We start from the raw sequence: 106,048 nt of genomic DNA on the forward strand, positions 1-106,048 counted from the left end.
CGGAAGAAGAGGGCGACGGCATTCCGGTGACCTATGTGCCGGCGCGCAACACGGTGTTTCTGTCGCTGGCGCTGGGACTGGCGGAAGTCCTGGAAGCCGATGTTATTTATATCGGTGTCAACGCGGTGGATTATTCCGGCTACCCGGATTGCCGGCCGGCGTTCATTGAAGCGTTTCAGAACATGGCCAACCTGGCTACCAAGGCCGGGGTGGAAGGGCATCCGATCCGTATCGCCACGCCGCTGATGAATTTGTCCAAGGCGGATATCATTCGGGAAGGGACCCGGCTGGGGCTGGATTATGGTCTCACGGTGTCCTGTTATCAGGCCGACGAAGAGGGGCGGGCCTGTGGACGCTGCGACAGTTGCCGGCTGCGCCGCCAGGGCTTTGAGGAAGCATTGGTCAAAGATCCGACAAAGTATCAGGGAGCATGAAAAAAATCCCGGCTCCCCCCTTGTCATGCCGAAATAAATCCGTATTATTTGCGCCTCGTTCGACGGGTCGTTAGCTCAGTTGGTAGAGCAGTTGGCTTTTAACCAATTGGTCGTAGGTTCGAATCCTACACGACCCACCAATTTCCAAGAGGGCTGCCGCCAGGCAGCCCTTTTTTTTTGACCGCCGTCAGCATGGGGTGGTTTTGCGACAGTGGAATGACGATTGCCGCCGTTTTCTCCTTGTTGACCTCTCCTTTTTTCTTTATTGAAAATAATTCTTATTAACTATATCTTGCGCCGATCGGAATCCGGCGCCAGGAGAGGCGCGGCCGACGACGGAGACAGCCATGACATACCCGATCAATGCCACCGCCCGGCGCTTTTCGCTGGCGGCCCTGAATGAGCTGGGTGCCCGGTATGGCGTGGACTATCGGCTCGTGGAGCGCTCCGCTGGCGGCGCCGGCGTGCTTGAAGGCGAGGTGGACCAGCAGGCACTGGACTTCGGCGGCACCCTGGTGTTGTCCCGAGTGCGTTCCCTGCAAGCGTATCAGGCCCGCTCCAAGACCGAGTTCTGTCTCTCCGTTGCGGTATTGATGCAGGGAGAGGCGATGATCGGGACCGAACAGGGTCGCCGCCACCGGCTGGCGGGAGATCTGGCGATCACCATGCTGGACCGGGGAGACACCTCGATCCTGGCGGAACATCCGCGGGCACCGACCTTGCAGGGGTTGAATTTGTCGCTGAGGGATCCGGATGGTCTTGGCGATGAGCGGTTGCAAGAGCGGCTGTGGGGGCTGCGCCGTGTCGGGCGCACTCGCCTGACGACCTGGCGTATGCCGTCTTACCTGCAGCAGAGCCTGCTGACCCTGATGAACGGAACCTGGCGGGGTGATCTGGCGGCATTGCACCGGGAAGGTGTGGCACTGCAATTGCTGGCGCATGCGCTGTCCGGTCTGGATACCGCCGACCACACCCCCACCTTGTCGGCAAGGGATCGGCGTCTGTTGCAGCGGGTGTTCGAACGTCTCCAGGAGCAGCCAGAGCGGGAGCACTCGCTGGCCTCACTGGCGGCGCTGGCGTGCATGAGCCCGAGTGCGTTGCGCGCCAAATTCCCTCAGGCCTACGGTCAGACCGTGTTTGCCTGCCTGAGGGAGCGCAGGCTGACGCTGGCCCGTCAGTATCTGGAGCAGGGGGTGTCGGTACAGCAGGCGGCCCATTTCGTCGGCTACCGACATGCCAGCAACTTCACCACGGCGTTTCGTGCCCACTTCGGTATGCCGCCACGGCAGTGGCTACGCCGCTGAGTTCCCGTCCCCCAGCGTGTCGCATAGTTTTTTCAGCATTGCGCATACCCGCGATCAGCCTCAATGAAGAACAATTCTCATTTCATGTTGGTTGCTTTGTAGGAAGGAGAACGGTTCATGGGGCGTCGATTCGACGGTATGAGGGGACGCTGGTGCTTCGGTCTGGCCATGGTCACGGCCGGCGGCGTGGTATCCGCACCGGTTTACGCACAATCTCAGGAAGAAGAACCACGGGCATTGGCGCCGGTCAAGGTCTCCGCCGGCGATCTTTCTCTGGAGAGCAGCAGTGAACAGCGCGGCGGTTACACCCTGGGCGCCACCGTCAGCGCCACCGGACTGTTGCTGTCGCCGCGGGAGACGCCGCAATCCGTGAGCATCGTTACCCGGGAACAGATCGAGGACCAGGGGCTGGTCAGCACCCGCGAAGTGCTTGAGCAGGCGCCGGGTGTCTCAATGATCCGGAGCGACAGCAACCGCTACGCGTTTTCTTCCCGGGGGTTCTCCATTCGGCAATTCCAGTTCGACGGTCTGCTGACCCCGATTTCCAATTTCTGGAACTTTGGGGCCACTGACCTGGATGCGGCTATTTACGACCGCGTTGAGGTGATCCGCGGCGCCACCGGTCTGATGTCCGGCGCTGGTGAGCCGTCCGCGCTGGTGAATTTTGTGCGCAAGCGTCCGGGGAGGGAGTTCGCCGCTAGTGGCGCGGTGTCGACGGGGTCCTGGGACGCGCGCCGGGCGGAACTGGACCTGACCATGCCGCTTACCGAGGACGGTCGTGTGTCCTCCCGGGTGGTGGCGGTGCGTGACGACAGCGAAAGCTACATGCGGGTATTCGACGATGACCGCCGTACCCTGTATGGCGTGATCAGTGCGGAGCTGTCACCCAGCACGCTGCTGGTGGCGGGCGTGGAGTACCAGGATAACCATAGTAACGGCATGGGGGCGGGGTTTCCCATGTTTTATAGCGATGGCTCCCGCACCGATTTTCCCCGGTCCGTGGTCAATACCACCGACTGGTCCCAATTTGGCACCACCTCCACCACCGGTTTCATGGACCTGACCCACGCCCTTGGTAACGGCTGGCAACTGCGCGGCGCGTTCAGCTACAACGATGGCGATTACGACATGGAATATCTGTTTCGTGGCGGTTACCCCGACCCGGATACCGGCGAAGGCATGACCGGCTCGTTCCTCAATTACCGTGGTGATCGCCAGTATTATCAGATGCACCTGACCGCCACCGGGCCGGTGGAGTGGTTCGGGCGCATTCATGAGGTGTCGCTGGGCTGGATGCGGGTCAAGGACGATTATGTGATGCGAGCGGCTTATCCGGTGGCCAGTCCGGATGTGGGCAGCTTCTTTGACTGGCGTGACAGTCGGGTGCCACGACCAGTCTGGGGGGATTATTCCAACGTCGATGACAGTGTGATTCGTCAGAATGGGGGCTATGTGGTCACCAGGTTGTCATTGGCCGATCCTCTGCACGCCATTCTGGGGGCTCGTATCAGCCAGTGGGAAATCGATCAGGTTTATTTCGGCACACCCACGGATTATCGGGTCAACGATGAAATCACGCCCTATGCCGGTTTGATCTACGACCTTAATGATGTCTACTCGGCATACGCCAGCTACACCCAGATCTTCCAGCCGCAAAACAATCGCGATCCGCAAGGTGACCTGCTCGACCCGATTCACGGCAACAGCCAGGAACTGGGGCTCAAGGCCGGCTGGGCCGGTGGGCGGTTGACCGGTGCGGTGTCGGTGTTCCGTACCGAGCAGGACAACCTGGCCGAGGAGATCCCGGGAGTCTCGCTGCCGGGGCAGCCGGACCAGCCGGCTTATCGAGCCACTTCCGGAGCCACCGTGGAGGGGGTCGATCTGGAACTGACCGGCGAACTGACGCCACACTGGCATGTTTCCACCAGTTATACCCATTTCACCGCCAAGGACGCCGACGGGCAGACACTCAACCGCACCCAGCCGCGCAGTCTGTTCAAGCTGTTCACCCGTTATCAGCCGCCGGTGGAGCGCCGTTTGACGTTGGGGGCTGGCGTGGACTGGCAAAGCGGCTTTTCCCGCTATACCTCGAGTCGTGTGCCGGTGGTGGGACGAACCAAGGTGGAGCAGGGCAGTTACGCTCTGGTCAATGTCATGGCTCGTTATCAGATCACGCCGGAGTTGAGCGCCACGGTGCGGTTGAACAACGCCTTCGACAAGACCTATTACACCAATGTGGGTTTCTACGATCAGGCCTGGTGGGGAGAACCGCGCAATGTGACGCTGTCGCTGCGCATGGCTTTGTAGTCCGGTCTCGGGGAACCATGGAACGCGGTTTCCGGCTCTGTTTTTATATGCATAAAATGCATTATTGTGAGCCTGGGAGGCAGCAAATCCGGGGCGCCTGGCGTTTTACACCATACTCTTGACGGCACCCGCCGTGATCCCATCCTCGGCTGTGGTATGATTCGCCCCCCTGGTGGCATCAACATCCTTGATGGCCACCGGGACAGCGACGAGGGTCCGATCCGGACCGATTGTCGGCTTTCCGATCCTCACACGGGGCGGCGATGCGATATGAGTGCTCAGGCTAAAGAACTGGTCCGCGCCCATCTGGCCCATGCCGGTGGCGAGCAGGAGATGACCCTGGAACAGCGGGAATTCTACCGCGAGCGGATTAAAGAGAAGTTACAGGCCCGCGACGCGGTGATGGTGGCGCACTATTACACTGATCCGGAGATCCAGGCTCTGGCCGAGGAAACCGGCGGTTGCGTGGCGGATTCCCTGGAAATGGCCCGCTTCGGCAAGGAGCATCCGGCCAGTACCCTGATCGTGGCCGGTGTGCGTTTCATGGGCGAGACGGCGAAGATTCTCAGCCCGGAAAAGCGGGTGTTCATGCCCACTCTGGAAGCCACCTGTTCCCTGGATATCGGCTGTCCGGAGGATGAGTTCGCCGCCTTCTGCGAACAGCATCCGGACCGTACCGTGGTGGTTTACGCCAACACCTCGGCGGCGGTGAAAGCCCGGGCGGACTGGGTAGTGACGTCTTCCATCGCGGTGGAACTGATCGAGTACCTGGACCAGCGCGGCGAGAAGATTCTCTGGGCGCCGGACCAGCACCTGGGGGCCTATGTGCGTGACAAGACCGGTGCCGACGTGCTCTGTTGGGACGGCGCCTGTATCGTCCACGAGGAGTTCAAGGCGCGCGGTGTGGAAGACCTGAAAGCCGCGCATCCCGGTGCCGCCGTGCTGGTGCATCCGGAATCGCCGGCATCGGTAGTGGCCATCGCCGATGTGGTGGGTTCCACCTCGCAGCTGATCAAAGCCGCCACCGAGATGCCCAACGACACCTTCATCGTCGCCACCGACAAGGGCATCTTCTACAAGATGCAGCAGTTGGCGCCGGAGAAGACCTTCATCGAAGCGCCCACCGCCGGCAGCGGCGCCACATGCCGCAGTTGCGCCCATTGTCCGTGGATGGCCATGAACGGTCTGGAAAATACCCTGGCGGTGCTGCAGGACGAAAACGGATGCGGGCAGGAAATCTTCGTCGATCCGGACCTGGCCCGTCGGGCCATGGTGCCTTTGGACCGGATGCTGGATTTCGGCAAGAGCCTGAAACGCTGATCGAATGGGCGGTGGTCCGGGGCGGTGTCCCGGACCACCGTCAAAACTCCTCTTCGGAAAGCCGCTCCATTTCCTTGAGACGCGCATTCAGAGCGCTGCGCAGCGCAAACTGTCCGCTGGCTTCCTTCAGGGCAAACTGCATTTGTTGTTTGGCCTCGCGGTCCCGGCCGCGCAGGAAAGCGTATTCGGCCCGGCCCCGATGAGCGCGCGCCAGCTCCCCGCTGTTGCCCCAGGCGTCCGCCGCCATGGACCACAGCATGGGGTCATCCGGGCGCTGCCGTAGCAGGGGTTCCAGCACCGGCACCGCTTTTTCCGGCTGTTTGGAATAAAGATACGCCCGTGCCAGAAGTACTGAGCTGGGGTAGCCCTCCGGGTTGATCTTCTGCACCCACTGGGCCATCTCGATGGCACGGGGATAGTCGCCTTCCGCCAGCGCCACTTCCGCCAGGCCCAGCGGGTACCACAGTTCGGTGCGGTCCTGCTGGCGCAGTTGCTCCAGCTGGCGTCGGGCCAGATCGTACTTTTTGTCGTACAGAGCCGACATGGCGAGCCCATAGCGGGCCGCCTCCCGCTGCTTGGCGTCGCCGTTGTTCAGCCGTTTCTGGAAGTAGGCTTCGGCACGCTGATAATCGTCGAAGAAGGAGGCCTGGATACGGGCGCGTACCAGCTCGAAGGGCAGGGAGGTCTCCTGTTTCGGGTGAGGCAGGTTACGGGCCCGGGCGCGGCTGTCCGCCACCCGGCTTTCGGTAACCGGGTGAGTGAGCAGAAACTCCGGCGGATCGCCGGCGAATTGTTGCTGCTCCACCAGCCGTTCAAAGAAACGGGGCATGGCGTTCGGGTCCAGGCCGGCCGAGACCAGAGTCTGCATGCCTACCCGGTCGGCTTCCCGTTCGTGGTGGCGGGAGTAGGCCAGTTGAGACTGGATCACCCCGGCCTGGGTGGCGGCCATGCCGGCCATGCCGGCTTGAGCATCGCCGGCCACCGCCACCGCGATGCTGGCCAGCATGGCCGCCAGCATGGCGATGTTGGTGCGCTGGGAATCCACGTAGCGACGGGTAAAATGGCGTTGACTGACGTGGGCGATTTCGTGGGCCACCACGCTGGCCACCTCATCCATGGATCCGGCGTTGAGAAACAGGCCGGCGTTGAGGCCGATGACGCCACCGGGCACCGCGAAAGCATTGATGGCCCGGCTGTTGATCACCACGATGGAAAGATTGGGTTCGTGCAGGTCACTGAACGAAGCCAGCCGGTAAACCAGGTTTTCCACGTAGTCTTGTACCAGTGGATCGGTCATGATCGGTGTCTTGCCGCGCAGGCTGCGCAGCCAGCTGCGGCCCAGCCGGTACTCCTGGTCCGTGGACAGCAGCGCCGCCGCCGGGTCACCGAGATCGGGCAGATCCTGGGCGCGGCCGGGTGGCGCGGCGAGCACCACCACCAGGCAAAGTATCAGAGCGTGCATGGCACGGATCACAAAATAACTCCTGATATAAGGATGGCACCCTTTGATGGATGGCACCCGACACAATTCCGAGGATCCGATGACCGTTCATCAGACCCTGGACGCCAGGGGGCTGCAATGCCCCCTGCCGTTACTGAAAACCCGCCAAGCCTTGCGTCATCTGGCGCCGGGGCAGCTGTTGCGGGTACTCGCCTCCGATGCCGGTTCGGCAAGGGATATTCCCGCCTATCTTCGACAATCACCTCATGATCTGGTTCGCGATGGCGAGGCGGAGGGCGAATTCGAGTTTTTGATACGTTGTGGGGCCGCCGGTGACGGCGCATAGAGACTGTGTAAATTACACGGAACTATCAACCCCTCCGAGAGCTCTTTACGCCGTGGCGGCGTAAAGGTTATGAACAGGCTCTGATAATCCGATACCCGGTTTTAATAAGGAAGGCACTCGATGTTCAAAGTGTTCAAGGGCTGGATGGAACGCTGGTTTGCCGATGAAGAGGCGGTTTATCTGCTGGTGGCCCTGGTGGGTGGGCTGGCCGTTATCCTGCTGTTCGGCAACATCCTGGCGCCGGTGCTGGCGGCGTTGGTGTTGGCCTATCTGATGCAGGGGCTGGTCAGTGCCCTGGAACGGCGCGGGTTGCCTTCTCTGCTGTCGGTGACGCTGGTGTTCCTGCTGTTCCTTGGCGGCCTGGTGGCCACCCTGGTGGTGCTGTTGCCGATGGTGTGGCAACAGACGGTGATGTTGGTGCGGGATCAGCTTCCTCACGTGCTCAAGAACAGTGAGCAGTGGTTGCGGGCATTGCCAGAGCAATACCCGGAAGTGATTTCCATGGAGCAGGTGAACATCCTGGTCAACTCCGCCCAGCGCGAACTGGCCCAATTCGGACAGGCGGTGCTGTCGTTGTCGCTGTCATCGATTCCCAACTTGTTGGAGATTCTGGTGTTTCTGGTGCTGGTGCCGCTGTTGGTGTTCTTTTTTCTCAAGGACCGGCAGGCACTGGTGTCCTGGCTGCTCGGGCTGCTGCCTTCCCGTCGCAACGTGCTGGGCCGGGTTTGGCAGGAGATGGACGGCCAGATCGCCAACTATGTGCGTGGCAAGGCCATCGAAATCCTGGTGGTGGGAACGGCGAGTTTCGTGGCGTTCCTGTTACTGGATCTCAATTACGCGCTATTGCTGGCGGTGATGGTGGGCTTGTCGGTCATTGTCCCCTATGTGGGGGCCACCCTGGTGACCTTGCCGGTGGCGGCGGTGGGTTATGCCCAGTTCGGCTGGAGCGGAGACTTCGCTCTGGTGATGGTGATATACGGGGTGATTCAGTTCCTGGACGGCAACATCCTGGTGCCGTTGCTGTTTTCCGAAGCGGTCAATCTGCACCCGGTGGCGATCATCGTCGCCATTCTGTTCTTCGGCGGGATCTGGGGGCTGTGGGGGGTGTTCTTCGCCATTCCGTTGGCCACTTTGCTGAAAGCGGTGCTCAACGCCTGGCCGCGGGAAGAGAAGGAAAAGCCCCAGGAACTACCCGCAGCCGAGTAATGGGGGGATCAAGGTGCCTCTTGCCAGGAGAGGAGAGCCGACGGTCAGCGTTCCAGGACACGCTACAAGCACATCCATGTGGGCTCGGGTTTGGCCTTCCCTGGCCAAACACGGTCCTGGAACGCTGACCGCCGACTCTCCCCGGGCTCAGAGCGTTTTTGCCGCTTCCAGCACCTCGTCCACGTGGTCCTTGACCTTGACCTTGCGCCATTCCTTGCGCAGTACGCCCTTGGCATCGATCAGGAAGGTGCTGCGTTCGATGCCTTCGAATTCCTTGCCGTACATCTTCTTCAGTTTGATCACGTCGAACAGGCGGCAGACGGTCTCGTCCTCGTCGCTGATCAACTCGAAGGGAAATGCCTGCTTGGCCTTGAAGTTCTCGTGCCGGCGCAGGGAATCCTTGGAGATGCCGAACACCTCGCAGCCGGCTTTCTGGAAGGCGGCGTACTGATCGCGGAAGTTCTGGCCCTCGGTGGTGCAGCCGGGGGTGCTGTCTTTCGGGTAGAAGTACAGCACGAGATTCCGGCCCTGCCAGTCACTGAGCGTGAAGGTGGTGTCGTTGGTGGCTGGAGCGGAAAAGTCGGGGACCGGCTTGTCCAGTTCTACGGTCATGGGGCGTCTGTCCTCTATCGTTTCGGGGTCATGGTGGCGTCCAGGTTGCGGCCTTCGCAGAAGTCCAGGAAGGCCTCGCGCAGGCGTGCCACCGAGTGTTCGGTGGGAATACTCAGTGCCAGGTGCAGTCGGAACATGGCGGTGCCGGTATGGGGCGCGGCGTAGGTGCCGGTGGTGAGGTCGGCGATATTGATGCCGCGTCCGGAGAAGAACTCGGCGATTTCATGGACGATGCCGGGGTGGTCCATGGCCACGACCTCGACCTCGTAGGGCAGCGCCTGCTGCCCGGTATCGCCGCTGCGGGTGCGTTTCAGCGTCAACGCCAGATCCAGCTTGCCTTCCAGCGTGGCGCGGTCCTGTTCCAGACGCGCCAGGGCATCTTCCTCCGCCGCCACCAGCATCAGCACCGCGAACTCGCCGCCCAGCAGGGTCATGCGCGAGTCCAGAATGTTGCCGCCGTACTCCAGCACGGTCCTGGACAGGGCATGGACGATGCCCGGCCGGTCGGAGCCAAGGGCGGAAATGACGATCAGTGACTCAGTGGCCATGATGGGATCCTCGCAAGCGTAAAAACTTGCTAACGTCGGTGGAACGTCGGCAAGCGGGAAGGCAGTAGCTTAACGCTACTGGTCGGGGACCGAAACCTCGCTCCGATGCTCCGGGAATGTTCCGGGATGCCCCGTGCCGGTGCCTTTTCCGGCGAATTGATATTGTTCAGGCCAAGCGCGGAGGGGTACCATACGCGGTTTGGGGAACCACGGTTCCCAAGCGTCTGTGCGCTAAAACGAACAGGCTCTCAACGGGCCAGGCAGGAGATGACGGCATGATTCGCGGCAGTATTGTGGCGCTGGTCACCCCGATGCGGGAAGACGGCTCGGTGGACTGGGAGCGGTTGCGTAACCTGGTCGACTGGCACGTCGAGCAGGGCACCCACGCCATCGTGGCGGTGGGCACCACCGGTGAATCCGCTACCCTCGGCTTCGAGGAACACGACAGCGTGATCCGTGAGGTGGTGGCCGTGGCCAATAAACGGATTCCGGTCATCGCCGGTACCGGGGCCAATAATACCGAGGAAGCCATTCGCCTGACCCGTGACGCCAAACGCGACGGCGCCGATGCCTGCCTGCTGGTGACCCCGTACTACAACAAGCCGCCCCAGGAAGGCCTGTATCAGCACTTTCTGGCCGTGGCGCGGGCGGTGGATATTCCCCAGATCCTGTACAACGTGCCCGGGCGCACCTCCTGTGATCTGTTGCCGGAGACAGTGGAGCGCCTGTGCCGGGTGCCGAACATCGTCGGCATCAAGGAAGCCACCGGTAATCTGGAACGGGCGCGGGAGATCCGTGAACGCTGCGGCCCGGATTTCATGGTCTATTCCGGTGACGACGCCACCGCTTGCGAGCTGATGCTGGCCGGCGGCGATGGCAACATTTCCGTTACCGCCAACGTGGCGCCGGCGAAAATGGCGCGGCTCTGTGACGCGGCGCTGAGTGGCGATGCCGATGGTGCCCGTGCATTGAATGCGGAACTTGAGCCCCTGAATCGTGATCTGTTTATCGAAGCGAACCCGATCCCCGTGAAATGGGCGCTTTATGAGATGGGGATGATCGACCGGGGAATCCGGTTGCCCCTGGTTACATTGTCGGAGGCCGCACAACCGCGCTTGCGTGAAACGCTGCGTCGTAGCGGGCTCCTGGAGGCATGATGCAGCGTTGGCTTACTGTTGTCGCGCTGGCCACCACGGGCATGGTGGCCGGCTGTGGTTTGATTCCGAATCAAAGTCTGAAGTATCGCGAAGCCGAGGTGGTGGAACCGATGACCGTGCCGGACGGCTGGGTCTTCATCGGCCAATCCCCACTGTATGAAGTGCCGGACGCCGATCAGCGGCTCACCGCCGAGGATGGCGAACGCAGCTTCCAGGCACCGAAACCGCCGGATCTGGTCGGCGCGGTGCCGGAAGGCGGCGACCAGACGCCGGTGCCGGCGTCGCCGGCCGGCGCCAGGGCGGTGCTGGCGAAGGACGGTACCGGTTACCCGATCATCATGATGCCGGACCGCTATGCGCAAGCCTGGGAAAGCGTGGGGCAGGCTCTGACGCAGACTGATCTGCGCGTCACCGACCGTAACCGCGACCAGGGCGTGTTCTTCCTCACCACGCCGGAACGTTATCAGCTCCAGCCGGCGGAGGCTCAGCTCAAGCTCAGCCATACCACCAATGGTATTCAGGTGGCCCTGATGAACGCCGAAGGCACCGCGCTGGCGGATAAAGCCGGGAGCCTGGCGGTATTGGAAAGTCTGTACGGCGAGCTGCAACGTATCGGCTCGGGTATCCGGCGCTAGGCGCCGGCGGAAGGCCGCGGTGCGCCTGGCTTCCCTGGGCAGTGGCAGTAAAGGCAACGGCACCCTGGTGTCCGCCGGCGACTGCCTGGTGCTGGTGGATTGCGGCTTTACCGTCAAGGAAACCGAGCGCCGCCTGGCCGAGCGCGGTCTTGGCGGCGCCGATCTTGGTGCCATTCTGGTCACCCACGAGCATGGCGATCACATTCGCGGCGTGGGCGCCTTGGCCCGCCGGTACCGGATCCCGGTTTACAGCACCTTTGGCACCGCTCGGGCGGTAACCGGAAAAGCGGCGGATCTCCATCGCTGTGACTGGCATGAAGTGCGCCCCGGACGGCCCTTCCAGATAGGTGCCCTGGCGGTGACGCCGGTGACCGTGCCGCACGATGCCCGTGAGCCGTGCCAATACCGGTTCTCATGGCGGCAACGGGAGGTGGGTGTGCTCACCGACCTGGGCTCGGTAACCCCGCACGTGCTGCAGGCCTATGCGGAATGCGACGCGCTGGTGCTGGAATGTAACCACGAGCCGGAATTGCTCGCCAACGGCCCTTACCCGCCGTCGCTGAAGCGCCGGGTCGGGGGGCATCTGGGGCACTTGAGCAATCAGCAGGCGGCGGCGATGCTGGCACAGTGCAATGTGGATCGCTTGCAACATCTCGTGCTGTCGCACTTGAGCGAGCAAAATAACACTCCCGATCATGCTCTGTGGGAGATCCATCAGGTCATGGAGCAGGGCCGGGAGCGAATTCAGGTGGCCAGCCAGACCGGCGGGTTTGACTGGCTGGATGTTTCCTAGCGCAGGATCACGAGGTCAAAGCAGGTACCCCATGGAAAAACGTGACGAACTCTACGCCGGCAAGGCCAAGTCCGTATACACCACCGACGACGCCGACAAGCTGGTGATCGTGTTTCGCAACGACACCTCTGCTTTTGACGGCAAGAAGAAAGAGGCGCTGGACCGTAAGGGCGCGGTGAACAATCAGTTCAACGCCGCCATCATGGAAAAGCTCCAGGCCGCCGGTATTCCCACGCACTTCGAGAAGCTGCTGTCCAACAACGAATGCGTGGTGAAGAAGCTGGAGATGATCCCGCTGGAATGCGTGGTGCGTAACATCGCCGCCGGGTCCATCGTGCGCCGCCTGGGCGTGGAGGAGGGCAAGGAACTGAATCCGCCCACTTTCGAGCTGTTCCTCAAGGACGACGCCCTCGGTGATCCGATGGTCAACGAATATCACGCGCGCAGCTTCGGCTGGGCCGAACCCGAGCACCTGGAAAAAATGAAGGAATTGACCTTCAAGGTGAACGACGTGCTCAAGCAGCTGTTCCTGGACGCCAACATGCTGCTGGTGGACTACAAACTGGAGTTCGGTCTGTTTCACGGCGAGGTGGTGCTGGGCGACGAGTTCTCCCCGGACGGCTGCCGCCTGTGGGACAAGGACACCCGTGAGAAAATGGACAAGGACCGTTTCCGTCAGGGGCTGGGCAATGTGGTGGAGGCCTATGAAGAGGTGGGCCACCGCCTCGGTATCACCTTCCAGTACGACTGACCCGGCCTGAATTCCATCGCGGTCCTTTTCCGCTACGGGAGAGGACCGTGATTGTTGCCCGTTCCCGCCTGCCCGCTTCCTCTCCCGCCCACCCCTGGGGCCTGCTTCCAGCGCCATATCAGTGCGTTCGGCGTTACGGTTTTGCACAAGGTAACGAAAATTTCACAATGCGCTGAAGCTGCCTGGCGCAAGTTGTTGTTTTTTCTTGGGTCGATATTTAACTCCTTGATTTAAAAGGAGTTTAATTTTATGGATACTTTTTCGTCATTCTGTCGAAATGTCAGGGTAAATGGGGCCTGGCGACAGTTGATGACAGTCTGTGCACAGAGTTATCCACAGATTCTGTGAGTAACTTGCCGGTGCATAAACCCTGATCAATTTCAGCCGCCGTGCAGTCCCAGGGCGTTCATGAACAGGCGCATCAAACCGGCGGTGAAACCGAGCGCCAGTACACTGGCACTCCAGATCAGCGCCATCCATCCCAGCCGTTTCGGCCAGGAGGGCGAGGCGGCTTTGGTGGTTTGAGCGTGTTCCATTTGCTGGCTTGCCATCAGTGGTAACCGTCCTCCGGCCGGACTTTGCCACGGAACACGTAGTAAGCCAGGGCCGTGTACATCAGGATGAAGGGGATAATGAACAAGGCCCCCACCAGGGTGAAGCCGAGGCTTTGTGGTGGCGCGGCGGCCTCCCACAGCGTCACGTCCGGTGGCAGGATGTGCGGCCAGCCGCTTACCGCCAGGCCACTGTAGCCGAGGAAGATCAATATCAGGGTGTAAATGAATGGCGAAACCTGGGCGCCCTGTTGCAATCCCTTGAGCATGAGCGTGGCGCATAACACCACCAGCAATGGAATCGGCGAGAACCAGAAAACATTGGGAAAGCTGAACCAGCGCTCGGCGATTTGCGGGTGCGCGATTGGCGTCCACACGCTGATAACGGTAATCAGGGCCAGCATCACCCAGGTCAGCGGATAGGTCAGGCGGCGCATGCGGTCTTGCAGGGGACCTTCGGTTTTCATCAGCAGCCAGGTGCTGCCCAGCAAGGCGTAGGCGAACACCAGGCCAACCCCGGTGAACAGCGGGAAAGGCGCGAACCAATCGAAAGCGCCACCGGTGTAGGTACCGTTCTCCATCGGCAGGCCGTTGATGAAGGCACCCAACACCACACCCTGAAAGAAGGTGGCTGCCAGCGAACCGCCGATGAACGCCTTGTCCCATATCGGCCGCTCGTGCTCGCGGGCCTTGAAGCGGAACTCAAAAGCGATGCCGCGGAAGATCAGCCCCAGCAGCATGAAAATCAACGGCAGGTAGAGCGCGGTGAGGACCACCGAGTAGACCATCGGGAAGGCGGCGAACAGGCCGGCACCGCCGAGCACCAGCCAGGTCTCGTTGCCATCCCAGACCGGCGCCACCGTGTTCATGGCCACGTCCCGATCATGCTTGTCCGGCAAAAACGGATAGAGGATACCGATGCCGAGATCGAAGCCGTCCATGATCACATACATCATCACCCCGAAGCCGATGATGAGGGCCCACAGTAAAGGAAGATCGATACCCATGGTTCAGCTCCTGGTGTGCGGTTGTGGATGCCCGGCATCGCCGTCGTCGTCCTCCACGGCGGACAAGGGCCGCATGGGCTGGCGATACTGGCCGGGGCCGCCATGGGCTTCCCGTTCTCCTTCGCTGATCACCGGCCCCTTGCGCACCAATCGCAGCATGTAGGCGATACCGGCGCCGAACACGAAAAGATAGACCAGTACGAACAGCGACAAGGACAGCGCCAGTTGGCCTGGAGGATGGGGAGATACGGCATCGGCGGTGCGGAGCAGCCCGTACACCACCCAGGGCTGACGGCCCACTTCGGTGGTGTACCACCCGGCCAGAATGGCGACCAGGCCGGCGGGGCCCATTACCAGCGCGAAGCGCAGCAGCCAGGGATGGTCATAGAGGCGTCCGCGCCAGCGCTGCCACAGGGCGTAGCCTCCAAGCGCGATCATCAACAATCCAAGACCGACCATCACCCGGAACGACCAGAACACCACCGGCACATTGGGGCGATCTTCCGCTGGAAAATCCTTCAAGCCGGCGATGGCGCCGTCCCAGCTGTGTGTCAGGATCAGACTGGCGAGTCGCGGAATCTCCACGGCGAAACGGGTGGTTTCCGCTTCCATGTCCGGCCAGCCGAACAGGATCATCGGTACCCCCTCGCCAGCCGCGTGTTCGTCGCCACCCCAATGGCCCTCCATGGCGGCTACCTTGGCTGGCTGATGTTCCAGGGTGTTCAAACCGTGAGCATCGCCGATCAGCGCCTGGATCGGCGCCACCACGATCAGCATCCACATGGCCATGGAGAACATCTTTTTCACCGCCGGATTATCGCGTCGCCGCAGCAGGTGCCAGGCGGCGGAAGCGCCGACGAACAGGGCGGTGGCAAGGAAGGCGGCCACACTCATGTGCAGCAGGCGGTAGGGGAAGGAGGGGTTGAAGATGACCTCGAACCAGTTCACTGGCACCACCACGCCGTCGATGATCTCGTGCCCCTGGGGGGTTTGCATCCAACTGTTGGAAGCCAGGATCCAGAACGTGGAAATCAGAGTGCCGATCGCCACCACCACGGTGGAGAAGAAATGCAGGCCGGGGCCCACCCGGTTCCAGCCGAACAGCATGATGCCGAGAAAACCCGCCTCCAGGAAAAAGGCCGTCAACACTTCATAGGTCAACAGCGGGCCGGTGATGCTGCCCGCGAACTCGGAAAAGAAGCTCCAGTTGGTGCCGAACTGGTAGGCCATGACCAGGCCCGAGACCACGCCCATGCCGAAGTTGACAGCGAACACCTTGCTCCAGAAATGGTAGAGATCACGGTAGACGGTGTCCTTTCGATACAGCCAGAGCCCTTCGAGTACCGCCAGATAACTGGCCAGACCAATGGTGATGGCGGGAAAAATGATATGGAACGAGATGGTGAAGGCGAACTGCAGACGGGCAAGGTCCAGCGCCAGGGCGTCAGACATGGGCGTACTCCTTCCGGCGGCAATGGGGCTCACGCCCCGGCCCAACGGGCAAAGAATCGGGTGGCGTCGCCGCCCCCGTTCAAGAATCCTCTAAAGGCTAGCAAGAAGGGCGGATGCCGGAACCTGGGCAGAGTGTCCTTGGGCATTGTGTCCTTGGACCGAATGTCCAAGGGGGCCCTTGTGCAGGTAAGGAGAGTCGCCGGTCAGAATTCCATGACCGTGTTTGGCCAGGGAAGGCCAAACCCGAGCCCACATGGATGTGCTTGTAGCGTGTCCTGGAATTCTGACCGGCGACTCTCCACGGGCTCTGACGCCCCTGTGGGAGCCGCCCTGGCGGCGAATTGGCGTGCAGACGCTCCCTTAAAAGAAAGGACCGGGATGAGGCGGAGGGGCAGCGAAAGCTAACGCCGCAGCATCGGCAAAGGACGCCAGGGCTCGGTGGCCATCTGACGCAGGAACAGCGTCAGCAGCCGGCGGTGGAAGCCGGCGTTGGGGAAGCGGCGCAGCACCGCGCGCAGAGCCGGACGCGGCACGGTAAAGCGCAGCAGCCCCCGGGACAGATCGATCCAGTCGGCGCGGCGGAATGCCTCCACCAGCGCTGTCTTGCCGGGCTCGCAGGCGCTGAGCTTATGATGATCCAGGATCATGTCCTGAACCTCCGCGCTCCAGGCTCCACGGCCGGTCTCATGGAGATAGTGGCAGGCCAGACGGGCGGAAGGGCTCAGGTAATTGAAGGTGCCGGCCAGCCAGATGCCGGCGTCATGGAAGAAGGCCGCGACCTGTAGTTTTTCCAGGGTGTCTTCCGTCAGCGGCTGCTGCAGCGCCACCAGATTGACCAGGCGATAGACATGGTTGCGATAGGCGGTCTGGTCACGGCCAAAGCGCTCCGCGTACTGGTCGAACAGGGCGTCCACCAGCGGTAATTCAGTAATCAGAGCCTGATGCATCGACACGGTGTCCACTGACCCGTCCTCCTCTGTGCCCCAGTCCGGTCGGGGACTTCCCCTTGAGCTAACCAGACCGGGATGAACTTGTCACCGGGCTGAATGCCGATAATTGCAAACCGTTACGTAAACAGGGCGCTGTGTTGCTTGATCTCCTGTTGTATAGTCCGACAATGCTTCCAAATTGTTAAACAATGCGACGATCGTGACCTTCAAAGCCAACCAAAGCCTTGCCGAGCAGATCGCCGGTCACCTGGCCGGCCAGATCATCCGTGGTGAAATGCTGGCCGGCGACCGGATTCAGGAACTGCGGGTGGCCGGTGAGCTGGAGGTGAGCCGGGGGTCGGTGCGCGAGGCGTTGCTGATTCTGGAGCGCCGTCATCTGATCGAGATCCTGCCGCGGCGGGGCGCGGTGGTGCGTGAACTGACGGAAGCCGGAGTGCAGGGGCTGTATGAACTGGTCCAGGTGCTGCTTGGGCTGGTGATCCGCAAGGCCATCAAGTCCCTGCGCGAGGAGGACCTGGACCCGTTCATCGAGCTGATTCATGAACTGCAACTGGCCGCCGGCGAGCGCAACGTGGAGCGCTTTTTTACCCTGTGCTTCCGTTTTCTGGAACTGGCCTATCCCTTCGCCCGCAACAGCTACGTGGAATCGGTGCTGGGTAACCTGCAACCGGCGCTGCAGCGCACCTGGTTCATGGCATTGCATCTGGATCACGATGAAATGAAGGAATGCCTGTCGTTCTTCAAAGCGCTGGTGGAGACCATCTTTCGTCGTGATGTGCGCTCCGCGCTGGAAATTATCCGCGAGTTCGCCGAGCACCAGAGTGCTCTGGTGCAGGACTCCATCACCCGTGCCCGCCAGATTGAGGCCGCCTGGAGCGCCCGCCGTCGCTGAGCGTGCTGGTCCGCCCTTATAGCAACCAGGCGGTGAGCAGACCGGCGCCCAGGGACACCGCCATCGGGACCAGCACCGAGCGGCCCAGGGCACGGTCGCCGATGGTCAGGGCCATGCCGGTTTTCACCAGATTATTCACCGCCGTTGCCAGCACGATGGCCAGCACGGCGGTGTCGAGGGCCAGCCCCTGGCGGGACAGCCGGGTCAGTGACAGAGTGATGGCGTCGACATCGGTGATGCCGGACGTGGCGGCGAGCAGGTAGATGCCGGTATCACCCAACCATTCCTGGAGCAGAGCGCCCAGGGCCATGATGATCAGCAACAGTAAGCCGAAAAACAGGGCCGATTTCAGATCCAGCGGGTTTTGTTTCAAGGCGGGCTGCTCGACGCTGGTTTCAGTGCGGTGGCGTAACCAGATGACCAGGGCCGGCAGATAAAGCAGCAGGGCCATCACCAGCACTGGCGGCGCCAGCGCCGGCAGCAACTGCCGGTTGATCAGCAGGCAGTAGATCAGGATGCGCGGAAACATGGTGCCGCAGGCCAGCAGGATACCCGCCGCCAGCAGCGGCGAAAGCGGTGGCGACTTCCGTGACAGGCGGGCGAAGTGCAGGGTCAGTGCGGTGGAGGAACTGAGGCCGGCAAAAACGCTGGTGAACAGCAGACCCCGCTCGGTTCCTCCCACCCGTACCGCGAAGTAGCCAACGAAGGAAATGGAGGCGATCAACACCACCATCCACCAGATCTCGTAGGGATTGATCATTTCGCCCGGGCCGTAGCCCTGGTTGGGCAGAAGAGGCAGGACCACCACCGAGATCAGCAGCAGCTTGAGGCCGGCGTCCAGTTCCTGCTGGTGCAGTTTGCGCAGTAAGTCATGCGCCTCCTTCTTGTTGTCCAGCACGATGGTGGTAATCACGGCCACGGCGGCGGCGATCTCCGGGGCCTGTAGTATGGCCAGAGCGCCCACGGTGAAGGTCAACAGCAGCCCGATCAGTCCGGTGATGCTGTAATCGCTCACGCGATAGGCGCGTATCCCGAAAGCGAAAGTCCCGACCAGCGCCACGGTGGCGAACCCCGCGGCCAGAATCAGACCGCCGGCATGGTCCGTGAGCGCCGCGCAGACCCCGCCCAGCAGTCCCACCAGAGCATGAGTGCGCACCCCGGCCACCCGCTGGCCCGGTGGCTGATCGCGGTCCCGCCAGCCCCGCTGAATGCCCACCAGCAGGCCGAGAAGCAGTGCCAGCCCCAGCTTGATCAACAAAGTGTCTTCCCAGGCGAGGTCGCTCATGATGTCGAATTCCGGTTCGGGCGAGCGGCGGATTGTCCCGGCGGTGCCCTCATGGCGGGGGGCTGTTTCGCCGGGAATGGCCTTCAAGGGTGCCCCGGCAGTATAGCGGCAAGGCGTCCCCGGCCGGGATGGCGAATGCCCTTATTGCCATGGCCCGGTCAATAAAGCCGCCGCCAGGGCTTGCCAGGGGGCTCGCGTATCCCTAAAATTGCGCCCCTCTGCAGGCACGTAGCTCAGTTGGTTAGAGCACCACCTTGACATGGTGGGGGTCGTTGGTTCGAATCCAATCGTGCCTACCAAACATTCCCGTTTTGAGATTCGATGCCCGGCGTCGGGGTTGTCCGGGTGTCGCCGCGTGGCATACAATGTCGCGCTACCCGTCAAAACGGGCGAGGTTCGCCTCATTTCGATTCACTAAGTGGAGGTTCACGACATTAAGCGTGGAGGCAAGGGACGCGAGCAGCGTGCCAACATCAATCAGCAAATCCAGGCCCGCGAAGTGCGGCTGATCGACGAAAACGGTGAGCAGCTTGGTATCGTTTCCCTGGAGGAAGCGTTACAAACGGCCACCGAGAAGCAGCTGGATCTGGTGGAAATCTCCCCTGGTGCGGAACCGCCCGTTTGCCGGATCATGGATTACGGCAAGCATCTGTTTGAGCAAAAACAGAAGGCCAAGGAGTCTCGCAAGAAACAGCGCCAGACTCAGGTCAAGGAAATCAAATTCCGGCCTGGCACGGATTCCGGCGACTACGAGGTGAAGCTGCGTAACCTGAAGCGTTTCCTCGAAACCGGCGATAAAGCCAAGGTCACCGTGCGTTTCCGGGGTCGGGAAATGGCGCACCAGGAGCTCGGTCGCGAGCTGCTGGCACGGATTGAAGAGGATTTGGCGGAATACGGTTCCGTCGAGCAACGCCCGAACATGGAAGGGCGCCAGATGATCATGGTGCTCGGCCCGGGCAAAAAGAAGAAGTGATCCGGATTCGGGTTGCTTAAGGTAATCAAGTACTCAGCAACGAGAAGGTAACCATGCCTAAAATCAAGACAAACCGCGGGGCTGCAAAGCGTTTCAAGAAAACCGCCTCCGGTTTCAAGCGCAAGCAGGCATTCAAAAACCACATTCTGACGAAGAAGTCCTCCAAGCGGATTCGTCAGCTGCGTCCGAAGCAGGAAGTCCACGAGAATGATGTGGCCCTGGTTAAACGCATGATGCCCTATAGCTGAGCCAACAGCTCAGTATCGCAACTGGTTTTTGGAGATCTGAATAATGGCTCGAGTTAAACGTGGTGTGCAGGCCCGTCGCCGGCACAAGAAAATCCTTAAGCAAGCCAAAGGTTACTATGGCGCGCGCAGCCGGGTGTTCCGCGTAGCGGTACAGGCGGTAACCAAAGCGGGTCAGTACGCTTATCGCGACCGTAAAGTTCGCAAGCGTCAGTTCCGTCGTCTGTGGATCGTGCGTATCAACGCCGCGGCCCGTGTTAACGGCCTGTCCTACAGCCGTTTGATCGATGGTCTGAAAAAGGCATCCATCGACATCGACCGTAAAGTGCTGGCCGATCTGGCCGTGCGTGATCTGGGCGCGTTTGGTGCTTTGGCTGAGAAAGCCAAAGCGAGCCTCGCCGCCTGAGCACCTGTGACGTTACTCTTGTAATCAGAAGCGTAACGACAAGGCACTCTCGACGGGGGAAGAGCTCGCGCTCTTCCCCCGTTTTCGTTTGCGTGGCCGTCAGGCCGCGATGGGATCGACCCGCGGGCCAGGGGCGTGGCGGGGGAAATCAGCAACCACTGGTGGATAAGGCTTTATGATGGAGAACCTGGAAACCCTGGTCAGCGAAGCGTTGGCGCAGGTGGCCGAGGCCGGCGACGCCCGCGTTCTGGACGAGGTGCGGGTCCGCTATCTGGGCAAGAAAGGGGAAATCAGTGCTCTGCTCAAGAGTCTGGGTGGTTTGGGGCCGGAAGAGCGTCCCAAGGCCGGGGCTTTGATCAACGAGGGCAAGCAACGGGTCCAGGACGCCATCGAAGCGCGCAAGTCCCTGCTGCAGGAGCAGGTACTCAATGCCCGTCTCGCCGAGGAAGCGCTGGATGTGACCCTGCCGGGCCGTGGCGAAATGCCTGGCGCCCTGCATCCGGTGACGCGCATGCGCCGGCGCATGGAGGATTTCTTCCTGCGGCTCGGTTTCGACATCGCCGAAGGCCCGGAAGTGGAGGACGACTACCACAATTTCGAGGCGCTCAATATCCCCGATCATCACCCGGCCCGGGCCATGCATGACACCTTCTACTTCGGAGACGGGCGTCTGCTGCGCACCCATACCTCGCCGGTACAGGTACGGGTGATGAAAGCTGGTAAACCGCCGTTCCGGATCATCGCTCCGGGCCGCGTTTACCGCTGCGACTCCGACCTCACCCACACTCCCATGTTCCACCAGGTGGAAGGGTTGTTGGTGGACGAGGGCATCACTTTCGCCGATCTCAAGGGCACGGTAGCGGAGTTCCTCAAATTCGTGTTTGAAGTGGATGATCTGCCGGTGCGCTTCCGCCCCAGCTACTTCCCCTTCACCGAGCCCAGTGCCGAAGTGGATGTGGGCTGCGTGAGCTGTGGCGGTAAAGGCTGCCGGGTGTGTTCTCACAGCGGCTGGTTGGAAATCATGGGCTGCGGCATGGTGCACCCGAAAGTGCTGGAGCACGGTGGCGTGGATCCCGAGCGCTACACCGGCTTCGCTTTCGGCATGGGGATCGAACGCCTGACCATGTTGCGCTATGGCGTCAACGATCTGCGTCTGTTCTTCGAAAACGATGTGCGCGTGCTCTCGCAATTCGCCTGAGCGCGTCACCACCGGATACCGCAGCGTAGGCCGAGCGGCCGCGAACCGAATTTAAGGAACACCGAGAATGCGTTTCAACGAAGCCTGGTTACGGGAATGGGCTAATCCCGACATCGATACCGACACGCTGGTGCACCAACTGACCATGGCGGGTCTGGAAGTGGACGCCGTGGAGCCGGTGGTGCCGGCCTTCAGCGGAGTGGTGGTGGGTCGCATCACAAGCTGCCAGCCGCACCCGGATGCCGACAAACTGCGTCTGTGCGAAGTGGACGATGGCACGGAGGTGTTCCCGGTGGTATGCGGTGCCCCCAATGCCCGCGAAGGGCTGAAGGCGCCGTTCGCCCGTATCGGCGCGGTGTTGCCCGGCGACTTCAAGATCAAGAAGGCCAAGCTGCGCGGTCAGCCTTCCGAGGGCATGCTCTGCGGCGCCTCCGAACTGGGCATGGAAGACCTCATCGACGGTCTGCTTGAACTACCGGAAGACGCGCCGGTGGGCACCGATATCCGTGACTATCTCGGGCTCAACGACACTATCATCGAAGTGGACCTGACCCCCAACCGGGCGGATTGCCTGAGTCTGCGCGGCGTGGCCCGGGAAGTGGGCGTGCTCAACCGGGTGCCGCTGAATGAACCGGCCATCGAGCCGGTGGCGCCCCGGATCGATGATGTTTTCCCGGTGACCGTGGACGACGCCGAAGCCTGCCCCCGTTATCTGGGCCGGGTGATCCGGGACGTCAACGTTGCCGCGCCGACGCCGCTGTGGATGGTGGAACGGCTGCGCCGGGCCGGTTTGCGCTCCATCGATCCGGTGGTGGACGTCACCAACTATGTCCTGCTGGAACTGGGCCAACCGCTGCATGCCTTCGATCTGAACCGACTCAACGACGGTATCCGTGTGCGCCGGGCACAAGCCGGTGAGCAATTGGAAACCCTGGACGAACAGACTCTGGAACTGCGCGACGACACCCTGGTGATCGCCGATGGGCAGGGGCCACTGGCCTTGGCCGGCATCATGGGCGGCCGCCCCAGCGCGGTATCCGCTGATACCCGTGATCTGTTCCTGGAATGCGCTTTCTTCAGTCCGCTGGCCGTTGTTGGCAAAGCTCGTTCCTACGGCCTGCACACCGATTCTTCCCATCGCTTCGAGCGTGGCGTGGATCCTGCGCTGCAAGCCCGGGCCATCGAGCGCGCCACTGCCCTGATCCTGGAGATCGCCGGTGGCCGTCCCGGCCCGGTGAGCGGCAGCGAGGACGCGGCGTCCTTGCCGGCCCCGGCGGCCATCGAACTGTATGCCGATCACGCCACCCGATTGCTGGGCAGCCCCCTGCGGAACGAAGAAATCGTCGACATTCTGCAACGGCTTGGCATGGACGTGAGTGAACAGGGCGAGGGGCATTGGCGGGTAACCGCGCCGAGCTGGCGTTTCGACATGGCCATCGAGCAGGACCTGATCGAGGAACTGGCGCGGATTCACGGTTACGACCGTCTGCCCAACCGGGTACCGGCGGGCACCCCCGCAGGCAACACGCAATACGAACACAAGGTGCCGCTGCGCCGGCTGTCCGATGCGCTGCGCGATCGCGGCTATATGGAAGCGATCACCTACAGCTTCGTGGCGCCGGAAATCCTGGCCCAGGTGGATCCGGATCACCCGCCTCTGGCATTACTGAACCCGATTTCCGCCGATCTCGGTGTGATGCGCACCACCCTGATGGCGGGCCTGCTGACCACCGCCCAGCGCAACCTGAACCGGCAAATTGACCGTCTGCGCCTGTTCGAAACCGGGCTGCGTTTCGTGCCCGGTGAGCAGGAACTCACTCAGCAGCCGATGGTGGCGGGGCTGCTCTATGGCAGCGCGGCACCGGCGCATTGGCAGAGCAAACCGCGTGCGGTGGATTTCTATGACCTGAAAGGGGACGTGGAATCCCTGCTGGCGCTGTCCGCCAGCGAGGACTTCCGCTTTGTCGCCGCCACCCACCCGGCCTTGCATCCGGGGCAGTGCGCGCGGCTGGAGCGGGATGGCGAGATCGTGGGTTATCTGGGGCGTATTCATCCGCGTCTGGCCGCCCAACTGGATTTGCCCGCCGACCTTTATCTGTTCGAGCTGATCCTGGAACCGCTGGTGACCGGGCGTTTGCCACGGTTCCAGCCGGTGTCCGAATTCCCACGCGTGCAGCGGGACCTGGCCTTCGTGGTGGCCACCGAAGTGGCGGCCGGGGACCTGCTGGAACTGGTGCGGGAAACCTGCGACGAACGTCTGCGCGATGTGCAGGTATTCGATGTCTACCAGGGCGAGCACATCGACCAGGGTTACAAAAGCCTGGCCATGACCTTGACCTTCCAGGACGCTTCCAGCACTCTTAGGGACGATCAGGTCAATGCCCTGGTCGAAGCGGTAGTATCCCAGTTAAAACAACGATTTAACGCCAATCTCAGGGTCTAAACCGAGGCAGATATGAGCGCGCTGACCAAGGCCGGCATGGCGGAGCGACTGCACGAAGAGTTGGGACTGAACAAACGGGAAGCCAAGGAATTGGTGGAGATGTTTTTCCAGGAATTGCGTGAAGCGCTGGAAAACAATCGCCCGGTGAAACTGTCCGGCTTCGGCAACTTCGAACTGCGTGATAAAAGTGAGCGGCCCGGTCGCAATCCCAAGACCGGTGAGGAAATTCCCATAACCGCTCGGCGGGTGGTGACCTTCCGGCCTGGTCAGAAACTCAAGCAGCGGGTGGAAGATTACCATGCTGGAACCCAGTAATAACGACGAGCTTCCCGCCATCCCCGGCAAACGCTACTTCACCATTGGCGAGGTCAGCGAGCTGTGCGATGTGAAGCCGCATGTGCTGCGTTACTGGGAGCAGGAGTTTCCACAACTGAAACCGGTGAAGCGGCGCGGCAACCGCCGCTATTACCAGCGTCAGGACGTGCTCACCATCCGCCAGATCCGCAGCTTGCTTTATGAGCAAGGCTTCACCATCGGCGGTGCCCGTCAGCAGCTCTCCGGCGACGCCAACTCCGAAAGCGCCACTCGCTACCATCAGCTGATCCGGCAAATGAGGGTGGAGCTGGAGGAAGTGCTGGACGCGCTGAAGGCCTGAGCGGGGGGCTGGCCAATTCCCACCCAACCAACGCCGGGCGGCGGTTTTTCGGGTTCCATCCGCGTCATGAATCCGTTATGATTCCCGCCGCTTCGACGCAGAGCCCTCTCTGCCGAGCAAGCAACCACTCTCGGGGCGTAGCGCAGTCTGGTAGCGCACTTGCATGGGGTGCAAGGGGTCGGAGGTTCGAATCCTCCCGTCCCGACCAAACGAGAGAAAAAGCCCTGGTGATTTTCACCGGGGCTTTTTTGTGGCCGCTGCCCTGGGCACTTTTGCCTCGGTTTGACCTCTATATTTCCTGATCGAGACACGCCATGCTTGGCGTGGGATACTTTCGTTTCCGACAAGGATTTCCATGGCAGCTTGGTCGCGGCGTCGAATCGGGGTGGTGGCAACACTGGTGATTCTGGTGTTGTTGCTGCTGTTGCCGTTCGTGATCGCCTGGAGTCTGGGTTGGCGTTGGCAGGGCGTCGGCTGGCGTCAGGGACTGGTGATCACCGGTCTGTGGCAGCAGCAGGGTGAATGCCGCCCTTTGTCGCTGCGGGGATTGCGTCTTTCCTCGCTGCGCCCCATCACGGTCACTGTCGACAGCGTGTCGATTCGCCAGTGTGATTCCGATACCGCTACCGAGCCACTTTCCGAATTGCCTGATCTGCCCGCGTTACACGTCAAAGTGTGGGCGTTGCAGTGGCAGGACTATCCGCCGTTATCTCTTGAACTGACGCAGGAAAACGGTCACTGGCGGGGGCGGGCCGGATTTCGTAATGGCGAGGTGCTGGGTGATTACCAGCAGGACAGCGGTGCCTGGCAGGTGCATGGGCAAATCCCGGTGTCGGATCTGGATAGCCGCGCCATCGGCGTGGTGGAACTCGGAGGCTCGGGGCAATGGCTTCCCGATCAGCCGGTCCGGGCCGATTTGGCGCTGGCCGGCAGCGAGCTGGGTATGGCCGGTGAGGATTACCGGGCCAATCTGAGTGGTACGGTCACCGTGGAGCAACCTCGCTGGCAGGCGTCACTGACGCTGTCCGACCCGCTGGCGCTGCCGGCGGGATGGCGGTTATTGCCGGGGGAGGGGCTGACCGCCAGCGGGACTTTCGACGGCTTGATCGAACAGGCCAAGGGGCGGCTGCAGGCTCGGGGACCGCAAGGGCAAGCGCTGCTCACTCTGGCCAGTGACGATCAGAGGCTGGGAGCAGGGCAGGGGCGTTTGACGCTGTCCGAAGGGATGGATGGCACCGTCGCCTTTCAGTGGCAGGGAGTGCAACTGCTGGTGGCGCCGTTCGAGCTGACTCTGCCGGAACAGATGCGGTTGAGTTTGCGGGAATCGGTGACAATGCCATTGGCCGCCGATGGAGACGTGACGCTGCCGCTGTCCGCGCATTATCAGGGCGCCACCGTGACCGCCGAGAACAGCCAGTTGCTGTGGAGCCCGGACGGCGTGCATTGGCAAGGGGCGTTGTCCCTGTCGGGGCAATGGCAAGGGTATCGTCTGAGCGGCGGTTGGCGCGGCCGGACTGGCGTGGACGGCGTTAGTGGGGAGCCGCTCAAAGTGCGTCTCGAAAACGCGGATCTGAGCGTGGAGGCCACGGCACCGGTGGCGGAATTGAAGCCGCCACACTGGCCGGTACAGGCGTCACTCAAGGGACATTATCAGCGTCTGCCGTTCCAGGCCCGGATGAGCGGGCGCAGGGATGACCATGGAGGTTGGGCCGGCAGCCTGGATGCCGATGTGGACGCGGCGGATTACCTGGACCAGGGTGGCACCGCGCGCCTTGATGGGCGTTGGCAGTGGCGCGAAGGCGTATTCACCCTGGCCAGTGGCGCGGCGATTTCCGTGGCGCAGGCGGTGCATGGAAAGATGCTGTTGAAGCCGTTGTCGCTGACCGCGCGGACGCCGCTGCGTTATCAGGATGGCGGTATTCATGGGCAACTGGCTCTGCGGGGAGAAGGGCTGCTGGCGGAGCGTTGGGAATTGCCGGTGCTCACCGGCACGGTGAATCTGAACGGGCAGCGTGCCCGGGCGGAGCTGGCGGTAAAGGACTGGGAAGCGTCACTGGCGGTCAGTGCCCGTCCCTTTGGCACGGGTTATGCCGGTGATCTGTCGTTGGCCTCCGCGTTGCGTCCGGAACTGAGCCGGGGGCTTGGTTTTACCTTGCAGTCCGGGCAGTTGGTCGCTGACGGTGACTGGTTGTGGGACGAGGTGGTTTCTTTCGGAGTGAAAGCCAATGTCTCCGGGGCGGACCTGGACTGGGGCAGTGTGCTGGCGCGTGGACTGAACGCACGATTGGCTCTGGACTGGCAGGATGGTGAGGCCGACCTGAGAACACGGGAGCCGATTTCCCTGGCGTCGGTGGATGTGGGTACGCCGATCACCAATATTCGCTTGAGCGGTCACTCGGATCTGGAGGTCTGGCGTTTCAGCGATATCCGAGCCGAGGTGCTCGGCGGTGAAGTGCTGGCGCCGAAGTTGCAGTGGCCGTCGGATCAGTGGCAGACGGTGGTGGTGACCGGTATTGACCTGAACCAGGTGGCGGCGTTGCAGAATGAGCCGGCGGTATCGTTGTCCGGTACGGTGGGCGGCTATCTACCGCTGCGTTTGTCGCGCAACAGCATGGCGGTGCGGGGCGGGCGCTTGTCCAATGAAGGCCCTTTGTCCCTGGAAGTGCCAATGACCTCGGCGGTCCAGGCCATGGCGCAATCCAATCAGGCGGTGGGGCTGGCACTGGATTCATTGAACCCGTTGTTGATCAGTCGCTTTTTTGCACAGCTGGATATGGAGGACAGCGGCTGGCTGGACGCGGCGGTCACCATCGAGGGCATTAACCCGCAACAAAATCGCTTGCCCGTGGTCTTTAATTACACACACAAGGAAAATGTCAGGGACCTGTTGCGCAGCCTGCGCATCGGTGATCAGATCACCGATGAGATCATGAATCGGACGCCGATGGAGAGCACACAATGAAAATCAATCGGGGAGGGCGAGGCCTGTTGTTGACGGCTCTGATGTTGCCGCTGATGGCCTGTACGCCCCGGGTGGCACTGGAAGCGCCCAAGGAACCGATCACCATCAACCTGAATGTGAAAATTGATCACGAAATCCGGTTGAAGGTGGAAAAAGACATCGATGCGTTGTTCGAACAGAACGACGATCTGTTTTAACGCTTGCCAGGAAAATGAGGGAGGCAAGGCATGATGAAGATAATCAAAGTCGCGCTGATGGTGATGGCGCTGACAATGGCGGGGAGCGCCTTCGCATTGGAGTTGGACCAGGCCAAAACCCAGGGGTTGGTGGGCGAGCAGCCCAATGGCTATCTGGGGGTGGTGAAGGCAACGCCGGAAGCGGTGCAACTGGTATCGGAAGTCAATGAAAAACGGCGCCAGGCCTATGAACGCATCGCCCGTCAGAACGGCATCACACTGGAGCAGGTAGCCAATCTGGCCGGTCAGAAGGCCATCGAAAAAACCGCCGGAGGGGAATACGTCAAAACTCCGGACGGGCAGTGGATTAAAAAATAATTCATAGGTCGTTATAATTAGTTTTTTGTTTTTTATAGTAATAAATGACCTTCTCCCTGGAAGGTCATTTGAAACTGAACGCTTAGGGAATGTTAGATGAGGTAAAAAAAGTTCCACTTTTCCACAATATTTACGTTTGTCTATCCTCATCAGACGATGGCGGCTCTACATTGATCCCATTGTGGATCGATTTGTACCGATAGGAGCTTGCCATGAAAGAAAGATTGCTCGCAGCGGCGTTCATCTCCCCGATGATGATTGCCGCCCCTGCCTTCGCCGAAAACGTACCGGACACTTATGGGTACATCGGCGCCAACGCCAGCCATTATTTCTTTTACGACAACGAAGCCTTCGGTGAAGACGTCGATGGCGGTGAAGACAACTGGTTCTATGGCGGCCAGCTTGGCTGGCGCTTCAACCCCAACTGGTCCATCCAGGCCTGGTACGAAGAAGCCGATGGTGACGTGGAAAGCGATTACGATTCCGGCGCCCGCTGGGATGTGCAGAGCTATTTCGCCAGCCTGCGTTACCACATGAACGGCACCAGCTTCCTGGGTTTTGAACCCTATGCCGGTTTCAACATGGGCGACCTGGTACTGGAAAGCCTCAACGACAACGCTACCGGCGATAAAGGCGATAAGCAGCACGCCTTCATGACCGGGGTGGAAGTTGGTATTCAGCGCGCCTTCGCTGATCGCATCCTGCTGGATCTGGGCACCCGCCAGGCCTATGCGGCGGATCGGGATTTCTGGACCGGCCAGGTTTACGCCGCGGTTAACGTTCTGTTCGGTGTAAGCGCCGCTCATGCCGCGCCGGAACCGGAGCCGGAACCGGTGATTGGCGATCAGGACGGCGATGGCGTGCCGGATGATCGCGATGCCTGCCCGGATACCCCGGCCGGTGCCGTGGTGGATGAGCGCGGTTGTCAGAAATACGACACGGTCAGCGATCAGAGCATGAACGTGATTTACTTCGGCTTCGACAAAGCGGATATCGGCGCCCAGTTCAATGACGAAGTCCGTCAGGCCGCGGACAACCTGAACAAAGGCGAAAGCGGTTCCATCCGCGTGGAAGGCCATGCTGACAGCACCGGCCCGGCGGAATACAACCAGGGTCTGTCCGAGCGTCGTGCCCAGGCGGTGAAGGATCGTCTGATCCAGGATTACAAAGTGGATGGTTCCAAGATCACCACCAAGGGCTTCGGTGAAACCCGCCCGGCGGAATCCAACGACACTCGCGAAGGTCGGGCGCGGAATCGTCGCGCGGAAATCTTCGTCGATACCGAGCAGTCCGAACCGCAGTTCAAGGAGTAAGCGTCTGAACGGACAGGGATGTCCGGTGTGACCAGAGAGGGCGGCGTAAGCCGCCCTTTTTTTGTTCAGAGGATAATGGGCCGCGATACGTTAGTGTCCGTACTCCCTGTTCAATCGCTGCCACAGTCCGGAGGCGCGCCAGGTGCGACGGGCGACCGCGTGATTCAGCACCGTGCCCGGGCCGCATTCGAGCAGGGTGAAGGTTTCCCGCGCCCGGGTCACGGCGGTATAGATCAACTCCCGGGTCAGCAGTGGATGCGGCCGGTCCGGCAGAATCAGCAGCGTATGTCGGAACTCCGAGCCCTGGGATTTGTGCACGGTCATGGCGTAGACCGTTTCCACGCCGCCCAGTCGGCTCGGCAATACCCACTTGATGCGGCCATCCGGTAACGGAAATGCCACTCTCAGGCCATCCGGGTGGGCCAGGGTCAGGCCAACGTCGCCGTTCATCAGACCAAGCTGGTAATCGTTGTGGGTAAGCATTACCGGACGACCCGGATACCATTCGTGCTCGTCCGCCAGACCCTGCCGGTGCAGTTGCCGGGTCAGTTGCTGATTCAGCTCGATGACGCCGAAAGGGCCGCCACGCAAGCCGCTCAACAACTGCCGCTCGGTTAACCGGAGCAGCAGCCGGGCGGCCCAGCTATCCAGTTCGTCCCTGTCCGGTGTGTTGGCCGCTTCGAGGAGCAGCGTTTTCAACCCCGGATGCGAGGCCGTGCCGTCGATCAGGAAACGGTGCGGATAATGGGGATCGCGGCGCAGATCCACACGTTGCAGTTGATCCGTATGTTGCCGGAAAGCGCTGGCGACACTCCGGCTATCACCTTGATTCACCGCCTGGGCCAATGCACCGATGCCGGGGCTGTCGCGGAAGCGCCAGTTGCGCCGCAGCATGGCGGTCTGTTGCGCCAATGGGCCGCCTTCACCGCGCCAGGCGGTCAGGTCGGCGCCGCAGCTCTGTTGAATGAAGTCCACCGTGGCCTCGTCGTAGCCGCCCTGCTCGGCGTCGCGGCAAAGGTCACCGAGCACCGCGCCGGCTTCCACGCTGGCCAGTTGGTCCTTGTCGCCCAGCAGCACCAGCCGGGTGTTGGCATCCAGGGCGTCGAGTAGACTGGCCATCATTTCCATGTCGATCATGCTGGCTTCGTCCACCACCACCAGATCCGCGTGCAGTGGGTTATGGCGATGATGACGGAAGCGGCGGCTGTCAGGACGGGTACCGAGCAGACGGTGCAGGGTGCTGACCTCGGTGGGAATGGCTGAGCGAACGGTTTCCGGCAGCGGCAGCCGCGCCACCTGATCGCCGATGGACTGTGTCAGCCGGGTGGCGGCCTTGCCGGTGGGAGCGGCCAGACGAATACGCAGGGCGTGCCCCTGTTCCAGCGCCAGGCTTTGCAGCAAACCCAGCAGACGCACCACGGTAGTGGTCTTGCCGGTACCGGGGCCGCCGGTGATCACTGTCAGGCGGGCACGGGTGGCCAGGGCGCAGGCCACCTGTTGCCAGTCCACCTCGTCATCGCCGTCGACGAACAGCTTCGCCAGAGTGTCGCCCGGGGGAGTGGAGGGTTCGTGCCGTAGCCGTGCCAGCAGCAAGTCGGCGACCTTGACCTCCTGGGTCCAGTTGCGGTGCAGGTAGAGACGGGAACCGTCCAGCACCAGGGGCTGACCGGGGCCCTCGCCAACCAGTTCACTGGCTTGCAGCAGCGCGTGCCACCGTGGCGGGTCCGGCGGCAATATTGGCACCAGACTGTCCGGCATGCCGGCAGGCCATAGTCGTTGGGCCAACTCCGGTTCGTCCAGGTCCAGGCACAGATGTCCCGCCGCCAGCTGCGCGCTGGTGAGCGCGGCGATCACCAGGACCGCCGGATCAGCGTCCGGAGCCTGCTGGTGCAGAAACCGCGCCACCGCCACATCCAGATCCCGTAACTGCCCTTGATCGCGCATTTGCTCCAGGGCATCTTGCCAGTCGACGGCGGCGAACAGATCGCCCTGTCCATCACTTCGCATGAGCGTCTCCCAGGAACAGCCGGTCCAGAGCTTCCACCAGCGCGGTCGGCGCGGCGCTGAAAACGGTGCCGGCGGAGGGCGCGCCGAGACCGCGTAGAAAGACGTAGACGGCGCCCCCCAGATGGGCATCCGGATGATAGTCGTTACCGAGGCGGCTGCGCAGTAAACGGTGCAGCGCCAGCAGATACAGCGCGTACTGCACTTCGTAACGATGCTCCAGCAACGCCTCGATCAAAGCGTCGTCGCCATAGGCGTCATCGTCCGGACCAAGCCAATTGGATTTATAGTCCAGCACGTAATAGCGGCCCCTGTGCTCGAACACCAGATCCATGAAGCCCTTGAGCATGCCGTTCAGGGTATCGGCTTCCAGGCGCGGCCGTGGCTGTCCGGGATAGAGATGCTCGCGGATCAGCGCATCCAGCCGTGTCACCGGCACCTGTTCGGCGGGCAGCAGAAATTCCATTTCCGCCACCGGCCGATCCAGGTCCGCCAGACGTATCCGTCCCTGTTGTAGCGGCAGGGGCGTCGTCAAAGTCCGACGCCACCATTGCATTACTGTGGTGTTGTGGTCTTGCCAGTGGCGGGCTTCCAGTTGCTGGCGGACTCTTTTGTCCATCTCTTCCGGGGCGTCCAGACAGGTCCGGAATCCCTGGTTGGCGGCATGCTCCAGCAAATCGTGCAGCAAGGTGCCGGGCAGGGCGCCGCGGGGAAACGCGTGCACCCCCGCGGTGGCGGTTTCCATCATCGGTTTCTGCACGGGCTCCGGTTCGGTTTCCGCCAGTTGATCGGCGCGGGCGTCGGCGGGAGAGAGCGGTTCTTCCATTTGTCGCAGGGCGCTGTAGCTGGCGATCCACCAGGGCGTGCGCGGATGTCTGGGAAAAATTTCCGGTTCGCGCAGCCGGACCACCGTATTGACCGGCTGATAGACCTCGTCATTGCCGGGCGGCGCGGGTATTACCGTGATGGCGTCGTCGCTCAAAGGGCCCAGCGCGGCCAGCAATTGATCATTGGCCACGCCCTGGGGGCCGAACAACAGCCGGCCGATGGCGCTGCGTGGCAGCTGGTTTTGTTGGGCGCGGCCCTTGGCATAGGGCGCCAGGCCCAGGGTGCAGCTGTGACAGGCCCGGGTCAGCGCCACGTAGAGCAATCGCATGTCCTCGGCCAGACGCTCGTGATCGGCGAGACGTTCGATGTCGTCGTCCGGTTCCAGTGAGACGACGAGATGGGCGTTGTCCTGCCCCTTACGGTGATAACGCAGGGGCGGCTTGCTCTTTTCCGCCGCGCGGAAACTGCAAATGAAGGGCAGATAGACCACCGGGTATTCCAGGCCCTTGGACTTATGAATGGTGATCACCTTGACCCGGTCATCGTCGCTTTCCAGGCGCAGAATGCTGTCGTTGTTGCTGCCGCGCTGATCGTTGACGGTGTCCTCCAGATAGCGGATCAAGGCCTGCTCGCCGTCCAACTGGGTGGCGGCCTGTTGCAGCAGCTCGGCAAGGTGCAACAGATTGGTAAAGGCGCGCTCCCCGTCGAGACTGCGCTGCAACCGTGCCGGCACCGAGAAGTCCATAAGCAGTCCCCGGAACATTGGCAACACACCCTGTTGCCGCCATTGTTCGCGATAGCCGTGGAAGCGATTGACCATGGCTTCCCAGCGCACCTCATCCCGATTGATACGGTCCAGTTCCTGGTAGGGCAATGACAGGGTGCCGGAGGCCAGGGCGCTGCGCACGCGCACATCGGATTCCGGGCTGGCGCAGGCGCGCAGAATCAACAAAAGATCCTGGGCTTCCGGTTGCGCGAACACGGAGTCCTGGTCGGACAGGTAAACGCTGCGCACGCCCCGGGCGAGCAGGGCGTCGCGAATGGCCCTGGCCTCGGTGCGATCACGCACCAGCACGGCGATATCACGGGGGCGCAAAGGCGTGAAGCGCTGGCCCTCGCGGAAGCCGGTGACACCTTGTCCGGCACCGTTGAGCAGGTGGGTGATCTCGGTGGCGCAACGGGCTGCCTGGTGTTGCCGATACACGCCGGAGGAAATGGCTTTGTCGCTGTCTTCCACCCAGAGCGTGACGCCGGATTTTATTTCGCCGTCCACCAGCAGCGTATCCTTGCGCCCCTGGGCTTCCACCGCTTCGAAAGGAATGGCGTTGTCCATCATGAAGACATCGCCGTGGGTGTCCTGGCTGTACTCGAACAAGCGGTTCACCGCCGCCACCATCGGCGTCGCCGAACGGAAATTCCGGCCCAGGGTGTAGTGATGCCCTTCGGTGGCGCGCCGGGCTTGCAGGTAGGTGAACACGTCGGCGCCGCGGAAGGCGTAGATGGCCTGCTTGGGGTCGCCGATCATGAACCAGCCGGTGTCGTCGCGGTGCTGATACAACGCTGAAAAAATGCCGTACTGGGTGGGATCGGTGTCCTGGAATTCGTCGATCAGCGCCACCGGGAACTGATCCCGGATCACCTGCGCCAGCCGCGCTCCGTTGTCGCCATGCAGGGCGCCGTGGAGACGGCTCAGCATATCGTCAAACCCCATGGTGGCGGTTTGCCGGCGCATCCGGTCCACTCGTTTACCGATCCAGGCGGCGGCGTGGGCGAGCAGGTCGGTGCGCGGCAACGCTGTTTGTTCCCGTTGCTCCAGGACCTGATCCAGCTGATCACAAAAGGCGAAGCCGGGGCGATGTTCCTCGCCTTTCTTGGTCAGCTTCATGCCCGTTGTGGAGAAGCGTGAGAGAGTGTCGTAGTCCTTGTCGCTCAGTACCTCGCCGGCGGCATAGCGTTCCAGAGTCAGCAGCATGCCGGGCAGGCTGCTGGCGCGGTAACTGTTGCCGTTGAGCCATTTGTTGTCGCGGGCGCTGCGCACCCAGTCGAACAGCGCCGGCAACTCGGCGTTGAGGGTGGCGCGAGCGCTTTGCTCCAGCGCCGCTTGCGGGCCACTAGCATCGAGCCAGCGTTGTACGCTTTCCGGCAGCGTGTCGGGATCGGTGCCACCGAGGCCCAGCAGCGGACGGCATTGCGCCAGCAGGGCTTCCGGGTGGCCCAGCTTGCTGGCTTGCAGTGCATTGGCGGCGCTCACCGGGAACCCTGCTATGACGTTACGCCAGTAGTCGCAAGCGGCGAGCTGCTGTTCGTCACTGGCGTCTTCCTGCAGTTCCAGGCTGAACAAACTGCCGGAATCGAACGCATGTTGTTTGAGCATGCGGTTGCAGAAACCATGAATGGTGTAAATGGCGGCTTCATCCATCCACTGGGCGGCGGCGTTCAACCGTTGCGCGCAATGGCGGCGTTGCTCGTCGTCGGCGTAGTCGTCCAGCAAACCTTGGAGAATGACATCGGGTTTGTGCGCCTGGGGGTCGGCGAACACCCGCGCCGCTTCCGCAAGCCGGTCGCGGATTCGCTCCCGCAGTTCCTCGGTGGCGGCTTCGGTGAAGGTCACCACCAGGATTTCCGGCGGCAGCAAGGGTTGGCGGAACGCGGCCTGGCCGCCGTGCCCCAGCACCAGCCGCAGATACAGGGCCGCCAGGGTAAAGGTCTTGCCGGTGCCGGCACTGGCTTCGATCAGGCGCGTGCCGTGCAATGGGAAAGTGAGCGGCAGCGGGCGTGGCTGGCTCATGCGACCGGCCCTCCCTGTTCAGTCCATTGCGCCTGTTGGTAGAGCGGCGCGTAGAGCTGTTCGGTCCAGTGACGGAAGGCCGGCTTGTCGTCATGCCGCACCGCCAACATGGCGTCGAAGCCGGACCAGGCACGGGCGATGGCCGGTTCCCGGAATTGTTCACCGTCGCTGTTGAAACCAGGCTCGAAGGCCTTGCGGGCCTCGGCCTCGCCTTTGTCTTTTTCCTCTCCGGCCAGCCAGGCGAAGGCGGTGGCACAGGCAATGGGTAACGGTTCGCACAGGGCCTGCTGCCAGGCCCGGCCGATGGCGTCGAGCCGTTCCCGCGCGGTGGCCGGGTCCATTGGCGCGAGGCTGTACAGGCCGTCCTGTCCCTGAATTTGCGTGGTCAGGGCGTGGCCGCTGGCGCAGGCGGCAAGGTGTATGACCCAGTCGGTGGTCAGCTTCTCCAGAGAGCCTTGCAGACGGCTGGTTTTCAGTACCAGCCGTCGCGGCTGGGAGGCCTCGCCGCGCAGGTCCACCAGCCAGTCTTCCAGCGGCAGGCCGCCGGCGTCGAGCTGGATTTCCTGTTGCGGTTGCAGCGCGCCACTTTGTGCCAGCAACAGGAAGTACTGCTGCAGGGGGCGGCGCAACGGCATCAGCAAGGTGGCGCGGCTGCCCTCGGTGAAAGGCGCCAGTGGCAACGCGCCACTGCCGGCCAGGCGTTCCAGCGTGGCGCGCATGGCCTCGCCGGCCTGGTCCGGCCCGGCGCGCAGTGCCTCGCCGAGCAACTGGTCCTGCAACTGCCAGCGCTCCAGCCCCTGCACACTGAACGGCTCGGTGTCGTCGAGGTTATGGCTGTCCTGTCGGAGCTGGGCTTTCAGTCTTTGCTCGAAGAAGTGGGCCACCGGCTGCTTGAGAAAACGCCCGAGCGCGGCGCAACTGACCGGCTCATTGTTTTCCAGCGGTGGCAGCGGCAAGGGATTGTCTTCCCCTGTCGTTTCGTCGTGGGCGTGCAGGGGGCGCCATTCATCGGCGTAGGTGGTCAGATTATCGTCGGCATCAAAGTAGCGGCGGCTGAAAGGTTGCAGCGGATGCTGCACGGTCAACTGGTCCGCCACATCACGACCGTTATCGGCGCTCCGCCAGCGCTGATTGAGATAGTCGCGCAACTGCGCCACCAGCACCGACGGCGGCCGTTCACTGTTGTCACGGACATTACGGCCGGTCCAGCTTATGTACAGGCCGTCGCGGGCGCTGAGCAGGGCCTCCAGAAACAAATAGCGATCGTCGTCGCGGCGCGAGCGGTCGCCGGGACGGTAGCGCCCCCATTGCCGCATCAGATCGAAGTCCATGGGTTGCTGTTGGCGGGGGTAGTCGCCGTCCTTCATGCCGAGCAAGCAGACATGCCGGAAGGGGATGGCACGCATCGGCATCAGCGTACAGAAATTGATGCGCCCGGCCATGAAACGCTGTGACAGGCTCTCGGCATTAAGGGCATCCAGCAGCGGCCGGCGCGCCACGGTCAGCGGCAGGGGGCCGGCGAAGTCCGCTTCCTCGCAGGCCGCCAGCCAATCACTGAGGGCGTCCCTCAGACCGGCATCCAGGGCTTGGTCCTCGGCACTGTCCGGTGCGAACAGATCGTCCAGCAGGGCGGTGAAACGGGCCTGCCATTGTTGAACGTCGGCGGGTTCGCGCATCGCCCGCCAATGCCGTTGCAGGGTGTCCAGCAGACGCGCCAGCCGGCCGGCCAGTTCCGCGCCCAGGCCCGCCACCTCGTCAAGCGGCTCGATGCCGCGCCAGGCCGGGGCGTCGCCGAGCAGATAGCCGGCCAGCATCCGTTTCAAACCAAACGCCCAGCTGTTTTGTTCGAAGCCGGGAACGTCGAGACTGTGCCGTTGTTCCGCGTCCAGCCCCCAGCGAATGCGGGCCTGTTCGATCCATTGCGTCAGTTGCGGCAAGGCGCTCTCTTCGATGCCGAAGCGGCGTCGCACTGCCGGCACGTCGAGCAGATCGAGAATATCCGAAGCAGTGAAGCGCCATTGCGGCAGATGCAATACCGCCTCCACCGCCTGGGCCAGGGGCGAGGCGGCGCCGGCGCTGCGGTCGCTGAGCGTATAGGGCAGGTAGCGGGGATCGCCGGGATCCAGGCGGCCGAACACGGCATCGATGTGCGGCGCGTAGGCCTCGATGTCCGGCACCATGACGATGACGTCGCGCGGCTTGAGGTCCGGGTCGTGTGCGAACCTTTCCAGCAGTGCGTCCTGAAGAATCTCCACTTCCCGCTGGGCGCTGTGGGCGATACGGAATTGCAGTGAGTCGTCCGCCCGCAGAGCAGGGCGCTGGTCGCGTTCGGGCAGTGGTTCCAGTTCGAGAATGTCATGCTGCAATTGTTGCAGCAGCGTCTCCGGCTCGCTGTCTTCGAACAGATCGATTTGATTGTGGAAGGCGGCGCGGTAGCTGTCTGGATCGTCGTGGTCGTAAAGCAAACCGATAAAGTCCCGGCCCTGTTTGCCCCAGGCGGCGAGCAGCGGGTTGACGCGATTTTCCGGCAGGGCGGTCAGATGCCGTTTGCGATGCTCCAACTGCCGGCGCAGCAGATGCCGGTCCTCGACGATATCCGCCCAGTAATGGCGGCAGGGATTCTGTACCAACATCAGGATCTGACAATGGCTGCTGAGGGCCGCCAGTGCCTCCAATCCTTGTTGCGGCAGGGCGCTGATACCGAATATCACCAACCGGCGCGGCAACCCCGGAGGACACTCGCCGTTGCGCAGAGCGGAAACGAAGGCATTGTGAATGGCGCTGCGGCTGAGAGCGGTTTGCGTTTCGTTCATGTCCGCCAGTACCGCTCGCCACAGATGTGCCTGCCAGCGCTGGCTTTCCGGAAAGTCATCGAACAGCGCCCGTTCATCGGAACGCCGCAATCGATCCTCTCCCTGTTCCCAGTCCGCCAGCCAGTCCGCCCGGTAGACCTGATAAGCGTCGTACAGGTCGGCCAATCGTTCCGCCAGTTGGTGGCGTTTGCGGCCGTCGGTGTCGTCGGCCAGAAAATGACGCAACGGGCCGAAGCGATCATCATCCAGTAATATCGGCAGCAGCCGGTAGAGCCGCCACAGCAGTCTCGACTTATCGAACGGTGAGGTGCGCGGCACCCGATCTTCGCCGAGCACGGTGCGGTAGGCGCTCCAAAGAAAGCGGGCGGGCATTTGAAAGCGGGTGCCGGCGGCGATGCCGAGAGCGTCGGGCGCGGCCAGTTTGAGCTTGAGCCATTGCGCCATGCCGTTGGATTGCACCAGCACCGTTTCCGTTTCCAGCGGCGCCAGCGGATAGCGTCCCAGCCACTCGATAAGCAGATCGGTCAGCGTTTCCAGACGGTTGCTGTGCAGCACCATCAGGCCGTTTTGCATGCCAGGTTCCCAGGACTGATTCGACGATCAGGCCAGTGTACGTCAGGCGGCGGGCCTTGGCATCACGACATGAAAGTGGGGTAGAGCGACAGCAACAGCAAGGCCGCCATGGCCAGATTGAAGCGGCCCAGTCTCCGCCCGTGTTGCAACCAGCCCTGTAGGGCCACGCCACCAAGATTCCACAGTGAAATCAGCGGCAGTCCGAGAAAGAAGAAACACAATGCCACCAGCGTCAGGCTGGCGGAGAAATGCACCGGATCGGTATAGGTGGCCACGGCGGTGACCATCATCATCCAGGCTTTGGGATTGACCCATTGGAACAGGGCGGCCTGCCAGAACGTCAGTGGCGCGCCGCGGTGATCGCCACGCAGAGGCGTATGACGGTGCCGTACCAACTGCCAGGCCAGATAGAGCAAAAACAGCAGGCCGAGAACGCGCAGTGTCAGCGACAGCTGCGGAAAGCGGGTCAGCAGTTGCCCCAGCCCCAGTGCCACGCACAACAGCAGAATCTGACAGCCAACCAGAATGCCCATGATATGCGGCAGCGAGCGGCGGAATCCGGCGTTGGCGCCGGAGGCCATCAGCATCAGATTGTTGGGGCCGGGGGTGCCGGTCATCACCGTCACGAATCCGGCCAGGGGCAGTAATGTTTCCCAATATCCCATGTGACCTTCTTAAACAGACTCTAAGGACGGCCAGATTAAGCTTGCGCGGGGTTGGGGGTACAGATATAAAAACATCAATTTGAACCGGTACAGTTTTGATCTGGGCCATCTGTGCCAGTGATGTGGACTGCCCGAGCACGTCGCCTGAAATGGAGAACGCTGGCATGACCCTTTATCACCAACTGGCCGACCAGTTGCAGGCGCTGATTGAAAAGCGTGTCTATGACGTTGGCCAGCGCCTCCCGGGGGTGCGCAGATTGAGTCATCAGCATAATGTCAGCGTGGCCACGGCGGTGAGCGCCTGCCGTGAACTGGAACAGCGTGGTGTGCTGGAGGCGCGCCCCCGATCCGGTTATTACGTGTCGCGGCCGCCGGCCCGTTTCGATGCGCCGCGAATGCGTCGCGCCACTACCCGGCCCAGGGCGGTGAGTGGCCAGGACCGGGTGCTGGAGCTGATTCAGGCGGTCAATGATCCGTCGCTGGTGAATTTCGGGGCGGCGGTGCCGGATCCGGATTTCATGCCGGTAACGGCGATCGAGCGGGCCTTCCATTCGGTACTGCGGGAGCAGCGGCGCCGTTGTGTCGGGTATGAATTTCCTCCGGGCGCCCTGGAACTGCGTCAGGCCATTGCCCGTCGTCTGGTGGCGCTGCAATGTCCGGTGTCGCCGGACCAGGTGCTGATCACCAACAGTTGCCAGGAGGCAGTGACCATCGCACTGAAGCTGCTGACCAAACCCGGTGATACGGTGGTGGTGGAATCGCCCACCTATTACGGGCTGCTGCAGGTGCTGGAATCGCTGGGACTGAAAGCACTCGAGATTCCTTCCGACCCGCGGCAGGGGATTTCCCTGGAGGCGTTGGCCGTGGCGCTGGAGCGCTGGCCGGTGAAAGCCTGCGTGCTGGTCACCAACTTCGCCAATCCTTTGGGATCGTGTCTTTCCGATCAGGACAAGCAAGCGTTGCTGTCATTGTTGAGCCAACATCGCGTGCCTCTGGTGGAAGACGATATTTACGGTGATCTGCCGCTGTTCGGGCCGCGCCCGCGGCCGGTGAAAAGCTGGGACCGGGATGGGCTGGTTTACTATTGTGCGTCGTCTTCGAAGACACTGTCCGCGGGGCTGCGGGTGGGCTGGCTGGTGCCTGGCGGTCAGCAGCGGCGCGCCGAGTATCTGCAGTTCATCAATACGGTATCGGTGGCGACGGCCTCGCAACTGGCGATGGCGCGCTATCTGGAGCGGGGCCATTACGACCGCTTCCTGCGGCAGCTGCGCGGCGAACACGCCAAGGCGGTGGCGCGAATGACATCGCGGGTGGAGCAGTTGTTTCCGGATGGGACCCGGATCAGCCGTCCGGCGGGTGGGTTCGTACTGTGGGTGGAACTGCCCGGGCAGATCGATACCACGGTGCTGGCGGAACAGGCCTTGCAGGAGGGGGTGAGTTTCGCGCCGGGATCATTGTTCTCCACCGGCAACAAGTTCTCGTCCTGCTTGCGGTTGAACTGCGCGGTGCGTTGGGACAATCGGGTGGAAAAAGGTCTGGCGCGGCTGGCGGCGTTGTTGTGACAGACTGATCTCGTTGGTTGTCGACGAAACAATATCGCGACAGGTCTGTACAAAGGCCTTTCTGCCTCCCATAACATCGATCGTTGGTATGGAAGGGGCCACGAAGCCGCTGTGGGAGCTTGCCTGCAAGCGAATCTTTGGGGCCCGGAAGCCCAATTCGCTTGCAGGCAAGCTCCCACAGTGGCGTTGTAGCGGCCTCTGGAAGGCAACTCTGCGCGATGTTTGGGCGGCTCAGCTCTCCATCGCGGCCAGTTCATCCTCGAAGAAGAATTTCTCTTCGCCGAAGGCCGGTTCCAGATGGTTCAGCCAGGTGGCCTCGCCGTTGTATTTGGCGAAGAAAGGCCGTTGCACCCAGTCCGGGTTGCGGCCCTGGATGAAACGCAGCACGAACACCTTTTCGCCGTGGATCTCCGTTACCCCCTGGATCTCCACCTTGCCCGGATGGCTGGACATGCTCGGTCCGCGCGCGGTGCGGGCCAGGCCGGATACCTGTTTCATGGCGTCCCGGTAAATCCGCCAGGCTTTGGCCAGCGGCACTTCGAAATAGTGACGGGCTCCGGTGTCCCGTTCCACGAACATGTAGTAGGGCACCACGCCCAGCTCCACCTGGGTTTGCCACAGGCGTGCCCAGTCATCGGCGTTGTCGTTGATGTGCGCCAGCAGGGGCCCCTGGGCCCGGATCTGGGCACCGGTGGCACGAACCCGGCGGATCGCTTCCCGGGCGATGGACGGTTCCAGTTCCTTCCAGTGGTTATAGTGCGCCATCAGCGCCAGGTGCTTGCCGGCCGCCGTCACTTCCCGGAACAGGTCCAGCAGGTCGTTGGCGTCATTGTCGGAAACAAAACGGTATGGCCAGAATGTCAACGCCTTGGAGCCGATGCGGATGGTGCGCAGTTGTTCCAGTTCCAGCAGCGGTTCGATGTGGGCGCGCAGATTCTTGGTCTTCATCACCAGCGGATCGCCGCCGGTAATCAGCACGTCGGTGATCTCCGGATGCGCCTGAATGTACTTCTTCAGTTGTCCCGCTTCCTTGGCCGCGATCTTGAGATCGTTGTCGCCGATGAACTGGGCCCAGCGGAAGCAGAAAGTACAGTAGCTGTGGCACACCTGACCCTGGCTGGGGAAGAACAGCACGGTTTCATCATACTTATGCTGCAGGCCATTGATGCGCTCGCCGTCCACTTCCGGAATATTGTGTTCCATCTGTCCGGCGGGGTGTGGATTGAGCGCCTCGCGGACTTCGGCGATGGCCTGGTTCAGGATGTCTTTGTCGCCACTTCGCATGGCGTTGGCCACCCGCTCGAAGTGTTCCGGCGCGAGCATATCCTTCTGCGGGAAAGTGAGCTGATAGATCGGGTCGTCGGGGACTTTGTCCCAATCAATCAGTTCCTCGATGACATACTCGTTCACCCGGAAGGGCAGGACGCTGGCGACCACGTCCATGGCGAAACGGGCTTCCTCGTCCAGCCGCTGGAGCGGCTCGATCTTGTCCAACTGGCGGGCGGTATACACCTTGAAGCGACGAGGTTCGCCGAAGTCGGTGTCGTGATGCTCGCGCAGCGGTATCACGGTGTTGGTTTCTTGCATGCTTGTGTTCCTCATGCCGTGCCGACGCCGCAAACGCGTCGGTACACTGGTCAAGGGACCAGCAGGTTTCTGCTTTCAGAGTGACCGGCGAGGCCGATCCTGGAGTTTGCCGATGATCGCGGGTACGGATGACCGGGCGATGATGGCACTTCAAATGGGTGGAAGATTCCGACCCGGTGCGCCTGTTGGACGCGGAGGGTGAAAAACGGACGACGATTGTAAGTTATTGAAAATAAAAGAGCAAAATCACGGGCGCAAGCCCCGGGCCGGTCAATATGCTATGTTTCCCCGGGATTGCGGCCCCGGCCCGGGGTAATTACGAGCGAGGCGATGACGTGAGCGACTTTTTACACACGGCTTTGCTGTGGCTGGAGCAGGCCTCCGCCTGGCTGGAGGCGTTCTGGCTGGCGATCGTCGCGCCGGTGGGCGTGGGGCTGGCGGTCTGGGTGACCGTGCATGTGGCCCAGCACAAGCGGGATGCCCGGGCCGCCGCGGCCTGGACCGGCCTGGTCTGGCTGGTGCCGTTTCTGGGTGCTCTGCTGTATTTGTTGCTTGGGGTCAATCGTATCCAGCGCCGTGCCCGGCAGCTTACCGGCGGCGGCATCGATACGCTGGAGAGCACGGAATCGGTTGCCGAGGACACGGTGCAGGCACCGCAATTGCGTGTGCTGTCGCGGTTGGTGGGGCGCCTGACGCGATTGCCTCTGACCGCCGGCAATCGCGTCACCATGCATGAGGCCCGCGAGGCCCTGCATTTGATGGCACAGGCGGTGGATGAAGCACAGCACAGCGTCTTCATGGCCACCTATATCTTCGGCAACGATGCGGCCGGCAAGCCCTTGGTGGAGGCACTGACACGGGCCGCCGCCCGTGGCGTGCAGGTGAGAGTCTTGCTGGATGGCGTCGGCGCTTTGTACTCCTTGCCCTCGGTGACCCGCCGTTTACGCAAGGGCGGAGTACGGGTGGAGCGGTTCCTGCACTCGGTGGCGCCGTGGCGCATGCCTTACATGAACCTGCGCAATCACCGTAAATTGATGATCGTCGATCATACCCTGGGCTTTACCGGCGGCATGAATGTGCGTGCCGGCTATGTGCGGGAGCCGGCCCGGACCCACGACCTGCATGCCCGTCTGGAAGGGCCGGTGGTGGCGCATCTGCTGCGTACCTTCGCGGCGGATTGGATGTTCACCTGTGGCGAGAATCTGACGGCGGAATACCAGGGACAGCAGGCGCCGGGAACGGTGCGCGCCCGTGGCATCAGCGCCGGGCCGGACGCCGATTTCGACAAGCGTCGCCTGACTCTGTTCGCCGCCATCGGCTCGGCGGAACGGGAGATCCGTATCGTCACGCCTTATTTCGTCCCTGACCAGACCTTGATGGCGGCTCTGCAACTGGCGCTGCTGAAGGGGGTCAAGGTGGAGCTGGTGGTGCCGCGCAAGAACAATCTGCGTCTGGTGCAGTGGGCCAGTATTCACGCGCTGAAATGGCTGGTGCGCGGTGGCGCGCATCTGTATCTTTCCGCTCCGCCGTTCGATCACAGCAAGGTGATGACCGTCGACGGCCATTGGGTACAGCTTGGCTCGGGGAACTGGGATGCGCGCAGTTTGCGGCTGAACTTCGAGTTCGATCTGGAATGCTACGATGGTCCCCTGGCGGAACAGGTCAACACTCTGATCGACGGCCGGATCGCCGGCGCCAGGCGCATGGACGATGCCGACTTCCAGGCCATGGCAGGCTGGCGCAATGTGCGCAATGCCCTGGCCCATATGCTGGAACCCTATCTCTGAGAGCACTGAGAGGAGCCCTCATGCGTCTGCCCCGGGATGCGGAACTGCCCGCCCATCTGGTTACCCTGATTCGTTTGCAATTCCTGCATGGTCTGCTGGTGGTGGCGGTGGCCACCGGGATCTGGCTGCCGGCGCCGGCGGTGGCGCACGGCTGGTTACCACTGGTGCCCTTGCTGGTGGCGATTTTCCTGTTGCTGCCCTCGGGATTGTATCTGGGGGCGGAGGTTCAAAGGGAGGAAGCGACACTGACGCCGGCGGTATTGCTGTTGTGGTTGCTGGCCAGCGCCACGCCGTTCGTGCCGGCATTGATCGCCGCACTACTGATGATCGTCGCCGTGATGTTGTTGTTTCTGATGGAGAAGGTGGCCGCCATCCGCGAACACTGGCCAGAAGCCTGGTTACGGGGACGGCGGCAGCACATGCAGTTCCAGATGGTGTCTCTGGCCAGCGTGGTGTTCTGGCTTTTCAGCCGTGACAACCAGCTGTTGCTGAATCTGGGGTTGGGGGGCTGACCCCGGCCTGGTTATTTTTTCACCGGAGAGCCCGGTCCCAGCAGGGCCCAGAGAATCAGACCAAGCAGCGGCAGGATGACCACCAGCGCGATCCACAAGGCCTTTTGTGGTACCTCGGCGCCGGATTGCAGGATTTTCACGATGGCGAAAATATCCAGGATCAGAATGATGATGCTGAGTGCTTTCATGAGTGGATCCTTTCCTTGATCAGTTCTTGTTGACCCTAGAATCGCCCACCGTGATGCGTAAAGGCAACAAAGGTAAAACGTCATCCACGGAGGCGGGCAGTGGTCATGGCGAGGATAGAATCAAAGCCCCCAGCCAGGCGGAGAGAAACAGGCCGATACCGAATACGGTGTGATTGATCAGGCTGCGAAGACGGGCCTGATTCGGGTTCGGTGTTTTCGACGCCGCCACGCCAGCGCCCATGCCCGGCTGCAGAATCAACAGAGGTGCCGCCACGGTAAGCACGCCGAACAGCAGCGCCGGCCATAAGGATGGCTCCCTGGCCCAGGATAACCCCGCCAGTGCCAGCAGCAGCCCAGCGAAACCAACGCCTATGAGATAGTGGGTAAGCCACCCCAGTGCGGTTTCACCGGTGATGGCAGGGGCCTTGGCGATGCTGTCATGAATCCATCGACCACGAGGCAGATGCCCCACCCAGCGTCCCACCAGTCCCCAGTTGGGCGCCGGAATACCCAGCAAACGCCGGGCGGCCAGGGCATAGCCATCCGCTATCGCCGTGGCCCCGATGCCGATCAACAGCGTGCGGATGACGAATTCGAAAATCTCGGTCATGGCAGTGGTTCCTGCTTAATGGAGCAATATTCAATTGATTTATTGAATATTTGATGAGGAAGCATGAGATGTCAATGGTTGCCTTCCTGGATTCGCTGCTTTGCGGCGAATGGGCATATGGGCTGGCACGAGCCGTTCAGGCCGGTACAATGCCGTTCTTCTGCCCCGGTAGCTCAGTTGGGTGAGGGCGGGGCCTTCCGGCGCCCTGCGCCGGCCGCCGTCACGCCACGCGGATACCGCCGCGTGGCCGGTGCCCGGAGGGTGAGTAAGCGCCTCCACAGAGAGTCTTGCTCCTTGCTACTGGCACTGCGGTTTCAGGCCGGTACAATGCCTCCTTTCAATGCCCCGGTAGCTCAGTTGGATAGAGCAAGCGCCTCCTAAGCGCTAGGTCGGACGTTCAAATCGTCTCCGGGGCGCCATTTCCCCTCTTCTGTATCGAATTCGCCTTTGTCGTGTCTTTTGACGTAACGTTTTCCTTATCCGTGCGTCCATTACAGTAGAACAACGGACAGGAGCTGATCATGAGAGACAGTCGCGCGTTACTGGTACGCAGCGGCACCGATTTCCCCGCGCTACATCGGCGGCGGACCACCATCTTGCAGGTGAATCTGGGCTATCGGTGCAATCTGAGCTGCGTGCATTGCCACGTGAACGCGGGTCCCACGCGCACGGAGATGATGTCCGCGGAGACCGCCGACCTGGTTATCGAGGTGCTGCGGCGGGGACACATCGAGACCCTGGATCTGACCGGCGGTGCGCCGGAAATGAGTCCTCACTTTCGGCGATTGGTCCAGGAAGCACGGACGCTGGGTGTCACCGTGATCGACCGCTGCAATCTGACCATCCTGCTGGAACCCGGCTATGAAGATTTGCCGGCTTTCCTGGCGGAACAGGGCGTGCAGGTGGTGGCGTCCTTGCCCTGCTATCTGGAAGAGAACGTCAACAAGCAGCGGGGCAAGGGAGTCTATGCGGCCAGCATCGAGGCGATCCGTCGGCTCAACCGGATGGGTTATGGTGGCGAGTCCCTGATTCTGGACCTGGTGTACAACCCGGTGGGGGCTCACCTGCCACCACCGCAGGCCGGTTTGCAGGAGGACTACAAGCGCGAGCTGGCGGTCCGTTTCGATATTCACTTCAATCGCCTGCTGACCATCACCAACATGCCGATCAGCCGGTTCGGCTCGGTGCTGCTGGCCCACCATCAGTTCGATGATTATATGCAGCTGCTGCGTAGCAACCACAATCCGGCCAACCTGGACGACGTGATGTGCCGGAATACCCTGAGCGTGGATTATCAGGGTTACCTGTACGATTGCGATTTCAACCAGATGCTGGGCCTGGCTCAGGGTGGCACCGGGCGTCATCCACATCTGCGGGAAATGCTACAGGACGACAAGGACGGAGAACCGGTGTACGTGGCGGATCATTGTTATGGTTGCACCGCCGGCGCCGGTAGCAGCTGCGGTGGAGCGCTGGCGTGACGCGGCGTTTGAGCGTGGTGATTCCGGTGCTCAATGAAGCCCCCCGTTTACGGTGGCTGCTGCCGAAGCTGCGCCGACATCTGTGGGATCAGGATGAGATCATCGTGGTGGACGGTGCCAGCACCGACGAGACCGTGTCGGTGGCGGAGGAGGTCGCGGACAAGGTCCTGCACTGCGATCGTGGCCGGGCCCGTCAGATGAACTTCGGCGCTGAACGGGCCTGCGGCGATCTGCTCTGGTTCCTCCACGCTGACAGCGGCATGCGGCGGGGGCAACCGGCGGCATTGCGTTATTTGCCGGAGGGGCCGTTGTGGGGGCGGTTCGATGTCCGTCTCAAAGGCCGCCATCCACTCTTTCCGATCATCGGCGGCGCCATGAATCTGCGCTCGCGCTGGACCGGTATTGCCACTGGCGATCAGGGGATCTTCGTGGATCGCCTTTTGTTTCTCGATGTGGGTGGCTTTCCGTTACAGCCGTTAATGGAGGACGTGGCATTGAGTGCCTGCCTGCGCCGCCACGGCAAGCCGTTATGTTTACGTCCCAGAATGGTGGTGGACAGTCGCCGCTGGCAGCAACACGGTGTGCTGCGGACGGTATGGCTGATGTGGCGCTTGCGCTGGCGCTATTGGCGTGGCGCCGACCCGGCCGAACTGCACCGAATCTATTATCGCGACCATGACGATGGTGAAGCCGCTCCAGAGCGGGAGGGCGGGCGTGACCCGGGATAAAGGCGAGAGCACGTTGCTGTTGGTCTTCGCCAAGGCGCCAGAGCCGGGGCAGGTGAAAACCCGGTTGGCGGCTTCCTTGGGAGAGAACGCCGCGCTGGCGGCTCACCAGGCGCTGCTGGACCGGACGCTGTGTTTGGCGGCGGCGTTTCCCGGCCCGGCGGTGCTGATGCTAAACCGTGCGGAGGCCGCGACCGAGCGCCGGGCGCGGGAGCTCGGGCTGGACATCGACTACCAGCAAGGGGCGGATCTGGGCGAGCGCATGGAGCGGGCCATGGCCTGGGGGCTGGCGCGGGCGGATAGAGTGTTGCTGGTGGGCAGCGACTGTCCCGCGATGAGCCCCGACTATCTGCGGGAAGCCGCGGATACCCTGGGACAGGCGCCGGTGGTACTGGGCCCCAGCGAGGATGGCGGGTTCGTCTTGCTGGGCGGCAGTGATGCCGCGCTCTGGCGCCAGCCACTGTTCCGCCATGTGGCGATGAGTACCGATCACACCCTGGCCGATACCCTGGCGGCGCTGTCCGCCCATTGTCAGCCACGACTATTGCCGATGCTCTGGGACGTGGATTACCCGAAGGATCTGGAGCGGGCCCGGCGTCTGGGCCTGTTGTCCTGAGCCTGTCCATGGCCGCGCTGCTTTCCACGGTCGCGGCGCCTCTTTGCCTGACACGGCAGCCCGTTTTCTCATCCATTCCGCTGAAGTCTGTGCGATATTATGGCGCTACCATTGGCGTCACGATTGCGTTGACGCAGGGCTCAGCTGGAGTGATTGATGAGCAGGCAGGAAGCAGTGGACCTGGCGGTTATCCAGGAACTGAAAGAAGTGATGGGGGCGGATTTTCCCCGCTTGGTGGTGTCGTTCGTCAAGGATGGCGAACAGCGTTTGCGCGCGATTCAGGATGGTCTGGCCGCCGCCGATGTGGAAGTGGTGCGCCAGCAGGCTCATAGCTTCAAGGGCAGTAGTGGCAACCTCGGCGCGGTACGGGTGTCGGCGTTATGTCTGGAGATGGAAAGCGCGGCCCGCGACGGGGATCTGTCAGTGGCCGCATCCCTGTTCGACCCGTTGAAGGAGGCTTTTGAATCGGTGTGTGTGCGGTTGAAGTCACTCTGAGGGGCGCAAAAATCGCAGGGAGGGATTTTTGACGTCGCTTGCGACGGCCCAAGGAGTGGCCGCCATGGACGGCGGACAAAAAAAACCCCTCTTCCAAAGGGGGGGGTGGAAGAGGGGGGGTTGTGAGCGCTATTTCTAGCGCCTTGGGGGGATACCTTTTCCGTTGGCTCGGCCTAATGCCCTAGCCAATCGAGATACTGTATATCCTACAGGGAGAGCCTTCCCCCTGCTGTAAAATGCGGTGAGAGAATGTAAAAACTTCCTAGCTTGTTCGGGTGCACCGTATCCGGGGTGCAAATGGCAGGCTGGTGAAGTGAGGGTCAACCGCGATCTTGTAAGCCATAGCTTACAATGGTGTAAGCATTTTTACCAATGTTGTGTCCGCCATCTGCTCTTTCTTTCGATCTGAAAATTCTTATCTGTCTGATTTATAAGGGTTTTTTGTTTTTGTGGGGACGAGATCCATTTACTTTTTAAAGATCTTTAACCCTTGAGCGTCAGGGCGCTTGCTATAGTACTTCCCGTGTTCAGGGACATGAGCACAGGGAACTGCTAAGGATGGCGGACAAGGATGTCCAGGTGAGCGCAAATCGGGTAAGGACGACTCGACGCAAAAAGGGCGGCAGGATGCCGCCCTTCTCATTTTGTGGCCACCTTCCATGGCGATGCCAGTCCGCCGCTCAGGCGGTTGGCGGTAAGACGAATCTTCGATCCGTCATGCCCGCCGTTCTCACTACCACTCTCGAATCAGCTGCTCGCGCTTGTTGGCCACGCCATCCCAGTCCGCGGCGTCGTCGGGAGCGTCCTTCATCTCCGTGATATTTGGCCACTTCTCCGCCAATTCGGCATTGATTTCCAGGAATTCCTGCTGATCGTCGGGCAACTCGTCTTCCGAGAAGATCGCGTTCACGGGACACTCCGGCTCGCACAGCGCACAGTCGATGCACTCATCCGGGTGAATCACCAGAAAATTCGGACCTTCATAAAAGCAGTCCACCGGACATACTTCCACACAGTCCGTGTGTTTACACTTGATGCAGTTTTCACCTACTACGAACGTCATTAGCCTGTCCTCGCCAGGTGTGTTCTCTTCCACGACCGGTCCGCCCGCTATGGAAAGTCTAGCAGAGCGCCGGTTTGGGGGTCTCGGGGCCGCGCTAGTCTAGCTTCAAGGTCCCGGGCAGGCAAACCGGCTTACCCGGTTAAGCTAAGCTCTTCAGCCGATAAAGCAGATCCAGCGCCTGACGGGGGGTCACCTGATCGGGATCGATTTCGGCGATGGCCTCCTTGAGCGGGTCCGGTGCCGCGAACAGCTCGCTTTGCATCGGCGCCGCCGGGCGCGTGGGCGCCGGCGCCGGCGCGGGGGTGCCGGTTTCCAGTTCCAGCAGTTTTTCCGTGGCCCGCTGGATCACTGGTGCCGGCACCCCGGCCAGTTGTGCCACCTGCAGACCGTAACTGCGGCTGGCGGGCCCCTCCTGCACCCGGTGCAGGAACACGATGCGATTGTCGTGCTCGCTGGCGGTGAGATGAGCATTGTAGACAGTGTCCAGAGTCTCCGGCAGCTGCGTCAACTCGAAATAATGGGTGGCGAACAGAGTGAAGGCGCGCAGCCGCGTGGCCAGATGTTCCGCCGCCGCCCAGGCCAGACTGAGCCCGTCGAAGGTACTGGTGCCGCGACCAATCTCATCCATCAATACCAGACTTTCCGGCGTGGCGTTATTGAGGATGTTGGCGGTTTCCGACATTTCCACCATAAAGGTGGAGCGGCCGCCGGCCAGATCGTCGGAGGAGCCGATGCGGGTGAAGATCCGGTCCAGCGGCCCGATGCGGGCGCTGGCGGCGGGCACCGCGCTGCCGATGTGAGCGAGCAGCGCGATCAACGCGGTCTGACGCATATAGGTGGATTTACCGCCCATGTTCGGACCGGTGATGACGACCATGCGGCGGCGATCATCCAGGTGCAGGCTGTTCGGCACGAACGCCTCTTCCAGCACCTGTTCCACCACCGGGTGACGGCCGTCGACGATCTCCAGCAGTGGTGTCTCCAGTAATTGCGGCCGTACCCAGCCGAGCGCCTCGGCGCGTTCGGCCAGGGTCGCCAGCACGTCCAGTTCGGCCACCGCCGAGGCGCAAACCTGCAACGGACCCAGATGCGCCGCCACCGTTTCGATCAACTCCTCGTAGAGCCGTTTTTCCAGCGTCAGCGCCTTGCTGGACGCGGACAGCGCCTTGTCCTCGAAGGTCTTCAGCTCCGGCGTAATAAAGCGCTCAGCGTTCTTCAGGGTCTGCCGGCGTTGATAGTCCACCGGCGCCTGCTCCGCCTCGCGGCGGGACAGCTCAATATAGTAGCCGTGGACCTTGTTGTACTTGACCCGCAGAGTGGCAAAGCCGGTGCGCTCGCGCTCGCGCTTTTCAATATCCACAAGCACCGCGCCGGCGTTCTCACTGATGGCGCGCAACTCATCCAGATCCTCGCTGTAACCGGGAGCGATGACACCGCCGTCGCGGATCAGCATGGGCGGATTCTCGATCACGGCCCGGGCCAGCAATTCGCACTGTTCCGGGAACTCGCCCAAGCGCTCATGGGCTTCGGCGAAGGCGTTGGATTCCGGCAAGGCCGCGTGCAAGGCCGGCAGCGCTTCCAGGCTGGCGCGCAGGCGGGTCAGATCGCGGGGGCGGGCGGAGCGCAGCGCCACCCGGCCGAGAATCCGTTCCATATCGCCAATCCGGTCCAGCACCTGGCGCAGCGCCTCGAAACGCCAGCCGTCACGCAAGGCATCGATACGATCCTGGCGGCCATTGAGCACGGCGCGGTCACGTAATGGCTGGTGCACCCAGCGCTTCAGCAGGCGCGCGCCCATGGCGGTGGTGGTGTTGTCCAATACCCAGGCCAGGGAATGCTGCTCCCGGCCATCCAGCGTTTCGGTCAGTTCCAGATTGCGGCGGGTGGCGGCGTCCATGGCCACGCTGTCGTCGAACGACTCCACCGCCAGACCGGTGACATGGGGCAGGGCGCTACGCTGCGTATCGCGGGCGTACTGCAACAGCGCGCCGGCGGCGGCCACCGCGGCGCCCGCCGGCTGCCCGAAGCCGGACAGGTCCTGCACCTGGAACTGCTTGCACAGCTGCCGCCGCGCTGCTTCCTCATCGAATTCCCACACCGGCCGGACCCGGCTGCCGGGGCGCTCCGTCAAGGCCGTCGGAAAACCGTGTGCTTCGCTCAGCAACAACTCCGCCGGCTGCCAGCGCTCGAGTAACGCCTGCAACTGCTCCTGGCCTTCCACCTGGGTCACCACGAAACGGCCGGCGGCCACATCCAGCGCCGCCGCGCCCACACGGGGGCCGTCCTCGCACAAAGCGCAAAGCAGATTGTCGCGGCGCTCTTCCATCAAGGCTTCGTCACTCACGGTCCCCGGCGTGACGATGCGTACCACCTTGCGTTCCACTGGCCCCTTGCTGGTGGCCGGATCACCGATCTGCTCGCAGATCACCACCGACTCACCGAGCTTCACCAACCGTGCCAGATAGCCTTCCGCCGCGTGATACGGAATCCCCGCCATCGGAATCGGCTTGCCCGCGCTTTGCCCGCGCTGGGTCAGCGTGATGTCCAGCAACCGTGCCGCCTTCTGCGCATCGCCGAAGAACAGCTCATAAAAATCCCCCATGCGGTAGAACACCAACTGGTCCGGGTGCTCGGCCTTGATGCCAAGGTACTGCTGCATCATGGGGGTGTGGCCGGATAGATCTTCCTTTGCCATATCTGCGTTTGATCCTCGATTTCTGGCGTTTTGGGCTATACCTTTCAGGCCTGCGCGAGTTTGCTTGAAAAACGATCAATCGTGTCGGAAACGAAAGAGGAAGCATAGCAAACGGAACACCGGGCCTCTATCAGAGGGAGCGCGGAATAGTGCGGTTTGACGGGCTTCCCGTTCGACTCGATGTGAAGGTTTCAGGTATTGAAGACGCTTCACCATATCGATTGTGATACCGGTTATGGCGATGCTAAAATATGACGTTTGTTATATTTTCTGAATGATCGGAGAGAAGATGTCTCAGTCAAAGCCAGAGGCACGCCGAAGATTGATTGCCGGTGCGGCGGAGATGTTAAGTCGCAGGGGATTGAATGCGACCAGTATTCGCGAATTGGCCAAGTACTCAAAGGCCCCTCTCGGGTCCACTTACCACTACTTCCCCGGCGGGAAGAAGCAGGTGGTTGTGGAAGCGGTGCGCTATGTGGGGGGCAAGGTGACAGCGGTACTGGCTGAGTCATTGCAGGCGGGACCGTTGCACGGGTTGTCGGCTTTTCTGGAGCTGTGGCGAGAACAGGTTCTGAAAAGTGACTTTAAAGCCGGCTGCCCGATTCTGTCCGTGGCGGTTGAGGAGCCCGACAGTGACGAGGGGATGGTGGCGCTTGACGCGGCCGCCAGGGTATTCGCCACCTGGACCGATGTCATGAGTCAATCCTTGCGGATGGAAGGAGTCGAAGATGAGCAGGCAAAACAGCTTGCGACCTTGATTGTTTCTTCCGTTGAGGGGACGGTGGCCCTTTGTCGTGCGCAGCGGAGCATCGAACCGTTGGACAGGGTATCCCGACAGCTGGAATGGCTGATCGAAACGGCGATTCAGAGCAAAACCTGACACGGCACACAGCAGAGCAAGTCCCATTAAACCGTTGCCTGGCGCCAATCCGGAAACCTGATTCCATGGTTGCCGGGCGATTCCGCCTCCGTCTCGACACACCTTCCTCTATTTCCTTCGGGTAATGCCGCCAGAGATTACCTTGATGAGCCATGTTGCCGACTGTCCGGCCTGAGCTTGTGGTGATGCTGTTTCTTCTTGATATAACGATCGTTATATACTAGGCTTTTTGAATATTACAGTCGTTATATTTCTGGAGAGATCTGAAGATGAGTGAAGCAAACAGTGGAACAGGCCGCGTTAGCCGGGAGCGGCGTGGAAATATTCTTCTGCTGGGCCTGGATCGGGCGGGCAAACGTAATGCTTTCGATAGCGCCATGCTGGCCGACCTCGCCCTGGCTCTGGGGGAATACGAGCGCGACCCTGATCTGCGCTGCGCCGTATTGTTCGCCCATGGTGAGCACTTCACCGCCGGTCTGGATTTGATGGAGCTGGGCCCCAAGCTGGCTGGTGGTGGTTTTCAGTATCCGGATGAGGGGATCGATCCCTTTGGTGTCTCCCGGCCGAGACGTAGCAAGCCTTTGATCGCGGCTGTTCAGGGTATGTGCTGGACCGCGGCCATTGAATTGGCCCTCAGCGCTGATGTTGCGATTGCCGCTTCAAATGCCCGTTTCGCGCAGATGGAAGTGATGCGTGGTATTGCGCCGGCCGGTGGCGCCACGGTGCGCTTCCCGCAAGTGGCCGGGTGGTCGAATGCCATGCGCTATATGTTGACGGGTGAAGAATTCTCGGCTGAAGAAGCGTACCGACTGGGTTTGGTCAGTGAAGTGGTTGAGCCCGGTCAGGAACTGGATCGTGCTATTGAAGTGGCCGAACGGATTGCGAAAGCCGCGCCATTGGGGGTTAAAGCTACCCTGGTTTCAGCCAATGCGGCCCGTTATGAGGGTGATGAAGCAAGTTTGGCTATGTTAACGGAACAGTTACTCCAACTGATGAAAAGTGAGGATGTACGTGAGGGTGTCATGGCGATGATGCAAAAGCGCGAGCCCGTCTTTGCCGGAAAATAGGCGGAACGATGACCATCATCAGAGTCACGACCCCGCAAGGGCGTCTGAACACAGATCAGAAAAGAGCGTTAGCGACGACATTGACCGACGCTGTCCTGGTGCCGGAAGTGGGGCAGCCCATGCCTCCCGCCCGTGTGGGTTTCCAGGTTCATTTTAATGAACTCAATACCGACAGTATGGCGATTAATGGCGAGTTGCTTTCGGATGAGCAGGCGGACGTTGTGACAATTGATATTGCCGTCATGGCGGCGGCCTGGCCGGCGGAGGTCCGGACGGAAGTCATTCGCCGTGTTCTGGCCGCACTGGCGGAAGCCTGTGACATGAGTGCCCCTGGCCCGCTGTGGTGGGTGAACTTCCGTGTCATTGATGAAGGCAGTTGGGGCTCCCGCGGCGATGTGCTGTCGATCCTGGATCTTCTGGATACCGGTGTGTTCACGGATGAAAGAAAGGAAGCCATCAAGGCGGCACTGAACATATAGTCGTCATTCGGTGCTCTTGCCTTGTTGGACTGCCGTTGAAAGAGATGGCCAGGAAAGCATGACATTAAAAGAATGAATCATTTTCGGTGAGTCTGGAGAGATGCATCATGAGTAACGAATGGCAGTATCCCTACGGAAGTAATCAGCGCTACCACCTGCAGCATGTCCATATCTTTGCTTCAAATATCAACGAGACGATCGACTTCTATACAAGATGGTTCGATGGCGAGGTGGTATGGGATGGTGACGTCGCCGGTGCCCGTAATGTCTTTATGAAAATCGGTATTGGTGCACTGCATCTCTACGATCAACCTCCCAGAGGGGAAGGAAAGAACGCGGTGCACCATCTTGGAATGCAAGTGGTTGGCATCGAGGAGATCTATGAAAGGATGAAGGAGGCGGGGCTTCATATTCCCAATCCGATTCGGAAGTTGGGCGGAGGTGGCGGTTACTTCATGTTGGGGGCTCCCGACAATGTGGTGATTGAGATGTTCGAGCCCGGAGCAACCCGGGATGAAGTAGTCAGAAGCTACTATGGATTGACGAAAAAGCAGGGCTGATCGCGTTGACCCGATCAATACATGGGAAATAGCGGGAGAGACAAGATTATGGAAAAAGGAAAGTGATCGGCTGTCCCGCGTTACTGATTCAGAAAGGGCTGGTAAGGGCTGGAAAGGCAGTCCCTCCGGGTGATTCCTCGGGAGAAGAAAGTTCGAGCAGTTCAGTTAAAAACGCTTTCCAGACCTTGTAGATCATAAAACGCCCCTGGTCCGGGAAGCTGCGAAAACTGACGTTGGGCAGGCTCGCGGCCAGGCCACGGGCACTGCCGATGGAGATGATGCGGTCGTCTTCTCCGTGCCAGTAGGTGACAGGCACGCTGATCTGGCTGAGATCCACATACCAGGGGTGCTGCATACGCAGATACTCATCAATGATGATGCGGGCGCCCTGGAAGTGACTGAGCTTCATGCGCTCGATCAGCCGGGCCAGCAGGTCCGGGTTTCCGAGTACGGCCTGGTCTTCGGGGCACAGGGATTTGGCCAGACGTGAGAAATACTTTTCCGGCGAGCGCTGCATTCCGCGCAGGGCGAGCCGTCCGACCAATACGAACAGACGTGGATCCTTACGGAAGATACGCAGGAACATGGCGTGGATAGGGTCAAGCTTATCCAGTTCGAAGTGTTCGATCGGAACAGTACTGGACAGCAGTCCCAGTCGATCAAACAGATCCGGATCCATAGCGGCTGAGCACAGTGCATAGGGCCCGCCGCCGCAGTAGGCCGCCATCGGTGGTCGTTCGATATCGAGATGGCGGCATAGCGCGCGGATATCCGGACTGAAATCCCGGAACTCCATCTCCGGCCGTGCGGTTGAAAGGCCGTAACCGGGCCTTACGATCAGTATCATGCGCAGACCCTGTTCGCGATACCAGGTTTCGAACAGGCGGTGGTCGGGGAGTGCGCCACCGAGGTTATCCAATGTCAGCACCGGCCGCCCGGTTGGATCACCGTACTCGAACCAGCTCAACACGCGGCCGTCGGTCAGGGTCATGGTGCGCTCCGGTATTGGTGACGTAGCCCCGGGCGGTGCGGTCTGCACCAGAGCATGCCCCATCGCCTGGCTTACCAATTGTACCTGGCTATTGACGTCCAGCTTTGCCATGGCGGACTTGATCTGGGCGCGAGCGGTGTGAACGCTGATCGACAGCAATGCCGCGCTTTGATTGAGATTGCCGATCTTACACAGCAGGTGAAGAAGGCGGGATTCCGCGTGAGTTATGGGGAAAATGGCTTTCAAGGATTCAGGAGAGGGAGTCACTACATTCTGACCCGCCAATACCCAGACAATAGTCCGCACCCGGCTAATGGTGCCCCCGGCGTCGGACTTCTTCACTGGCAGACAGAGCAGGGTCACCGCGGCGTGTCGTGAAGTGAGCAGTTGAGTATGCCGGCCGCCCGCGCGGTCATTGACCCGCTTCAATGACTGCTTCAGTTCCCGGTCGGCGACGCGTAGTTGGCCATCGGGGAGCAAGGTTATCGGCTCCCGGGTGAGCGTCTGACGCGCCGCCAGGTTGCATTCCATTACATGCATTTCCTGGTCGAGCATCAGCATTGGCCAGGGCATTCGGTCATACATGGTATTGAGGAGCTGTGTGCGGTCCTCAAGAGCATGCATATAGGAGCTGCCGCGTACCGCCCGTTCAAGGTGCCCGATCAACCGTTCCACATGAACGGGCGCATCGGGGGTATCCTTTGGCGGCGTGGTGTAGGTCCAGCCGGTAATGGTGTCCAGCAGTTCCACCCAATCGTCGGGGGACAAGGCTGTTTCATAGATCTTGCCAATCAGATCGTCATTATCATCCTGCAAGACAGAGGCCCCGGGCTCGGCGAAATATGACCTTGATCATAGAAAGCGTTTGCCTGGGGCGCAACGAGAACGACCCCGGCGGAGCGGGGTCGGAAATAGCCTGCTGGCTTGTTACTGTATGCCGGGAGCGTCTTCCGTGACATCGACCAGGACCACCAGGCCGAGTTCATTGGGATCGCCATCATCGGGTACCCAACGGGTGGTGAATACGCCCAGGCTGGCATCCTGGTTGAAGAACCCTTCCATGAGGTTATGACCGTCTTCGTCGTTGAGGGTCAGTGTTGTGGCGCCCTGGGCGTCGACGCTCACGGCCACGGGTTGATTGATGCTGTCCTGCTCCACGGAAAGATCACCGCCGAGGCCGCTTTTTTCCACCACGGTAAAGTGGCCGTCCAGGGTGCCGGCGGTGGCACTGTTCAGGTTGATGTAGCTGTTGAACCGGCTGTTGATCATCTCAATATCACTGGTTCCGTTACCGGCTCCCTCCAGTGACACGGACAACAACATCAAACGGTATCGCTTACCGGCGATATCCGGGGTGCTTTCCGGTAGTTTCACCATCAGAGTTTTGTTGAATTCCGCCCAGAGCGTGTCGTTGTTTTCGGTTTCCGCGAAGGCGATGAAGTCGAAGCTGTCGTTGATGAATCCATCGGTGGCCGTCGGCTGCCCTTGTTCGCTGCCCGCTGAAACAATATCCCCTTGGGCGGAGATGACAATCGGCTCTCCCGTGGAGCCGGTTTCGGATAGGGCCATGTAGGTGCCGCCGCTGCTTTCCAGCCCGACCCGGTGTCCCGTGCCGTCGCCTTGGTCGAAGGTGCCGTCGCCGTTGAAAGTGACGCGGCTGACTTCAGTCTGCAGCTCGATAACACCGGACTGCACGTAGGTCTCCATGAAAACCCGCCCGAAGGTGCCGTTAAGATCGGAACTCTCCATGGGCGAGGGGGAGCGTGCGAAGACCTCCAGGGCCCGAAACGCCTCGTCTCCTTTCCGGTCATTGGGGTTCAACGCATCCGGTTGCTGATCACCATTGGTGTCGGTAGTGCCATAGCGCACCGCGGCTTCCTGGGAAAGCAGGAAAAACAGGCCCTTCTCCTTCACTTTCTGCAGGTTGTAGACCATTGCGGGGTAGCGAAAGGCGTAATCACCGTTCACGCTTTCTTCGAAGGGGCCCTCTATGGTGAGAAGGCCGGAATGACTCAAGGTGCCAGAGAGAGCTTCACTATCCTCGATGCCGGTTTCATAGAACAGTGAAGCGGTTGCCACACTGGAGCCGGAGAAGTTGGAATAGGCATTCTCTTCGGTCTCTAGCGTGATTGACACGATATTGCCGCCGCCGTCGGCGAAACTGAATTCGCTTAACCAGAGATCATTGGCGAAGGTGCCGAAGTTGTCATTGTCGCTGTCATGCAACCCCAGGCCGAAGGCGGAGCTGCGATAATTGCCGGTAACGCCGCTGGCATCGCCTGGTTGGCTGTTGATGGCCGCGACCTGCTGTTCCACGAACTCACCCACTTCCAGGTCCAGTTTGGAAAGCATGTCACTGAGATCGTTGCCAGCGGTGAGGTCGAACGTATCCACCTTGCCTTTTAATGTCACCACTTCGGAGACGGTCAGTTGGTCAAGATCCACGCCTTGTTCAATAAATTTTCTCAGCACGAATTCGGATACCGGATTGATGTCCACCATTCGGTCGACCACCTGGGCGCGCATCTGAGCACCGGATCCCGTGATACGCACGAGCAGATTGCCTGCCAGGTTCACGTCTTGTGGCAGGGGCAAAGTGTAATCCCCGCTGATCGAGGTAACCGTTTCCGCAAGCACGTCGCCCACCGGATTGCCCTCGTCGTCGATTCGCAGAAGCTGGACGGTGGCGCCTGCCACCGGGTCAAGACCGGTGATCGCCGCGTTGGCGGGGGAAATCAGCAGGTTCAGGGCGATCTCCAGAAAGCCCGGTTGAGGGTGAATGGCCACCGCGCCAGTTGGAGCGGTGGCGGTACCGTTGATGCTCAGGCCGCTATCGCCATCCCCGGCGCCGCCGCCGGAAGAGGAGGAGCCACCGCACCCGGAAACAAGTGTGGCCGATGCCACCGAAGCAATCAGGAGTAAGGTCGTTTTTTTCATCGTCGTTCCACCAGTCCCAAATCAGAGTCTCTTGAGTGTAGGGAGTCGGTAGAGCGCGCACATACCCCATATGGGTTATCGGTGGATTCCACCGGGGCCAGAGCCTGTGTCCCGGATGCCGATGGCTTTGATCACCGAGACCATATCCGTTTCCCCCAGGCCCATGGCTTCGGTATTGGCGTAGAGAGCAAGACAGATATCCATCAGCGGGGAGGCGATGCCGGCGGCCCGTGCTGATTCCACCACCAAACGATTGTTCTTCAGCACATCGGTGATGCCTGCCTGCCGTTCAAAGTTGTGTTGCAGCAGTTTGGTCATTTTGCTGCGGGAGACGTCACTGGCCATGGGGCCCGCATCAAGAATCGCCGCGAAACACGCCATGTCCAACCGGTGCCGTTGTGCGAAATGGGTGGCTTCGGCAAGCCCGGTGACCAGCGTGATGAGGAAGGTGTTGATCGCCAGCTTCATACGCAAGGCGCCAGGCACCGGGCCGCAGTCGAAACTTTCATGACACATCGCCGCGAGGAGTGGACGGACCGCCTCGACGTCCTCTTCTCTACCCGCGAGCATAGCCACCAGCCGGCCGGCTTGTGCCGGTTGGCGCGAACCGGAGACGGGCGCTTCAACATAGCGACCGCCCGAGGCCTGGATATCGGTGGCGAGCGAGAGGGAGTATTCCGGGGGAACGGTGGACATATTGACGATCGTGCGGGCCGCGACGCGCTTGGGGAACTCCGGCTCGTTGCGGGCCAGCACCGCGTCGATGGCGCCGCCGTCGGTCAGCATCAGAATGATCGTGCCGCATTGATGATACAGATCCCGTATGTCCTTCATCGCCGTGGCGCCGGCGGCGACCAAGCGTGGGTACTTCGTCGTCGATCGGCTCCAGACCCGCAGCGGGATGCCTGCCGTTGCCAGATTCAAGGCCATGGGTTCGCCCATGGTGCCCAGGCCGATAAAGCCGATGGGAGGGGAGACCACCATATTTGATTACCCCGATAGCGTTGGATCGGCCGTTGGCGGTCACCATGACCGCCGGCACTGGGCGGTACTGTAGGAAGCTGATCTTCTTTTGTATATCGAATAATATTAAAGTGAAACTTCAGTAAAACGGGTATGTGAGTGGCGGCCAGATTCGATATTGATGCTTTGCGTACTTTGGTGGCGGGTACCGATGCCGGCAGCTTTGCGCGGGCGGCCGTGCAACTCGGCCGCTCTCAGTCCGCGGTCAGTATGCAGTTGAAGCGCCTCGAAGAGCAGGCCGGCCTGGTGTTGTTCGAGCGCAAGGGGCGTGGGCTGGTGCTGACCGAGGCTGGCGATGCGCTGCTGCACTACGCCCGCCGCATCGTCGAACTGCATGATGACGCGGCCAGAGCGCTCGGGGCGGCCACCAGGGCGGCGACGATCCGGGTCGGATTGCCGCAGGATTTTGCCGAGGATGTTCTGCCCGAGGCGATGACGCTCTTTGCCCACCATAATCCGGATGTGCATGTGGAGGTGAGGGCGGGTCGGAACCATGCTCTGGAAGAAGAGGTGCGCGCGGGCAGGCTGGATCTCGCCATCGCGTTTGCCCGGCCCGGTACCGCGGCGGCGGGGGATTCCCTGGTCGCCATGCCGATGTACTGGTTCAAAGGCACGGAGCCGGTAAGTCGTGCGGATCCTTCGGCGCCGATTCCCCTGGTGCTCTTTAACCATCCTTGTTTGTTCCGGCAGGCCGCATTACAGGCTCTGGATAAAAAGGGCGTGCCATGGAGACTGGCGTTGACCACGCCCAGCCTTCCCGGCGTTTGGGCGGCCTTGCGGTTTGGTCGCGGCATTACGGCTCGAACGGCCCATGCCATTCCTGAAGGCATATACAGGATCGATGATGGCGGCACTCTTTCGTCTCTCCCGCCTCTCCCACCCCTCCCGCCACTAGAACTGCGGATGTTCGTCCGCTCTGATTTATCGCGAACCGCCGCGCGGTTCAGGGACGTGCTTGCCTCGGTGGTTCAGCGCTTGGCGGGCCATGCATGACAGGCCGGATCAGGCGGATGACCGCGAATGCGTGAGAAGAACAGGGGGCGGGTATGAGGTGTGTATTCGCTTTTTTAGCGCGTCTCATTATCTCTGCGCCGCGATCACTTCCCTGGCGGCGCGCATGCCTGACTGCAAGGCGCCCTCCAGATACCCCGTCCATTCGATGGCGGTTTCCGTCCCGGCCCAATGAATCCGGCCGCAGGGTTCCCGCAAAGTGTCGCCGAAGGAGGTGATGACGCCCGGAGCGGTGTGAGCCACGTAGCAGCCCCGGCTCCAGGGTTCGGCGGTCCAGTCCTGTTCCACGTAGTCGATGGGGTTGGCGGCGTCCTGACCGAAGTAATGGACCAGATCGGTAATCACCTGTTGGCGTCGGGCCGTTTCGTCGTGGGCGCTCATGGCGATGGCATGGTCGCCGTCGATAAAGCCCACCAGGACGCCCATGCCGCTGTCATCCAGTGACTGGTCGAAGACCACATTGAAAATCCGGTCGTTGCTGACGACGGCGCCATTGAGACCACGCTGACGCCAGAAGGCGCTTTGGTAAGCCACATGAATCTTGATCACCGAGCCCATGGGCATGCGCTCCAGCAAGGCGCTGCGTTTGGAGGGCAGGGGCCGGTTGTAACCAATCTTGCCTGCCAGCACCGGCGGGACCGCCATGATCAAGTATGGCGCGGTGTATTTCCGCCCTTCGGTGGTGACGGTGACGTACTGACCGTTCTGTTCCACCGCCAGTACCGGGGCATTGAGCACGATGCCGCCGCCGAGCTGTTCGGCCATGCGCTCGGGAATGCGCCAGGCGCCGCCGATGAATTTATCCTGCTGGGCGCCCCCTTGGGTGCCGATCAGGGTTTCCAGTCCCTGCCCCTGGCGCAGGTATTCCAGGAAGCACAAATAAGAGACCTGGCGGGGTTCCGCGCACAGCACGGCGCGGGCAATGGTGCGGGCGAATTCCCGGGCGCCACGGGTGTGAACGTGTTTGAGGATCCAACTTTCCAGAGTTTCTGAATCCCATTGTTTGGCTTTCACTGCCAGCCAGGGTTCGGCGGTGGTGGGCAGACTTCGCATCTCCTTGGCCCATCTGCGTTCAAGTCGCCCCAGTTCCAGCAGGGACAGGAACGGCAGCCTGGGGATGTCGGAGCGGTAGCTGCTGAGCTTGCCATCCAGGGAAAGCAGGCTGGCTCCGGTTGTATATTGGGGTGTGGTTTTTACCCCCAGCGTGTTGGCTTGATCCAGCAACAGGGTCTGTTGTGGTCCCACCCACTGGCCGCCCAGATCGATGGTCTGGCCGGCGATTTCACCGGGCATGGAGCGCCCGCCCACCCGGTCCCGGGCCTCCAGTACGGTCACTCGCTTGCCTGCCTGCTTGAGTTCCAGGGCAGCCTTGAGCCCCGCGAGGCCCGCGCCAACGATGATGACATCCTGCCGCGGATCGGTATGGTTCATGGTGTTCTCGCACTCTTCCGGTGTCGGGAACTGGAATTTAGTAAACGCGTTCACTAAAATCAACCCCATGACCTCGACACAATCGAAAACCGCTCGCCGTGGCCGCCCGCCCCGTAGCCGGAAACAGGCGCGGGACAGCCGCCAGATGATCATTCGTGCCGCCCGCTCGCTGTTCGCGGAGGAAGGCTATCACGGTGTCTCCATGCGCAAGATCGCCACCATGGCCAACTGTTCCCCGGCCGCGCTGTACAAACTGTTCCCCGGCAAGCGTCAGCTATTGCTGCATATTTGGGAGGAGATCTTTGCCGGATTGATCGAGGCGTTGAACGCCTGCTATCAGAACACGCCCGCCGCCGGGCGATTGGAAACCCTGTGTTTGACGTTCATCGATTTCTGGTTGTCCCGCCCTGACGACTATCGCGCCATTTTCCTGATCGAAGATCAGCCGAAGGCCGAGGGCGAAGGTTATTTCGTGGAAAGTTCCGGGATACAGGATGGGCTGAGGATTTTCCGTCAGGCCATCGTGGATGCCCAGACGCAGGGCAATCTTGGCGCGGGGGACCCGGACGAAATGCAGAGCGTGTTGCTGTGCGGAATGCAAGGTGTGGCGATGAACCTGATCACCATCCCTGAGTACCCTTGGGGTGACCCCGAGGTGGTCAAACGTGTCACGGTGCGGGCTCTGATCGCCGGATTACAGTAGCCGGGTGGGGCCGGGCCGATGTGACGGGAAGATGGTGAAATCGCCATCTTCCCTGGAGGTTGTCTTTACATCAGCTCAAGGCCCAGGTCGGCCAGTACCTTGTCGGCTTGTTCCCGCTGTTCCTCGGTTGGTGTGCGCTTCCAGTGCAAACTCACTTGTCGGGCACCGTTGTCCTGGCAGGTCACTGTCTCCAGGGCATCAACCGAGGATAATACGGCGCGAACCTGATGCTCGGTGGCCAGCTGTTTGAGTTTATAACGGGCGATTTTCCCCACCGGGGTGAGCGGCATTTCCTCAAGGATGAAGGCGTGCTTTGGCCGGGCCGGTGGTTCGGCGATGCGCTCACCCGTATGCGCGATGAGTTCCTCGGGGCTGACCTGCGCTCCCGGTGTCAGCGCGACATACAAAACCGGGAGTTCACCCGCATAGGCATCGGGCATGGCGACCGCCGCGGCCTGCGCCACGGCCGGGTGTTCCATGGCCACCTCCTCGATCAGTAGCGGGTCGATATTGTGTCCGCTACGAATGATGATTTCCTTGCTGCGGCCGACCAATCGTAGATCGCCCTCCTCGGTGACTTCGCCGAGATCGCCGGTGCTGATCCAGCCATCGGTGGGGCCGCCCTGGATGCCGTCGTTGGTGCGATAGCCCAGAAAAACATTCGGACCGGACACGAACACTTCACCGGTATCGCCGCGTTGGAAGCTGCCGTCCGGGCCGCCAATCGCCACCTTCATCATCGGGATGGGCTTGCCGCCGCAGATCGGGTGGTAGCCGCCATCGGCTTGTTGCGCGGTGGTGATGCCGGCGGTTTCGGTCTGGCCATAGAGCTGACACACCGGTTTGCCGCTGACTTCTTCCACCTTCCGCTTCAATTCAGCGGGCAGTGGCGAGCCGCCGGTTACGAACCCTCGTAATGTACTCAGTGTCGAGCCGGCTCGTGGGCTGGATACCATCGCCGAGAGCATGGTCGGTACTCCGCCGACAAGGGTCGCCCGGGTCTCGTCCACCAAAGGCCAGAAGCGGCTGATGACTTCTGGATTGCGTAGGCCCAGGGCAGTAGGAAACATCAGCGTGACGCCGGCCGCGATGCCGGAAAGCAGCATGTCGACGGAACCGCCGACGTGAAACAGAGGCAGCCCGGTAAGAATGCGATCGTTCTGCCGCCATCCGAGCGCCGAGGCAGCCATGATCGCGCCGGCCGCCAGATTGCGCTGCGTCAGCTCGGCAAGTTTGGGGGCGCCGGTGGTGCCGCCAGTGTGAACCAGCGCCGCCGGTGCCTCGGGAAAATCCTCAACAGGTGAATCAGTATTGCCGGCTGCAAGCAGCCGTGCCCAGGAAAACGAGTCTGAAGTCGGCTCTCCCAGCGCCACCTCGACCAGGTTGATCTCGCTATCCAGTAACTCGATGGCGGCGCCGACCCGCTCGCGGACATCCAGGGCGGGGTGAGGCCCCATGACAATGACCTCCCTGGCCCGGGCCAGTTTGAACTGGGCGGCCAACGCTTCCGGAGACAACAACAGATTCACCGGGAAAGCGACGCCCACGGTGAGGGCGGCAATCAGGCTGGAGACCGCTTGAGGAACCAGTGGCAGAAGTATGGGGATACCGTCTCCCTGACTGACGCCTCGTGCTTTCAGTGCCCGGCAAAGGGTTTCCACTTCCTCGAGTAGCTGACCATAAGTGAGTGTCACGGGTTGTGGGTCGCTGGCATCGCGCAGATAGATCAGCGCGGGATGATCCGGACGCCGGGCTGCGGTCCGGCGCAGCAAAGCCAGCGGGCTGGGAGCCTGTTCAAGCAGTTTGGCGGCCTCAGTGTCGTCATGAGGAATAGCCTGGCTCATCGATTCGTCTCCTGTTTCTTTGTTTTCAAATGAGGATGGATTGCCAACCCGCCCGAATTGAGACGAAAAGAGCTTTCGGTGACGGTGCTCAGGTTTCCAGTGATTTTTTGATCACTTCAACCCACAACGAAATCATTCGCCATCGATATTCGGGCCGTTTTCTCAGGATGTCGGAGAAGGCCACGCCTCTGAGGAATTCCACGCTGAGATCCGCCAGAAGCTGATAATTTTCGTGCTTCTTCCAGCATTCAAGGAGCTTCCCGACCACCCGGTCCAGGTCAAAGCGGGCTGCTTTTTCCGCCTGATACAGAGCGTCGCGTAATTCCTGATCGTTGCGTGAAATCGCCCACAGCTCCATTTCGGCCAGATACGAGGGGCGGGCCATGTTGTCGCTTAATGCGATCAGCGCTTTTTCCACGTCCTCGGCCGGGTCCGAGCAGCTCAGAAAGGATTCATTGATCTGTTGCTCGTTCATCCGGACCAGTCTCTCGATGGTGGAGGCGAGTAATTCCGCTCTGCTCGGGAAGTGATAAAGCAGGGCTCCGCGACTCACGTTCGCTCTTTTCTGAACCGCCACCGTGGTGGTTTTTGCCACGCCTTCATCAATCAGCAATGCCACCGCCGCGTCGGTAATCCGGTCCTTCAAGGAAGGGACGGGCCGTGCTTCGGACGTTGAGGTCTTCATTGAGTTTGCACTCCGAAATCCAGGGTGATACTTTGCAGTCAGTCATGACTGACTGTCAAGAAGTCGAAAACCCCCTTATTGGAGAGAATCATGCTGGAATTGACAACCGTCCGGATTTCCCAGGATGAGAAAAACCCAAGAATCGCCCGGCTGCTCCTCAATCGTCCGGAAAAACTCAATGCCATCATCGATGAAACCGGTGACGATATCCGGCGCGCGGTAAGGTGGGCGGAAGAGAACGACCAGGTCCACGTGATTGTCGTTGAAGGCGCCGGCAAAGGGTTTTGTGGCGGTTACGATCTGACCTACTACGCTGAATCACAAAGAGAGAATCCCTGTCAGCAGGAAGCCATGCCCTGGGATCCCATGGTCGACTACGCCCATATGAAGCGGAACACCGAGGATTTCATGAGCCTGTGGCGGTCCCGTAAACCCACCATCGCCAAGATTCATGGCGCCGCCGCCGCCGGCGGAAGCGATATCGCGCTGTGCTGTGACCTGATGATCATGGCCGAGAATGCCCGTATCGGTTACATGCCCACCCGGGTCTGGGGATGCCCGACGACCGCCATGTGGACCTATCGGCTTGGGCCTGTCCGGGCCAAGCAGATGATGTTCACCGGGGATCTGATTTCCGGCAAGCAGGCTGGTGAATGGGGCCTGGCCAACTATGTGGTGCCGGAGGAGGAACTGGACGCCAAGACCATGGAAGTGGCGGGGCGCATTGCCGGGGTGCCAAGCAGCCATCTGAGCATGCACAAACTGGTGGTGAATCAGGTCATGCTGACCATGGGCCTGGAGCAGACCCAGATGCTGGCCACGGTGTTCGATGGCATCACCCGACACAATCCGGAAGGTCTCTGGTTCCGCCGTTATGCTCAGACCGAAGGGTTCAAGGCGGCCATCGAATGGCGTGACAGCGGCCGCGACATTCCTGAAGGCGATGAAGCGCGCCGCAAGATCGCCGAGCTGGAACAAAAGTTGAAGGAACTCAAGGGAGAGTGAGTCTCTCTGTCTGGCCGCTTCCCGGGTCCGACGAAGGGTGCGGCCAGGTCTGCATGGCATGGAGCCGGCTCACTGTTCTCTGAAAGGGCAAGATCAGATGCCCTTCCGTGTAGAGCCTGTCCAGCGATACATCGGCGTGCACGTAGAGCGGGCAAAGGCGGTCATAGCATTCGTCCACCAGGGCGATCAGCCGGCGTACGGCGTCGTCATGTCTGGACAGAGCCGGCAGCGCCCGGTCACCAGCGGCGACCTGGCTGGCGGCGTCCTCGGTGCCACGGGCGATGCCGGATGCCTTCGGTTTGCCACCCAGGGCCGGCACATCGCTGAGAAAAAGCGCCTGGAAATGGCTGCAAAGCGCCATGTAGTCAGAGCTGGACCTGGGTGTTTCACAGAGTTGAGCGAAGGTGGACCAGAGAGCGTGTTTCCCACGCCGGACCACCGGCAAGAGGCGCCGCTCCAACGTCCAGGGGGTGTCGGTAGCCGATTCTCCCGTTTCGAGATAGTCCAGGAAGGCGCCTTCCAGCGGCTCGCGATCCGCGATCCAGTATCGGGAAAAGGCGTTGCCGGCACGGAGCCGGTGGTCCTGCCCGCCGTCCACCCGGAGCACCTTGAGATGTTGCTGTAGTGCGCTGACAGCGGGGGCGAAGCGGTCATAGTTAAAACCATCCTGATACAGATGTTCCGGTGCGCAGTTGGACGTGATGATCAGCGTCAGCCCGGCGTCGATGAGCGTTTCAAATAGCGGCCCCAGCAGCATGGCGTCACCGATATCGCTGACGAACAGCTCGTCGAAGCAGAGCACGCGCAGTTCACCGGCCAGCTCCCTCGCCAAGTGGCGAAGCGGATCGCCGTGGCCGGTTAATTGGAACAAGCGTCGATGCACCCATTGCATGAAATGGTGGAAATGCTGGCGGCGGACCGGGACCGAAAGACTGTGATGAAACTGGTCCATGAGCCAGGTTTTGCCACGGCCCACCGGTCCCCAAAGATAGAGCCCGGCGGGGCGTTCGCCCCGTTTCAAAGCGTCAAAACACTGTTGCAGCGCGATCACGGCCTGTTCCTGGCCGGAGTCCATGGTGAAGCCATCCTTCAAGGCCTGGCGGTAGAGTGTCAGAGGGCCGGACTGGGGCATGGCGGTCACTGCCGAGGGTGGAAAGAGTTTGCTTGAGGTGAGCGGGAAATACGGTGTCGGCGGAACCACGGAAAGTCAAGCGCCTGGCTGCGGCGGGGCGAACTTGATTTATGTTAAAGATGTACATAATATACCTCTTTATAAGATGTATTTTTAATGTACCTTAAGGAGGTGCCATGCTGTCAGCGGCCCAGATGGAGATCATCAAACAAACCGTTCCCGTGTTGGAGGACCATGGTGAGGTGCTGACGCGCCACTTTTATCAACGGATGTTCCGGGAAAACCCGGAGGTGCTGGCGTTCTTCAATCCGGCCCATCAGCATGCGGGAACCCAACAGCGCGCGCTGGCGGCCGCCATATGCGCCTACGCACGGAACATCGAAAACCCGGCCATGCTGGCGGGAGCGGTGGAACTGATCGCCCAGAAGCATGTCTCTCTGGGCATCCAGGCCGAGCATTATCCGATCGTGGGAGAGAACCTGCTGGCGTCGATCCGGGAAGTGTTGGGCGAAGCGGCCACGGATGAGGTCATTGATGCGTGGGCGGCGGCTTACGGGGCATTGGCGGATCTCTTTATTCAACGCGAAGGTGAGATTTACCGCCACCAGACCGAGGTCCATGGCTGGCAAGGCTTCAAGCGGTTCGTCGTCCGGCAACGGGAAGCTGCCAGCGACAATATCGTTTCCTTGTATCTGGTCCCTGAAGACGGCCAACCTTTACAACCCCATCAGCCCGGTCAGTACGTGACGTTGCGTGTCACGCCTGAAAACGGTGTGCCGGTGATGCGCAACTATAGTTTGTCCAACCGGCCGGGCTCGGAGCACTACCGGATCAGCGTGAAGCGGGAGCTGGCCTGTGACGCCGGGGCCCCGGACGGTGTTTGCTCCAACTATTTGCATGACCGAATCGCGCAAGGCGATGTGGTGGAACTGGCGCCGCCCTGCGGTGAGTTTGTGTTGACCCCCGTCGCGGAGGCCGGCAAGCCGCTGGTCCTGATTGCCGGCGGTGTCGGTATCACGCCGATCCTGTCCATGCTTTATGCGGCTTTGGAGCAGCAGCCTGACCGGGAAGTGATCTTTATTCAGTGCGCCCTTAACGGAGCGGTGCGTCCGTTCGAGCGGGAACTGGCCACGCTGCGCGGGGAGTATCCCAATCTGACCGTCCATGTACGCTTCAGCGAGGCTACTGATGAGGACCGTATCCGGGCGCTTCATGACAGTGAGGGCCTGCTGGATTCCGCTCTGCTGGATCAACTGATCGGAGACCAGGACGCGGAATTCTACCTATGCGGCCCGGCGCCAATGCTGAAGCACGGTTGGCGGCTGCTGAAGCAGCGCGCCGTGGAGGACGCCGACATCCATTTCGAGTTCTTCGGACCCGCCGGGGACCTTGCCGCTTAGCGAGCCCGAAGGCCGCCGGTTGAGATCGGGGGCGGAAAGCGCGGAAAATAAACCTGTCCGTTGCAAGCGCCCCGCCGGATACTTAGGCTTGGCGGTCTGTTTCACCGGGAGATCCGAAAATGGCATTCAAGGTTTATGTGGACGGTCAGGAAGGCACCACCGGTCTGCGTCTGTTCGAGTACCTGGAAGGGCGCGCGGACATTGAGCTGCTGCGCATCGACAGCGCGCTGCGCAAGGATCCGGCCGAGCGCGCCCGGCTGCTGAACGCCGCCGACGTGGCCTTCCTGTGCTTGCCGGATGCCGCCTCGCGGGAAGCGGCGGCCATGGTGGATAACCCGGACACCTGCCTGATCGACGCCAGCACCGCGTTCCGGGTAGCCGACGACTGGGTCTATGGACTGCCGGAACTGGAAGCCGGGCAGCGTGACCGCATCCGTGCCAGCAAGCGCATCGCCAACGTGGGCTGCCACGCCAGTGCCTTTATTCTGGCGGTGCGGCCGCTGGTGGATGCGGGTCTGCTGCCCGCGGATTACCCGCTCAGCGCCACCTCCCTGACCGGCTACAGCGGCGGCGGCAAGAGCATGATCGCCGACTACGAAGCCGATACCGAGGGCCGCCTGCGGGCGCCGCGCGCCTACGCCCTCGGCCTGGAGCACAAGCATCTGCCGGAAATGCAGCGCTACACCGGCCTGACCCGGGCTCCGATCTTCGTCCCCACCGTGGGCCCTTTCCTCAAAGGGCTGGCGGTGACCGTGCCGCTGCAAATGTCCCACCTGAAACCGGGCACCGACGTTGGCCAGCTCTATGAGGCCTTGCGGCACCGGTACGCCGACGAGCCGTTCATCCGCGTCCACGCCCCGGACGATCCCGCCGGCCTCAACGGCGGTTTCTTCGACGTTCAGGGCAGTAACGACACCAACCGGGTGGATCTGTTCCTGTTCGGTAACGGCGAGCGCCAGTGCGTGATCGCGCGGCTGGATAACCTGGGCAAGGGCGCCGCCGGCGCCGCGGTGCAGAACATGAACGTGCATCTGGGGATCGACGAGACCACCGGTCTCCTGATCGACTGATCCGGCGCCCCCGGCGCCAGGTCAATGATGGCGCAGCGCGTCGATGAGCTGCGCCTTCTTCATGCCGCTGCGGCCCTCGATGCCGACCTTCCTGGCCTGCTGATATAACGCTTCGCGGGTCCAGTCCTCATAGGGGGGCTGTTTGCCGCCCTTGCGTCCGGCGTTCGGAGTGTTGGCGATGCGGGCGGCCTTGGACTTACTCATGCCCCGGTCGCGCAGTGCTTCATACTGATCGGGGTTCTTGATCTGCTTGCCCCTTGCTTGAGTAGAACGAGCTTTGCGAACAGCCATGATCGTCTCTCCTCACATGATGGATAAGCGGACTCCCATGGTGCATTCCTCAGGTTGGACACGTTGTATAACTTTGCAAAGTTGCGATGGTCGTGGAAATCAACCACCGCAACCCGGCTCCATACTGAAAACGCAGCCTCCGCGTTTCGCTCAGAAGTCGTAACGCGCCTGCAAAGCAATGGAGCGGCCCGGTTCCAGCAGTGGACTTACATCGGGGAACTCCTGCCCATAGCTGGCCCGGTCCACGTAATCCTCGTCATTGAGGTTGTCCACCGACAGGCGCAGGGTCAGCGGCGGCACCGGCCGGTACTCCGCGTAGATGTCCACCACCGTGTAGCCCTCCTGTTTGGCGCCGTTGCTCTCCACGTCGTCGTTGTCGAGGGCGATTTCCGCGCTGGCGCCCAGTTCCAGCGGCCAGCGTGGCACCGCGAACACGCCGCTGACGGTGATCAACTCACCCAGCGGCGCGGTGAAATAGTTGCCGTCGTAGGAGGTGGCCGGGTCGCCGTCTTTCTCCGAATCGATGTTGGCGTATTTCACTGACACTTCGCCCAGGCGCCCCATGTAGCCCACCGCCAGGTCGTAGCCATCGATGTCGAAATCCGCCACCGCGGCCGGATCGCCGCCGTAGGACGGCACCCGGGCGTTGGCGATGGCGGTGCGGAAGCGATTGGCCTCGGCGAAGAAGCCGCCACGATGCAGGTGCAATCCGGCGGTACGGTTGTGGGCGCGCACCGGCTCCAGATTGGCGTAGTCCCAGGCGCCGTTGAGGATGTAGTTCTCGGCCAGGGCGGTGCCCGCCCAGACATCGGTGTAGCCAGCGTTCAGTGACAGATGATCGTTGACGTGGAACTCGCCGAACACGTTGCTGCTGACGCCCTCGTCGTCGTGGTGGGAATCGTCGGTACCGGTGAAGGTCTGGTCGTCGTAGCGGGCGCCATAGGAGAGTTCCAGCCGTTCCCACAGATCCTGGCGAAACTGCACGAAGACCCCGGTATTGCGGGCGGCTTCCTCCAGGTCCGCGCTGCCGGCCTCACGAAATATCGCGCTGTCATCGTAATGATCGAGGCCGAAGGTGATATTGGCGAAGCGGGTGTGCGCCACGTTCTTGAGGGTGGCGGAGACGCTTTCGGTGATGCCGGTGTAGACCACCCGGGTATCCGGCGCGGACAGCGGCACTTCGCGGGTGTCCAGTTCGGTTTCGTTATGAGCCAGCGTTACCGCCGGGTTCCAGTAGCCCTGGCCGGTGTCGCGCTGGTAATTGAAGACGGTATTGCGGCGGGTCAGATCGTAGACCCGGGAATCGGGCACCGGCCGGCCGCCGTCCAGACCGGCGAAGTTGGCCCGGTAGGGGCGGGCGGCGTCATCGTTGACCACTTCGTGACTGAGCTCGAAGCGGCCCGTCCCGGCACCCTCGTAGGCCACTTTGGCCAGGCCGCTGATCAGTCCGGGGGCGGTGAAGCGGGCGGTGTCGCCGTTGCCGTCTTCGTAGTCATTGCCGTCGGTATGCTTGATGTAACCCAGCCCCTCGAAGCCGCCGGCCCGGCCGAAGGCGGCGCCGGCAACGGACCGGGTATCGCCGTTGGAGGCATAGCGTCCGTCCAGGAAAGCGCCCGCATTGTCGTCCGGCGCCAGCAGATCGGCCACGTCCACGGTCTCGTAGGCGAGACTGCCGCCCAGTGCGCCGGGGCCGGCGTCGGCCGCCGCTACACCGGCGGAGGCGCGCGCGGCCTTGAGCAGGGACGGGTCGATCAGATTGGTGGCGTTGTGGTGGAACACCTTGTTGTTCTGCCGGGCGCCATCCACGGTGACCACCATGGCGGTTTCCTCGACACCGCGCACATAGACTTTCTGGTTCATGGCGATGGGGCCGCCCACCGCCACCGAGGCCTCCTTCTTGAACAGATCCTTGATGTCCTGCGGACGCTGCGCCTCGATAGTCGCGCGGTCGTAGTCGAGGGTGCGCGGCCGCCCGCCCTGGTGAGTCGGCGCTGTGACCGTCACCGGGGCGAGCCGGGTGCTGGTGCTGGCGGCCTTGAGCGTATAGCTGCCGTCATCTTGACGTTCGGCCATCAGTCCGCTGCCGGCCAGGATACGGTCGAGCGCCTCCTCGCGGCTGAAGCGGCCGCGCAGGCCGTCGCTGTGCTTGTCCGCCGTGAGCCGGAGGTCGCCGGCAATAAAGGTGCCGGAGCGTTCGGCGAAGCGCGTCAGCACCGTGTTCAGCGGCCCGGGGGGAATGTCGTACTGCTGTTGCTCGCTGCCGGGCGGGGTGGTTTGGGCGGTGGCGCCGGTGAACGGTACGCCGCCCAGACCCAGGGCCACGCCAAGGGCCAGGGCGCGCAGCCGGCGGCGCGTCGGTGCTGAATGTGACACGGTATCTCCTGTTGTCGTCGGTGCCCGACAGTGCGGGCTTACCAATACATCGAACAGGTAGGCTGAAAGCGGAAAATTATTTTTCTTCTGCCCGGAAGCCGGGGCCAGGGCCGATCTCCGTCCACCAGGGCAGAGGGCGTTGGATACGGATCGGCAGGGCCGCCTCCAGCATGGTCAGCGCCCGTTCCGGTTGCGCCAGCGGATAACCGCCGAAGACCCGCAGACCGGCCACTTCCGGCGCCACGTTGATGAAGCCGTGTTGGTAGTGCCCCAGCTCCTTCACCAATTCGTCGAGGCGGATGTCGTCGGCCAGCAGGATGCCCCGATGCCAGGCCTCGCGCGCCGGGTCCGCCCGGGCGGGTGTCTCGATGTCCGTTGCGGAAAAGCGGGTCTGAAAACCGGCCGGTAGCCGCGCCTGCTGGTGGCCGCGGGTGGTGATTGCCACCTCGCCTGCGTAGACCGCCAGGAAAGTGCGCTCCTGTTCCAGACGGACGGTGAAGCGGGTACCCAACGGGCGGGCGACGCCTGCTGGTGTGGCCACTTCCAATGGCCGTGGGTCGGGGCCGGTTTCCAGCAGGATCTCGCCGCGCAGTAATTGAAAGTGGCGCTGGGGTCCGGTCAGGTCGGTGTTCAGCGCGGTGTCCGTGTTCAACCATACCCGGGTGCCGTCCGCCAGTTCCAGGGCGCGGATCTCGCCGACGCCGGTGCGGTGGCTGGCCCGCCAGGCGGCGATCCGCTCGCCGGCGCCGGTGACCTGCCAGCCGGACCAACCGAGGCCGCCGCTGGCAAGCAGCAGCGCCAATCCCTTGATCACGCCCCGGCGCCGCAGCCGATCATGGCGTGCGCGCTCCAGAGTGGCTTCGGTGTGATGTGGATGGTCTCCAGTGGCGGCTTCGAAGCGCTGCTCCACCTGTTCCACCAGGCGCCAGCCCTGTTGATGGTCCGGGTGCCGGGCCAGCCATTGCCGCCAGCGCTCGGTGTCCGACTCCGAGGCCTGGCCGGAACGCAGTAGCGCGAACCAGTCGGCGGCGTCACTGAGGATCCGGGGATCGAGCGGCGCGGATCGTGTCACGAGTGGGGCTCCGGGGCGCCATCCAAACGCGCCTGCAAACGCAGACAGGCGAGCATTGCCCGCGACAGATGGTTGCGCACGGTGCGGTCGGTTATCCCCAGACGCTGGGCGATTTGCTTGCCGTTCAGGCCGTGCACCATGGACAGCACGAAAGTGCGCGCCACCATCGGCGGCAGCCGTTTCAACATGCCGTCCACCGCCACCAGCGCTTCCAGGGCGGCGGCGCTTTGCTCGGCGGATGGCGCCTCGGCCTGCGGATGGTGGGCCAGGGTTTCCAGCCAGGCCCGTTCGATTTCCCGGCGGCGCCACAGATCCACGCACAGCCCCCGGGCCATGCGGCTCAGATAAGGGCGGGCGCTGCCATGATCCAGCGGTCGCGGCCGCGTCAGCAGACGCAGGAAGGCATCGTGGGCCAGGTCGGCGGCATCGTCGGCATCGCCCAAGCGGCGCTGCAGCACGCGGTGCAACCAGCCGTGATATTCACTGTACAAGGCGTGGACCGTAAGGGGGTCCCGTGTGGCGCCGGACATTTGCCGCCCCCGACATTTTTATAAGGTTAGGGATGACGGCGAGTCTATGTGAGAATGGATATCATTACAATGGTGTCCGGGGGGAGGACAGAACCGGGAGGAAGCCTTCCTGATCCAGAAAACGCTGGTGATCGCGGAGGGCGGGCAGCAGTTGCTGGTCCGCGTAGGGGCAGCCGGTGTTGCCGGAATCGTTCTGACGTCCCTTGCCCGCCTGTTCGGCGCCATGGCCCTGGCCATCCTCCAGCGCCAGGAGCATGGGCTCATAGCCCGGGCGCCAGGCCGTCAGTTGCGGCAGGCTGTGTCGCAGCGCGGCGAGAATACCCAGGCCAGCGAAATCCAGATCGCCCCAGAAGAACGCGGGCAAGGTGTTACTGAGCCAGCGCGCCTGGAAATCAGCGCCGTCGCTGCCGGGCAGAAAGGCGAAACGGGTGTGGGGGCTGGTGAGGCGCTGAGCGCTGGCGCGGAAACCGCCGCTGTAGAGCAAGGCGTGGCCGACGGGCGCCTGTTCCACCAGACGCAGGAAGCTGTCCTGGTTTTCCACGATCAGTAATCGCTCGAAACCGGCTGGCGCCCAGGCGGTGAGCAGTAAAGGACGTGGCCGGAGGCATTGGGCGCGCTCGCCGAACAGGCGGGCGAGCAGGTCCTGGCGGCCATCGAGAAACTTGGAGTCGCCGCGAAAGCAGCGGGCGGAGAGTTCACGCAAGGTGAGGTCGCTGTCCAGCAAATTAGCGGCAAGGACGAAGTGGCCGACCATGTCTTCCGGTGATTCACCGGCCAGTGCCGGTTGGGCATCGAGCAGAGCCGCGCCGCCATCCTGGAAATGCGCTTCATGGCCGCTCAGAGCGTTCTGCCAGGCTCGTCTCCGTGGATCCACGCGGGGACGATCGAGCCAGTCGCGCAGTAGTGCCTCGCAGCTTGGATCAAGACGCAGTTGGGCGTTCTCGTAGCGTTCCTGAAAAGGATCCAACCGGGAGTCGTATTGGATGCTGAAGACCCGGTATTCCCGTGCCAGCCGTTCCACCAACTGCCAGCGATAGCGGGTGTCCTCACTGAAGCGGAACAATTCCGGCACCGTGGTTTTTTTGACCCGGCGGGTAATGGCCTGGGTGCGCGGGCGCTCCAGCCGGTCCAGGAACCAGCCCAGTAACCGCCGCAGCCAGGGCTCCTCCTCCAGCCAGGGCGGCGCGCTCATGGCATCCCTTCCATCACGAGAGCCCTTCCATCACGAGAGCCCTTCTATCATGAGAGGCCTTCTCATCACGAAATCCCTTCCATGAAGTCCAGCGCGCCTTGCTGGCGGATCACGCGCCGGTGTTGATCCCACAGCTCGGCGATGCGTTCCTGGTTGAGTTGCTGGCGGTCCACCAGCACGCGGGTATTGAGTTCGCCCACCGGCACCGGGCTTGGCACCTTGCTGAACACGAACTGGTTGCTGACCAGGTCCAGGAAGGGGCCGGCCTTGCTGGTGGGCATGATGAAGATCAGTTGCAGGCCCAGGGTTTCAGTGAGGTAGCGGATCACCTGGCGTGAGCGGGTTTCGTCCATGTGCATGAACGCCTCGTCGACGATCACCATGCGCAGGTGGCTGTCGCCTTCGTTGAAACGGAACGCGCTGGTGATGGCGGCGGCGCGGATAATGTAGGCGGGCGTTTCCAACTGGCCGCCGGAGCCGGTGCCGTACTGACTCAGACGGATCGGCGCCTTACCTTCCGGGTGTTTGAGGATGTCGTAGCGGCGATAGCGCCGGTAGTCGCTGATCCGTTCCAGCTCCCGCAGCGCCTGCTGTTCGTCGCCGTCCAACAGCAATGCGAGCAGCCGGTCGCGCACATCCGTGGCCCTGTCGGAGAGAGTACTCTCGAACAGGCTGGCGCCATCGCCCAGGTTGGGAATCTCGGTGACTTCGCGGAAGAAGTCCCAGTACTCCTTGTATTCCTGTACCCACTCCCAGTCGAAGGAGAACCGTTCCCGGTCGGCGCCGAAGTAATGGTGTTCCAGCTCCTTGTTCAGATTCTTGAGAGTACGTTCGCCGTCCTTGATGGCTTGCTGGATCTGGTTGCACAGATCGCTGACGAAGGTGGTGTTGAAGGTGTCACGCAGGCCGCCCAGCTGTTCCAGTTTGCTCAGCAGGACATTGTTGCGCAGCCGGTTGTGCAGGTTGTCCAGCTGCTGATGCAGGTGGTGCACGTGGCCAAAGAACGGGGCGCTGTGCAGCTCCTCGGCGGTTTCGATAAGGATCTGATCCGCCGGCTGGGCCTGCTGATTGTAGTCAGCGACAAGCCGTTCCAGAGTGACGGCGTTGCTGTTCAGGGTGTTGAGCAGGGCCCGCTCCTCGCTGTCGAAATCGATGTCGTCCTGGGCGGCTTGCAAACGCCGGTCCATGGCATCGATACGGGACAGTACATCCAGATCCGGCCAGTAGCGGGTGCAGGCGTGCAGGTGTTCCTCGGCGTCTTCCTGATCCTGTTGCAGTTGCTCACTCTGGTCGGCGAGGGCATTGATGGCACGTTCGCAGGCGTGTTGCTGCTCGCCGAGCTTGCCGTTTTCCTCCTTCAATTCGCCCTGCCGTTGGCTCAGCTGCTTGTGCCGCTGACGGGCGTCCTGCTGTTGCCGTTCCATCTCTTCATGGTCACTGAGGTCGAGACTGGCCAGGGCCTGTTCGGTGTCGGACAGCTGGCGCTGGCATTGCAGCAGGTGAGTGACGGTGGCCACCCAGTCCAGCGGCTTGAACTCGAGCACCTGCTGTTGCAGTTGCCGCACCGCCTGATAGTCATCGCTGGCGTGGCGGTAGCTTTCCTGTACGTCCATCAGGGCGTTGCGCTGCGCATACAGGTTGCGCTCGCGGGCGGTCTCGCCGAACACCAACTGGCTGTCGTCCAGATCGCAGCGGAACAGCGCGTAGTTGCCGGAGCCCAGGCCATCGCTGGTAATACCACGCCGGGTGCGGCGCAGAGTTTCGGCGTCACCGACTCGTACCACATTGCCATAGGAGGCCTTCAGATAATGCTCCGCCGTGCGATGGGAAAAACGCAGCACATGGAAGATGGACTCCGCCGGCAGCGCGGCTTTCTCCGCGTCCCGCCGCGCCTGCTCACCCTGGATCACCCGGGCCTTGTTGCGCTGGCGGCCGGCCAGCCGGCGTACCACGCGGATCGCCTCGGCTTCGTAATCCGGCTCCACCAGAATGCCGAAGCGGGCGCCGCCCAGGTAACCCTCGATGGCCATTTGCCATTCCGGGTCTTGCACTTCCACGTGATCGCAGAGCACGCGAGGGTCGGCCTGGGGGCACTGCTCGCGGATCGCCTGTAGCGCCTCCTCCACATCACGGGGATAGTTCACCCGTTTTGATTCCAGTGTGCTGATGCGGTGCTGAATCTGTTTTTGCTGTTCGTCCAGTTTTTCCAGAGCCTGCGCTCTTTGCGTCACCAGGCGGTCCAGCCGCTGTGCCAGGGAGAGATTTTCCCGGTCGGAGGCGCTGTCCACTTGCCCGTGCAATTGCTCCGCCAGATAGTTGTGCAACTGTTGCTCGGCGCGGGCCTGTTCCAGGCCGCTTTCCAGCGGCGACAGATCGATCCAGTCCCGTGCCAGCATCTGATTCAGGTCCGGTATCGGGCGCTGCTCCAGGGCCAGCAGCTCCTTGCTGGTGGCCCGCCAGCCCTTGCTGGCGAACAGCGGCAGTTCCAGCTCGATGCTGTGACGGTTGAGCAGATCGCGCAGATTGCGTAACGCGGTGAAGTTACGGCTGCGTTGCTGATCCTGCTCCAGCAGGGGGCGGGCGCCTTGCTGCAACTGTTGGGTCAGGCTTTCCAGCTGTGCCTGCAGTTGTTGTTTATCACGCAGCGCGGGGATGCCCTGTATGCGTGCTTCCAGCCCCACCAGTTCGTCGTGGGCCTGCTCCAGGCGCTGTTCCACCTGTTCCGCTTCTTCGCGCAACGCCTGTTGTTGCTGGCGGAGCTGGGATTGTTCCTCTTTTTTCTCCAGATACTGGCGCTGGTTGCGGCGGTAACGTTGCGCGGCGGCGCCGTAGGCGAGGGCGGTGCGCTCCAGCCAGGTCTCCTGATACTGCCCCGCCAGGCCACGGGCCTGCTCCAGATAGTCCACGCTGGCGCGCAGTTGCCGGGCCTCCTGCTCCATGCCATGGATGGTGCGCAGCATGTCGCGGATGCGGCGTAGCGTGTCGCCCATGTCCTGGGCTTCCAGCACTTCGCCGGCGACGAACTGATCAATGGAGTCCACCGGTTTGTACGCCATGAAACGGGCGAAGGTGCGGGCGGCGTTCTTGGCTTCCTGCTGGGACACCGCGTCGCGGCGGCCGCGCAGGGCGCCGTACAGCCGGGCCAGATAAGCGCCTTTCTTCTCGTAGGTTTCCACGTTCTTTTTGCCGAACGTCCGGCGCAGCGCATTGGGCAGCTCGGTGATTTCCACCACCTGACGCTCGGCGCCCTCGCCGTGCACGAAGTGCGACAGGCTCAGCATCTCGCCAGGCACGATCATCAACAGCAGTTCATTTTGCCGCGCCTGGGCGGTAACGCCGGCGCGGTCCAGATGCGCGCGCACGCCAATCACCGCCGTGAACGGCTCGGCGGTCTCGCCCTTGGTGGGATGAAACACGCCGGCCAAGTAACCGTCGCTGTCATAGGGGCGGGCGAAGGCGCCGTCGTCGCAGCCGAGAATATAGGAGGCCAGAGTACGCACCTGCTTGCCGCCCCGGCCGCGCTGGGTGGTTTCGTCCTGGCCCGGGTTGTAATTGAACAGATTGTCGTGGGCGGCGGTCATCAGCGTCTGCAGGGCGTCGGCGGCGGTGGTCTTGCCGGAGCCGTTACCGCCGGAGAACAGATTGATGGGCCCGTATTCCAGCTCTTCGGCGGGCAGGTTGCCCCAATTGACGGTGATGGAACGTTTCAAAAACATGGGCGGCTCGGATCAACAGAGGCGAACGTGAAATAACCGATCATGATGGCAGCTCTTCCGGGGAGGGGGCTTCGGTGTCCGGCCCGTCGCCGGTGAGCTGGCTGAGTACCGCGTCGGTGACCAGGCTGGTGATGTCCGGACGGATGGTCAGCCAGGTCTCGGCGTCTTCCAGACCGTCGTCGCTGGCGGTGCGGATCAGCCGTAACTGACGCAGCCGGCGGAACAGGGCGCGCCGTTCGGTGAGCGCCTCCGGCAGCGGCCGGCCAAGCAGATTCTTGCTGGCCAGATTGAACGCTTCCAGCGGCAGCATCACCTGGCCGTGTTCGTCGATCTGGCCTTCGCGCAACGCTTTGTCGTACTCCGCGCGCAACACCAGAATGGCGGCCACTTCCTGTTGGCTCAGGCGCTCACGCAAGCCCTGGTTGAAGCCGTCCTCGCTGTCGGCCAGGCCGGGCACCTCGGCGCCGGGTGGAAACAGCCGCAGCGAATGAAAGCGCCGTTCGTGCAGCAGGCGAATGCGCAGCACGCTCAGATAATCCTCCACCAGATCGGCCACTTGCAGGTAGCGATCGTAGAGCTCCGTTTCCTTTTTGCTTTCGTCGCGGCATAGCACGCCCCGGTCCAGCAGCCGGATCATCAGTTCGGAGAACTGATCCGGGCTGACGCCGCGGGCCTCCAGAGCCTCGGCCAAAGCGTCACGTATCGTCATCGTGTTCCAGTTCCAGCAAGAAACCATCACGGCGGGCGAAGTAGCGTTCGCCGACGATGGGGTCGGTGGGTTCGATGCGCAGCCGGAAACCGCTGGCCCGATGGTCGGCGCTGCCCAGCTCGATCACATGGCTGAGCGCCAGCAGATCGGTGGCGCTGTTCACCGGCAGGTCGCGGTTGTCGATGCGGCGGCTGGCGCCCAGAGCCTGGCGCAAATAGTCACGCAGACCTTCGCCGTGGATGCTGAACGCCTTCTCCAGCAACTGTTGAATCGCCAGATCGCGCAGGGTGGCCGGGTCCGGCGCGTCCAACTGCGCCATGCGGCTTTGCACCTGCCGTTTCTCCCGCTGCTCGCGCAGCCGGTTCTGGGCCGGGTCCACCAGCCCCAGGCGCAAATGGGCCATGGCTTGCCCGGCGGCCTCCAGGCGCTTGGCGGCGGTGGCGTCATCCAGCTCGGACAGCTCCCGGCACAGGCCGACAATGTCGCTGTGCTGCTGGCTGTGCAGATAGCTGAGCTGGCGGATGATAATGTCCGCCCGCCGGGTAAAGCCCTGCAGAGTCCGGCGCAGGGCCGGCAGCATGATCTCGGCGGCGCCGCGCATGCGGGTTTCGATGCTGTCCAGCAACTGCCACAACACCGAGCCCTCCGGGTTGATCACCAGATCCGGCGCCAGCCGCCGCAGCTCCAGTTCCGCGTTACGCTTCCACGCCTTGGGCTTGCGGCGGATGCGCTCGATGGTGTTCTGGATGCGGTCGCGATGTTTCTCCACGCTGTCGGCGGACATGCGGATCGCCACGTCCGGCTGGAAGCGCTTCTCCATGAACTCGAAGAACTGATCACTAGCCTGCTGCACCAGTTGCTGGGCCTCCACTTCCTTGACCAGTTCCCGCTTGCGCTCTTCCAACTCGGCGATGATGTCGGTGAAATCAGCGATGATGCGCTCGGAATGCTCATGGGCGTCGAGCAGATCATAGACCTCGCCGCGATCCTGAAACGCGGCCAGGGCATTGAGCGTATTGCGGGTATTGCGATGGCGGGTGCGGATGCCGCGGCCGTCCACCTCCGCCAGGGTCTGGGTGAACAGGCGCCCGGTGCGGCTGAACGGATAGGTGGACTGAAATGACGCCTCGTCCTTGTCCCGCTTCAGCCAGCCGTGCTCCACCAGCGTATTGAGAATCCAGGCGGCCTGCTCCCGGTTGTTGCGGAAGCGGCTGCCGTCCTCATCGCCGCCCTCCAGCAAGGGCGCCCGCTCCAGCGCCTCGCTGAACACATCCAGCACCTGCTCGCGCTTGAGCGACTCGCCGTAATCGGCCTGGGCGCTGTACAAACGCTCGTGCAACAGCCGCAGACACTCGGCCACCTGCTCGCGGTACTTGCCGGTCAGCGGCTTGAAGAATTGGTGGCGGTCTTCCGTGAAAAACATGGCGTCAGCTAAAGAGTTGAAATAAAGCGTTGGAATAAGGGCCGATGATACCGGCAATCGGCGGCGGCTGCCTGCTGGCCTGCCCGCATATTCAGAGCTATGTTGGCATCTTCGGGCGGATGCGCAAACCGGGGCTGACGGGGCAGGATAGGGGCTATGGAGAAGCAGATCGAGATTTATCAATCGTCCGATGGGCAGACGCAAGTGGAGGTGCGTTTCGAGCGCGATACCCTGTGGCTGACACAAGCGCAAATGGCGGAGCTGTTCGACAAGGATAGGGACACCGTTGGTCTCCATCTGAAAAATATCTATGAATCCAATGAGTTACAGATAGAGGCAACTACCGAGGATTCCTCGGTGGTTCGTCGGGATGGGAACAGGCAGGTGCGGCGGAAGCTGCACTTCTACAATCTGGACGCGATTATTTCGGTGGGCTACCGGGTCAATTCAAAGAAGGGCACCCAGTTCCGCATCTGGGCCACTCAGCGCCTGAAAGAGTACCTGGTGCAGGACTACAGCATTAACCGCGCCCGCTTCGACAAAAACGCCTCCGAACTGGAACAAGCCCTGACCCTGATCAAGAAAGCCGCGCGAAGCCCGGAATTGAGCGGGGAGGCCGGCCGTGGCCTGGTGGACATCGTCTCTCGCTACACCCAGACCTTCCTTTGGCTGCAACGCTACGACGAGGGCCTGCTGGAAGAACCGGCCGGGGAACGGGGCGGCCAGCTACCGGACGAAGCGGAAGCAATGCGCTCATTGGGCAGCCTCAAAGCCCAGTTGATGGAACGGGGAGAGGCCACGGAACTGTTCGCCAGACCCCGGAGCGATGGCCTGGGCGCCATCCTGGGGAACCTGGACCAATCCGTCTTCGGCGACCCGGCCTACCCAACGGTGGAAAGCAAAGCCGCGCACCTGCTGTATTTCATCGTCAAAAACCACCCGTTCGCTGACGGCAACAAACGCAGCGGCGCCTTCCTGTTCGTGACTTCCTGCATCGCAACCGGCGCCTGTTCAACTCCCAGGGCAATCCCATAATCAATGACACCGGCCTGACGGCCCTGGCGTTGCTGGTGGCGGAATCTGATCCAAAGCAGAAAGACACCCTGATCCGCCTCATCATGAACATGCTCAGCCAGGTGTAGGTCGCTCGGCCTCTCGCAATTCGGCAATAACTTCAACTCGAAGCCGCTGTGGGAGCCCAGCTTGCTGGCGAATGAAATTACTCTCTACCTCCACCTCAGCCACCATCCCCCCACAACCAAGCCGCCACCGCCTCCCGATTCCCCAACGCAATCTGCTGCGCCTCCGGCGCCCGATTATCGGCCACGTCTAAATGCAGCAGCTGCACCACGTAATTCACCAGCGCGGCGCGGCAGGGAATCAGCAAACGGCCGTCTTCCATGGCGTAATCCCGGGCGATCATCGCCTGCTGACGGGCGTCCAGACGCGGGTCCGGCACCACTTCCAGGGTCAGCCGGGTCTGCCAGGCCTCGTCCTCATCGGCCCCCTGCCACGCCTCGGTAACCGGCTCCGGATCATCCTCGATCCGGCTCAACACGAAATCCCGGTACGCGGAGTTCTTCTCGCACCAGGCGCGCACATGCCAGCGTAGCCCGCTGTGCACCACCGTATGCGGCTGAATCACCCGCTCCTCCGGCACCGGATTACGCAGGGACGCATAACGAATCTCCACCCGCAGCCCCTCCCGGCAGGCCTGCAGAATAGGGCGCAACACCGCCGGGCGCAGATCCCGCCGGGGCGGTAACAATACCTCCGTGTTCAGTTCGCGCACGTCCAGCGCCTCGAAGGCGCAGCTCAAATCCTCCCGGGCGTGCATCATCTGCAAATACTCGTCCGCCACCCCGCGCGTAAACCGGGGCGTGAAGTCAGGGGAGGGCTTGTAACCCTTCAAGGAACGGTCATAGACCAGATTCTCCGGCGCGTGCTCGGACAAATACTGGTTGATGTCCTTGCTGGCCTGCTGCCGCCCGATCCCGAACGCCCGCTGCAGGTGATTGGTGGTCAACCGCCCCTCCCAAAGAGCGATCACCTCGATCAACCGATACCGCAACAACAAATCCCAACGCAGAGGCCACTTCCCCGCGTTCTGCCCAGTAGTGCGCGCCATCCTCCCACCTCCCCAAAGTGCGCCAAAAAGCGATATAACCCGAAAGACGACATGTTCATGTAGTCAGTATTGGCATGACGATAATAAAGTCATAGCTTGGTTGTCCAGAGAGCGATGTCGCTTTGGTATCAGGGGGCTTGCCGTGGGAGCACGAGGAAGTAATAAGAAAGTGGGAGCTGCCGGACTGGCTCAGACCAACGTATGTGATAAAGTTCACACTCGTACAACGAAAAGCCCCGCGCCAGAAAGGCGCCGCCAGGCCGCGATTGGGGACGGCATGGCAAGAAGGGACAGCAACATGGAAAGCCGACACCACAACCTGAAAACCCGACAGCGCCAGGAGCGTCACGGCTACCCGGACAACCTGTCCCTGCGTGTCCACCGCGCCCTGAGCTGGCTCGACCGCGCTGAACAGGAAACCGACCCGGGCAGCCGCTTCATTTTTCTGTGGATCGCCTTCAACGCCGCCTACGCCACCGAAATTGATGATCGGCACGGGCTCAACGAACGAACAACCTTCAACGGCTTCCTGCAGACACTCTGGGACCTGGACCGCCAAAAGCGCCTGGACGAACTGGTATGGAGCGCCTACTCCGGCGCCATCCGCGTCCTCCTGGACAACCCCTACGTCTTCCGCTGCTTCTGGGAACACCAAAAAGGCAACCTGACGAAAGACCACTGGAAGCAGAGCTTTGAGCGTGCCAAGAAAGCCGTCAACGCCGCACTGGCCAAACAGAACACCCCCACCGTCCTCGCCATCGTCTTCAGCCGCATCTACACCCTGCGCAACCAGATCATCCACGGCGGCGCCACCTGGGGCGGCAGCGTCAACCGCCAACAGATCCGCGACTGCGTCGCCATCCTCAATGACCTGGTGCCGACGGTGATCGAGATCATGATGGATAATCCGGGGGCGTTGTGGGGGGAGGCGAGTTATCCGGTGGTGAGGAGCTAAATGTGGAAGTGCTCCTGCACGCGCAATCATTGCTCCAGCGGGGCGGTCCGCAGACTGCGGCAGAATTCTTGGAAGAGCACATGGCCAGACAGCCCGGGGACTTCCGTGTGGCTGCGGCACTAGGGCGGGTGTATCGGCGCCTTCAGCAACCCGAAAAAGCCGCTCATTGGCTGCGCTACTCACTTCAAAACCGCTATGTCACTCCTGACCTGGACGAGGAAGACATTACCTACTTTGGCGAGGCAGCAGAGGAAGAGCCGGCCCTTGATCTGGACCATGAATACGGTGTGGATACTCGTGGACTGAGGCCGGCTAACGACGATGCTCCTCTTGAGGGTGATCGAGAGGAAGAGCCTGGAAGTGAGGCTGAAGCGGGCAGGACTTCTGCCCCTTTGACAGACATCCCCGGTTTCGATCAGCAGAGCGAGCTCGTAGAGCCAAAGCAGGATGATGAGGATATTCCGTCCATAGAAGAGCTAGAGAATCTTCAGGAGGATCTTTCTGAGCTATTTGCAGAAGACGATGATGAGGAGGATGACGGGGCCGATGATGTCCTGTACGTCGAACCGATTCCGGATGACGCAGATTACTATGATGACGAGAATGAACTAGCCGACCATTTGACCCATTGGGAGAAGGCGGAAGGCATTGCAGCCGAGATTGCTGTCGAAGCGGGTTGGTTAAAAAAGGATATTGAAATCCTTATTGAAGTTCTCAGTTACCACTGTAGCCATTGGAAAACTCGGTCTGCTATCCGGGAACTGTTGGTCGAGAAAGAGGCAACTCCCGTAGAGCTAGAGATTCTGCATGATCTTAGGCAGTTGTGGGGTGGAGGGGGGTATAACCGATCATATAGAAGGAACAAGGCTGAAGACGGCTGGCCAAATGTTTCATGGCAGCTAGGGTTACGTCTGCTTAGAGGCCTGAGAGTGGATTCAGTTGACGAAGTCTTATTGTTCGTGGAGGACTGTTTCGAGGAATGGGGCGCATCCCCCAAGCAACTGAATGCCTTCCCGATATTTACTTATTATCTTGATTATATTCTGGCGCACATGGAAAGAATGTCAGAGCGTTGCGGCCAACCTATACCCTCGTATATCGAATATCAATTCTTTGATGATCAGGGCGAAGGCTATGAAGAATGGTATGAGCCAGGATTTCGCGATGGCTACAGGATCATAACGTGATGCCGGTGGAAGAGGGGTAGTTATGGTGATGCCGATTGTAGAGGGTGCTTTTGTCCGACTGAAAGACAGCCAAGACGCCAAAGATGTTGGTCTGGTGCAAAAAGTATCTGATGAGATTCCCGCAAGGGTCAAAGTTTATTGGGTAAAGCGTAAGGCCTCAGTCTCTCACCCGGAAACTGACCTGACATCGGGTCTGATGCGCGATATGGAGGTCGAGCATTGTCCAGTAAGAGCGACCCAAAACCCTTTGGGCTGGGGGATTGTCCGCGCAACACGGAACATTGCTGGTCATGCTCAAGCTCTCGTCGAATTTCAGGAGAACAATCAGCGCCTTTGGTTGCCCTGGCAGCGTCTGCGCCAAGTCCGTGGAGCTCTCCATAGCTTTAATCTTGGACGTTTCGAGGGAGAAGGAGGGGAGGAAAGGCAGCGGCTCCGCCTGCTTTCCTGGGCGATCCAGCTATGGAATGAAAATACCGGGGCATTGGCGACATTCGACGTTGATCCTCTTCCCCATCAGATCCATTTGGTCCATCACATCATCGGCTCGGGTCATTATAACTGGCTGATTGCGGATGATGTGGGGCTGGGTAAAACCATTGAAGTTGGGCTGTTACTTCACGCTGCCATGGCAAAAGGTGAGGCAGACAGGGTCCTCATCATCACCCCTGCCGGCCTGACCAGGCAGTGGAAAGAAGAGCTGTACGGCAAGTTCGGGTTCGAAGGATTCAGAATCTACGGGGATGACTTCCAGATCCACGATCCCAGGGACTGGAAAAAAGAAAACCATGTAATCGGTTCAATGGACCGCCTCAAACAGGATGATAACCTGAATATCCTGCTTCAGGCTGACGATTGGGACTTGGTGATTGTTGACGAAGCGCACCGGCTGTCACGCAGACAGTATGGCAACAAACTGGATGCCAGCCAGCGCTACGCCATGCTACATAAGTTGCGCAAACGTGCTCAAAACGTACTGCTGCTTACCGCGACGCCCCACCAGGGTAAGCAGGACAGCTTTGGCGCGCTATTGGAGCTGCTGGACCAGGATCGTAAAAGTGAGATCCGTACCCTTGCCCTAAACCCCGAAATCATCAGCGACATGGTTATCCGTAACTACAAGGCAGATGTCACTGATATGGAAGGCAACTTCCTGTTTCACGGGAAAACTGTGCGGCAAATCGATGTGCCCCTTTCGGAAGAAGCTGTTGAGTTCGATAAACAGCTCCGTGAATACCTGCGCAAAGGCTATGCAGCCCAAGATTGGGATGGGAAAGCCAAAGGGCGTGCCATCGGCTTTGTGATGACAGTGTATCGCAAGTTGGCAGCTTCTAGCGTGGCGGCAATACATACGGCTCTTCAGCGGCGGCTGGAACGCTTGAGAGGTGAAGAAAAGCAGGCAACGCAGTTTTATGATGACGAGCGCTACCAAGGGGAACAGGAAGAGATAGAGGCCCAGAAAACCCAGGCATCTCCATTCTTCCCCGGCGAAGAGGGCATTCTAGAAGGGCTAATTGCAAAGGCGGCTAGTCTCGAAGCCAACGATGCCAAACGTCGTGCCTTCATGGATGGTCTGGTTGAGACGGTCATCAAGGAGAATGCTCAGGAAAAAATCCTGGTATTTACTGAGTACCGCAGCACTCAAAAGTGGGTCAAGGATGCCCTGGATGCTCGGTTCGGCAATGACAGCTGCGTGTTGATTCATGGTGGTATGGACATGCAGGAGCGTCGTGAAGCCATTGCCGCCTTCGAAGAGGATGGCGGTGCCCAGTTTCTGGTGTCCACAGAAGCGGGCGGTGAAGGTATCAACCTGCAGCATCGCTGCCACATCATGGTGAACTACGACCTGCCATGGAATCCTATGCGCTTGGTGCAACGTGTAGGCCGTCTCTACCGCTATGGCCAAAAGAAGCGGGTTGTTGTCTTTAATGTTCACCAATCAGACAGCGCAGATGAGCAGGTTCTCAGCATCCTTTACGACCGACTGGAATCTGTCGCTCAGGATATGGCCAATGTACAGCGGCATGAGTTCAACGATGCCATCAAGGAAGATGTTCTTGGTGAGCTGGCTGATTTAGTCGATATTGAGGAGGTTTTGGCTGAGGCGGCTAACGATAAGCTGGAACGTACCAGTGAGCGTATCAATGAAGCGCTTGAGCGGGCCAAGAAAGCAGCTTCTGAACAGCAGGAACTGTTTAAGCATGCTGTCAATCTGGACAACAAGGAAGTGGCTGGTGAGCTGGTTGTTACTGTCGAGCACCTTCAAGCCTTTATCGAGGGAATGGCCAGAATTGTTGGTTTTGAGGTCATGGAGAAGACCCACAAGGGGCTTGTTTGGCAAATAAAGCTCACCGAAGGGGCGATGGAGTCCCTGGGTGTTGTCCGTAGCCGCTTTGGCCTGGCTTTTGATCGAATGCTTGCAGCCAAAAAGCCAGAGCTACTGCCAATGAATATGGATAACTGGCTATTCAAAGGGTTGATCGCGTTGGCTCGAAAGTATGACTTCGGAGGCACAGCAGTGGCCGGCAGTGGCTACCAATCCGAATCCGTTATTGTCGCGGTAGCTCGTTGGCAGAATGACCGTGGCAGGCGAGCACGCCAAGAACTGGCCATGGTGGCAGTGGAAAATGGCAATGCAAGCTTGAATCCACCCTGGTTCAGCGAGTGGCTGATGCAGCCATGCCCGCCCTCAGAATGCGAAGACACAGACAAAGCCCAGCGAAAAGCCTCGCTACAGCTTGCTAGTGAGCGTATGGAGAAGTTCCTTGCGGCGCAGAGCTCCGAAACGTTGCTGCCAGACCAGATGCAGTGGATTTCAGCAGGCTGGAAAGGTAGAGGGAGGAGGGCAGAATGAAATTGTTATCGATTCATAGGTTTGGATAATGATAATTATTTGAATTTATAGTCTCTGTTTATGAAAAACAGACCGAATAGCTTCGGTTGGATAACTAGAGGAAAAAGTTTTGCCAATACCCGATTTCCAGTCCGTCATGCGCCCCATGCTGGTTTCCATCAATGATGGCAGCCCGAAACTCATGGCGGAGGTACAGGAGGATGTATGCACACACTTCCGCCTCACCAAGGAAGAGCGTGCCCAGCGTCTGCCTTCGGGCAAGCAGACCTACATCAAGAACCGGGTAGGCTGGGCGCGGACCTACATGAAAAAAGCCGGGCTGCTCACCAGTCCGGGCAAGGGGCTGATCCAGATTACCGACCGTGGCCGAAAAGCCATGGAGGATTGTCCGGAACGGATCACCGTGCGCTATCTGAAGAATTACCAGGAGTTTGTGGATTTCCACACCCGCTCCCCTAGAGAAGAAAACACGGAGCGGCAAGATGTAGAGACTAGTAGCGATACGCCGGACGAGCAGCTGCAGCAGGCCCATACCTCATTGATGGAATCTCTGGCCGATGAGCTACTGGATACCATCACGGCGGCGACGCCGTCCTTCTTTGAGAAACTGGTGGTGGATCTGATGCTGGCCATGGGCTACGGGGGATCCCGGGAGGATGCCGGGCAAGCCACCCGCTACACTAGCGATGGCGGTATCGACGGCATCATCAAGGAAGACCCGCTGGGCCTGGATGTGATCTATCTGCAAGCCAAGCGCTATACCGAGAAGGTAGTAGGCCGCCCGGAGGTGCAGGGTTTCGCCGGGGCGCTGGACATGCAGCGGGCCCGTAAGGGTGTGTTTATCACCACCTCCAAGTTCAGCGGCGACGCCCGTGACTACGTGGGGCGGATCGAGAAGAAGATCGTGCTCATCGACGGCCAGGAACTGGCCAAGCTGATGATACAGTACAACCTGGGCGTAGGGATCAAGGAAACCTACGAGGTGAAGCAGGTCGACAGCGACTACTTCAACGAGGAATAATCAGCCGCGCCGTCATCACTGCCGTCCATGGGACATACCAGACAACACTGAGAAGTATCAATGGCCCAAAAGCTCACCTTGCAACAACTTGAATCCTTCCTCTGGGAAGCCGCCGATATCCTGCGCGGCAATATGGATGCCTCCGAGTACAAGGATTACATCTTCGGCATGCTGTTCCTCAAGCGCCTGTCCGATGCCTTCGAGGAAGCCCGGGAAACCGTGGTGCAGTACTACCTGGGCAAGGGCAAGACCCAACAGCAGGCCGAAGCGCTGGCCGATGATGAGGATGAGTACGACAAAACCTTCTACGTGCCAGCCACCGCGCGCTGGAATGCCCTGAAAGACCTGAAGCACGATATCGGTGCCGAGCTGAATAAGGCCACCGAGGCCATTGAAGAGTACAACCCTTCCCTGGAAGGGGTGCTGGTGACCATCGACTTCAACATCAAGAACAAGCTCACCGACAAGAAACTGCGTGATCTGCTCAGCCACTTCAGCCGCCACCGGCTGCGTAACGAAGATTTCGAGCGCTCCGACCTGCTCGGCACCGCCTACGAATACCTGATCAAGAAGTTTGCCGACAGCGCCGGTAAGAAGGGCGGGGAGTTCTACACCCCATCGGAAGTGGTGCAGTTGCTGGTGTCCCTGCTCAAGCCCCACGCCGGCATGCGCATCTACGATCCCACCGCCGGTTCCGGCGGTATGCTGGTACAAACCCGCAACTACCTGGCCTCCCACGGCGAGAACCCGTCCAACCTGTCCCTCTACGGGCAGGAGATGAACCTGAACACCTGGGCTATCTGCAAGATGAACATGTTCCTGCACGGGGTCTACAGCGCCGATATCAAGAAAGGTGATACCCTGCGCGAGCCGCAGCACACCGAAGCCGGCGCGCTGATGACCTTCGACCGGGTGATCGCCAATCCTCCCTTCAGCCTGAAGAAGTGGGGCAAGGAAGAGGCCGACAGCGATACCTATGGCCGCTTCCCCTACGGCACCCCGCCCAAGGACGCCGGCGACCTGGCCTTCGTCCAGCACATGATCGCCAGCCTCAATGCCGAAGGCATGATGGGTGTGGTCATGCCCCACGGCGTGCTGTTCCGGGGTTCCAGCGAAAAGGCCATCCGCCAGGGCATCCTCAATGATGATCTGCTGGAAGCCGTCATCGGCCTGCCCGCCGCCCTGTTCTACGGCACTGGCATTCCCGCCTGCCTGCTGATCATCAACAAGCACAAGACTGCCGAGCGCAAAGGCAAGGTGCTGTTTATCAACAGCGAGCTGGAATACGAGGAAGGCAAGAACCAGAACAAACTGCGCCAGCAGGATATCGCCAGGATCGTTCAGACCTTTGAGAACTTCGAGGAGATCAAGCGCTACTCCAGAGTGGTGCCGCTGGCCGAAATCGAAGAAAACGACTTCAACCTCAACATCCGCCGCTACGCCGACACCAGCCCGCCCCCGGAAATCTACGACGTGCGCGCCATCCTGCACGGCGGCATCCCGGTTCGGGAAGTGGAAAGTGAATACATCCGCGAAGAGATTCTGGAAGACTTTGATGTGTCTGCGGTGTTTGTGCGCCGTGACGATGGAGAGCCCTCAGCGGATGAAGGGTATTACGACTTCAAGCCGGAGATCGACAGCAAGGAAGCCATTCGTGAGGCCGTGGGTGAAGTGGATGCCAAAGTCATTACCCAGTTGGAGCGGTGGTGGGACAAGTATCGGGTATCACTGAGTGAGCTGGATGCCCAGGTGGCGGAAGCTGAAAGCGTGATGAAGGGGTATCTGAAGGAACTGGGGTATGTTTAGTTCAATACCTAAAGACTGGAAACGTGTGCCCCTATCTTCAGTTTCGGAAAGAATGAAACGGCGAAACTCTGCTGGTAATACCAATGTGCTTACCATCTCAGCTGTGCACGGGCTAGTTAATCAGAAAGACTTCTTTAACAAGATTGTCGCCAGCGATAACCTCTCCAACTACTTTCATCTTAAGAAGGGCGATTTTGCATACAACAAAAGCTACTCACACGGCTACCCGGTAGGCGTTGTTCGTAGGCTTGAAATGTATGATGAGGGAGTTCTTTCCCCCCTGTATATTTGCTTCTCCATGAAAGGAGAAGGCGTTGACGATAAATTCGCAGTCTATTTCTTTGATAGTCACTGGTTTGTCGAGGAGGTCAACGAAATTGCCAAGGAAGGGGCCAGAAATCACGGTCTTCTCAATGTAGGTGTTGGTGATTTTTTTGATCTGGACTTCGTGCTTCCCCCTCTCCCCGAACAACAAAAAATCGCAGCCATCCTGTCCTCCGTCGATGACGTGATCGAAAAAACACGCGCACAGATCGATAAGCTGAAAGACCTGAAAACCGGCATGATGCAGGAGCTGTTGACCAAAGGCATTGGGCATACTGCGTTTAAGGATTCGCCGGTGGGGCGGATTCCGGAGGGGTGGGATGTCCTTCCCCTCGATAGTGTGGTTAACAGAATTATTGATTGTGAACACAAAACTGCGCCGTATGTTGAAAGTTCAGAATATATGGTCGTTCGAACCAGCAATGTGAAGAATGGGCAGCTTGTTCGAGAGGATATGAGATTCACAACGGAAGGTGGGTTTAACGAATGGACAAGGCGTGCAGTGCCGTCAGTTGGGGATGTTCTATTTACAAGAGAAGCCCCTGCTGGTGAGTCTTGTATGGTTCCAGAAGGGGTGAAGGTGTGTATGGGGCAAAGAATGGTTTTGCTCCGGCCGGATTCAGAGAAAGTCTACCCATCCTTCTTTTCGCTATTTTTAACGTCAGAGCGTGCCAAGTTAGAAATTTATGAATTGTCTATCGGTACGACTGTTACTCGAATCAATATTGAGGATATAAGGCGAATTCTTTGTATTGTTCCGCCTTTAGAAGAGCAAAAAGCGATTTACTCAAAAATTCAGTCAGTCCAATTGCTGATCTCGGCAAAGGAAGAACAGGAAAAGGGGCAAAGCTCTATGAAAAAAGCCCTAATGCAAGACCTCCTTACCGGCAAGGTCAGAGTCAACGTCGATAACAAGGAGAACGCAGTCGCCTGATCGGCATGACTGCTCGTTATGTTTCAGGACGAAGCCGAAAAAGTCGAAATCCCGGCCATTGAGCAGCTGACCAAGCTGGGTTGGGTGTTTGTGCCCGGTGCCGAACTGGCACCGGAACAGCCGGGGGATGAACGCAGCTATTACCGCGATGTGGTGCTGGTGAAACGGTTGGAGGCCTCCCTACGCCGCCTGAACCCGTGGATCAGCGAGGATAACCTGCGCAAGGTGCTGCGCGAGTTTACCCACCCCAATTTCGCAGGCCTGATTGAATACAACCAGGCCCTGTGGGAAATGCTCTGCTGCACTGGCGATAACGCCCTGGCGGTGGAGCAGGATCTAGGTTCCGGCCGTAAGGGCCAGACCGTCACGGTGGTGGATTTCGATAACCCGGCCAACAACGACTTTCTCTGCACCAGCCAGTTCAAGGTGGAGGGGTTGAACCAGAATATCATTCCCGATATTGTCTGCTTCGTGAATGGCCTGCCGCTGACAGTGATCGAGTGCAAATCGCCCTATGTGGCGGATGCCATCGGGGAAGGCATCAACCAGCTGCGCCGCTACGCCAACCTGCGCCGCCCGGAAGACGACGAAGGGGCGCAGAAGCTGTTCTGGTATAACCAGTTGATGGTGTCCACCTGCCGGGACCAGGCCCGGGTTGGCACCATCAGTTCCATGGCCCAGCATTATGGCGACTGGAAAGATGCCTATCCCTATACCGATGCGGATATCCGCGGACTGTTGGCGTCGTCGGTAGACGGGAATAGGCAGTCAGCGATGAGCGAGCCTCTCGGCAGAAAATTGAGAGAGGTGCCCTCTGCCTTTTATTTAGAACAGGCCAAGGCCATTGCTGCGGGCAAGGGGACTGGAGAGTCTGGGCAGACTGATATCACTGCCCAGCAACGCCTGCTGATGGGCATGTTCAGCCGCGACACCTTCCTTGATCTGATCCGCAACTTCATCCTGTTCGAGCCGGTGGAAGGCCGCCTGATCAAGAAGGTGGCCCGTTACCAGCAGTACCGGGCGGTGAACAAGGTGATCGAGCGGCTGAAAAACGGCACCACCCGGAAAGAAAAGTCCGGCGTGGTGTGGCACACCCAGGGCTCGGGCAAGTCGCTGACCATGGTCATGCTGGCGGTGAAGATGCGCCGCGATCCGGAGCTGCAGAAGTACAAGCTGGTGTTTGTCACCGACCGTACCCAGCTGGACAGCCAGCTCTCCGCCACTTTCCGCGATGCCCAGAACGAAACCATCCATAACGCCAGTTCGGTGGCCAAGCTGAAGGAACTGCTCACCAAGGACGCTTCTGACATCGTCACCGCCATGGTACAGAAGTTTCAGGATGCGGAGGCGGAAGGCGACTTTACTGATCTGAACCCCAGCGACAAGATCATCGTACTGGCCGACGAGGCCCACCGCACCCAGTTCGGCGGCCTGGCCGCCACCATCAATGCGGCTCTGCCCAATGCCCCCAAGATCGGCTTTACCGGCACGCCGCTGCTGAAGACCCAGAAGATGGATCAGGCCTTTGGCGGCTACATTGACCAGTACAAGATCAATGAGGCGGTGGAAGACGGCGCCACGGTGCGCATCATCTACGAAGGCCGCCAGGCCCAGACCGAGGTGGTGGGCGAGTCCCTGGACAAGCTGTTCGACGAATACTTTAAGGACAAGAGCGACGACGAGAAGCGCGAGATTCGCAAGAAATACGGTGTGGAGCGGGCGGTGCGCGAAGCCCCGGCGCGGATTCGCTGGGTGTGCCTGGATCTGCTCAAGCACTACCGGGAGCGTATCCAGCCCAATGGCTTCAAGGCCATGGTGGTGGTAGGAAGCCGCCATGCGGCCACGGTGTACAAGAAGACCCTGGATGAGCTGGGGGCGCCGCTGTCCGAGGTGATTATCAGTGGCAGCCACAATGATCCGGGCTATATCGCCCAGTACACCGACAAGACCCAGCAGAAGCAGGCCATCGATGCCTTCAAGAAGCCCCTGAACGAAAATCCACTAACTTTCCTGATCGTGAAGGACATGCTGCTCACCGGCTTTGACGCTCCGATCGCCCAGGTGATGTATATCGACCGCAGCCTGAAGGATCACACCCTGATGCAGGCCATTGCGCGGGTGAACAGAACCTACAAGGGCAAGCAAGCGGGCTTTGTGGTGGATTACTACGGCCTGTCGGATTACCTCACCGAGGCGCTGGAACAGTTCAGCAGCGATGACGTGGAGGGCACCTATGTCACCCTGAAGGACGAGATCCCCAAGCTGAAGGCGGCGCATACGCGGGTGGCGCAGGTGTTTGCGGGCCTGAAAGGCTCCGATATCGATGACTACGTGCTGTTCCTCAAGGACGAAGACATCCGCCAGCAGTTCGAGCTGGCCTACAAGTGCTTTGCTACGCAAATGGATGTGGTGTTGCCCGACCCGGCGGCCAGGCCGTTTATTGCCGACCTGAAGCTGTGGGGCAAGGTGCAGAACGCCGCCCGCAACCGCTACCGCGACCCGGGCCTGAATATCGCCGACGCGGGCGAAAAGGTGCGGCAGCTGGTGGATGAGCACATCATCAGCACCGGCGTTGACCCGAAGATCCCACCGGTGGACTTGATGGCGGCCAACTTCCGTGAATCCGTGGAGCAGATCAAATCCCCGGAATCCCGCGCCTCCGAAATCGAGAGCGCCATCAAGCACCACATCACCGTGAACCTGGAAGAAGACCCGGAATACTACAAGTCCCTGAGCCTGCGCCTGCGCGACATTATCGAGAAGACCAACGGCAAGTGGGAGCAGCAGCTGGAGCTGCTGCTGGACATGGTTGGCACCCTGGAAAGCGAGCACAAACAGGCTGCGGAAGATCTGGGGCTTACCGAAACCGAGCTGGCCTTCTACAACATCCTCATGGCGGAGGTGGCGCAGCACAGTGGCGACGAGGTGGTAGGCGAGAACGTGGAGGACGAGATCAAGGCCACCACCCAGGCGCTGGTGGAGATGTTCGACGAAGCCACGCAGATCGTGGATTTCTTCAAGAAGCCGGACGAGATCAAGCGCATGAAGAAGGCCATCAAACGGGCGATCCTGGATTGTTCCTTTGGCGACAAGGCCATCGTGAATACGGTACAGGAGCGGTTTATGGATCTGGCGAAGACGAAGTTTCAGTGATGCGTTTGACCAAGCCTGAATACAGAGAGGCCAAAGGCTTTATTGCTGAGGTGATCCGCACCAACCGAAAGAAGTCCGCGGACATTCGGGTGGAAGAGGGGGCGGTAACGGTAGTAGTGCCCATCGAGACTTCTTTGGAGCGCATTGATGACCTGTTGGCATCCAAGCGTCGCTGGATTAAGGAAAAGATCGCCCTCCACCAGGAAATGGCCCCGCCCAGCTGCAAACGATATGTCTCTGGCGAGTCTTTCTCCTACCTGGGCCGCAACTACCGCCTTAAAGTGGAAAAAGGGCCTTTTGCCCCGGTCAAGCTTGTGCAAGGTCGACTGGTCGTGTCCGTTCCTCAAGGGGCGGAACAACCCCGCATGATCCGCAATGCCCTGGTCCGGTGGTACAAGCGCCAAGCCGAGTTGAAGCTAAGGGAAAAAGTCGCCCGCTGGGCACCCCAGGTTGGTGTCGCACCTACCGGCGTGACCATCAAGACCTTCAAATCCCGCTGGGGTAGTTGTACCTCCAAAGGTGAGCTGCAATTCAATTGGCGGATCATGATGGCCCCGAACCGGATGGTGGATTACGTGGTGGTTCATGAGCTTTGTCACCTGATCCGTCATGACCACTCGCCGGAGTTCTGGGCGCAAGTGGGGAAGGTTCTGTCGGACTATGAGGAAAACCGGGAATGGTTGAAGCGGAATGGGTATGTGGTAACGGCTCTATAGGCGCCAATCGCAGGGCGTGGAAGTTGGATCCGCCGAATGCTTATCGCCCAAGCCCCAAGGGTGGACAATGCCATTTGGTAGAGCTATAAAACTGACCATATGGACAGTTTTATAGTTTGGGGGTAAGGAAACATGAAACACCAATTTGGGGGTATATGGACTAGGAAGAAATTGACGGTTCTGGAAGCGTACTTGCGTTTCTACGTTACCGCACTCAAGAATCAGCCTTTTAAACTGCATTATGCGGACGCCTTTGCTGGTACCGGCTCCCATTCGCCGGCTACCGTGGAGAATCAGGATATGCTGATTCCCTATGAAGACTTCAAAGGCTCGGTGGAAGTGGCGCTTTCGGTTGATCCCGCTTTCCACCAGTATCATTTCAATGATCTGAACCCGGCTCACATCGCGGAACTTGAGGCTATCAGGGATCGGCATCCCTACAAAGAGATCGAGATATATCAACAGGATGCCAATGCCTTTGTGCCTGCTTTCTGCTCAAGTCTGAGTGGGCGCGATCGCGCGGTCCTGTTCCTCGACCCATACAGTACCCAGCTTGACTGGTCCACGTTGGAGCATGTGGCGATAACAGAAAAGGTCGACCTTTGGCTGCTGTTTCCCATTTCTGTCATTCTGCGGATGATGCCCCGAGATGGGGACCGGATCAGGCCAGAGTGGCGTGAGACGCTGAATCGGCTTCTCGGTACGGACAAGTGGGAGGAAGCGCTTTACAAGCCGGTTGACCTGCCGATGATCGGTGATCTTTTCGGTGATGGTGATCCGACGCCCGTGGCGGAAAGGACCAATGTGGATGAGTTGCAGAAATGGGTGAGGGCGAGGTTGGGCGAGCTATTCCCTTATGTGGCAAAACCGGTTTTGCAAAAAAACAAAGGGAGGCCGCTCTTCCTGTTTTTCTTTGCTGTTTCCAATCCGGAGCCGAAAGCGTGGGGGCTGGCCGAGAAAGCGGTCTCCCATATTATCGAAAAGGATGTAGGTGGTGATGTGCCATGAGCAAAATCGAATGGACGGAAAGAACCTGGAATCCGGTGACTGGCTGCACCAAGGTGTCTCCTGGCTGCAAGCATTGCTATGCGGAGACCATGGCGAAACGCCTGCAGGCGATGGGCGCTCCCGGTTATGAGAATGGATTCAAGCTTAGTCTGGTTCCCGAGCGCTTGAATCAGCCCCTTCAGCGTCGCAAACCCACCATGTACTTCGTCAATTCCATGAGCGATCTGTTTCAGGATGGCGTGCCAGAGGCCTTTATTGATCAGGTGATGGACGTTATTCGTGCGACCCCGCAGCACACCTATCAGATACTGACGAAGCGCAGTGGGAATATGCGTGATTATTTTCTGACCAGGCCGGTTCCGGAGAATGCCTGGCTTGGTGTCTCCGTCGAAGACAAAAAGTATGGCAAGCCTCGCATTCCGGATCTTCTGGCGATCAAGGCAAAAACACGCTTCTTATCGATCGAGCCGCTTCTTGAAGGGTTGGGCCGGTTAAAGCTGCAAGGCATCCACTGGGTTATCGTGGGCGGAGAGTCGGGTCATGGGGCCCGCCCCATGAAGGAAGAATGGGCATTATCCATACGTGACCAATGCGAACGCGCCGGTGTGGACTTTTTCTTCAAGCAGTGGGGGGCGTGGGGCGAAGACGGCAAGCTCCGTAACAAAAAGGCAAACGGGCGAACGCTGGATGGCAAGGTTTGGGACATGATTCCGACGGTGGCGATGGCTTGAGGGGCGAGGGCCTGATTAGCTCTGGGGGCGGCTTGCCGGCGAACGAAGACGGTAAAGAATTCGCTTGCAAGCGGAGCGCCGCCCGGCAAGCTTCCTACCGTTGTATCACCCTCTCCCCCGGCCCCTCTCCCCTCAAGGGAGAGGGGGGTTAAAAGAGCGTTAGACCTTCAGAACCGCCAATCCACTTTCCCCCAGAACATCCGTCCCGGTTCGTTGATGCGGGTGTCCGCGGGGAAGCCGAAGCCGGCGTTGCCGGCCAGGTTGAGGTGTTCGGCGTAGGCTTTGTCGAACAGGTTGTCGACGCCGGCGCTGACGGTGAACTGGTGGTTGATGCGGTAGGCGGTGTTGAGGGAGAAGACGCCGAAGCCGTTGCTGTCGCCGAGGTCGCGGCCGACCACGTTGCCTTTGTTGTTGGCGGTGCGGTGTTGGGCGGCGACCAGCCGCCAGAGGGCGCCGGCGCTCCAGTTGCCTTGTTCGTAGGTGGCGGTGAAGCGGGCTTCCAGCGGCGGCATTTGCGGCAGCGGTTCGCTGTCGTCGCGGTTGCGGCCCCAGGCGTAGGCGAGGGTGGCGTCGCCGCTGAGGTTGTCGGTGAAGCGGTAGCGGGCGCCGAGTTCGGCGCCGGCGATGTGGGCGTCGATGTTATCGGCGTCGGTGCTGTAGCCCATCATGCCGCTTTGGTAGGTGAACAGGATGTAGTCGTTGATCTGTCCCACGTAGGCAGAGGTCCAGGCTTCCAGGTTGCCGTTGCGGTACTGGCTGCCGATGTCGAGCTGGGTGGTTTTTTCCGGTTCGATGGCGTCGAAGGCGTTGAGTGATCCGGCCGGGCCGCTACCGGGGGAGAACAGTTCCCAGTAGTCGGGGAAGCGTTGCACGTGGCCGATGCCGATGTAGTAGTTAGTGTTCTGGTTTAGATCCGCTTCATAGCGCAGGAAGCCGCTGGGCAGGGTGTCGCCGCGAGTATCGCCGGCGGTGGCGCTGTCGGCGGCGTCGCGGAAGTCGCGCACTTCGTTGCGGTCCAGGCGGGCGCCGGCGACGATGCGGCCGTTGTCGGTGACGGCATGGGTGACTTCGGTGAAGGCACCGTACTGGTGGAAGTCCGCGTCTTTGTCCCAGGCTTCGCCGCGATAGGAGTCCACGCCCATGGCGCTGCGTTTGCGGTGTTCGCTGGATTGGGCGTCGACGCCGGCCAGCGCTTCCCAGCCGTGACCGCGCCAGGTGAGTTTGAAGCGGCCGCCGAGGGTGCGACGGTCCACGTTGGAGGCCATGGGGCCGGCCATCATGCCGGTGCCGGACGGGGTGCGCAGGCTGTAGTTGTCCATCACGTGGTCGGCGTAGTTGTAGTAGACGCGGCCGTCGATTTGATCGAGCACGGCACCCAGATTACGGAACTCGAAGCGCATCCCCAGGCTTTCCCGTTTGAACTGGCTGCCGTCCATGCCGCGGCCGGCGTAGCGGGCTTCGCCGTCGCCCTTGCCGGCGCTCAGTTCGATGACGCTGTCGGCGTTGGGCGTCCAGCCGAGCACCACGTCGCTGTTCCATTTCTTCCAGCGTGAGGGCACGCGGTCGCCGTTGCCGTCCTTGTAGTCGTCGGCGCGGGCGTTGTTGCCGGAGAGCCGCAGGTAGCCCAGCGGGTTGCCGAGGGTGGCGTCGATGCGCTGGTCGTTGCGGCCGTGGGAGCCCAGCAGCCATTGGGCGTCCACCAGGGCGTCCGCTTCGCTGAAGTATTGCGGATCACGCTCGAACAGCACCGTGCCGGCGGAGGCGCCGGGGCCCCACTGCACGCTTTGCGGGCCTTTGATCACGGTGAGTTTGTCGTAGTTTTCCGGGGCGATGTAGGAGCTGGGGGCGTCCATGCGGCTGGGGCAGGCGCCGATCATTTCGCCGCCGTCCACCAGCAGGTTCAGGCGTGAGCCGAACTGGCCGCGCAGTACCGGGTCGCCATTGCTGCCGCCGGAGCGGATGGCGGAGAAACCGGGGATGGTTTTCAGGTAATCGGTGGCGTCGCTGGCCGGCACGGGTTGGCGCGGCTGTTTCGGGTTGGCCTCGATTACCGGTCCGGCAGTGGGCGCCACGCCGGTGACCACCACCGGGGCCAGCAGGGGCGGGGTTTGCTCGTCGTCGGCCAGCGCCGGAGCGGAGAAAGGAAGCAGCCCTCCGAGTAGGGCCGGGCCCCAAAGGCTCCGTCGTTGAATCAGGCGCAATGCAGGAGAAGAAAAGTGAGAAGGTGTATTCATGATCCCATCCAAGAAGTCAGTACCCGGGCACTCCGTCGGCCACCAAACACGGTGACAAAGTCGGCGCAGAGCCTAGCATCGAGGGGGATGGGACTCACTGCGGTGTTTTGCCGCGCTGTCCTTATCGTCACTGATTCAAGCTGGCGCTGTATTTGCATCGGTTCTTGTCGCGGTCTATTCGCCAGCAAGCTGGCTTCCCACAGCGGCTAAAGAATGAGGGTTTTCAGTTTTTCGCTGTCTGCTGTCAATTATCAGGTCTACAGCGGCGTTGTGCCCCTGTGGGAAGCTAGCTTGCTAGCGAATGGCGAAGGACTCAGGTATCAGGAGGGCAGGGTATGAGGAAAAACCCCGTGGTCGGCGTGCGCCGGCAGCGCGCCTTGCCGTTCCGGCCGTTCTGGCAACGCACCGCTTTTGCTCACCAGTTGTTCTGATCCGCTCCGAAATCGCGCTTTTGTTGTTTCCTTTTCCGCGTTTTCGGAGTGACCAATGACAACCTTATTGATCGACCGTATCGACTACCTGGCAACCTTCGATGATCAGCACCACGAGTGGCGCGATGCCGCCATGCTGATCCGTGACAACCGGATTCTGTGGGCCGGGCCGCGCACGGAGAAACCAGACCTTCCGATGGACGAGACCCTGGACCTGAGCGGCCATGTGGTGATGCCAGGGATGGTGAACACGCATCATCACATGTACCAGAACTTCACCCGGGTGATGGCCCAGGACGACGCGCTGTTCCCCTGGCTCAATACGCTTTACCCGATCTGGGCACGGCTGGACGACGAGGCGATCTATCTCAGCAGCAAGGTGGCCATGGCGGAGCTGTTGCTCTCTGGCTGCACCACCGCCGCCGACCATCTTTATATGTTGCCCAATGGCGCCCGCCTGGACAGTCAGATCCAGGCGGCGGGGGAGATGGGCATCCGTTTTCACGCCGCCCGCGGCGCCATGTCCCGGGGGCAAAGTCAGGGTGGTTTGCCGCCGGACAATTGTGTGGAGAAGGAAGAGGACATTCTGTGTGACGCTGAACGTCTGATCGGCCGTTACCACGATGCCGGCCGCCACTCGATGCTGCGCCTGGTGCTGGCGCCGTGCTCGCCGTTTTCGGTGACGCCGGAGCTGATGCGGGACGCCGCCCGGCTGGCCCGGCGCCACCAGGGCGTGCATCTGCATTGCCATCTGGCCGAGGAACTGGATGAGGAGGACTACTGCCTGGGCCAGTACGTCATGCGTTCGGTGGCGTTTGCGGAGTCGGTGGAATGGCTCGGTGAGGATGTGTGGTTCGCCCACGGGATCTTCCTCGACGACGAGGAGATCGCGCTGCTGGCCCGCACTGGCACGGGTATCACTCACTGTCCCAGTGCCAACATGCGTTGCGGGCAGGGCATTGCCAAGGTGCGCCAGCTATTGGACGCCGGGGTGCCGGTGGGGCTGGGGGTGGACGGTTCCGCCTCCAACGATTCCAGCAATCTGTTCCTGGAGGCGCGCATGGCGATGATGCTGCAACGGGTGGCGCCGGCCCGTTACCGTTCGGAAGCGCCGGGCGGGCGCGGCGGCTTCGGCGGCGACCCTGGCGCGCTGTCGGCCCGGGAGGCGCTGACTCTGGCCACCCGTGGCGGCGCACGCTTGCTGGGCCGGGATGACATCGGTTATCTGGCACCGGGGATGAGCGCGGACTGGGTGGCGGTGGATATGAACCACCTGTCCTTCGCCGGCGCGCAGCGGGACCCGCTGGCGGCGCTGGTGATGTGCGGGCCCTTCCTGGCCAGTCAGGTCATGGTCAATGGCCGGATGCGGGTTCGCTACGGGCAACTGCTCGACACGGAACCGGCGGCGCTGATACGGGAACACGCCCGGGTCATGACGCGTCTGTATCAGTGACGCCTCTGTATCGGTAGAGGGAGCAGCGGGGCTACGGCTGTTTCGACGCCCAGATCGCCAGCTTATGCTGGATCGACTGCTGAGAAACCTGGTCCTCGGGCAGCGGCTGGATGACCTTGTCATGAACCAGCAGGCGGTAAATGTACTCCAGCTTCAGTGCCGCCGAATCGGTGGGCTCGAACTCGACCACGCCCCGCTTCTCGCCATACTCCATGCCGAGTGCGATGGCTTTCTTGACCCATTCCTTCTCATTCTTGAGCTTTTTCATGATGACTCCGAAGGCCAGGGGCTACTTACGGCCCAGAGTAACAAAGCCGATGGAAGGATGCCCTGTGTTTCCCTTCGGTTTCGGGGCGCCAGTCCGTGAACCGGTGGCCGGTTTGCTGGATCACCGGTGGGCAGCGTAGGTAAAGTCCGCCATCATGGATGGCGATTTTTTTGATCTTCTCTGAACATCAGGAGTCACCATGACCATACCCGAGCAGGTCACTGCATTGGCCGACACCCTGCGCGAACGGGGCCTGCGCGTGGCCACCGCCGAGTCCTGCACCGGCGGCGGCATCGCCCGCGAAATGACGGAACTGGCCGGATCCTCGGACTGGTTCGAATGCGGCTTCATCACTTACTCCAACGAGGCCAAGCAGAGCATGCTGGGTGTCTCGGAAGCGATTCTGGCCAGCGCCGGCGCGGTCAGTGAACAGACCGTCCTGGCCATGGCCCGGGGCGCGTTGGGGCGTTCCCGGGCGGATCTGGCGGTGGCGGTGAGCGGCGTGGCGGGGCCCGGCGGCGGCAGCGCCGATAAGCCGGTGGGCACGGTGTGGATCGCCTGGGCGCAGCAGCCGGACTGGGCCCGCGCCGAGCGATTCCACTTCGACGGTGATCGTGGGCAGGTCCGGCATGCTACCATCGCCGCCGCCCTGGAAGGGCTGCTGGCCCGCCTCGAATAAGGGGGGGGGTTGCAGTGGCGCGGGACAGTGTCCATAATGCTGTCCTTATAGACAGTGCTGATCAAAGGGTCAGGCCGAAGGACGCTCGCCGGCCAACGATCAGCAGGCTCTTGCCAGGGCACATGCCGGTCAGCGGCGAGCCACGGCGTCATTAAGGAATAAGCGGAATCCAGGAATAAACGGACAGGGGTCATTCAATGAGCGATAAAGGTAAAGCACTTTCCGCGGCACTGTCGCAGATCGAGCGGCAGTTCGGCAAAGGTTCAGTGATGCGCATGGGCGACCGCAAACGCGAGCGCATGCCCTCCATCTCCACCGGATCCCTGGGCCTGGATATCGCCCTGGGCATTGGTGGTCTGCCCAAGGGCCGGATCGTGGAAATCTACGGTCCTGAATCTTCCGGTAAAACCACGCTGACTCTGAGCGTTATCGCCCAGGCCCAGCGCAAAGGCGCCACCTGCGCTTTCGTCGACGCCGAGCACGCGCTCGACCCGGATTACGCCGAGAAACTGGGCGTCAATGTGGACGACCTGATTGTGTCCCAGCCGGACACCGGTGAGCAGGCACTGGAAATCACCGACATGCTGGTGCGCTCCGGCGCGGTGGATGTGGTGATCGTCGATTCCGTGGCGGCGCTGGTGCCGAAAGCGGAAATCGAAGGCGAAATGGGCGACGCCCACGTGGGCCTGCAGGCCCGCCTGATGAGCCAGGCGCTGCGCAAGATCACCGGTAACGTGAAAAACGCCAACACCCTGGTGGTATTCATCAACCAGATCCGCATGAAGATCGGTGTGATGTTCGGCAATCCGGAAACCACCACCGGCGGTAACGCGCTGAAGTTCTACTCCTCCGTGCGTCTGGACATCCGCCGTATCGGCGCGGTGAAGCAGGGCGACGAGGTGACCGGTAACGAAACCCGGGTCAAGGTGGTGAAGAACAAGGTCTCGCCGCCGTTCAGACAGGCTGAGTTCCAGATCCTTTACGGCCAGGGCATCAACCAGCTCGGCGAGGTGCTGGACCTGGGCGTGCAGCAGGGCCTGGTGGACAAATCCGGCGCCTGGTACGCCTACCAGGGCAACAAGATCGGCCAGGGCAAGCAGAACGCCTGTGATTATCTGGCCGAGCATCCAGAGGTAGCGGACGCCATCGAGAAGGAAATCCGGGCACGCCTGTTGGGTACACCGGCGGAAGAGAGCGCCGAAAATGCGGCCCAGCCAGAGTCCACGGAAGAGTAAAGACGGCGCCCCGGCCCCCGCCGATGCCGCCCAGGGGCGCCAGTATGCGGTCAGCTTGCTGGCGCGCCGGGATCACTCCCGCCACGAACTGCGCGCCAAGCTGACGCGCAAGTTCGGCGCGGCGCTCTGGCTGGACGAAGTACTGGCTTGGTGCGAGGAGCAGGGCTTCCTGGATGACCGGCGTTTCGCCGGTTTTTTTGTCCGTTCAAGAATCGAACGGGGACAGGGGCCGCTGCGCATTCGCGCCGAACTGCAACAGAAAGGGGTGGGGGAGGCGCTGGTTACCGAGGCGCTGAGTGAAGCCGAGTGCGATTGGTTCGCCCTTGCCACCGAGGTCCTGGGCCGGCGTTTCCGGCATCCGCCGGCGGACCAGAAGGAAAAAGCCAAACAGCTGCGTTTTCTACAGGGCCGCGGCTTCGATGCCGAGCAAAGCTTCCATGCCCTGGATCAGCAACGTGAGCAGGACTGAGCCAAAGCCCCACCTTGAAGACCTGAACTTAGCGGTCGCTACAACGCCGCTGTGGCAGCTTGCTGGCCGGGATTCGACAGCAGGCTGGCTCCCACGGAGGGAACTACAACGCCACTGTAGATACCGTCTCTCTCCCTACCCTGCAAGCCGTCTCTAAGCGACTTGCGGGGTATAGGCCTGCTGATGCTTGATCACCCCATAGGCGATTT

At 61.0% G+C, this 106,048-nt stretch carries 88 protein-coding genes and 4 tRNA genes (1 of these 92 only partly in view); 57 read left to right on the forward strand and 35 right to left on the reverse strand.

From position 1 onward, the window contains the following. The 5 genes from queC to nadA all read left to right on the forward strand — a co-directional run. Positions 1–434, forward strand: partial view of a 7-cyano-7-deazaguanine synthase QueC gene (queC, locus tag CRO06_RS04535; protein WP_022996138.1) — the 3' portion only. 253 nt of this gene lie to the left of the window's left edge; 434 of the gene's 687 nt are visible here — the last part of the coding sequence; its start codon lies off the left edge, out of view; its stop codon occupies positions 432–434. A gap of 64 nt (positions 435–498) precedes the next feature. Next, positions 499–574, forward strand: a tRNA-Lys gene (locus CRO06_RS04540). 207 nt (positions 575–781) lie between these two features. After that, a complete protein-coding gene (locus CRO06_RS04545) occupies positions 782–1,738 on the forward strand; it encodes a helix-turn-helix transcriptional regulator (protein WP_097057826.1) in 957 nt (318 codons plus the stop codon). Positions 1,739–1,855: 117 nt separating this feature from the next. Continuing rightward, on the forward strand, positions 1,856–4,045 hold the full coding sequence (fauA, locus tag CRO06_RS04550; RefSeq protein WP_244902769.1) for a TonB-dependent alcaligin siderophore receptor FauA: 2,190 nt from the start codon (positions 1,856–1,858) through the stop codon (positions 4,043–4,045). A gap of 270 nt (positions 4,046–4,315) precedes the next feature. Further along, positions 4,316–5,365, forward strand: a complete 1,050-nt coding sequence (gene nadA, locus CRO06_RS04555) for a quinolinate synthase NadA (protein WP_026949690.1) — start codon at positions 4,316–4,318, stop codon at positions 5,363–5,365. 40 nt (positions 5,366–5,405) lie between these two features. On the opposite strand, the gene CRO06_RS04560 is transcribed toward nadA, so the two are convergent. Further along, the gene (locus CRO06_RS04560) at positions 5,406–6,839 is read right to left on the reverse strand and encodes a M48 family metalloprotease (protein ID WP_022996135.1); all 1,434 of its coding nucleotides are present in this window, start codon (positions 6,837–6,839) and stop codon (positions 5,406–5,408) included. 34 nt (positions 6,840–6,873) lie between these two features. Between CRO06_RS04560 and CRO06_RS04565 the strand changes: the two genes are divergently transcribed. Together CRO06_RS04565 and CRO06_RS04570 are read left to right on the forward strand one after the other, a co-directional pair. Further along, positions 6,874–7,152, forward strand: coding sequence for a sulfurtransferase TusA family protein (locus tag CRO06_RS04565; RefSeq protein WP_097057827.1), 279 nt, complete (start codon positions 6,874–6,876; stop codon positions 7,150–7,152). A gap of 120 nt (positions 7,153–7,272) precedes the next feature. Continuing rightward, a complete protein-coding gene (locus tag CRO06_RS04570) occupies positions 7,273–8,358 on the forward strand; it encodes an AI-2E family transporter (RefSeq protein ID WP_022996133.1) in 1,086 nt (361 codons plus the stop codon). A 147-nt stretch (positions 8,359–8,505) separates the two neighbouring features. Here the strand turns inward: CRO06_RS04570 and CRO06_RS04575 are convergent, their stop codons facing one another. After that, complete coding sequence (locus tag CRO06_RS04575; protein WP_097057828.1) at positions 8,506–8,970, reverse strand: peroxiredoxin; 465 nt, start codon at positions 8,968–8,970, stop codon at positions 8,506–8,508. Positions 8,971–8,984: 14 nt separating this feature from the next. After that, positions 8,985–9,518, reverse strand: a complete 534-nt coding sequence (locus CRO06_RS04580; RefSeq protein ID WP_022996131.1) for a glycine cleavage system transcriptional repressor — start codon at positions 9,516–9,518, stop codon at positions 8,985–8,987. A gap of 275 nt (positions 9,519–9,793) precedes the next feature. Here CRO06_RS04580 and dapA point away from each other — a divergent pair, with 275 nt between their 5' ends. Genes dapA through purC form a run of 4 tightly spaced genes read left to right on the forward strand, consistent with a single transcriptional unit; the run spans position 9,794 to position 12,854 of the window. Next, positions 9,794–10,675, forward strand: coding sequence for a 4-hydroxy-tetrahydrodipicolinate synthase (gene dapA, locus CRO06_RS04585; protein ID WP_022996130.1), 882 nt, complete (start codon positions 9,794–9,796; stop codon positions 10,673–10,675). Then, on the forward strand, positions 10,675–11,310 hold the full coding sequence (bamC, locus tag CRO06_RS04590) for an outer membrane protein assembly factor BamC (protein ID WP_022996129.1): 636 nt from the start codon (positions 10,675–10,677) through the stop codon (positions 11,308–11,310). The genes dapA and bamC overlap by 1 nt, the downstream gene beginning before the upstream one ends. Positions 11,311–11,329: 19 nt before the next feature. Further along, positions 11,330–12,103, forward strand: a complete 774-nt coding sequence (locus CRO06_RS04595; RefSeq protein WP_097057829.1) for an MBL fold metallo-hydrolase — start codon at positions 11,330–11,332, stop codon at positions 12,101–12,103. Positions 12,104–12,134: 31 nt separating this feature from the next. Then, on the forward strand, positions 12,135–12,854 hold the full coding sequence (gene purC, locus CRO06_RS04600; protein WP_022996127.1) for a phosphoribosylaminoimidazolesuccinocarboxamide synthase: 720 nt from the start codon (positions 12,135–12,137) through the stop codon (positions 12,852–12,854). Between the two features lie 380 nt (positions 12,855–13,234). Here the strand turns inward: purC and CRO06_RS04605 are convergent, their stop codons facing one another. The 4 genes from CRO06_RS04605 to CRO06_RS04620 form a co-directional block, all read right to left on the reverse strand. Then, a complete protein-coding gene (locus tag CRO06_RS04605; RefSeq protein ID WP_080531311.1) occupies positions 13,235–13,405 on the reverse strand; it encodes a DUF2474 domain-containing protein in 171 nt (56 codons plus the stop codon). Beyond that, positions 13,405–14,412 (reverse strand): cytochrome d ubiquinol oxidase subunit II, encoded by a 1,008-nt coding sequence (cydB, locus tag CRO06_RS04610; protein ID WP_022996125.1) that lies wholly within the window; start codon positions 14,410–14,412, stop codon positions 13,405–13,407. Before cydB ends, CRO06_RS04605 begins: the two co-directional genes overlap by 1 nt. Positions 14,413–14,415: 3 nt before the next feature. Continuing rightward, on the reverse strand, positions 14,416–15,864 hold the full coding sequence (locus tag CRO06_RS04615) for a cytochrome ubiquinol oxidase subunit I (RefSeq protein ID WP_022996124.1): 1,449 nt from the start codon (positions 15,862–15,864) through the stop codon (positions 14,416–14,418). Positions 15,865–16,265: 401 nt separating this feature from the next. After that, positions 16,266–16,826, reverse strand: coding sequence for a hypothetical protein (locus CRO06_RS04620; RefSeq protein ID WP_022996123.1), 561 nt, complete (start codon positions 16,824–16,826; stop codon positions 16,266–16,268). A gap of 187 nt (positions 16,827–17,013) precedes the next feature. Here CRO06_RS04620 and CRO06_RS04625 point away from each other — a divergent pair, with 187 nt between their 5' ends. Continuing rightward, complete coding sequence (locus CRO06_RS04625; RefSeq protein ID WP_022996122.1) at positions 17,014–17,706, forward strand: GntR family transcriptional regulator; 693 nt, start codon at positions 17,014–17,016, stop codon at positions 17,704–17,706. Positions 17,707–17,722: 16 nt separating this feature from the next. On the opposite strand, the gene CRO06_RS04630 is transcribed toward CRO06_RS04625, so the two are convergent. Next, positions 17,723–18,991, reverse strand: coding sequence for an MgtC/SapB family protein (locus tag CRO06_RS04630; RefSeq protein ID WP_097057830.1), 1,269 nt, complete (start codon positions 18,989–18,991; stop codon positions 17,723–17,725). A gap of 222 nt (positions 18,992–19,213) precedes the next feature. On the opposite strand from CRO06_RS04630, the gene CRO06_RS04635 reads away from it, so the two are divergent. From CRO06_RS04635 to CRO06_RS04695, 13 genes are all read left to right on the forward strand, one after another. Continuing rightward, positions 19,214–19,290: transfer RNA gene (locus CRO06_RS04635), tRNA-Val, on the forward strand. Positions 19,291–19,409: 119 nt separating this feature from the next. Then, positions 19,410–19,964 carry a translation initiation factor IF-3 gene (gene infC, locus CRO06_RS04640; protein WP_022996120.1) on the forward strand — a complete coding sequence of 185 codons (555 nt, stop codon included), beginning with the start codon at positions 19,410–19,412 and terminating at the stop codon, positions 19,962–19,964. 53 nt (positions 19,965–20,017) lie between these two features. Further along, positions 20,018–20,212, forward strand: coding sequence for a 50S ribosomal protein L35 (gene rpmI / locus CRO06_RS04645; protein WP_022996119.1), 195 nt, complete (start codon positions 20,018–20,020; stop codon positions 20,210–20,212). 43 nt (positions 20,213–20,255) lie between these two features. Then, positions 20,256–20,615: a 50S ribosomal protein L20 gene (rplT, locus tag CRO06_RS04650; RefSeq protein ID WP_022996118.1), complete on the forward strand. Its 360-nt coding sequence runs from the start codon at positions 20,256–20,258 to the stop codon at positions 20,613–20,615. Positions 20,616–20,793: 178 nt separating this feature from the next. After that, positions 20,794–21,813: a phenylalanine--tRNA ligase subunit alpha gene (gene pheS, locus CRO06_RS04655; RefSeq protein WP_026949678.1), complete on the forward strand. Its 1,020-nt coding sequence runs from the start codon at positions 20,794–20,796 to the stop codon at positions 21,811–21,813. Positions 21,814–21,880: 67 nt separating this feature from the next. Next, positions 21,881–24,256: a phenylalanine--tRNA ligase subunit beta gene (gene pheT, locus CRO06_RS04660; protein WP_097057831.1), complete on the forward strand. Its 2,376-nt coding sequence runs from the start codon at positions 21,881–21,883 to the stop codon at positions 24,254–24,256. A 12-nt stretch (positions 24,257–24,268) separates the two neighbouring features. Next, positions 24,269–24,571, forward strand: a complete 303-nt coding sequence (gene ihfA, locus CRO06_RS04665) for an integration host factor subunit alpha (RefSeq protein WP_014995527.1) — start codon at positions 24,269–24,271, stop codon at positions 24,569–24,571. Continuing rightward, a complete protein-coding gene (locus CRO06_RS04670; protein WP_014995526.1) occupies positions 24,555–24,911 on the forward strand; it encodes a MerR family transcriptional regulator in 357 nt (118 codons plus the stop codon). Before ihfA ends, CRO06_RS04670 begins: the two co-directional genes overlap by 17 nt. 131 nt (positions 24,912–25,042) lie before the next feature. After that, positions 25,043–25,119, forward strand: a tRNA-Pro gene (locus tag CRO06_RS04675). Positions 25,120–25,266: 147 nt separating this feature from the next. Continuing rightward, positions 25,267–27,873 carry an intermembrane phospholipid transport YdbH family protein gene (locus tag CRO06_RS04680; RefSeq protein ID WP_097057832.1) on the forward strand — a complete coding sequence of 869 codons (2,607 nt, stop codon included), beginning with the start codon at positions 25,267–25,269 and terminating at the stop codon, positions 27,871–27,873. After that, a complete protein-coding gene (locus CRO06_RS04685; RefSeq protein ID WP_022993674.1) occupies positions 27,870–28,070 on the forward strand; it encodes a YnbE family lipoprotein in 201 nt (66 codons plus the stop codon). The genes CRO06_RS04680 and CRO06_RS04685 overlap by 4 nt, the downstream gene beginning before the upstream one ends. A gap of 30 nt (positions 28,071–28,100) precedes the next feature. Then, positions 28,101–28,427: a YdbL family probable chaperone protein gene (locus CRO06_RS04690; RefSeq protein WP_244902770.1), complete on the forward strand. Its 327-nt coding sequence runs from the start codon at positions 28,101–28,103 to the stop codon at positions 28,425–28,427. 212 nt (positions 28,428–28,639) lie between these two features. After that, positions 28,640–29,740 (forward strand): OmpA family protein, encoded by a 1,101-nt coding sequence (locus tag CRO06_RS04695; protein ID WP_097057833.1) that lies wholly within the window; start codon positions 28,640–28,642, stop codon positions 29,738–29,740. 90 nt (positions 29,741–29,830) lie between these two features. Here CRO06_RS04695 and recD read toward each other — a convergent pair whose 3' ends face one another. The 4 genes from recD to CRO06_RS04715 form a co-directional block, all read right to left on the reverse strand. Continuing rightward, positions 29,831–31,747 (reverse strand): exodeoxyribonuclease V subunit alpha, encoded by a 1,917-nt coding sequence (gene recD, locus CRO06_RS04700; protein WP_097057834.1) that lies wholly within the window; start codon positions 31,745–31,747, stop codon positions 29,831–29,833. After that, positions 31,737–35,360: an exodeoxyribonuclease V subunit beta gene (recB, locus tag CRO06_RS04705; protein WP_097057835.1), complete on the reverse strand. Its 3,624-nt coding sequence runs from the start codon at positions 35,358–35,360 to the stop codon at positions 31,737–31,739. Before recB ends, recD begins: the two co-directional genes overlap by 11 nt. Then, positions 35,357–38,746 (reverse strand): exodeoxyribonuclease V subunit gamma, encoded by a 3,390-nt coding sequence (gene recC, locus CRO06_RS04710; RefSeq protein ID WP_097057836.1) that lies wholly within the window; start codon positions 38,744–38,746, stop codon positions 35,357–35,359. Before recC ends, recB begins: the two co-directional genes overlap by 4 nt. Before the next feature lie 62 nt (positions 38,747–38,808). Beyond that, a complete protein-coding gene (locus CRO06_RS04715; protein WP_022993680.1) occupies positions 38,809–39,411 on the reverse strand; it encodes a LysE family translocator in 603 nt (200 codons plus the stop codon). A gap of 164 nt (positions 39,412–39,575) precedes the next feature. Here CRO06_RS04715 and CRO06_RS04720 point away from each other — a divergent pair, with 164 nt between their 5' ends. Continuing rightward, on the forward strand, positions 39,576–40,973 hold the full coding sequence (locus CRO06_RS04720; RefSeq protein ID WP_022993681.1) for an aminotransferase-like domain-containing protein: 1,398 nt from the start codon (positions 39,576–39,578) through the stop codon (positions 40,971–40,973). Between the two features lie 231 nt (positions 40,974–41,204). On the opposite strand, the gene CRO06_RS04725 is transcribed toward CRO06_RS04720, so the two are convergent. After that, a complete protein-coding gene (locus CRO06_RS04725; protein ID WP_097057837.1) occupies positions 41,205–42,560 on the reverse strand; it encodes a KamA family radical SAM protein in 1,356 nt (451 codons plus the stop codon). A 335-nt stretch (positions 42,561–42,895) separates the two neighbouring features. Between CRO06_RS04725 and CRO06_RS04730 the strand changes: the two genes are divergently transcribed. Further along, positions 42,896–44,347 carry a phospholipase D-like domain-containing protein gene (locus tag CRO06_RS04730; RefSeq protein WP_022995287.1) on the forward strand — a complete coding sequence of 484 codons (1,452 nt, stop codon included), beginning with the start codon at positions 42,896–42,898 and terminating at the stop codon, positions 44,345–44,347. A 20-nt stretch (positions 44,348–44,367) separates the two neighbouring features. After that, positions 44,368–44,859 (forward strand): hypothetical protein, encoded by a 492-nt coding sequence (locus CRO06_RS04735; RefSeq protein WP_097057838.1) that lies wholly within the window; start codon positions 44,368–44,370, stop codon positions 44,857–44,859. An 11-nt stretch (positions 44,860–44,870) separates the two neighbouring features. On the opposite strand, the gene CRO06_RS04740 is transcribed toward CRO06_RS04735, so the two are convergent. After that, positions 44,871–45,047 carry a PLDc N-terminal domain-containing protein gene (locus CRO06_RS04740; protein WP_022995285.1) on the reverse strand — a complete coding sequence of 59 codons (177 nt, stop codon included), beginning with the start codon at positions 45,045–45,047 and terminating at the stop codon, positions 44,871–44,873. A gap of 103 nt (positions 45,048–45,150) precedes the next feature. Continuing rightward, a complete protein-coding gene (locus CRO06_RS04745; protein ID WP_097057839.1) occupies positions 45,151–45,657 on the reverse strand; it encodes a DUF2938 domain-containing protein in 507 nt (168 codons plus the stop codon). A gap of 342 nt (positions 45,658–45,999) precedes the next feature. Between CRO06_RS04745 and CRO06_RS04750 the strand changes: the two genes are divergently transcribed. From CRO06_RS04750 to CRO06_RS04770, 5 genes are all read left to right on the forward strand, one after another. Further along, positions 46,000–46,076: transfer RNA gene (locus tag CRO06_RS04750), tRNA-Arg, on the forward strand. A 102-nt stretch (positions 46,077–46,178) separates the two neighbouring features. Beyond that, positions 46,179–47,138, forward strand: coding sequence for an arsenosugar biosynthesis radical SAM (seleno)protein ArsS (arsS, locus tag CRO06_RS04755; RefSeq protein ID WP_022995283.1), 960 nt, complete (start codon positions 46,179–46,181; stop codon positions 47,136–47,138). Then, positions 47,135–47,866 (forward strand): TIGR04283 family arsenosugar biosynthesis glycosyltransferase, encoded by a 732-nt coding sequence (locus CRO06_RS04760; RefSeq protein ID WP_022995282.1) that lies wholly within the window; start codon positions 47,135–47,137, stop codon positions 47,864–47,866. The genes arsS and CRO06_RS04760 overlap by 4 nt, the downstream gene beginning before the upstream one ends. Continuing rightward, the gene (locus tag CRO06_RS04765) at positions 47,853–48,479 is read left to right on the forward strand and encodes a TIGR04282 family arsenosugar biosynthesis glycosyltransferase (protein ID WP_022995281.1); all 627 of its coding nucleotides are present in this window, start codon (positions 47,853–47,855) and stop codon (positions 48,477–48,479) included. The genes CRO06_RS04760 and CRO06_RS04765 overlap by 14 nt, the downstream gene beginning before the upstream one ends. A gap of 156 nt (positions 48,480–48,635) precedes the next feature. Then, a complete protein-coding gene (locus CRO06_RS04770) occupies positions 48,636–48,974 on the forward strand; it encodes an Hpt domain-containing protein (RefSeq protein ID WP_022995280.1) in 339 nt (112 codons plus the stop codon). Between the two features lie 733 nt (positions 48,975–49,707). Here the strand turns inward: CRO06_RS04770 and fdxA are convergent. Beyond that, positions 49,708–50,037 carry a ferredoxin FdxA gene (gene fdxA / locus CRO06_RS04775; RefSeq protein WP_022995279.1) on the reverse strand — a complete coding sequence of 110 codons (330 nt, stop codon included), beginning with the start codon at positions 50,035–50,037 and terminating at the stop codon, positions 49,708–49,710. A 139-nt stretch (positions 50,038–50,176) separates the two neighbouring features. Then, positions 50,177–52,732, reverse strand: coding sequence for a DNA mismatch repair protein MutS (mutS, locus tag CRO06_RS04780; protein WP_026949488.1), 2,556 nt, complete (start codon positions 52,730–52,732; stop codon positions 50,177–50,179). A gap of 289 nt (positions 52,733–53,021) precedes the next feature. Here mutS and CRO06_RS04785 point away from each other — a divergent pair, with 289 nt between their 5' ends. The 4 genes from CRO06_RS04785 to CRO06_RS04800 all read left to right on the forward strand — a co-directional run bounded on the left by CRO06_RS04785 (position 53,022) and on the right by CRO06_RS04800 (position 55,718). Then, positions 53,022–53,612: a TetR/AcrR family transcriptional regulator gene (locus CRO06_RS04785; RefSeq protein WP_097057840.1), complete on the forward strand. Its 591-nt coding sequence runs from the start codon at positions 53,022–53,024 to the stop codon at positions 53,610–53,612. A gap of 269 nt (positions 53,613–53,881) precedes the next feature. After that, positions 53,882–54,679, forward strand: coding sequence for a crotonase/enoyl-CoA hydratase family protein (locus tag CRO06_RS04790; protein ID WP_097057841.1), 798 nt, complete (start codon positions 53,882–53,884; stop codon positions 54,677–54,679). A gap of 8 nt (positions 54,680–54,687) precedes the next feature. Further along, positions 54,688–55,158, forward strand: a complete 471-nt coding sequence (locus CRO06_RS04795; protein ID WP_097057842.1) for a tautomerase family protein — start codon at positions 54,688–54,690, stop codon at positions 55,156–55,158. A gap of 107 nt (positions 55,159–55,265) precedes the next feature. Then, on the forward strand, positions 55,266–55,718 hold the full coding sequence (locus CRO06_RS04800) for a VOC family protein (RefSeq protein WP_097057843.1): 453 nt from the start codon (positions 55,266–55,268) through the stop codon (positions 55,716–55,718). 88 nt (positions 55,719–55,806) lie between these two features. Here the strand turns inward: CRO06_RS04800 and CRO06_RS04805 are convergent, their stop codons facing one another. From CRO06_RS04805 to CRO06_RS04815, 3 genes are all read right to left on the reverse strand, one after another. Further along, positions 55,807–57,525 (reverse strand): bifunctional helix-turn-helix transcriptional regulator/alpha/beta hydrolase, encoded by a 1,719-nt coding sequence (locus tag CRO06_RS04805; protein ID WP_097057844.1) that lies wholly within the window; start codon positions 57,523–57,525, stop codon positions 55,807–55,809. Between the two features lie 111 nt (positions 57,526–57,636). Beyond that, positions 57,637–59,646 (reverse strand): hypothetical protein, encoded by a 2,010-nt coding sequence (locus tag CRO06_RS04810; protein ID WP_097057845.1) that lies wholly within the window; start codon positions 59,644–59,646, stop codon positions 57,637–57,639. Between the two features lie 75 nt (positions 59,647–59,721). Then, on the reverse strand, positions 59,722–60,630 hold the full coding sequence (locus CRO06_RS04815; RefSeq protein WP_097057846.1) for an NAD(P)-dependent oxidoreductase: 909 nt from the start codon (positions 60,628–60,630) through the stop codon (positions 59,722–59,724). Between the two features lie 138 nt (positions 60,631–60,768). On the opposite strand from CRO06_RS04815, the gene CRO06_RS04820 reads away from it, so the two are divergent. Beyond that, positions 60,769–61,662, forward strand: coding sequence for a LysR substrate-binding domain-containing protein (locus CRO06_RS04820; protein WP_097057847.1), 894 nt, complete (start codon positions 60,769–60,771; stop codon positions 61,660–61,662). Between the two features lie 87 nt (positions 61,663–61,749). Here CRO06_RS04820 and CRO06_RS04825 read toward each other — a convergent pair whose 3' ends face one another. Continuing rightward, positions 61,750–63,264 (reverse strand): flavin monoamine oxidase family protein, encoded by a 1,515-nt coding sequence (locus CRO06_RS04825; protein WP_342352120.1) that lies wholly within the window; start codon positions 63,262–63,264, stop codon positions 61,750–61,752. On the opposite strand from CRO06_RS04825, the gene CRO06_RS04830 reads away from it, so the two are divergent. Continuing rightward, positions 63,257–63,814, forward strand: a complete 558-nt coding sequence (locus CRO06_RS04830; RefSeq protein ID WP_218839866.1) for a TetR/AcrR family transcriptional regulator — start codon at positions 63,257–63,259, stop codon at positions 63,812–63,814. The genes CRO06_RS04825 and CRO06_RS04830 overlap by 8 nt on opposite strands. A 65-nt stretch (positions 63,815–63,879) precedes the next feature. Here the strand turns inward: CRO06_RS04830 and CRO06_RS04835 are convergent, their stop codons facing one another. Next, complete coding sequence (locus CRO06_RS04835; RefSeq protein ID WP_097057850.1) at positions 63,880–65,658, reverse strand: AMP-binding protein; 1,779 nt, start codon at positions 65,656–65,658, stop codon at positions 63,880–63,882. Between the two features lie 88 nt (positions 65,659–65,746). Continuing rightward, positions 65,747–66,343: a TetR/AcrR family transcriptional regulator gene (locus tag CRO06_RS04840; protein WP_097057851.1), complete on the reverse strand. Its 597-nt coding sequence runs from the start codon at positions 66,341–66,343 to the stop codon at positions 65,747–65,749. Between the two features lie 90 nt (positions 66,344–66,433). On the opposite strand from CRO06_RS04840, the gene CRO06_RS04845 reads away from it, so the two are divergent. After that, positions 66,434–67,348: a crotonase/enoyl-CoA hydratase family protein gene (locus CRO06_RS04845; protein WP_022995275.1), complete on the forward strand. Its 915-nt coding sequence runs from the start codon at positions 66,434–66,436 to the stop codon at positions 67,346–67,348. Here the strand turns inward: CRO06_RS04845 and zapE are convergent. Then, the gene (gene zapE / locus CRO06_RS04850; RefSeq protein ID WP_080531257.1) at positions 67,335–68,480 is read right to left on the reverse strand and encodes a cell division protein ZapE; all 1,146 of its coding nucleotides are present in this window, start codon (positions 68,478–68,480) and stop codon (positions 67,335–67,337) included. The two genes, CRO06_RS04845 and zapE, sit on opposite strands and share 14 nt — an antisense overlap. Before the next feature lie 176 nt (positions 68,481–68,656). On the opposite strand from zapE, the gene hmpA reads away from it, so the two are divergent. After that, the gene (gene hmpA / locus CRO06_RS04855; protein ID WP_097057852.1) at positions 68,657–69,880 is read left to right on the forward strand and encodes an NO-inducible flavohemoprotein; all 1,224 of its coding nucleotides are present in this window, start codon (positions 68,657–68,659) and stop codon (positions 69,878–69,880) included. A gap of 119 nt (positions 69,881–69,999) precedes the next feature. Continuing rightward, positions 70,000–70,950: an N-acetyl-gamma-glutamyl-phosphate reductase gene (argC, locus tag CRO06_RS04860; RefSeq protein WP_022995272.1), complete on the forward strand. Its 951-nt coding sequence runs from the start codon at positions 70,000–70,002 to the stop codon at positions 70,948–70,950. Positions 70,951–70,971: 21 nt separating this feature from the next. On the opposite strand, the gene CRO06_RS04865 is transcribed toward argC, so the two are convergent. From CRO06_RS04865 to CRO06_RS04900, 8 genes are all read right to left on the reverse strand, one after another. Continuing rightward, positions 70,972–71,241, reverse strand: coding sequence for a DUF7218 family protein (locus tag CRO06_RS04865; RefSeq protein WP_022995271.1), 270 nt, complete (start codon positions 71,239–71,241; stop codon positions 70,972–70,974). A gap of 150 nt (positions 71,242–71,391) precedes the next feature. Further along, positions 71,392–73,614, reverse strand: coding sequence for a TonB-dependent receptor (locus CRO06_RS04870; protein WP_097057853.1), 2,223 nt, complete (start codon positions 73,612–73,614; stop codon positions 71,392–71,394). Positions 73,615–73,690: 76 nt separating this feature from the next. Further along, the gene (locus CRO06_RS04875) at positions 73,691–74,686 is read right to left on the reverse strand and encodes a FecR domain-containing protein (protein ID WP_014995456.1); all 996 of its coding nucleotides are present in this window, start codon (positions 74,684–74,686) and stop codon (positions 73,691–73,693) included. Further along, positions 74,683–75,216, reverse strand: coding sequence for a sigma-70 family RNA polymerase sigma factor (locus CRO06_RS04880; RefSeq protein WP_022995268.1), 534 nt, complete (start codon positions 75,214–75,216; stop codon positions 74,683–74,685). Before CRO06_RS04880 ends, CRO06_RS04875 begins: the two co-directional genes overlap by 4 nt. Before the next feature lie 64 nt (positions 75,217–75,280). Further along, complete coding sequence (locus CRO06_RS04885) at positions 75,281–76,408, reverse strand: Wadjet anti-phage system protein JetD domain-containing protein (protein ID WP_097057854.1); 1,128 nt, start codon at positions 76,406–76,408, stop codon at positions 75,281–75,283. 65 nt (positions 76,409–76,473) lie between these two features. Further along, complete coding sequence (locus CRO06_RS04890; RefSeq protein WP_097057855.1) at positions 76,474–80,124, reverse strand: ATP-binding protein; 3,651 nt, start codon at positions 80,122–80,124, stop codon at positions 76,474–76,476. A gap of 40 nt (positions 80,125–80,164) precedes the next feature. After that, the gene (locus CRO06_RS04895; RefSeq protein WP_097057856.1) at positions 80,165–80,833 is read right to left on the reverse strand and encodes a DUF4194 domain-containing protein; all 669 of its coding nucleotides are present in this window, start codon (positions 80,831–80,833) and stop codon (positions 80,165–80,167) included. Next, on the reverse strand, positions 80,820–82,256 hold the full coding sequence (locus CRO06_RS04900; RefSeq protein ID WP_097057857.1) for a Wadjet anti-phage system protein JetA family protein: 1,437 nt from the start codon (positions 82,254–82,256) through the stop codon (positions 80,820–80,822). Before CRO06_RS04900 ends, CRO06_RS04895 begins: the two co-directional genes overlap by 14 nt. Before the next feature lie 156 nt (positions 82,257–82,412). On the opposite strand from CRO06_RS04900, the gene rhuM reads away from it, so the two are divergent. Next, positions 82,413–83,291, forward strand: a complete 879-nt coding sequence (rhuM, locus tag CRO06_RS04905) for a virulence protein RhuM/Fic/DOC family protein (protein WP_218839867.1) — start codon at positions 82,413–82,415, stop codon at positions 83,289–83,291. 202 nt (positions 83,292–83,493) lie between these two features. Here the strand turns inward: rhuM and CRO06_RS04910 are convergent, their stop codons facing one another. Next, a complete protein-coding gene (locus CRO06_RS04910; RefSeq protein WP_097057858.1) occupies positions 83,494–84,384 on the reverse strand; it encodes a helix-turn-helix transcriptional regulator in 891 nt (296 codons plus the stop codon). A gap of 298 nt (positions 84,385–84,682) precedes the next feature. Between CRO06_RS04910 and CRO06_RS04915 the strand changes: the two genes are divergently transcribed. The 10 genes from CRO06_RS04915 (at position 84,683) to CRO06_RS04960 (ending at position 99,070) form a co-directional block, all read left to right on the forward strand. Beyond that, positions 84,683–85,339, forward strand: a complete 657-nt coding sequence (locus tag CRO06_RS04915; protein ID WP_097057859.1) for a HEPN domain-containing protein — start codon at positions 84,683–84,685, stop codon at positions 85,337–85,339. Between the two features lie 2 nt (positions 85,340–85,341). Next, entirely contained in the window at positions 85,342–86,526 is a 1,185-nt protein-coding gene (locus CRO06_RS04920) for a tetratricopeptide repeat protein (RefSeq protein ID WP_097057860.1), read from the forward strand. 22 nt (positions 86,527–86,548) lie between these two features. After that, positions 86,549–89,377, forward strand: coding sequence for a helicase-related protein (locus CRO06_RS04925; protein WP_218839868.1), 2,829 nt, complete (start codon positions 86,549–86,551; stop codon positions 89,375–89,377). Between the two features lie 109 nt (positions 89,378–89,486). Then, entirely contained in the window at positions 89,487–90,398 is a 912-nt protein-coding gene (locus CRO06_RS04930; protein WP_179746470.1) for a restriction endonuclease, read from the forward strand. Between the two features lie 60 nt (positions 90,399–90,458). Beyond that, a complete protein-coding gene (locus tag CRO06_RS04935; protein WP_097057862.1) occupies positions 90,459–92,204 on the forward strand; it encodes a type I restriction-modification system subunit M in 1,746 nt (581 codons plus the stop codon). Then, on the forward strand, positions 92,197–93,462 hold the full coding sequence (locus tag CRO06_RS04940) for a restriction endonuclease subunit S (protein WP_097057863.1): 1,266 nt from the start codon (positions 92,197–92,199) through the stop codon (positions 93,460–93,462). The genes CRO06_RS04935 and CRO06_RS04940 overlap by 8 nt, the downstream gene beginning before the upstream one ends. An 18-nt stretch (positions 93,463–93,480) precedes the next feature. Further along, positions 93,481–96,615 (forward strand): type I restriction endonuclease subunit R, encoded by a 3,135-nt coding sequence (locus CRO06_RS04945; RefSeq protein ID WP_097057864.1) that lies wholly within the window; start codon positions 93,481–93,483, stop codon positions 96,613–96,615. Further along, the gene (locus CRO06_RS04950) at positions 96,615–97,331 is read left to right on the forward strand and encodes a M48 family metallopeptidase (RefSeq protein ID WP_097057865.1); all 717 of its coding nucleotides are present in this window, start codon (positions 96,615–96,617) and stop codon (positions 97,329–97,331) included. Before CRO06_RS04945 ends, CRO06_RS04950 begins: the two co-directional genes overlap by 1 nt. Before the next feature lie 132 nt (positions 97,332–97,463). Next, positions 97,464–98,339, forward strand: coding sequence for a three-Cys-motif partner protein TcmP (tcmP, locus tag CRO06_RS04955; protein WP_097057866.1), 876 nt, complete (start codon positions 97,464–97,466; stop codon positions 98,337–98,339). Continuing rightward, positions 98,336–99,070, forward strand: coding sequence for a DUF5131 family protein (locus CRO06_RS04960; RefSeq protein WP_097057867.1), 735 nt, complete (start codon positions 98,336–98,338; stop codon positions 99,068–99,070). The genes tcmP and CRO06_RS04960 overlap by 4 nt, the downstream gene beginning before the upstream one ends. A gap of 167 nt (positions 99,071–99,237) precedes the next feature. On the opposite strand, the gene CRO06_RS04965 is transcribed toward CRO06_RS04960, so the two are convergent. Beyond that, positions 99,238–101,304 (reverse strand): TonB-dependent copper receptor, encoded by a 2,067-nt coding sequence (locus CRO06_RS04965; protein WP_218839869.1) that lies wholly within the window; start codon positions 101,302–101,304, stop codon positions 99,238–99,240. Positions 101,305–101,790: 486 nt separating this feature from the next. Here CRO06_RS04965 and CRO06_RS04970 point away from each other — a divergent pair, with 486 nt between their 5' ends. After that, a complete protein-coding gene (locus CRO06_RS04970) occupies positions 101,791–103,188 on the forward strand; it encodes an 8-oxoguanine deaminase (RefSeq protein ID WP_097057869.1) in 1,398 nt (465 codons plus the stop codon). 31 nt (positions 103,189–103,219) lie between these two features. Here the strand turns inward: CRO06_RS04970 and CRO06_RS04975 are convergent, their stop codons facing one another. Beyond that, a complete protein-coding gene (locus tag CRO06_RS04975) occupies positions 103,220–103,456 on the reverse strand; it encodes a DUF5062 family protein (RefSeq protein ID WP_014995436.1) in 237 nt (78 codons plus the stop codon). A gap of 199 nt (positions 103,457–103,655) precedes the next feature. Between CRO06_RS04975 and CRO06_RS04980 the strand changes: the two genes are divergently transcribed. From CRO06_RS04980 to CRO06_RS04990, 3 genes are all read left to right on the forward strand, one after another. Then, positions 103,656–104,135 carry a CinA family protein gene (locus CRO06_RS04980; protein ID WP_097057870.1) on the forward strand — a complete coding sequence of 160 codons (480 nt, stop codon included), beginning with the start codon at positions 103,656–103,658 and terminating at the stop codon, positions 104,133–104,135. 197 nt (positions 104,136–104,332) lie between these two features. Continuing rightward, positions 104,333–105,370 carry a recombinase RecA gene (recA, locus tag CRO06_RS04985; RefSeq protein WP_022995256.1) on the forward strand — a complete coding sequence of 346 codons (1,038 nt, stop codon included), beginning with the start codon at positions 104,333–104,335 and terminating at the stop codon, positions 105,368–105,370. Beyond that, the gene (locus tag CRO06_RS04990; RefSeq protein ID WP_097057871.1) at positions 105,339–105,839 is read left to right on the forward strand and encodes a regulatory protein RecX; all 501 of its coding nucleotides are present in this window, start codon (positions 105,339–105,341) and stop codon (positions 105,837–105,839) included. Before recA ends, CRO06_RS04990 begins: the two co-directional genes overlap by 32 nt. Positions 105,840–106,048: the final 209 nt, after the last annotated feature.

The organism is Alloalcanivorax xenomutans (genome assembly GCF_900217905.1).
In the GTDB taxonomy this organism is placed as follows: Bacteria; Pseudomonadota; Gammaproteobacteria; order Pseudomonadales; family Alcanivoracaceae; genus Alloalcanivorax; species Alloalcanivorax xenomutans.

Coding starts and splice junctions, on each gene's coding strand:
- CRO06_RS04950 (WP_097057865.1), top strand. CDS start 96,615: ATGCGTTTGACCAAGCCTGAATACAGAGAGGCCAAAGGCTTTATTGCT.
- CRO06_RS04670 (WP_014995526.1), top strand. CDS start 24,555: ATGCTGGAACCCAGTAATAACGACGAGCTTCCCGCCATCCCCGGCAAA.
- arsS (WP_022995283.1), top strand. CDS start 46,179: ATGAGAGACAGTCGCGCGTTACTGGTACGCAGCGGCACCGATTTCCCC.
- CRO06_RS04835 (WP_097057850.1), bottom strand. CDS start 65,658: ATGAGCCAGGCTATTCCTCATGACGACACTGAGGCCGCCAAACTGCTT.
- CRO06_RS04745 (WP_097057839.1), bottom strand. CDS start 45,657: ATGACCGAGATTTTCGAATTCGTCATCCGCACGCTGTTGATCGGCATC.
- hmpA (WP_097057852.1), top strand. CDS start 68,657: ATGCTGTCAGCGGCCCAGATGGAGATCATCAAACAAACCGTTCCCGTG.
- rplT (WP_022996118.1), top strand. CDS start 20,256: ATGGCTCGAGTTAAACGTGGTGTGCAGGCCCGTCGCCGGCACAAGAAA.
- CRO06_RS04845 (WP_022995275.1), top strand. CDS start 66,434: ATGCTGGAATTGACAACCGTCCGGATTTCCCAGGATGAGAAAAACCCA.
- CRO06_RS04630 (WP_097057830.1), bottom strand. CDS start 18,991: ATGAGCGACCTCGCCTGGGAAGACACTTTGTTGATCAAGCTGGGGCTG.
- fauA (WP_244902769.1), top strand. CDS start 1,856: ATGGGGCGTCGATTCGACGGTATGAGGGGACGCTGGTGCTTCGGTCTG.
- pheS (WP_026949678.1), top strand. CDS start 20,794: ATGGAGAACCTGGAAACCCTGGTCAGCGAAGCGTTGGCGCAGGTGGCC.
- CRO06_RS04695 (WP_097057833.1), top strand. CDS start 28,640: ATGAAAGAAAGATTGCTCGCAGCGGCGTTCATCTCCCCGATGATGATT.
- bamC (WP_022996129.1), top strand. CDS start 10,675: ATGCAGCGTTGGCTTACTGTTGTCGCGCTGGCCACCACGGGCATGGTG.
- CRO06_RS04720 (WP_022993681.1), top strand. CDS start 39,576: ATGACCCTTTATCACCAACTGGCCGACCAGTTGCAGGCGCTGATTGAA.
- rhuM (WP_218839867.1), top strand. CDS start 82,413: ATGGAGAAGCAGATCGAGATTTATCAATCGTCCGATGGGCAGACGCAA.
- pheT (WP_097057831.1), top strand. CDS start 21,881: ATGCGTTTCAACGAAGCCTGGTTACGGGAATGGGCTAATCCCGACATC.
- CRO06_RS04740 (WP_022995285.1), bottom strand. CDS start 45,047: ATGAAAGCACTCAGCATCATCATTCTGATCCTGGATATTTTCGCCATC.
- CRO06_RS04770 (WP_022995280.1), top strand. CDS start 48,636: ATGAGCAGGCAGGAAGCAGTGGACCTGGCGGTTATCCAGGAACTGAAA.
- CRO06_RS04605 (WP_080531311.1), bottom strand. CDS start 13,405: ATGGCAAGCCAGCAAATGGAACACGCTCAAACCACCAAAGCCGCCTCG.
- CRO06_RS04960 (WP_097057867.1), top strand. CDS start 98,336: ATGAGCAAAATCGAATGGACGGAAAGAACCTGGAATCCGGTGACTGGC.
- CRO06_RS04940 (WP_097057863.1), top strand. CDS start 92,197: ATGTTTAGTTCAATACCTAAAGACTGGAAACGTGTGCCCCTATCTTCA.
- nadA (WP_026949690.1), top strand. CDS start 4,316: ATGAGTGCTCAGGCTAAAGAACTGGTCCGCGCCCATCTGGCCCATGCC.
- CRO06_RS04970 (WP_097057869.1), top strand. CDS start 101,791: ATGACAACCTTATTGATCGACCGTATCGACTACCTGGCAACCTTCGAT.
- CRO06_RS04830 (WP_218839866.1), top strand. CDS start 63,257: ATGATCATTCGTGCCGCCCGCTCGCTGTTCGCGGAGGAAGGCTATCAC.
- CRO06_RS04910 (WP_097057858.1), bottom strand. CDS start 84,384: ATGGCGCGCACTACTGGGCAGAACGCGGGGAAGTGGCCTCTGCGTTGG.
- tcmP (WP_097057866.1), top strand. CDS start 97,464: ATGAAACACCAATTTGGGGGTATATGGACTAGGAAGAAATTGACGGTT.
- recD (WP_097057834.1), bottom strand. CDS start 31,747: ATGCGAAGTGATGGACAGGGCGATCTGTTCGCCGCCGTCGACTGGCAA.
- CRO06_RS04795 (WP_097057842.1), top strand. CDS start 54,688: ATGACCATCATCAGAGTCACGACCCCGCAAGGGCGTCTGAACACAGAT.
- CRO06_RS04980 (WP_097057870.1), top strand. CDS start 103,656: ATGACCATACCCGAGCAGGTCACTGCATTGGCCGACACCCTGCGCGAA.
- CRO06_RS04895 (WP_097057856.1), bottom strand. CDS start 80,833: ATGACGATACGTGACGCTTTGGCCGAGGCTCTGGAGGCCCGCGGCGTC.
- CRO06_RS04825 (WP_342352120.1), bottom strand. CDS start 63,264: ATGATCATCTGGCGGCTGTCCCGCGCCTGTTTCCGGCTACGGGGCGGG.
- CRO06_RS04880 (WP_022995268.1), bottom strand. CDS start 75,216: ATGTCCGGCGCCACACGGGACCCCCTTACGGTCCACGCCTTGTACAGT.
- CRO06_RS04785 (WP_097057840.1), top strand. CDS start 53,022: ATGTCTCAGTCAAAGCCAGAGGCACGCCGAAGATTGATTGCCGGTGCG.
- recB (WP_097057835.1), bottom strand. CDS start 35,360: ATGAGCCAGCCACGCCCGCTGCCGCTCACTTTCCCATTGCACGGCACG.
- CRO06_RS04575 (WP_097057828.1), bottom strand. CDS start 8,970: ATGACCGTAGAACTGGACAAGCCGGTCCCCGACTTTTCCGCTCCAGCC.
- CRO06_RS04715 (WP_022993680.1), bottom strand. CDS start 39,411: ATGGGATATTGGGAAACATTACTGCCCCTGGCCGGATTCGTGACGGTG.
- CRO06_RS04990 (WP_097057871.1), top strand. CDS start 105,339: ATGCGGCCCAGCCAGAGTCCACGGAAGAGTAAAGACGGCGCCCCGGCC.
- CRO06_RS04580 (WP_022996131.1), bottom strand. CDS start 9,518: ATGGCCACTGAGTCACTGATCGTCATTTCCGCCCTTGGCTCCGACCGG.
- recC (WP_097057836.1), bottom strand. CDS start 38,746: ATGCAAAACGGCCTGATGGTGCTGCACAGCAACCGTCTGGAAACGCTG.
- CRO06_RS04865 (WP_022995271.1), bottom strand. CDS start 71,241: ATGGCTGTTCGCAAAGCTCGTTCTACTCAAGCAAGGGGCAAGCAGATC.
- CRO06_RS04815 (WP_097057846.1), bottom strand. CDS start 60,630: ATGGTGGTCTCCCCTCCCATCGGCTTTATCGGCCTGGGCACCATGGGC.
- CRO06_RS04890 (WP_097057855.1), bottom strand. CDS start 80,124: ATGTTTTTGAAACGTTCCATCACCGTCAATTGGGGCAACCTGCCCGCC.
- CRO06_RS04935 (WP_097057862.1), top strand. CDS start 90,459: ATGGCCCAAAAGCTCACCTTGCAACAACTTGAATCCTTCCTCTGGGAA.
- CRO06_RS04915 (WP_097057859.1), top strand. CDS start 84,683: ATGGAAAGCCGACACCACAACCTGAAAACCCGACAGCGCCAGGAGCGT.
- zapE (WP_080531257.1), bottom strand. CDS start 68,480: ATGCCCCAGTCCGGCCCTCTGACACTCTACCGCCAGGCCTTGAAGGAT.
- dapA (WP_022996130.1), top strand. CDS start 9,794: ATGATTCGCGGCAGTATTGTGGCGCTGGTCACCCCGATGCGGGAAGAC.
- CRO06_RS04690 (WP_244902770.1), top strand. CDS start 28,101: ATGATGAAGATAATCAAAGTCGCGCTGATGGTGATGGCGCTGACAATG.
- CRO06_RS04810 (WP_097057845.1), bottom strand. CDS start 59,646: ATGAAAAAAACGACCTTACTCCTGATTGCTTCGGTGGCATCGGCCACA.
- CRO06_RS04545 (WP_097057826.1), top strand. CDS start 782: ATGACATACCCGATCAATGCCACCGCCCGGCGCTTTTCGCTGGCGGCC.
- fdxA (WP_022995279.1), bottom strand. CDS start 50,037: ATGACGTTCGTAGTAGGTGAAAACTGCATCAAGTGTAAACACACGGAC.
- mutS (WP_026949488.1), bottom strand. CDS start 52,732: ATGGCAAAGGAAGATCTATCCGGCCACACCCCCATGATGCAGCAGTAC.
- CRO06_RS04725 (WP_097057837.1), bottom strand. CDS start 42,560: ATGCAAGAAACCAACACCGTGATACCGCTGCGCGAGCATCACGACACC.
- CRO06_RS04615 (WP_022996124.1), bottom strand. CDS start 15,864: ATGTCTGACGCCCTGGCGCTGGACCTTGCCCGTCTGCAGTTCGCCTTC.
- CRO06_RS04900 (WP_097057857.1), bottom strand. CDS start 82,256: ATGTTTTTCACGGAAGACCGCCACCAATTCTTCAAGCCGCTGACCGGC.
- CRO06_RS04800 (WP_097057843.1), top strand. CDS start 55,266: ATGAGTAACGAATGGCAGTATCCCTACGGAAGTAATCAGCGCTACCAC.
- ihfA (WP_014995527.1), top strand. CDS start 24,269: ATGAGCGCGCTGACCAAGGCCGGCATGGCGGAGCGACTGCACGAAGAG.
- cydB (WP_022996125.1), bottom strand. CDS start 14,412: ATGGGTATCGATCTTCCTTTACTGTGGGCCCTCATCATCGGCTTCGGG.
- CRO06_RS04685 (WP_022993674.1), top strand. CDS start 27,870: ATGAAAATCAATCGGGGAGGGCGAGGCCTGTTGTTGACGGCTCTGATG.
- CRO06_RS04735 (WP_097057838.1), top strand. CDS start 44,368: ATGCGTCTGCCCCGGGATGCGGAACTGCCCGCCCATCTGGTTACCCTG.
- CRO06_RS04565 (WP_097057827.1), top strand. CDS start 6,874: ATGGATGGCACCCGACACAATTCCGAGGATCCGATGACCGTTCATCAG.
- CRO06_RS04975 (WP_014995436.1), bottom strand. CDS start 103,456: ATGAAAAAGCTCAAGAATGAGAAGGAATGGGTCAAGAAAGCCATCGCA.
- CRO06_RS04790 (WP_097057841.1), top strand. CDS start 53,882: ATGAGTGAAGCAAACAGTGGAACAGGCCGCGTTAGCCGGGAGCGGCGT.
- CRO06_RS04840 (WP_097057851.1), bottom strand. CDS start 66,343: ATGAAGACCTCAACGTCCGAAGCACGGCCCGTCCCTTCCTTGAAGGAC.
- rpmI (WP_022996119.1), top strand. CDS start 20,018: ATGCCTAAAATCAAGACAAACCGCGGGGCTGCAAAGCGTTTCAAGAAA.
- CRO06_RS04965 (WP_218839869.1), bottom strand. CDS start 101,304: ATGAATACACCTTCTCACTTTTCTTCTCCTGCATTGCGCCTGATTCAA.
- argC (WP_022995272.1), top strand. CDS start 70,000: ATGGCATTCAAGGTTTATGTGGACGGTCAGGAAGGCACCACCGGTCTG.
- CRO06_RS04680 (WP_097057832.1), top strand. CDS start 25,267: ATGGCAGCTTGGTCGCGGCGTCGAATCGGGGTGGTGGCAACACTGGTG.
- CRO06_RS04885 (WP_097057854.1), bottom strand. CDS start 76,408: ATGAGCGCGCCGCCCTGGCTGGAGGAGGAGCCCTGGCTGCGGCGGTTA.
- recA (WP_022995256.1), top strand. CDS start 104,333: ATGAGCGATAAAGGTAAAGCACTTTCCGCGGCACTGTCGCAGATCGAG.
- purC (WP_022996127.1), top strand. CDS start 12,135: ATGGAAAAACGTGACGAACTCTACGCCGGCAAGGCCAAGTCCGTATAC.
- CRO06_RS04925 (WP_218839868.1), top strand. CDS start 86,549: ATGGTGATGCCGATTGTAGAGGGTGCTTTTGTCCGACTGAAAGACAGC.
- CRO06_RS04570 (WP_022996133.1), top strand. CDS start 7,273: ATGTTCAAAGTGTTCAAGGGCTGGATGGAACGCTGGTTTGCCGATGAA.
- CRO06_RS04945 (WP_097057864.1), top strand. CDS start 93,481: ATGTTTCAGGACGAAGCCGAAAAAGTCGAAATCCCGGCCATTGAGCAG.